114 protein-coding genes, 2 tRNA genes, 4 pseudogenes and 1 riboswitch (2 of these 121 running past the window's edge) are annotated in these 115,343 nt (G+C 36.9%); of the genes and pseudogenes, 61 read left to right on the top strand and 59 right to left on the bottom strand.

Features of this window, described 5'->3' with window-relative positions:
• Positions 1-2,386, top strand: partial view of an ATP-dependent RNA helicase HrpA gene (hrpA, locus tag NE363_RS12405; RefSeq protein WP_445535167.1) — the 3' portion only. It extends 1,472 nt beyond the left edge of the window; only the last 2,386 of its 3,858 coding nucleotides appear in the window; its start codon lies off the left edge, out of view; the stop codon is at positions 2,384-2,386.
• Between the two features lie 95 nt (positions 2,387-2,481).
• Positions 2,482-3,588, top strand: a complete 1,107-nt coding sequence (locus NE363_RS12400; RefSeq protein ID WP_445535166.1) for a beta-ketoacyl-ACP synthase III — start codon at positions 2,482-2,484, stop codon at positions 3,586-3,588.
• Between the two features lie 101 nt (positions 3,589-3,689).
• Here the strand turns inward: NE363_RS12400 and NE363_RS12395 are convergent, their stop codons facing one another.
• From NE363_RS12395 to benA, 7 genes and pseudogenes are all read right to left on the bottom strand, one after another.
• Positions 3,690-4,946 carry an OprD family outer membrane porin gene (locus NE363_RS12395; protein WP_445535165.1) on the bottom strand — a complete coding sequence of 419 codons (1,257 nt, stop codon included), beginning with the start codon at positions 4,944-4,946 and terminating at the stop codon, positions 3,690-3,692.
• A 45-nt stretch (positions 4,947-4,991) separates the two neighbouring features.
• Positions 4,992-6,350 (bottom strand): aromatic acid/H+ symport family MFS transporter, encoded by a 1,359-nt coding sequence (locus NE363_RS12390; RefSeq protein ID WP_445535164.1) that lies wholly within the window; start codon positions 6,348-6,350, stop codon positions 4,992-4,994.
• A gap of 467 nt (positions 6,351-6,817) precedes the next feature.
• Entirely contained in the window at positions 6,818-8,011 is a 1,194-nt protein-coding gene (gene benE, locus NE363_RS12385) for a benzoate/H(+) symporter BenE (RefSeq protein WP_284083540.1), read from the bottom strand.
• A 57-nt stretch (positions 8,012-8,068) separates the two neighbouring features.
• Complete coding sequence (locus NE363_RS12380; protein WP_407587563.1) at positions 8,069-8,854, bottom strand: 1,6-dihydroxycyclohexa-2,4-diene-1-carboxylate dehydrogenase; 786 nt, start codon at positions 8,852-8,854, stop codon at positions 8,069-8,071.
• 18 nt (positions 8,855-8,872) lie between these two features.
• Entirely contained in the window at positions 8,873-9,889 is a 1,017-nt protein-coding gene (gene benC, locus NE363_RS12375) for a benzoate 1,2-dioxygenase electron transfer component BenC (RefSeq protein ID WP_071243682.1), read from the bottom strand.
• A 52-nt stretch (positions 9,890-9,941) separates the two neighbouring features.
• Positions 9,942-10,461, bottom strand: a pseudogene (gene benB / locus NE363_RS12370) (benzoate 1,2-dioxygenase small subunit).
• Positions 10,458-11,840 carry a benzoate 1,2-dioxygenase large subunit gene (gene benA, locus NE363_RS12365; protein ID WP_004793610.1) on the bottom strand — a complete coding sequence of 461 codons (1,383 nt, stop codon included), beginning with the start codon at positions 11,838-11,840 and terminating at the stop codon, positions 10,458-10,460. Before benA ends, benB begins: the two are co-directional and overlap by 4 nt.
• Before the next feature lie 106 nt (positions 11,841-11,946).
• On the opposite strand from benA, the pseudogene NE363_RS12360 reads away from it, so the two are divergent.
• Positions 11,947-12,076, top strand: a pseudogene (locus NE363_RS12360) (hypothetical protein).
• A 44-nt stretch (positions 12,077-12,120) separates the two neighbouring features.
• On the top strand, positions 12,121-13,080 hold the full coding sequence (locus NE363_RS12355) for a LysR family transcriptional regulator (RefSeq protein ID WP_000423274.1): 960 nt from the start codon (positions 12,121-12,123) through the stop codon (positions 13,078-13,080).
• A gap of 49 nt (positions 13,081-13,129) precedes the next feature.
• Here NE363_RS12355 and NE363_RS12350 read toward each other — a convergent pair whose 3' ends face one another.
• The 7 genes from NE363_RS12350 to NE363_RS12320 form a co-directional block, all read right to left on the bottom strand.
• Positions 13,130-14,011, bottom strand: a complete 882-nt coding sequence (locus NE363_RS12350; RefSeq protein ID WP_445535163.1) for a SphA family protein — start codon at positions 14,009-14,011, stop codon at positions 13,130-13,132.
• Between the two features lie 184 nt (positions 14,012-14,195).
• Positions 14,196-15,257: an NADH:ubiquinone reductase (Na(+)-transporting) subunit F gene (locus NE363_RS12345; protein WP_445535162.1), complete on the bottom strand. Its 1,062-nt coding sequence runs from the start codon at positions 15,255-15,257 to the stop codon at positions 14,196-14,198.
• A gap of 14 nt (positions 15,258-15,271) precedes the next feature.
• Positions 15,272-15,634 (bottom strand): phenol hydroxylase subunit P4, encoded by a 363-nt coding sequence (locus NE363_RS12340; protein ID WP_445535161.1) that lies wholly within the window; start codon positions 15,632-15,634, stop codon positions 15,272-15,274.
• A gap of 59 nt (positions 15,635-15,693) precedes the next feature.
• On the bottom strand, positions 15,694-17,220 hold the full coding sequence (locus tag NE363_RS12335; RefSeq protein ID WP_004702709.1) for an aromatic/alkene/methane monooxygenase hydroxylase/oxygenase subunit alpha: 1,527 nt from the start codon (positions 17,218-17,220) through the stop codon (positions 15,694-15,696).
• 45 nt (positions 17,221-17,265) lie between these two features.
• Positions 17,266-17,532, bottom strand: coding sequence for an MmoB/DmpM family protein (locus tag NE363_RS12330; protein ID WP_000049450.1), 267 nt, complete (start codon positions 17,530-17,532; stop codon positions 17,266-17,268).
• 11 nt (positions 17,533-17,543) lie between these two features.
• Entirely contained in the window at positions 17,544-18,545 is a 1,002-nt protein-coding gene (locus NE363_RS12325) for an aromatic/alkene monooxygenase hydroxylase subunit beta (RefSeq protein ID WP_445535160.1), read from the bottom strand.
• 21 nt (positions 18,546-18,566) lie between these two features.
• Positions 18,567-18,854, bottom strand: coding sequence for a phenol hydroxylase subunit (locus tag NE363_RS12320; RefSeq protein ID WP_000193471.1), 288 nt, complete (start codon positions 18,852-18,854; stop codon positions 18,567-18,569).
• A 370-nt stretch (positions 18,855-19,224) separates the two neighbouring features.
• Between NE363_RS12320 and mobR the strand changes: the two genes are divergently transcribed.
• Complete coding sequence (gene mobR, locus NE363_RS12315; protein ID WP_445535159.1) at positions 19,225-20,895, top strand: phenol degradation transcriptional regulator MobR; 1,671 nt, start codon at positions 19,225-19,227, stop codon at positions 20,893-20,895.
• A gap of 57 nt (positions 20,896-20,952) precedes the next feature.
• Here the strand turns inward: mobR and NE363_RS12310 are convergent, their stop codons facing one another.
• Positions 20,953-21,153, bottom strand: a complete 201-nt coding sequence (locus NE363_RS12310; protein WP_077162564.1) for a heavy-metal-associated domain-containing protein — start codon at positions 21,151-21,153, stop codon at positions 20,953-20,955.
• A 166-nt stretch (positions 21,154-21,319) separates the two neighbouring features.
• Between NE363_RS12310 and NE363_RS12305 the strand changes: the two genes are divergently transcribed.
• From NE363_RS12305 to NE363_RS12295, 3 genes are all read left to right on the top strand, one after another.
• The gene (locus tag NE363_RS12305; protein WP_445535158.1) at positions 21,320-23,791 is read left to right on the top strand and encodes a heavy metal translocating P-type ATPase; all 2,472 of its coding nucleotides are present in this window, start codon (positions 21,320-21,322) and stop codon (positions 23,789-23,791) included.
• Between the two features lie 75 nt (positions 23,792-23,866).
• Positions 23,867-24,268, top strand: coding sequence for a Cu(I)-responsive transcriptional regulator (gene cueR / locus NE363_RS12300; protein WP_005070253.1), 402 nt, complete (start codon positions 23,867-23,869; stop codon positions 24,266-24,268).
• Between the two features lie 27 nt (positions 24,269-24,295).
• Complete coding sequence (locus NE363_RS12295; protein WP_288421331.1) at positions 24,296-24,703, top strand: GFA family protein; 408 nt, start codon at positions 24,296-24,298, stop codon at positions 24,701-24,703.
• Positions 24,704-25,306: 603 nt separating this feature from the next.
• Here the strand turns inward: NE363_RS12295 and NE363_RS12290 are convergent.
• Together NE363_RS12290 and NE363_RS12285 are read right to left on the bottom strand one after the other, a co-directional pair.
• Positions 25,307-25,663 carry a four-helix bundle copper-binding protein gene (locus NE363_RS12290; RefSeq protein WP_019457421.1) on the bottom strand — a complete coding sequence of 119 codons (357 nt, stop codon included), beginning with the start codon at positions 25,661-25,663 and terminating at the stop codon, positions 25,307-25,309.
• Between the two features lie 669 nt (positions 25,664-26,332).
• Positions 26,333-27,217 (bottom strand): hypothetical protein, encoded by an 885-nt coding sequence (locus NE363_RS12285; protein ID WP_320124924.1) that lies wholly within the window; start codon positions 27,215-27,217, stop codon positions 26,333-26,335.
• 134 nt (positions 27,218-27,351) lie between these two features.
• Between NE363_RS12285 and NE363_RS12280 the strand changes: the two genes are divergently transcribed.
• Positions 27,352-27,798: a hypothetical protein gene (locus NE363_RS12280; protein WP_413775289.1), complete on the top strand. Its 447-nt coding sequence runs from the start codon at positions 27,352-27,354 to the stop codon at positions 27,796-27,798.
• A gap of 146 nt (positions 27,799-27,944) precedes the next feature.
• Here NE363_RS12280 and NE363_RS12275 read toward each other — a convergent pair whose 3' ends face one another.
• Positions 27,945-28,157 carry a helix-turn-helix domain-containing protein gene (locus NE363_RS12275; RefSeq protein ID WP_032061151.1) on the bottom strand — a complete coding sequence of 71 codons (213 nt, stop codon included), beginning with the start codon at positions 28,155-28,157 and terminating at the stop codon, positions 27,945-27,947.
• 496 nt (positions 28,158-28,653) lie between these two features.
• Here NE363_RS12275 and NE363_RS12270 point away from each other — a divergent pair, with 496 nt between their 5' ends.
• From NE363_RS12270 to NE363_RS12260, 3 genes are all read left to right on the top strand, one after another.
• Positions 28,654-30,312 carry an ApeA N-terminal domain 1-containing protein gene (locus NE363_RS12270; protein ID WP_320124925.1) on the top strand — a complete coding sequence of 553 codons (1,659 nt, stop codon included), beginning with the start codon at positions 28,654-28,656 and terminating at the stop codon, positions 30,310-30,312.
• A gap of 389 nt (positions 30,313-30,701) precedes the next feature.
• Positions 30,702-32,150 carry an SIR2 family protein gene (locus NE363_RS12265; protein ID WP_320124926.1) on the top strand — a complete coding sequence of 483 codons (1,449 nt, stop codon included), beginning with the start codon at positions 30,702-30,704 and terminating at the stop codon, positions 32,148-32,150.
• Between the two features lie 14 nt (positions 32,151-32,164).
• Complete coding sequence (locus NE363_RS12260; protein ID WP_032061148.1) at positions 32,165-32,662, top strand: TIR domain-containing protein; 498 nt, start codon at positions 32,165-32,167, stop codon at positions 32,660-32,662.
• Positions 32,663-32,815: 153 nt separating this feature from the next.
• On the opposite strand, the gene NE363_RS12255 is transcribed toward NE363_RS12260, so the two are convergent.
• The 5 genes from NE363_RS12255 to NE363_RS12235 are packed head-to-tail and all read right to left on the bottom strand — an operon-like array spanning position 32,816 to position 36,536.
• Complete coding sequence (locus NE363_RS12255) at positions 32,816-33,601, bottom strand: hypothetical protein (protein WP_445535157.1); 786 nt, start codon at positions 33,599-33,601, stop codon at positions 32,816-32,818.
• A 19-nt stretch (positions 33,602-33,620) separates the two neighbouring features.
• Positions 33,621-34,220 carry an SLOG domain-containing protein gene (locus NE363_RS12250; protein WP_050598660.1) on the bottom strand — a complete coding sequence of 200 codons (600 nt, stop codon included), beginning with the start codon at positions 34,218-34,220 and terminating at the stop codon, positions 33,621-33,623.
• 7 nt (positions 34,221-34,227) lie between these two features.
• Positions 34,228-35,406: a toll/interleukin-1 receptor domain-containing protein gene (locus NE363_RS12245; protein WP_320124929.1), complete on the bottom strand. Its 1,179-nt coding sequence runs from the start codon at positions 35,404-35,406 to the stop codon at positions 34,228-34,230.
• A gap of 2 nt (positions 35,407-35,408) precedes the next feature.
• Positions 35,409-36,008: a TIR domain-containing protein gene (locus tag NE363_RS12240; RefSeq protein ID WP_320124930.1), complete on the bottom strand. Its 600-nt coding sequence runs from the start codon at positions 36,006-36,008 to the stop codon at positions 35,409-35,411.
• Positions 36,009-36,035: 27 nt separating this feature from the next.
• On the bottom strand, positions 36,036-36,536 hold the full coding sequence (locus tag NE363_RS12235) for a toll/interleukin-1 receptor domain-containing protein (protein ID WP_320124931.1): 501 nt from the start codon (positions 36,534-36,536) through the stop codon (positions 36,036-36,038).
• A 395-nt stretch (positions 36,537-36,931) separates the two neighbouring features.
• Here NE363_RS12235 and NE363_RS12230 point away from each other — a divergent pair, with 395 nt between their 5' ends.
• The 4 genes from NE363_RS12230 (at position 36,932) to istB (ending at position 40,192) form a co-directional block, all read left to right on the top strand.
• Entirely contained in the window at positions 36,932-37,411 is a 480-nt protein-coding gene (locus NE363_RS12230) for a hypothetical protein (protein WP_320124932.1), read from the top strand.
• Between the two features lie 122 nt (positions 37,412-37,533).
• Positions 37,534-37,713, top strand: coding sequence for a DNA-binding protein (locus tag NE363_RS12225; RefSeq protein ID WP_320124933.1), 180 nt, complete (start codon positions 37,534-37,536; stop codon positions 37,711-37,713).
• A 183-nt stretch (positions 37,714-37,896) separates the two neighbouring features.
• Positions 37,897-39,459: an IS21 family transposase gene (istA, locus tag NE363_RS12220; RefSeq protein WP_320124934.1), complete on the top strand. Its 1,563-nt coding sequence runs from the start codon at positions 37,897-37,899 to the stop codon at positions 39,457-39,459.
• Positions 39,452-40,192: an IS21-like element helper ATPase IstB gene (gene istB, locus NE363_RS12215; RefSeq protein ID WP_320124935.1), complete on the top strand. Its 741-nt coding sequence runs from the start codon at positions 39,452-39,454 to the stop codon at positions 40,190-40,192. The genes istA and istB overlap by 8 nt, the downstream gene beginning before the upstream one ends.
• 92 nt (positions 40,193-40,284) lie before the next feature.
• Here istB and NE363_RS12210 read toward each other — a convergent pair.
• Positions 40,285-40,611, bottom strand: a pseudogene (locus NE363_RS12210) (hypothetical protein); the annotation flags it as partial.
• 373 nt (positions 40,612-40,984) lie between these two features.
• Here NE363_RS12210 and NE363_RS12205 point away from each other — a divergent pair.
• Both NE363_RS12205 and NE363_RS12200 read left to right on the top strand, forming a co-directional pair.
• The gene (locus tag NE363_RS12205) at positions 40,985-41,578 is read left to right on the top strand and encodes a LysE family translocator (protein WP_191015202.1); all 594 of its coding nucleotides are present in this window, start codon (positions 40,985-40,987) and stop codon (positions 41,576-41,578) included.
• Between the two features lie 47 nt (positions 41,579-41,625).
• Positions 41,626-41,844 (top strand): hypothetical protein, encoded by a 219-nt coding sequence (locus NE363_RS12200; protein WP_004702694.1) that lies wholly within the window; start codon positions 41,626-41,628, stop codon positions 41,842-41,844.
• A gap of 242 nt (positions 41,845-42,086) precedes the next feature.
• Here NE363_RS12200 and xseB read toward each other — a convergent pair whose 3' ends face one another.
• Entirely contained in the window at positions 42,087-42,281 is a 195-nt protein-coding gene (xseB, locus tag NE363_RS12195) for an exodeoxyribonuclease VII small subunit (protein ID WP_004702693.1), read from the bottom strand.
• Positions 42,271-43,536 carry an exodeoxyribonuclease VII large subunit gene (gene xseA, locus NE363_RS12190; protein WP_445535156.1) on the bottom strand — a complete coding sequence of 422 codons (1,266 nt, stop codon included), beginning with the start codon at positions 43,534-43,536 and terminating at the stop codon, positions 42,271-42,273. The genes xseB and xseA overlap by 11 nt, the downstream gene beginning before the upstream one ends.
• Before the next feature lie 265 nt (positions 43,537-43,801).
• Between xseA and NE363_RS12185 the strand changes: the two genes are divergently transcribed.
• Positions 43,802-43,878, top strand: a tRNA-Met gene (locus tag NE363_RS12185).
• Between the two features lie 174 nt (positions 43,879-44,052).
• Positions 44,053-44,286 carry a hypothetical protein gene (locus NE363_RS12180; protein WP_002119938.1) on the top strand — a complete coding sequence of 78 codons (234 nt, stop codon included), beginning with the start codon at positions 44,053-44,055 and terminating at the stop codon, positions 44,284-44,286.
• 150 nt (positions 44,287-44,436) lie between these two features.
• Here the strand turns inward: NE363_RS12180 and NE363_RS12175 are convergent, their stop codons facing one another.
• Positions 44,437-45,108, bottom strand: a complete 672-nt coding sequence (locus NE363_RS12175) for an XRE family transcriptional regulator (RefSeq protein WP_445535155.1) — start codon at positions 45,106-45,108, stop codon at positions 44,437-44,439.
• A 589-nt stretch (positions 45,109-45,697) separates the two neighbouring features.
• Here NE363_RS12175 and NE363_RS12170 point away from each other — a divergent pair.
• Both NE363_RS12170 and NE363_RS12165 read left to right on the top strand, forming a co-directional pair.
• Positions 45,698-46,087: a hypothetical protein gene (locus NE363_RS12170; protein ID WP_004702686.1), complete on the top strand. Its 390-nt coding sequence runs from the start codon at positions 45,698-45,700 to the stop codon at positions 46,085-46,087.
• 36 nt (positions 46,088-46,123) lie between these two features.
• Positions 46,124-46,669 carry a glycoside hydrolase family 108 protein gene (locus NE363_RS12165; RefSeq protein WP_004702684.1) on the top strand — a complete coding sequence of 182 codons (546 nt, stop codon included), beginning with the start codon at positions 46,124-46,126 and terminating at the stop codon, positions 46,667-46,669.
• Positions 46,670-46,764: 95 nt separating this feature from the next.
• Here the strand turns inward: NE363_RS12165 and NE363_RS12160 are convergent, their stop codons facing one another.
• Positions 46,765-47,382 (bottom strand): LysE family translocator, encoded by a 618-nt coding sequence (locus NE363_RS12160; RefSeq protein ID WP_445535154.1) that lies wholly within the window; start codon positions 47,380-47,382, stop codon positions 46,765-46,767.
• A 515-nt stretch (positions 47,383-47,897) separates the two neighbouring features.
• On the opposite strand from NE363_RS12160, the gene NE363_RS12155 reads away from it, so the two are divergent.
• The 3 genes from NE363_RS12155 (at position 47,898) to NE363_RS12145 (ending at position 49,636) form a co-directional block, all read left to right on the top strand.
• The gene (locus tag NE363_RS12155; RefSeq protein ID WP_004702680.1) at positions 47,898-48,113 is read left to right on the top strand and encodes a cold-shock protein; all 216 of its coding nucleotides are present in this window, start codon (positions 47,898-47,900) and stop codon (positions 48,111-48,113) included.
• Positions 48,114-48,317: 204 nt separating this feature from the next.
• Positions 48,318-48,539, top strand: coding sequence for a hypothetical protein (locus tag NE363_RS12150; protein WP_068934403.1), 222 nt, complete (start codon positions 48,318-48,320; stop codon positions 48,537-48,539).
• A gap of 281 nt (positions 48,540-48,820) precedes the next feature.
• Positions 48,821-49,636, top strand: a complete 816-nt coding sequence (locus NE363_RS12145) for a pyrroline-5-carboxylate reductase family protein (protein ID WP_445535153.1) — start codon at positions 48,821-48,823, stop codon at positions 49,634-49,636.
• A 161-nt stretch (positions 49,637-49,797) separates the two neighbouring features.
• On the opposite strand, the gene NE363_RS12140 is transcribed toward NE363_RS12145, so the two are convergent.
• Positions 49,798-49,917: a hypothetical protein gene (locus tag NE363_RS12140; RefSeq protein WP_004702673.1), complete on the bottom strand. Its 120-nt coding sequence runs from the start codon at positions 49,915-49,917 to the stop codon at positions 49,798-49,800.
• 434 nt (positions 49,918-50,351) lie between these two features.
• On the opposite strand from NE363_RS12140, the gene NE363_RS12135 reads away from it, so the two are divergent.
• Both NE363_RS12135 and NE363_RS12130 read left to right on the top strand, forming a co-directional pair.
• Positions 50,352-50,675: a hypothetical protein gene (locus NE363_RS12135; protein WP_004702672.1), complete on the top strand. Its 324-nt coding sequence runs from the start codon at positions 50,352-50,354 to the stop codon at positions 50,673-50,675.
• Positions 50,676-50,998: 323 nt separating this feature from the next.
• Positions 50,999-51,763, top strand: coding sequence for a COG4705 family protein (locus NE363_RS12130; protein ID WP_445535152.1), 765 nt, complete (start codon positions 50,999-51,001; stop codon positions 51,761-51,763).
• Positions 51,764-51,840: 77 nt separating this feature from the next.
• Here the strand turns inward: NE363_RS12130 and NE363_RS12125 are convergent, their stop codons facing one another.
• On the bottom strand, positions 51,841-53,058 hold the full coding sequence (locus NE363_RS12125) for an MFS transporter (RefSeq protein WP_445535151.1): 1,218 nt from the start codon (positions 53,056-53,058) through the stop codon (positions 51,841-51,843).
• 109 nt (positions 53,059-53,167) lie between these two features.
• Here NE363_RS12125 and NE363_RS12120 point away from each other — a divergent pair, with 109 nt between their 5' ends.
• Positions 53,168-53,614, top strand: coding sequence for a winged helix-turn-helix transcriptional regulator (locus NE363_RS12120; protein WP_004702666.1), 447 nt, complete (start codon positions 53,168-53,170; stop codon positions 53,612-53,614).
• Positions 53,615-53,899: 285 nt separating this feature from the next.
• Here the strand turns inward: NE363_RS12120 and NE363_RS12115 are convergent, their stop codons facing one another.
• Positions 53,900-54,772 (bottom strand): aldo/keto reductase family oxidoreductase, encoded by an 873-nt coding sequence (locus NE363_RS12115; RefSeq protein WP_445535150.1) that lies wholly within the window; start codon positions 54,770-54,772, stop codon positions 53,900-53,902.
• Between the two features lie 80 nt (positions 54,773-54,852).
• Here NE363_RS12115 and NE363_RS12110 point away from each other — a divergent pair, with 80 nt between their 5' ends.
• Positions 54,853-55,488, top strand: coding sequence for a TetR/AcrR family transcriptional regulator (locus tag NE363_RS12110; RefSeq protein ID WP_284118418.1), 636 nt, complete (start codon positions 54,853-54,855; stop codon positions 55,486-55,488).
• A 128-nt stretch (positions 55,489-55,616) separates the two neighbouring features.
• Here NE363_RS12110 and NE363_RS12105 read toward each other — a convergent pair.
• Both NE363_RS12105 and cysS read right to left on the bottom strand, forming a co-directional pair.
• Positions 55,617-55,692: transfer RNA gene (locus tag NE363_RS12105), tRNA-Gly, on the bottom strand.
• Between the two features lie 63 nt (positions 55,693-55,755).
• The gene (cysS, locus tag NE363_RS12100) at positions 55,756-57,177 is read right to left on the bottom strand and encodes a cysteine--tRNA ligase (protein ID WP_445535149.1); all 1,422 of its coding nucleotides are present in this window, start codon (positions 57,175-57,177) and stop codon (positions 55,756-55,758) included.
• A gap of 214 nt (positions 57,178-57,391) precedes the next feature.
• Between cysS and NE363_RS12095 the strand changes: the two genes are divergently transcribed.
• The 11 genes from NE363_RS12095 (at position 57,392) to NE363_RS12045 (ending at position 68,138) form a co-directional block, all read left to right on the top strand.
• Complete coding sequence (locus NE363_RS12095) at positions 57,392-58,369, top strand: KpsF/GutQ family sugar-phosphate isomerase (RefSeq protein ID WP_019457396.1); 978 nt, start codon at positions 57,392-57,394, stop codon at positions 58,367-58,369.
• Between the two features lie 3 nt (positions 58,370-58,372).
• Complete coding sequence (locus NE363_RS12090; RefSeq protein WP_004702656.1) at positions 58,373-58,912, top strand: KdsC family phosphatase; 540 nt, start codon at positions 58,373-58,375, stop codon at positions 58,910-58,912.
• Between the two features lie 37 nt (positions 58,913-58,949).
• Entirely contained in the window at positions 58,950-59,498 is a 549-nt protein-coding gene (lptC, locus tag NE363_RS12085; RefSeq protein ID WP_004702654.1) for an LPS export ABC transporter periplasmic protein LptC, read from the top strand.
• Positions 59,482-60,030, top strand: coding sequence for a lipopolysaccharide transport periplasmic protein LptA (gene lptA, locus NE363_RS12080; protein WP_004702651.1), 549 nt, complete (start codon positions 59,482-59,484; stop codon positions 60,028-60,030). Before lptC ends, lptA begins: the two co-directional genes overlap by 17 nt.
• Positions 60,030-60,776: an LPS export ABC transporter ATP-binding protein gene (lptB, locus tag NE363_RS12075; RefSeq protein WP_002051056.1), complete on the top strand. Its 747-nt coding sequence runs from the start codon at positions 60,030-60,032 to the stop codon at positions 60,774-60,776. Before lptA ends, lptB begins: the two co-directional genes overlap by 1 nt.
• 274 nt (positions 60,777-61,050) lie before the next feature.
• A complete protein-coding gene (locus tag NE363_RS12070) occupies positions 61,051-62,517 on the top strand; it encodes a TolC family protein (protein WP_019457395.1) in 1,467 nt (488 codons plus the stop codon).
• The gene (locus NE363_RS12065) at positions 62,514-64,649 is read left to right on the top strand and encodes a type I secretion system permease/ATPase (protein ID WP_077168234.1); all 2,136 of its coding nucleotides are present in this window, start codon (positions 62,514-62,516) and stop codon (positions 64,647-64,649) included. Before NE363_RS12070 ends, NE363_RS12065 begins: the two co-directional genes overlap by 4 nt.
• A gap of 3 nt (positions 64,650-64,652) precedes the next feature.
• Entirely contained in the window at positions 64,653-65,843 is a 1,191-nt protein-coding gene (locus NE363_RS12060; RefSeq protein WP_151684564.1) for an HlyD family efflux transporter periplasmic adaptor subunit, read from the top strand.
• 92 nt (positions 65,844-65,935) lie between these two features.
• Positions 65,936-66,535, top strand: coding sequence for an IMPACT family protein (locus NE363_RS12055; RefSeq protein ID WP_445535148.1), 600 nt, complete (start codon positions 65,936-65,938; stop codon positions 66,533-66,535).
• Positions 66,528-67,139, top strand: coding sequence for a DapH/DapD/GlmU-related protein (locus NE363_RS12050; RefSeq protein WP_049064557.1), 612 nt, complete (start codon positions 66,528-66,530; stop codon positions 67,137-67,139). The genes NE363_RS12055 and NE363_RS12050 overlap by 8 nt, the downstream gene beginning before the upstream one ends.
• 156 nt (positions 67,140-67,295) lie before the next feature.
• The gene (locus NE363_RS12045; protein ID WP_004702641.1) at positions 67,296-68,138 is read left to right on the top strand and encodes a universal stress protein; all 843 of its coding nucleotides are present in this window, start codon (positions 67,296-67,298) and stop codon (positions 68,136-68,138) included.
• Between the two features lie 116 nt (positions 68,139-68,254).
• Here the strand turns inward: NE363_RS12045 and NE363_RS12040 are convergent, their stop codons facing one another.
• From NE363_RS12040 to NE363_RS12015, 6 genes are all read right to left on the bottom strand, one after another.
• A complete protein-coding gene (locus tag NE363_RS12040) occupies positions 68,255-68,923 on the bottom strand; it encodes an O-methyltransferase (RefSeq protein ID WP_004702639.1) in 669 nt (222 codons plus the stop codon).
• Positions 68,924-69,119: 196 nt separating this feature from the next.
• Positions 69,120-69,842: a D-Ala-D-Ala carboxypeptidase family metallohydrolase gene (locus NE363_RS12035; protein ID WP_174742285.1), complete on the bottom strand. Its 723-nt coding sequence runs from the start codon at positions 69,840-69,842 to the stop codon at positions 69,120-69,122.
• Between the two features lie 131 nt (positions 69,843-69,973).
• The gene (gene fdxA, locus NE363_RS12030) at positions 69,974-70,297 is read right to left on the bottom strand and encodes a ferredoxin FdxA (protein ID WP_003650851.1); all 324 of its coding nucleotides are present in this window, start codon (positions 70,295-70,297) and stop codon (positions 69,974-69,976) included.
• Between the two features lie 345 nt (positions 70,298-70,642).
• Positions 70,643-71,173: a GNAT family N-acetyltransferase gene (locus NE363_RS12025; RefSeq protein WP_031944931.1), complete on the bottom strand. Its 531-nt coding sequence runs from the start codon at positions 71,171-71,173 to the stop codon at positions 70,643-70,645.
• Positions 71,174-71,237: 64 nt separating this feature from the next.
• Complete coding sequence (gene mutS / locus NE363_RS12020; RefSeq protein ID WP_004702633.1) at positions 71,238-73,883, bottom strand: DNA mismatch repair protein MutS; 2,646 nt, start codon at positions 73,881-73,883, stop codon at positions 71,238-71,240.
• A 356-nt stretch (positions 73,884-74,239) separates the two neighbouring features.
• Entirely contained in the window at positions 74,240-75,151 is a 912-nt protein-coding gene (locus tag NE363_RS12015; protein WP_445535147.1) for a LysR family transcriptional regulator, read from the bottom strand.
• 102 nt (positions 75,152-75,253) lie between these two features.
• On the opposite strand from NE363_RS12015, the gene NE363_RS12010 reads away from it, so the two are divergent.
• From NE363_RS12010 to NE363_RS11980, 7 genes are all read left to right on the top strand, one after another.
• On the top strand, positions 75,254-76,444 hold the full coding sequence (locus NE363_RS12010; RefSeq protein ID WP_445535146.1) for an MFS transporter: 1,191 nt from the start codon (positions 75,254-75,256) through the stop codon (positions 76,442-76,444).
• 687 nt (positions 76,445-77,131) lie between these two features.
• On the top strand, positions 77,132-77,674 hold the full coding sequence (locus NE363_RS12005) for a TetR/AcrR family transcriptional regulator (RefSeq protein WP_134263365.1): 543 nt from the start codon (positions 77,132-77,134) through the stop codon (positions 77,672-77,674).
• Between the two features lie 275 nt (positions 77,675-77,949).
• A complete protein-coding gene (dmeF, locus tag NE363_RS12000) occupies positions 77,950-78,882 on the top strand; it encodes a CDF family Co(II)/Ni(II) efflux transporter DmeF (RefSeq protein ID WP_445535145.1) in 933 nt (310 codons plus the stop codon).
• Between the two features lie 102 nt (positions 78,883-78,984).
• Positions 78,985-79,097: riboswitch (yybP-ykoY riboswitch) on the top strand.
• A gap of 59 nt (positions 79,098-79,156) precedes the next feature.
• A complete protein-coding gene (locus NE363_RS11995) occupies positions 79,157-80,188 on the top strand; it encodes a sodium:calcium antiporter (RefSeq protein WP_308965265.1) in 1,032 nt (343 codons plus the stop codon).
• A 345-nt stretch (positions 80,189-80,533) separates the two neighbouring features.
• Positions 80,534-81,925, top strand: coding sequence for a putative bifunctional diguanylate cyclase/phosphodiesterase (locus NE363_RS11990; protein ID WP_308965250.1), 1,392 nt, complete (start codon positions 80,534-80,536; stop codon positions 81,923-81,925).
• Between the two features lie 470 nt (positions 81,926-82,395).
• Positions 82,396-83,328 carry an LpxL/LpxP family acyltransferase gene (locus tag NE363_RS11985; protein WP_039250617.1) on the top strand — a complete coding sequence of 311 codons (933 nt, stop codon included), beginning with the start codon at positions 82,396-82,398 and terminating at the stop codon, positions 83,326-83,328.
• Positions 83,329-83,472: 144 nt separating this feature from the next.
• Positions 83,473-83,709, top strand: a complete 237-nt coding sequence (locus tag NE363_RS11980; RefSeq protein WP_445535144.1) for a hypothetical protein — start codon at positions 83,473-83,475, stop codon at positions 83,707-83,709.
• A gap of 104 nt (positions 83,710-83,813) precedes the next feature.
• Here NE363_RS11980 and NE363_RS11975 read toward each other — a convergent pair whose 3' ends face one another.
• The 8 genes from NE363_RS11975 to NE363_RS11940 form a co-directional block, all read right to left on the bottom strand.
• Positions 83,814-85,169, bottom strand: coding sequence for a dihydroorotase (locus NE363_RS11975; RefSeq protein WP_445535143.1), 1,356 nt, complete (start codon positions 85,167-85,169; stop codon positions 83,814-83,816).
• Complete coding sequence (locus tag NE363_RS11970) at positions 85,159-85,719, bottom strand: gamma carbonic anhydrase family protein (RefSeq protein WP_445535142.1); 561 nt, start codon at positions 85,717-85,719, stop codon at positions 85,159-85,161. The genes NE363_RS11975 and NE363_RS11970 overlap by 11 nt, the downstream gene beginning before the upstream one ends.
• 129 nt (positions 85,720-85,848) lie before the next feature.
• Positions 85,849-86,751 carry a GTP cyclohydrolase FolE2 gene (folE2, locus tag NE363_RS11965; protein ID WP_445535141.1) on the bottom strand — a complete coding sequence of 301 codons (903 nt, stop codon included), beginning with the start codon at positions 86,749-86,751 and terminating at the stop codon, positions 85,849-85,851.
• Between the two features lie 151 nt (positions 86,752-86,902).
• The gene (locus tag NE363_RS11960) at positions 86,903-87,127 is read right to left on the bottom strand and encodes a helix-turn-helix domain-containing protein (RefSeq protein ID WP_049065792.1); all 225 of its coding nucleotides are present in this window, start codon (positions 87,125-87,127) and stop codon (positions 86,903-86,905) included.
• Positions 87,128-87,147: 20 nt separating this feature from the next.
• Positions 87,148-87,255, bottom strand: coding sequence for a DUF2474 family protein (locus NE363_RS11955; RefSeq protein ID WP_134263338.1), 108 nt, complete (start codon positions 87,253-87,255; stop codon positions 87,148-87,150).
• A gap of 11 nt (positions 87,256-87,266) precedes the next feature.
• Positions 87,267-88,271 carry a cytochrome d ubiquinol oxidase subunit II gene (cydB, locus tag NE363_RS11950; RefSeq protein WP_445535140.1) on the bottom strand — a complete coding sequence of 335 codons (1,005 nt, stop codon included), beginning with the start codon at positions 88,269-88,271 and terminating at the stop codon, positions 87,267-87,269.
• Entirely contained in the window at positions 88,268-89,701 is a 1,434-nt protein-coding gene (locus NE363_RS11945) for a cytochrome ubiquinol oxidase subunit I (RefSeq protein ID WP_191012943.1), read from the bottom strand. The genes cydB and NE363_RS11945 overlap by 4 nt, the downstream gene beginning before the upstream one ends.
• Before the next feature lie 146 nt (positions 89,702-89,847).
• Complete coding sequence (locus NE363_RS11940) at positions 89,848-90,306, bottom strand: DUF2946 family protein (protein ID WP_174724327.1); 459 nt, start codon at positions 90,304-90,306, stop codon at positions 89,848-89,850.
• Between the two features lie 94 nt (positions 90,307-90,400).
• Between NE363_RS11940 and NE363_RS11935 the strand changes: the two are divergent.
• The 3 genes and pseudogenes from NE363_RS11935 to NE363_RS11925 form a co-directional block, all read left to right on the top strand.
• Positions 90,401-90,565, top strand: a pseudogene (locus tag NE363_RS11935) (DUF6670 family protein); the annotation flags it as partial.
• Between the two features lie 662 nt (positions 90,566-91,227).
• Positions 91,228-91,782: a TetR/AcrR family transcriptional regulator gene (locus NE363_RS11930; protein WP_445535139.1), complete on the top strand. Its 555-nt coding sequence runs from the start codon at positions 91,228-91,230 to the stop codon at positions 91,780-91,782.
• A gap of 263 nt (positions 91,783-92,045) precedes the next feature.
• Positions 92,046-93,350 (top strand): MFS transporter, encoded by a 1,305-nt coding sequence (locus NE363_RS11925; protein ID WP_445535138.1) that lies wholly within the window; start codon positions 92,046-92,048, stop codon positions 93,348-93,350.
• A gap of 95 nt (positions 93,351-93,445) precedes the next feature.
• On the opposite strand, the gene NE363_RS11920 is transcribed toward NE363_RS11925, so the two are convergent.
• Positions 93,446-93,883, bottom strand: a complete 438-nt coding sequence (locus tag NE363_RS11920; protein ID WP_025465118.1) for a DUF2147 domain-containing protein — start codon at positions 93,881-93,883, stop codon at positions 93,446-93,448.
• Between the two features lie 834 nt (positions 93,884-94,717).
• Between NE363_RS11920 and NE363_RS11915 the strand changes: the two genes are divergently transcribed.
• Positions 94,718-95,188 (top strand): Csu type fimbrial protein, encoded by a 471-nt coding sequence (locus NE363_RS11915; RefSeq protein ID WP_004702585.1) that lies wholly within the window; start codon positions 94,718-94,720, stop codon positions 95,186-95,188.
• Positions 95,189-95,241: 53 nt separating this feature from the next.
• Here NE363_RS11915 and NE363_RS11910 read toward each other — a convergent pair whose 3' ends face one another.
• The 4 genes from NE363_RS11910 to NE363_RS11895 all read right to left on the bottom strand — a co-directional run bounded on the left by NE363_RS11910 (position 95,242) and on the right by NE363_RS11895 (position 99,749).
• Positions 95,242-95,919, bottom strand: coding sequence for a hypothetical protein (locus tag NE363_RS11910; RefSeq protein ID WP_445535137.1), 678 nt, complete (start codon positions 95,917-95,919; stop codon positions 95,242-95,244).
• Positions 95,920-95,967: 48 nt separating this feature from the next.
• Entirely contained in the window at positions 95,968-98,139 is a 2,172-nt protein-coding gene (locus tag NE363_RS11905) for a TonB-dependent siderophore receptor (RefSeq protein ID WP_346790356.1), read from the bottom strand.
• Between the two features lie 157 nt (positions 98,140-98,296).
• Positions 98,297-98,881, bottom strand: coding sequence for a GNAT family N-acetyltransferase (locus NE363_RS11900; RefSeq protein ID WP_198071354.1), 585 nt, complete (start codon positions 98,879-98,881; stop codon positions 98,297-98,299).
• Between the two features lie 49 nt (positions 98,882-98,930).
• On the bottom strand, positions 98,931-99,749 hold the full coding sequence (locus tag NE363_RS11895) for an isocitrate lyase/PEP mutase family protein (RefSeq protein WP_348902336.1): 819 nt from the start codon (positions 99,747-99,749) through the stop codon (positions 98,931-98,933).
• Positions 99,750-100,064: 315 nt separating this feature from the next.
• Here NE363_RS11895 and NE363_RS11890 point away from each other — a divergent pair, with 315 nt between their 5' ends.
• Positions 100,065-100,769 carry an SDR family oxidoreductase gene (locus NE363_RS11890; RefSeq protein ID WP_445535136.1) on the top strand — a complete coding sequence of 235 codons (705 nt, stop codon included), beginning with the start codon at positions 100,065-100,067 and terminating at the stop codon, positions 100,767-100,769.
• Positions 100,770-100,890: 121 nt separating this feature from the next.
• On the opposite strand, the gene NE363_RS11885 is transcribed toward NE363_RS11890, so the two are convergent.
• Positions 100,891-101,211 (bottom strand): pyrimidine/purine nucleoside phosphorylase, encoded by a 321-nt coding sequence (locus NE363_RS11885; protein WP_004702576.1) that lies wholly within the window; start codon positions 101,209-101,211, stop codon positions 100,891-100,893.
• Between the two features lie 237 nt (positions 101,212-101,448).
• Here NE363_RS11885 and NE363_RS11880 point away from each other — a divergent pair, with 237 nt between their 5' ends.
• Positions 101,449-101,919, top strand: coding sequence for an Lrp/AsnC family transcriptional regulator (locus tag NE363_RS11880; RefSeq protein WP_004702573.1), 471 nt, complete (start codon positions 101,449-101,451; stop codon positions 101,917-101,919).
• Between the two features lie 343 nt (positions 101,920-102,262).
• Entirely contained in the window at positions 102,263-103,444 is a 1,182-nt protein-coding gene (gene metC / locus NE363_RS11875) for a cystathionine beta-lyase (protein WP_445535135.1), read from the top strand.
• A gap of 215 nt (positions 103,445-103,659) precedes the next feature.
• Here the strand turns inward: metC and NE363_RS11870 are convergent, their stop codons facing one another.
• Positions 103,660-104,382, bottom strand: a complete 723-nt coding sequence (locus NE363_RS11870; protein ID WP_445535134.1) for a type 1 glutamine amidotransferase — start codon at positions 104,380-104,382, stop codon at positions 103,660-103,662.
• A 747-nt stretch (positions 104,383-105,129) separates the two neighbouring features.
• Between NE363_RS11870 and NE363_RS11865 the strand changes: the two genes are divergently transcribed.
• Positions 105,130-105,342: a cold-shock protein gene (locus NE363_RS11865; protein WP_002054492.1), complete on the top strand. Its 213-nt coding sequence runs from the start codon at positions 105,130-105,132 to the stop codon at positions 105,340-105,342.
• A 349-nt stretch (positions 105,343-105,691) separates the two neighbouring features.
• Here the strand turns inward: NE363_RS11865 and NE363_RS11860 are convergent, their stop codons facing one another.
• A complete protein-coding gene (locus NE363_RS11860; protein WP_039252003.1) occupies positions 105,692-106,264 on the bottom strand; it encodes a TetR/AcrR family transcriptional regulator in 573 nt (190 codons plus the stop codon).
• A gap of 321 nt (positions 106,265-106,585) precedes the next feature.
• Here NE363_RS11860 and NE363_RS11855 point away from each other — a divergent pair, with 321 nt between their 5' ends.
• Positions 106,586-107,449, top strand: a complete 864-nt coding sequence (locus tag NE363_RS11855) for a hypothetical protein (protein ID WP_445535133.1) — start codon at positions 106,586-106,588, stop codon at positions 107,447-107,449.
• 94 nt (positions 107,450-107,543) lie between these two features.
• Here the strand turns inward: NE363_RS11855 and NE363_RS11850 are convergent, their stop codons facing one another.
• Positions 107,544-108,242: a DUF1826 domain-containing protein gene (locus NE363_RS11850; protein WP_445535132.1), complete on the bottom strand. Its 699-nt coding sequence runs from the start codon at positions 108,240-108,242 to the stop codon at positions 107,544-107,546.
• 257 nt (positions 108,243-108,499) lie between these two features.
• On the opposite strand from NE363_RS11850, the gene NE363_RS11845 reads away from it, so the two are divergent.
• From NE363_RS11845 to NE363_RS11835, 3 genes are all read left to right on the top strand, one after another.
• On the top strand, positions 108,500-109,450 hold the full coding sequence (locus NE363_RS11845) for a 3-hydroxyacyl-CoA dehydrogenase NAD-binding domain-containing protein (protein ID WP_445535131.1): 951 nt from the start codon (positions 108,500-108,502) through the stop codon (positions 109,448-109,450).
• A 157-nt stretch (positions 109,451-109,607) separates the two neighbouring features.
• Complete coding sequence (locus tag NE363_RS11840) at positions 109,608-109,802, top strand: hypothetical protein (protein ID WP_288421437.1); 195 nt, start codon at positions 109,608-109,610, stop codon at positions 109,800-109,802.
• A 251-nt stretch (positions 109,803-110,053) separates the two neighbouring features.
• Positions 110,054-110,512, top strand: a complete 459-nt coding sequence (locus NE363_RS11835; protein WP_151741694.1) for a hypothetical protein — start codon at positions 110,054-110,056, stop codon at positions 110,510-110,512.
• 96 nt (positions 110,513-110,608) lie between these two features.
• Here the strand turns inward: NE363_RS11835 and NE363_RS11830 are convergent, their stop codons facing one another.
• From NE363_RS11830 to NE363_RS11820, 3 genes are all read right to left on the bottom strand, one after another.
• Complete coding sequence (locus tag NE363_RS11830) at positions 110,609-111,037, bottom strand: GNAT family N-acetyltransferase (protein ID WP_445535130.1); 429 nt, start codon at positions 111,035-111,037, stop codon at positions 110,609-110,611.
• Positions 111,038-111,153: 116 nt separating this feature from the next.
• On the bottom strand, positions 111,154-111,498 hold the full coding sequence (locus NE363_RS11825; RefSeq protein WP_445535129.1) for a hypothetical protein: 345 nt from the start codon (positions 111,496-111,498) through the stop codon (positions 111,154-111,156).
• Between the two features lie 129 nt (positions 111,499-111,627).
• On the bottom strand, positions 111,628-112,875 hold the full coding sequence (locus tag NE363_RS11820; protein WP_445535128.1) for a serine hydrolase: 1,248 nt from the start codon (positions 112,873-112,875) through the stop codon (positions 111,628-111,630).
• 714 nt (positions 112,876-113,589) lie between these two features.
• Between NE363_RS11820 and NE363_RS11815 the strand changes: the two genes are divergently transcribed.
• Together NE363_RS11815 and NE363_RS11810 are read left to right on the top strand one after the other, a co-directional pair.
• A complete protein-coding gene (locus NE363_RS11815) occupies positions 113,590-114,144 on the top strand; it encodes a TetR/AcrR family transcriptional regulator (RefSeq protein ID WP_445535127.1) in 555 nt (184 codons plus the stop codon).
• A gap of 454 nt (positions 114,145-114,598) precedes the next feature.
• A protein-coding gene (locus NE363_RS11810) for a type VI secretion system Vgr family protein (protein ID WP_445535126.1) crosses the window boundary here: on the top strand, positions 114,599-115,343 show its start. 2,402 nt of this gene lie beyond the right edge of the window; the window shows 745 of its 3,147 coding nt (coding positions 1-745); it begins with the start codon at positions 114,599-114,601; its stop codon lies off the right edge, out of view.

The raw sequence follows: 115,343 nt of genomic DNA, 5'->3' as shown, positions 1-115,343 counted from the left end.
TATGCCAATTGACCCACGACTCGCGCGCATGATTGTGGGTGGTGCTCATTTCGGGGTGCTTAAAGAAATTTTAGTGGTTGTCAGTGCGCTTGCAGTGCAAGACCCACGTGAGCGCCCTGCCGACAAACAAATGCAGGCTGACCAAAAGCATGCACTATTCAAAGAAGCAGATTCAGATTTTCTGTTTTATTTAAAACTTTGGGAGACTTTAAATCCTAAAGGTGAAGCAGGGATGTCTGAAAATAAACGTCGCCAGTTTGCTAAGCAGCACTTCTTAAGCTGGTTACGTTTACGTGAATGGAAACAGACACATAAACAATTGGTTGAGTTAGCTGAAGGTTTAAAACTGAGTTTTAATGAAAAACCTGCGAACTATGAAAACCTACACCGTGCGTTGCTGACAGGTTTATTGTCTTTTATTGCCAATAAAACTGATGAACGTAATATCTTTATGGCAGTGCGTCAACAAAAGGCGAAAGTCTTTCCTGCCAGTACTTTGCACAAAACCAATACTGCTTGGGTGATGGCTTTTGAGATGGTGGAAACCTCTCAGGTTTATTTACGTACTTTAGCCAAAATTGATCCTGAATGGATTTTGCTTGCTGCACGCGACTTGTTGAAATATCACTATTTTGAGCCGCATTGGTCTAAGAAAGCTGGGATTGTAAATGCGTATGCTCAAATTTCGCTGTTTGGTTTAATTATTGAACCAAAGCGCTTAATTAATTTTGAGAAAGTTGACCAGCCTGCTGCTCATGAAATTTTCTTACGTGATGCATTAACCACAGGTAACTTAGGTACAGTTCCGCCATTTTTAAAACACAATTTACTTAAACTTGAAGAAGTTGAACGAGTTGAAGATAAATTGCGTCGCCGTGATTTGGTGGTGGATGAAGAAACGATTTATCAGTTCTATGCCTCTAAAATTCCTGAAGAAATTGCAAGTCGAAGTAGTTTTGAAGACTGGCGTGCAACGGTTGAAGCAAAAAATCCACGCTATTTATTTGTAGAAGATGATGCACTTTGGCTCAATGACCGTCCAACCACACAGCAATTCCCAGATCATTTGCATAATGGGCAGCTACGTTTAGCAACGACATATCGTTTTGACCCAAGTCATGATGAAGATGGTGCAACGGTTCAAATTCCGGTACAAGCTCTTCCTCAGGTCGATGAAAACATTTGGTCTTGGGGGATACCAGGTTGGCGTTTAGATTTAATCGAAGCACTACTAAAAGCTTTACCAAAAGACAAACGTCGTAGTGTAGTGCCTATTCCTGACACAGCTCGTAAACTCATGCAAGGTATTGATGCTGTACATTTGCGTCAGCATATTTTTAGTTATTTAGCTTTTGCTTTACGTGGTGAGCAAATTACTGAAAAAGATTTTTCGTTTGAACGTATTGATCCATATTTGGTGCCTTTCATTAAGGTCATTGATGAAAAAGGTAAGCTGATTGCCAAAGGCCGTGATTTACCCGAGTTAAAAGCACGTTGCCGCTTGGAAACGCATCGCCCAGTAAAACAGCAAAAAGGCGAATTTAAAACTTTCCCTGAAAACTTTACCTTTGAAGCTTCGCAAAAGGTGACAGGTGTTGTTGTTAAACAATACCAAGCTTTGGTACCGACCAAAACTTTTGCTGAAATTGAAGTGAAAGATGATTCTGGTGTGGTTATACAAACCTTTAATGATCAGGCTGAAGCTATTAAGCAGCATCGTGAAGGGATTATTCGTCTGGTCCATATGCAACTAGGTGACTTGGTTCGTCAGTTGAAAAAGCAGATTTCAAAACCGCTCGCACTGGCTTATTCACCTTTAGGCGATAAAGCCAAGCTTGAGCAGATGTTGGTCTATGCAACATTGCAGATGGCAATTACAACTTTGCCAATTAATGCTGATGAATTTAATAAACTGCTTGAGCAAGTTAAAAAGCAATTTTTGAGTTATGGTCAGCAAGCACTTGAGCAATTAAGTGATATTTACATTCAATGGCAGCAAATCCGTCGTCAGCTTTTAGTGCTTGATGCAGGGGTGTTTGGGCGTAGTATTGATGATATTGAAGATCAGTTAGATCTCATGTCACTTGGCAATTTTGTTTACTGCCAACCAGTAGATCTTTGGCAAGAATATCCGCGTTATTTAAAAGCGCTACTATTGCGTTTAGATCGATTGCCAAATAATCTACAGCGAGATCATGCCGCTATTGATGATGTCGATCCATGGATGGACAAGGTATTTAAATTCAAAAACGATCCAAGAATCAAAGAATTGTATTTGATGTTGGAAGAATTTCGCATTTCTTTATTTTCTCAGCCGATGAAAACCAAGATGCCTATTTCGCCAACTCGACTGCAAAAGTTATGGGATCGTTTGGGAATCAGTTAAGATAGATCGGGGTTTGTTTATGCGTTTGTTTAGCCTACAACGCAATTTATAAATGAAAGATTAACAGACCCTATTCATTTTTTTAGGAGTTTTACATGGGCATTCGTATCACAGGTACTGGGTTATTTCACCCAACAGAAATCATTTCTAATGAAGAACTGGCCGACAGTTTAAATGCTTATGTGGAACAATATAACCAAGAGAATGCAGAGAAAATTGCAGCAGGTGAACTCGAAGAATTACGTGGTTCTAGTGCTGAATTTATTGAAAAAGCGTCTGGTATTAAGCGCCGTTACGTGATTGAGAAATCAGGTATTCTCGATCCAACACGTTTACGTCCTCGTTTGTCTGAACGTTCAAATGATGAACTTTCACTTCAAGCAGAGTGGGGTGTGATTGCTGCAAAGCAGGCAATGGAAAATGCAGGCGTAACTGCCGAAGATATCGATGTTGTAATTTTGGCATGTTCAAACATGCAGCGTGCTTATCCCGCTGTAGCGATTGAAATCCAGTCTGCACTTGGTATTCAAGGTTATGCCTACGACATGAACGTTGCATGTTCAGCTGCCACTTTTGGTTTGAAACAAGCGGCAGATGCAATTCGTTCAGGTGCTCGCCGTGTTTTATTGGTAAATGTCGAGATTACTTCTGGTCACCTAGACTACCGTAACCGTGATTGTCACTTCATTTTTGGTGATGTTGCAACGGCTTCTATTATTGAAGAAACCACTACTAAAACTGGTTTTGAAATTTTAGATATTCATTTATTTACTCAATTTTCAAACAACATTCGCAATAACTTTGGTTTCTTAAACCGTAGTGAAGATGCAGTAGTTGACGACAAGTTATTCCGTCAAGATGGCCGTAAAGTCTTTAAAGATGTTTGTCCGTTAGTGGCAAAAATCATTAATGCTCAGTTGGAAAAAATGCAGTTAACTGCAAACGATATTAAGCGTTTCTGGTTACACCAAGCCAATGCCAACATGAATGAATTAATCTTGAAATATGTGGCTGGTAAAGATGCAGATCTAAGCCGTGCACCCATTATTCTAGATGAGTTTGCCAATACCTCTTCAGCAGGTGTGATTATTGCTTTACACCGTACAGGCCACGAAGTGAATGATGGTGAATATGGCGTGATTTCATCTTTCGGTGCTGGCTATTCAGTAGGTTCAATTGTTGTACAAAAGTACGTTGCTTAAGTTACTAGATTAATTAAAAAACGCTCGTAAGAGCGTTTTTTAATGGCTCAAAAATAATAAAGCGGACCAAAAGTGGCCCGCTTAAGTTAAATCAAAAATAATTAAAACTTTTTAGTGTAGTTTACAAACAAGCGATCTTCACCAAAGTCATTGCCATGTTTAACGTTGTAATCAATCCGAATATATTGCAGAGCAAAACCTTTTAAGAGCGGTTGTTGAAATGCATAGTTTAAAATCACATTTGACTCAGTTTCATGATTTTTCTCACCATTGGCTGCTTTAAAATCATTTCCGTAAACATATTTCACCATCGCATTTAGACCCGGCACGTAATCTTTAAAGTCATAGCCGTACATGAGATGGTAAGACTTTTCATCTTTTTTAAAAAAGCCCGTGGCATTCCAGTTAATGAAGTATGTCTCAGGTAAGAAACCATCTGGTAATGGGTAAGCTGACTCACCGATAATTTGCTGGTAACCCAAACCAAAGGTATGATTTTTTACTTTAAGTGTTTCTAGCACTCCAATGTTTTGCGCATCAATATCAAAAGTATTGCCGTCATTTTTTGCATTGAAGTACTTAAACTTAGAAGAAAGCGCAAAGTTAGGTTGTTTCCAATTATGCTCTAATCCTACATAGTGTTTGTTGTAGAGATCTTCCAAATTACCAAAGTAATATTCACCCTTGAGTGACGGCGTAAATTGATAGCGCAGGTCAATGTAATTTAAACCATCAGATTCTTTGGTAATGCTATTTGAAGTGAACGAAAACTTTTTAAAATCTTCTTCATTTCGTGGCGAGACTTTTTCAACCCGACCAATTTCAGCATAAAGCTGATCTGAAAGTTGCGATTTAAGGTTGGTTCCCCAATAAGAAGCAAGTAATTGTCGGCTGGCATCGACAGCTGTTACAGGTAAATCTAACCAGAGTTCACCGACACTTAAAAGGGTTTTGTCGTAGCCCAGTTTTAAAGTCGCGCCGTGTTTTAGAAAGTCGGATGCTTGTGACTGAGTTTCTTTATTAAAAGGCAAAACGGTGTCCGCAACGTGTTTATCTGAACTCAAGCGAACGGCATATTGAACAGAAGCATCGGCACCAATCGTAATGGGCTTATCTGCAATTTGCAGGGGGGTATCATGCATTTTCGACTTATAAAATAATGACGCTGCCTGAGACCAACTGCCAGTATCTTTGAGGGCATCATTATCAAAATTACGGTTGATATAGGCGTTTTTTAAAGTGAATTTCCATTCATCTTCAGCCTGCTGATTTGGATTTGCAGCGAATGAATTCCCACACATCAATACTAAGGTTGCAAAGGTTAAAGCATGTGGCTTAAAGCGATGTAATAATTCCATAATCCATTTCCGTGATAAATGCGCCAGTCCTCGGCGCATGTATATTTACTGCTGGGTAAGCGTGTTTTGAGGGTTAAAAGTTGATGGCGTTTGTGCGGCAACAGAGACTTTGAGATTAACCATAAATATTGCAAGTGCAGCAATCACACCTGGAATTGCAATCGCTAAGAAATTCATTTGGTGAGGAAGCTCAAGAGTGAGTAGGGCTCCGGTTAAAACTGGTCCAATAATCGCGCCAATACGGCCAATTCCAGATGCCCAGCCCATGCCAGTTGAACGAAGTGCCGTTGGATAGAACTGTGCAACGAAGGTGTAGAGTAAGATTTGTGAACCAATTGTGGCGGCACCAGCAATCGCAATCAGGCTATATAAAATAAATTGTGGACTATTGATGCCAAGCAGAATTAAAGCTGCTGATCCCACAATAAACATGATCGTAATAACAGGTTTTAAATGGAATCTGTCTGCTAAAGCACCGCCACCAATTGCACCGACCATGCCGCCAATATTGAGTGCAAACAGGAATAACATGCTCGCACCTAACGAATAGCCCGCTTGCAGCATGAGTTTAGGTAACCAGCTTCCTAAGGCATACACCATGAGTAGGCACATAAAGAAAGCAATCCAGAACATAAATGTGCTGAAGGTACGACCTTGCTGGAAAAGCGCACGGACAGGTGCATCTGTTGTGGTGCTCTCGTTTAATACCAGTTGAGTATTGGCGTTTACCTGAGTTTGAGGTGCAATTTTACTCACAATACTTTTTGCCTGTTCGCTATGATTCGATTTCACTAAAAAGGCGAGAGACTCTGGCAAAAATTTCCAAATGAATGGGAGCAATAACAGGGGAATACCTGCAATTAAAAACATGATTTGCCAGCCCATGTCTTTCACGAGCCATGCACCAAGTAGCGCTGATGTCATGCCGCCAATTGCATAGCCACTAAACATAATTGCGACTAATGTACTGCGGATTTTTTTGGGTGCGTATTCGGTCATAAGTGCGACGACGTTTGGCATAACGCCACCAATCCCTAGGCCTGCAATAAAGCGCAAAATGGCAAACTCAGTTGGTCCTTTGGCAAAGGCACCTATAAAGGTAAATCCGCTAAATAAGGTGACACAAATCAGGATGGTTTTTTTACGTCCAAGTTTGTCTGAAAGTGTGCCGAAAATCATGGCACCAAACATCATGCCGAATAGAGCGGCACTGGCGAGTAAACCAGCTTCTACCGCAGTTAATGACCATTGCTGCATTAACAGAGGAAGAGCAACCCCATAAATAACTAAATCATATCCATCAAAAATAATAATAAGTAAGCACCAGATTAAAACTTTCCAATGAAAAGATGTAAAACTGGCTTTATCAATTAACTCATTAATATTTACCTTGCTCGTATCCATTTTCTTCACCTCCAATTTGTGAAGCATCGCGTTATTTTTTAATAAACTATTTTGTTATTGGATTAGAGTCAAAAACCTAATTGATATATCTTTATGTCTTTAAGGTATTGTGTTTTTAATAAATTAAATCATTGAAATATATAACTTATTTTAATAATTTTGGTTGTTGCTTCTTTTATTTTTAAAATAGGGTTAAATATTATATTGTGAGAATTTTAAGGTTTTTATAGATATCTTTTTATAGATTTTATTGCTGAGAATCACAGCTAGAAATATAGCTAAATTTATATTAGGGGTTGAAGTGGAAATAAATAAAAATATTAAAGTCAATTATTTTAGAAACTCATCTTAAAAATGAAATTTAATTTATATTAAATAAAAATTGCTAAATCAGGAATAGCGGATTATTTGCATCCTGATTTGGCGATTGAAGCTTTATTTTAGTGTTGCGTGCTTAGATAAAAAACTTAATTTGTGGTTGGCGTTGAGCGTGGCGTGAGAATGAAATGGGCGATTACACCAATACAAATGCCCCAAAAAACTGAACTTAATCCAAGAAAATGCATACCTGATGCGGTAGCTAAAAAGGTAATAAGTGCAGCATCACGTTGACCATCATTTTTCATGGCAACAGAAATATTGGTAGCAATGGCACCTAACAAAGCTAAACCTGCCAGTGCTGCCACCAGCTCTTTAGGAAGTAAGCTAAATAGCATGACAATACTGCCAGCAAATAAGCCTCCTAAAATATAAAAAATTCCATTGGCAATTCCTGCGATATAGCGTTTTTCTTTAAGTTCATGTGCATCTTTACCCATACATAAAGCAGCGGTAATTGAGGCAAGCACAATGGTAATACCACCGACACAGGCAACAGCTAAAGAGGCAATACTCGTAGCTGTAATAATAGGTTTGGCTGGCGTGTCATAACCGCTAAGTTTCATAATCGCCATACCCGGTAAAAACTGGCCGGTTAGGCTGACTAAAATGAGAGGAACGGCGAGGTTGAGTGTTGAATTCCACGTCCATTCTGGGCTAATCCACTGCGGAATAGCTAAACTAAAACTTACATCAACCGGATTCATCTTGCCTAAAATAAGGCTTAATAAAACTCCGGCAGCTAACACCCAAATCATGGTGTAGCGCGGCATTAAACGTTTGGCAATTAAAAAGACAATGAGCATGCTAAAAACAATAAAAGGCATGCTATCAGATGCAGTAAATAGGTTAATACCGAACTGAAAAAGAATACCTGCCATCATGCCCGCAGCAACATCTTGTGGAATCCATTTTAATAATTTGTCGAAGTAACCTGTAATACCAATTAAAAAAATAACGATAGCGGAAGTAATGTAGGCGGCTACTGCTTCATTCAAGGAGATATTGGGAAATAGGGTAACTAACAGGGCAGTGCCCGGTGCAGACCACGCGGTGATGACAGGAGTTTTATATTTAATCGAAAGATAAATACCTGAAACGGCGGCACCAATTGAAATTCCCCATATCCATGACACCATCATATCGGTGGACACATGAGCACGCTGAGCAGCTTGGAAAAAAATAATCAGTGGGCCTGAGTAAGAAATTAAAACCGCAAGAAAGCCAGCAACTGTTGCTGATATGGACCAGTCATTTTTTAATGTCTTTAACAGGGTTGCCATGTGTGATTGCCTCCATGCAAATCATGTTATTTACCCAATCATGCAAAAAGATCAGGGTTAACCCTGATCTCCACCTCCGACCGAAATAACCGAGCCAGTCATATATGATGCTTCGTCTGATGCAAGAAATAAAATTGCATTGACTTGTTCTTGAATTGTGCCATAACGACCCATAAATGTTCGATCTATGGTTTGATCAACTACTTGCTGCATCCAGTCTTTTTCATTTTGACTTAACGGATTGGCATTTCGTGGCACTTTGCGAGGTGGTGCTTCGGTTCCACCAGTCGCAACGGCATTGACTCGAATTCCGTCTTTGGCATGTTCAAAAGCAAGCGATGCCGTTAAAGCATTTACACCACCTTTAGATGCAGAGTAGGGAATACGGTTAATACCACGGGTTGCAATTGAAGACACATTTACAATCACCCCCGATTGTTGCTTAATCATGGCGGGTAGCACAGCGCGGCAGCACCATAACGTTGGAAACAATGAGCGATTCACTTCCTTAATGATTTCTTCTTCGGAAAACTCTTCAAAAGGTTTCATCCAGATCGCGCCACCCACATTATTAATCAGGATATCTACCCGACCAAAATGTTCGATGGCTTTTGCAACTACTGCTTGCGCGCCTGCATAGGTTTCAAGGTCAGCATTAATCGTGACAGCATCGCCACCTGCACTCTGAATTTCTTTGAGAACGTCTTCAACATATTCAGAGCGGTCCGGCATGACGACTTGTCCACCTTCAGCTGCAACTTGTAGTGCCACGCCACGGCCAATGCCTTGAGCACTACCCGTAACAATCACGACCTTATCGGTAAATCTTTGACGGTTTGACATAGATAACTTCTCCACCTGTTAATTCGCAGAGAATTTTTCAAACAAGAAATTAGCAGGTTTGATATTTTCAGTTTCTAACCAGCCACGTACAGCTTCTACCATTGGTACTGGGCCACATAGATAAACATCGACATCGCCACCATTTAGCCATTCACTTTCAATATGACCAGTGACATAGCCTTTGCGTTCATGGTTACTCTCAGGGCTTGCGACCACAGTTCGATATTCAAACCATGGGAATTTCGTCTGCAATTCATTAAGTTTATCTAAAGCAACCAAATCAAAGTCATTGGTTACGCCAAAGACTAAACGAACAGGTTGTTCTGAACCTTTTTCTTCAAGCACTTGTAACATCGACATAAATGGGGCAATGCCAGTACCGCCTGCTAGCATAAGCACAGGACGCGCTACATTACGCAAATAGAAGCTACCGAATGGACCGGTAAATGTCATTTTGTCACCAGCTTGAGCATTCTTACTCAAGAATTCACTCATTTTGCCATTCGGTACGTTACGGACCACAAAGCCCGTTAAACGGTTGCCCGGTTTTGAGCTAAATGAATATGAACGGGTTTCGCCAGTTTCAGGAATTGCAACGTTAACGTATTGGCCTGCAAGGAAATGAATATCCGGTTGGCCTTCATCAAGTTGAATATCAAACGTGATGGTTGAATCTGATAAGTTTTCAACGCGGGCTAAAGTACCTTGGAAACTATGAATTTCTGTTTTACAGACATCTGACGATGCTTGAATCTGGAATACGGCGTCTGAAGTTGGTCGACATTGGCAAGCAAGAATATAACCTTGCTCAGCTTCTTCAGGGGTTAATGCATCTTCAATATAGGTTTCTTCTGGCATGTCATAACTACCGGACTCGCAAAATGCGCGGCAAGTTCCACATGCACCATCACGGCAATCCAAAGGAATATTAATTTTTTGGCGATAGGCTGCATCAGATAGGGTTTCGCCTTGAGCTACGTTAATGAAACGTGTAACACCATCTTCAAATTGAAGTGCGATATTGTGGTTTGACATGGCATGTATCCTACAAAATATTTGAAACTTTTACCCTCAGCCAACAGTCCGTTTAACTGAGGGGGTATGTCTTAAAGGTGGTAGATATCAATGACTTGATTGATGTAGTCATTTTTCAAAACGACATACTTACTCAAGATTTTTGGTTGATCACCTGAAAAATCGATCACATAACGTGACATACCGAAATAGCTGTAATTTGTCTTGTAACGGAAACTCAAGGTATTCCAGTTAAAGCGAACCGTGACTTTGTCGCCGTCGCGCTCTACGACTTCAACGTTGGCAATATTGTGGCTTGTGCGTGTGTCTGGCATGGTTGCAGATGAGCGCTCGGTTTTAATACGGAACACACGATCTTCTAAACCTTGACGGTCTGGATAATAAATAAGTGAAATTTCAGATTGCGGATCTTCAGTTAATCTATCGTCGTCGTCCCAAGCTGGCATCCAGAAAGAAGCTTCGGGTGCATAGCATTCAATCCAATCTTCCCATTGTTCATCATCTAAAAAACGAGCTTCACGATAGAGAAACTGAGCAATATTTTCTAAAGTTGCTTTGTCTTGAGCACTCATGCTGTTTCTCCCTGATCAGCAATTTCTTTCTCTGATGCAATCGCATGTTTCATGGTATGTAACCAATATTGATGTTGGGCCAGATACAGGCCTTCATCTTCAGTTTTGATACCACTTAACATGGGTTTTAAACCGATTTCGTTCGCTGCATCGTCTGGTCCATAAATCCAGTGTTTTGAACCACGGCACATGTCATTCCACTCAAGGGCAATACCTGCGTAGCCTGCCTGACAAGCACGAAATTCTTCTAAATCGTCTGGTGTTGCCATGCCTGAAGCATTAAAGAAATCTTCATATTGACGGATACGACGTGCGCGAGCTTCGGGTGCTTCGCCTTTAGGTGCGATACAGTAAATGGTGACTTCAGTTCTATTAACCGAAAGTGGGCGGAGTACACGAATTTGCGAACCGAACTGATCCATCAAATAAACGTTTGGATAGAGACATAGGTTACGTGAACGCTCAATCATCCATTTCGACATCGCTTCACCGTATTTTTCGGTGTATTCGTCTGCTTTAGGGAAGTTTGGACGGTCTTCTGGGTTTGCCCATTGTGTCCACAGCAACATGTGGCCATTTTCAAAGCCATATGAGCCACCGCCTTGTTTACCCCAAGAACCTGCACTCATCGCACGGATGTTATCGGCAGCTTGTGTTTCTTTACGGTGTTGAGTTGTTGCTGCGTAGTTCCAGTGAACAGCAGAAACGTGGTAACCATCGGCGCCATTTTCAGCGGTGAGTTTCCAGTTACCTTCATAGGTATAGGTAGATGAACCACGTAAAACTTCAAGGCCATGTTCAGACTGATCAACAATCATGTCGATGATTTTGGTGGTTTCACCCAAGAATTCTTCAAGTGAAGGAACATCGGGATTTAAGCTACCAAATAAGAAACCTTTGTAGCTCTCAAAACGAGCCACTTTTTTAAGGTCATGTGAGCCTTCTTGGTTAAAGCAGTCCGAGTAACCAGCTTCGCTTGGATCTTTAACCTTGAGTAATTTACCTGAGTTGTTAAATGTCCAGCCGTGGAAAGGGCAGGTATATGTTGCTTTGTTACCACGCTTGTGACGGCAAAGTTGTGCTCCGCGGTGTGAACACGCATTGATCATGGCATTGAGTTCGCCGTTACGGTTGCGGGCAATAATGACCGGCTGACGACCAATGTGAGTGGTGTAGTAGTCATTATTATTTGGAATTTGGCTTTCGTGTGCTAAGTAAACCCAATTACCTTCGAAGATATATTTCATTTCGAGATCAAATAGGGCTTCGTCAGTAAACACTGAGCGATGAAGTTTAAATTCACCTGTATCGATATTATCTACAAGTAATTCATCAATACGGTCAAGATGGCTAGTATTGATTACAGGAATACGTGGCATGTCCGTTCTCCGACTTTCCAAAAGTGTGGAAGTCACCAAGGCCTTAGCTACGATCTACAAGGTCTTGATATCCTAATATTGTCAATGAAGCGCATGAGGGCGCTGGGTGTTTAACCGTGAATTGATGAAGATGAATCACTGGAAGATTGGCAAGAAGGCTTTTTCACAAAGCAATTCATCACTTCATCGGTTTGTTGCTTGTATATACCTTAAAAGAATGGTTAAACTGTGTCTAAGACTGAATTTGCATTTTTTTATATCTTAAAGGTATGGATGCCTTATGGAACTAAGACATTTACGGTATTTTGTGGCTGTTGTTGAAGAGCAGAGCTTTACAAAAGCCGCGGAAAAACTATTTATTGCTCAACCACCTTTGAGTCGACAGATTCAAAATTTGGAAAGTGAGCTTGGAATTCAACTGTTTGAGCGCGGAAGCCGTCCTTTACAGACAACACCAGCTGGACATTTCTTTTATCAGCATGCCCTTAAACTTTTGTCGAATGCTGAAGAAATAAAAAGTATGACCAAACGTATTGGTCTGATCGAACGTAGTGTGACGATTGGTTTTGTCGGGTCTTTACTCTATGGTTTACTGCCTCGAATCATTTATTTATTTCGGCAACAACAACCTCATTTGAATATTCAATTGATGGAGTTAAGTACGACTGAGCAGCTACAGGCATTAAAAGAAGGACGTATTGATGTTGGATTTGGACGCTTAAGAATTAGTGATCCTGCGGTGAGACGTATTTTGCTACGTAAAGAACGCTTAGTGGTTGCTGCACATACGAGTCATCCGATTGCTCAGCGTACCGAAGGGGTATATCTGGCCGATCTCATTGATGAAAAGATGTTTATGTATCCCACTTCACCGAAACCCAATTTTTCGACCCAGCTTTTGAATATTTTTGCCGAGCATAGTTTGGTTCCAAAAAATATGCATGAAATACGGGAAATTCAATTGGCTCTTGGGTTGGTCGCAGCGGGAGAAGGGATCTGTATTATTCCAGCCAGCGCCGATACCATTCGTTTTCCACACTTAAACTATATTCCGATTTTAGATAATGGCGCAGTTAGTCCGATTTTCATTACTGCACGGGCAATGGACAGAAGTGAAGATTTACAGTCATTGTTTGATTGTATTTATCAGGTTTATGACTTAGAAGGGATACCTTATCAACGGACGGTTTTTACCCTCGATCAGAACCCGATTGATGATTCAAACGGTATCGACTTTTAAATAAAGTGAATGCATAGCCTCGAAGATAGAAGCTATGCGTTGAAGTGCTTTAGAAGGCCCAAATCAGTTTTAGCCAGCTGGTATGGCCTTCGGGACGATATTTGACTTCGGTCTCTTTTAGAAATTTGGCTTCAATAGACCAGTTCTTATCGGCATATTGAATACCTGGCCCGACTGCAAAAGCCTGTCCTTTAAAACCAATGTCATTTCCGTTTACTTTGTCATCTGTGGTTTGTTTAAAAGCATAGCCTTCAACTGCAACTTTGAGTTTGGGATTAATGCGGTAACCTAAGCTATAGTCACCCGCAATGTATTGTCCAGACTGGTAGTCAGTCGCGTCGTTACGCGTATTCCAGCTATAAGACAGTTTAGTAGAAAGATCTAAACCTGCCGCGTTGGCATAACTATAGGCAAGAATAGGTCGAATGGTGTGATAGTTTTTCCCGAGATTGGCTTCAACAGGATGTGTTGCACTTGGAGTGTCATAGTCACCTGTACCCAGTACAGTTTCTAGTGCTGCAATCCAGTGATGATTTCCATTATGCCAGCCGAGCATACCACCCAAAATCAAGTCTCCAAGTCCTTGGTTTGAGTCAGCCATCCCATTTACTTTAAGCCGTAGATCAACCAATGGCTGGGCTGCATAAAACCCGAGTTGTCCATCCATAATTTTTTGATCGGTCATCCAGACCAACCGTGGAACCACGGCGTTGACATCAACATGGAACTGATCGGGACCATTTTGAAACTCTGATGCGTGATAATTTTGATAATAACTGAGTAAGTAGACACCAGCAGGTGGTAGGGCACCCGCCATCATACCTTCGGCACCTAAGGCAAAAGAGTCCGAGCCGTTTTCTGTCGCAAATGCAGAAGGAAGGTAAAGGGTGCTGATTACACCACATATGATTGCAGCAATTTTGTTATTCATAGAATGTCCTATTCTGTGTTGTTTGGCTTGTCACTGAAAAACGTTATTCCTTAACGGTCTTTAAAAACTTAAGTCTGTTTAACCTGTAAATTTGGAATGCAGAACTCCTGTGAGCTTTGTATTGGCTTTCTAAATTGCAAATACAAAGCTCATTTGAAAAAGTGGATGGTTTAATGATTGATCTTTAAATATGTTTGAATAAAGCCGAACGCGATTGTCCAGTAGCTCCATCGGCTGCACTTAAGAACCGTTCAGTATGAATGTCCCGTTCGAATAAGCGACTTTGCATGAGTGTTGAAATTGCCGAGTCGATCATAATTGGAGGACCGCACAAATACGCTTTGTGTCCACCACAACGATTTTCAAAGTAATTAGCGACAGCCTCATGCACAAATCCGGTAAATCCAGTCCATTGGTCTTCTGCTTTTGGGGCATTAAGAGCAGGGATATAACGGAAGTTTGGATAGTCTTTCATGAGCTGTTCAAACAATTCTCGGTTGTATAACTCCGCCAAGTCTCGTGCGCCTTGGAAGAGGTAAATCGTGCGATTATCTCCAGACTCAAGCAAATCTAAAATCATCGATTGTGGACTTGAAAGACCTGAACCACCTGCAATGAAAATGGCATTTTGATCATCTGACTTGCGTACAAAAAATTGACCATAAGGACCTGAAATATCAAGTTGATCACCTGTAGCCAATTGCTCATGTACATAAGTTGTCGCTGCACCGCCTTCGACTTTACGAATATGGAGCTCAACAATGCCCACTTCACTTGGCGCATTGGCAATTGAAAAAGCACGTGTTCCTTCAATGTCTGGAAATTGGACATTGATATATTGACCAGCCTGAAACTCAATTGGACGATCTAGTTGTAGACGAATCCCCTTAATGGTTGGCGATAGGTCTTTTATTTCAATTACGGTCGCTTGATAGTCTTGAACCAAATGACCTAAGAAATCTGGGTCTTCATCAACATCGGCTTCAATGACCATGTCAGACTGTGGTTTGCAGCAACAGGCAAGCACCTTATTTTCATCACGTTCAATATCCATGAGTGCAAATGGAGAGGCTTCACCGACATCGTAAAAACCGTCGCTGACTTGAACTTTGCATGTCCCACAAGTGCCATGACCACAGGCAAAGGGTAACCAAACGCCTTGGCGTAAGGCAGCGTCTAAAATGGTCTGGTCTTCTTCCACTTCAATCGTGGTTCCGATTGGTTCAATGGTGACTTGATAACTCATGACACACCTCCGAATTAAACGTGGCTATCGTTATAGCCATTTAATTCTGGCGTAACGAAACGAAGTAATGACTTGTGACCAAAACCGAGCTTTGCCAAGGTTTGTGTGCTCTCTGGATTGATTGTTTGGCCATCTAAGGTGTATTGCACTTTTGACCAATCAATTTTGGCAAAATCTGGATGTTGAGCAAAACCACCTGTAATTTGTTGCTCAATCAACTGTCCAAAAGTTTGTTGAGACGAGGTAAGCATGGCATGTGCCGAGCAAAAAAGTGTGTGATGATCCCAACCCACGTAAAGTAAGTATTGATCGCCATAATTTTTTTGCAGATCAAGCGGTTCAAATTGATAGTTGTTGTGTATCGCGCGAACAGTCATGTTCAATCTCCTTATTTCCTATCAGGCAGCTTGATGACTGCCTGAATAATTCCTTGTGCTTAAGCTGCGTTACCTTTCCATTTTTTCCAGCGCTGTTGGTCTGGTGAACCTTCAATATCCAGATTGTCGGCGCCCACATTCATGCGGTAATAATCGCGGAGCATGGTTTCGAGGTCACCGCCACCACAGTTACCTTGTAAAATTTGATTTACAGGTAACCATGCTTGTATATATTTCTCAGGCTCGCGTTCGAAAATGTCATGACAGCCATCTGAACAGGTGTGGTAGCGTTCGCCTTGGTAGATGCTATGGCGATAACTAAACTGAGTCGGATCATCGCCCATTTCGGTAAAGGTCATTGGAATCTGACAAACCTGACAAAGCTGTGGTAAACCTGCGCTGTAGAAGCGTTTACCTTCAGCTTCCATTTTGCGAGCCAACTCCCATTTTGGACGGTAGTATTTATCGAAAGTGTCTGGATATTTAGCCGATAACCAATCCATTTCTTCGTCGGTTGGAATCCATGTATGGAAACCGGCAGCATGACCAAAATTATAGAAAATCCACCATGCCTGATGTGAGACATGCTCTTTTTCTTTCACAATCACATCGCTATATTTCGGCATGCGAATGCCATAACGGCTCAAATCTTTAAATAACGCACCGCCTGCCTGCTCAAAATAAACTTCCCAAGCTTCTTTCCAAGACATCACTTTGTTTGGCAGCATGTAATCCATCATCATGCCCACAATTGAAAGTAAACGAGTCCCACGCCAGAACCATTTATCAATCCATTCCTGCACAATCGGTACGTTGTCTTCATGCTGTTCGAGCAAGAATTTTACGATTTCCAGACCAAGCGTCATGTGACGTGCTTCATCTGACTGTGCACTAAAACCAAAAGTTACGGTTGCCATATCGCCGTTATAAGCTGCTCCCGACATAAACGGCACAAATAGCAAATTGGTAAGTACATATTCAAAAGCAAAACTAATTGCTAATAAAAACTCGAAAGGGCCAGCAGAACGGGCATCTTCAAAAAATGATTTAGGCACAGACAAATACCAAACGCGGTCATGCATATGCGCCCAGTCCTGAAAGCCATCAAAGAACTTGTTGTAATGGCTCATGGCATGAATTTGAGTCTGTACATGACGCAGCTCATCAATCGACTGCATCTGAGAAGCAATACGTGCTCCAATTCCACTAAACTGTCGACCTACATGGGCATAGCCTTGATAGGCCTGATATTCAAGTGGGGTCACCGCTGTTAAAAAGAGTTTGATCGCATTTAAGTAACGTTCATTGCTGACATTCATCTGACCATTGTTTTGAGCAAAGGCATCAAAAATGGCATAAAGTTTTTTCTCTTTTTCTGCCTGATATTTCCAGTAAGCATCCATGGTTAAACGGAATGGATCTTCCCATTTAGACCAGTCCGTAATTTTGATGCCTTCAAATTCTTCATAAGGGAAGGCCTCTTTACGGTCAGCATAGGAAAAGTCCCAGTCCAGATCACGGGTTAATGCACGGTAACGATCTTTCGCATTTAACTTTTTGCTGGTTTCTTTGGTTTGAGTTGTCATGATTGATCATCCTTAAATCTTTGTTAAACAACGTCTATGTTGTGATTAATTCCAGTGAAGGCGGAAAGTATCGTCATCTTCTTCGACGTTGCCGCCTAGCGTAATCATGTTGAGTTGTAACGATTGGATGTCCCAATCTTGGCCTAGTTTTTCAGATACGGTTTCGGCTTTAATGACCAAATCAGTTTCACTTTCAATTCGAATCATGGCGGGTAAATACTGAATTGAAGCTTCAGGGTTATCTTCTTCAATCGCTTCGAGGATGTAGCGTGAGGTATCGTTGTCTTGTAATGCGAGATAGACTTTAGACATGTTGCTTCTCCTTAAGCATTTGCCAGATTTAGTTGTAAGCCGAGTTTTTTTGCGCGATCAATCACAACTTGTTCTGCTTGATCGACTGCATTTGATGTTAAGGCTGCTGTTGCCCAAGGTGTAAAGGCCGCTTTTACTTGAGCTAAAGACTGAGTGAACCATTCATTTAATAGTTGTTTATTGTGATCGGATTCTGCTGCCGCAGTTTTAATGACGGTGTCTGACCACTTACGTAAATCACCTAAAGTGTCTTTCATAAACTCAGTCAGCATGGCTAAGTCACGAGCATTTTGAGTGACTAACCACTGATCAAACTGTTGATAAACAAGCTCTGTCACAAAGCCATCAATCACAAGGTTCTGTAATAAGAAAAGTTTGAAATAGTCTTGCTCGGTGAGGCTTTCTTCACACAGACGGCGTAAGCCTTGCCATGCAGGATGTTGCATCCAAGCCTGTTTTGCCTGTTGTAATGAATCGCCGCTATTACCATCTAAAGCTAAGCCAATCCTTGAGATGTACTGCGCAATTCCTAAATGATCCATCGCGGCATAAATACAGGCTTGGGTAAGCACGGTGCCATAACCATAGGCACTGCCAGACATCATGTGTAAATTTGCAGTTTGTTCAACGTGGCGAAATGGCAATAGGCATTCAATGACCTTGGCTTTGACTTCGTCAGACAAATGTTCTGCAAGCTGACGTTTTTCAAAAAAAGCAAAATTACTTTCGGCAGTGTCTTGCAAACGTGCACGGTGTTGAACATAAGTTCCATAATAGAATTGACGTGGATCTTTAAATACATACCAGTCTTGCATTTGCAGGGCAGTATGGGTTTTGTCATTTAAGGTCTTTTCAGGTTTCCACAAAGGACGATAGTGAAAGTTAGTTTCTGCTTGTACATCGAAACTTACTTCTTGATATCGAGTTGCTGGCTTAGTACCAAATCGTCTTTCGATATAGGCGTAGTTTTGGCGGATAGGTTCGACATTTGACGTTTTGATTTCTAAAGTCATGGCTTTATCTCCTTATATTTTTTACATCTGATCATCGTGATCGTTGCTATTACGTTGCGTGCCGACTAAGGTTGCTTCAGTGCCATAGCGCCATTTTTCTTCCTGAGCATCATTAAAAGCTTGCTGCTCTTGGGTCATTTCAACCACTTGATTGGTCTTACAAAAATCATTAAATGCATGTTTAGGCAAAACCAGTTCCACAAATAGACTTGGGTCGTGAATGGCAAAATCGAATTCGATAAACTCTGCGTTTAAGTCGCCAGTGACCCGAATATATTTGGTTAATGCTTCGACTTGAGGTTGCGTCATGCTGTACTCCATCAAGACATGGTCTTGAAATTGATGAATGCTCCTTGCTCTCGCTATAAGCTTTACAAAAGCTATGCCAACTTTATTTTTATAATTAAAAACAATTGCTTAGTATTTTTATTGAAAGTGCAGCATTTTTAAAATTCACTATTTCATGAAATTTTTTGAATGGTGAAATAGAGATATTCATGATTTGATGAACAGGGTCGTAAAAATTTCTTTTTAGATTGTTTGAGGCTTTAAAAAGGAGAGATTTAGAAATACTTTTTTAGTATGAAGTTATGTCTTTAAGGTACTAGGACATTTATCTGGTTCTTCGATAAGATGAGATAAAACCGAAATGTGTTTAATGGATTAAAACAGATCACTCATGGCTCGAGTAAAATACGATACAACGGGACGATACGCAGATCATCCGCAAGAAATTCATGATTTGCTGTCTAAACTGCACTTTGATACGGCCCACGGCCAAATCTGGTTTGATGAATATCGGATGCTACTTTTACACACCAGCATTATGGGATATTTGCGTAAAGATTTAGCGCACATGATTGGGCTTGAGCGGACTAAGCGTTTCTTTATTCGATTGGGGTATCAAGCTGGGTTGAAAGATGCAGAAGTTACTACAAAAATGCGCCCCGATTTAAATGAACACGATGCTTTTATGGCGGGTCCACAAATGCATGCCATTCGTGGAATGGTGCAAGTACAGGCCAACCAGCTCAATTTAAGCCACGATAAAAAACAGTTTTATGCCGATTTAAATTGGCTTAACTCTTTTGAAGCTGATGTGCATTTAGAGCATTTTGGCCCAAGTGATGAACCTGCGTGCTGGATGCTTCTGGGTTATGCATGCGGCTACAGTAGTTTTGCGACGGGCATGACCATTATTTATCAAGAAATAGAGTGTAAGGCCTGTGGCGATGAGCATTGCCGTATTATCGGGAAGCCTTTAAAAGAGTGGGAAAATGCAGATGAGCTAATTCAGTTCATGTCACCCGAACCCATGGAAAAAGAACTCATTGCGTTGCAGGCTGAACTTTTTGAGCTTAAAAAATCAATTTATAGCGATAGTGAAGCCGATTACCAATTATTTAGTTCTGTGGGTAAGTCAGCATCTTATAAACAGGTCTGTGCATTGTTAACAAAGGCAGCAGGTTCTAAAGTTTCTATTTTGTTACAAGGCGAAACAGGGGTTGGTAAAGAAGCTTTTGCACGAGGAGTTCATGAAAATAGCCAAAGAAAAGACCAACCTTTTATTGCGGTAAATTGTGCAGCGATTCCGCCAGAATTAATTGAGTCCGAATTATTTGGTGTAGAAAAAGGTGCTTATACAGGAGCGCATCAATCTCGCTTGGGCAAGTTTGAACGAGCCAATGGTGGTACGATTTTTTTAGACGAAGTGATTGAGCTTTCACCTCGTGCACAAGCAGCACTATTACGCATTTTGCAAGAAGGTGAATTTGAGCGAGTAGGAGACTCACAAACTCGTATTTTAGATGTTCGTGTAATTACAGCAACCAATGAAGATCTTGAGCAGGCTGTGAAAACAGGGCGCTTTCGGGCAGATTTGTATTATCGCTTAAATATTTTTCCAGTTCAGATTCCGCCTTTGCGGGAGCGCCGTGAAGATATTCCTTTATTGGTTGAACACTTTCTTCATCGTTTTGAAAAAATGTACGGCAAAACTATTCAGGGCGTAAGTGAAAAGACCAAAGTTTTTATGCAGCAATATGAATGGCCGGGAAATATTCGCGAGTTGGAAAACTTATTAGAAAGGGCGGTTTTATTAACGGACGATCAGCAACTGATTAAGTTAAATGCCATTTTTCCACAGATCAAGCATGACCCAGAGCAGGCTGTAGCTGTTGAAACTGACTTTGAGCAATTATTAAAGGCAGAGTTTAATTTAGAAGAACACGAAAAGCAGTTAATTTTAACAGCTTTAAAAAAGGCAAATCATAATGTGTCAGAAGCGGCACGCTTATTGGGACTAACTCGGGCAGCACTGGATTATCGAATTAAAAAATTTCAGCTTTGAGTCAATATCAACAAGCTCAAAAATAAAGGCCTAACTTTAAACGTTAGGCCTTATTCATTATTGCACTTGAGCAGGGAAACCATCTTCTTCAAGTGCTTCAGTAATTTTATCGACGCTTTCACTGCTTTCAACAGTCACGATTTTGGTTGCTAAATCCACATCTACTTTTGCATTTGGGTCGATATCTTGAATCGTCGCAGTCACGCCACGAGCGCAGCCACCACAAGTCATGTTTTCAATAAGTAGTTTCATGTTCATACTCCATCAAGAATGAGATGTTTGTTTGGATAACTCTGAGTCTAAACCTTGTCATGATTGTAAGGTCAAGGCCAATTTTTTAAAAAAATATGCTTGACCTTCCCATGATGGGAATCTGTATGCTCAATACAGAATATTAAATTTTGCAGATTTGCAGAGGTGTTTGATGGACTCAAAAAACACGAAATTGCCAGCATATAGTGAAACACTTCCAATCGAAGGCATGACCTGTGCCTCGTGTGTAGGTCGTGTCGAAAAAGCACTTAAGAAAGTTGAAAATATTGAGATTGCCAATGTTAATTTGGCAACAGAAAAAGCCGTTGTTTATTCAAATCAACCGATTCAGCGCGAAGCACTGGTTAAAGCAGTTGAACGAGCAGGTTATGATGTTCCAAAAGCTGCACCAGTAGAATTGTCTATTGAGGGCATGACCTGTGCATCTTGTGTTGCACGTGTTGAAAAAGCCCTTAAAAAAGTAGATGGCGTTCAAGAAGCTACCGTCAACTTGGCAACAGAGCAGGCTTGGGTGCAGGCAGATTCATCAGTCAATGTCGAAGACTTAATTCGCGCTGTTAAAAAAGCAGGTTACGATGCAAAAGCATCAAAAAAAAATCAAGATGAGCAACTCGACAAAAAAGCGTTAGAGTTAGATCAGCTTAAAAAAGATTTGATCATTTCGGTTGTATTGGCTTTACCTGTGTTTATTTTGGAAATGGGTTCACATCTCATTCCAGCTTTTCACATGTGGGTCATGCACACCATTGGTCAATATAATAGCTGGCTTTTACAGTTTGTTTTGACCACATTAGTACTCATTTTCCCTGGTCGCCGTTTTTATCAAAAAGGTATTCCAGCCTTATGGCGTTTGGCGCCAGATATGAACTCGCTGGTTGCTGTTGGCACCTTAGCTGCCTATAGCTTTTCAGTTGTGGCAACCTTTATGCCGCAGGTATTACCCCAAGGCACGGTCAATGTTTACTTTGAAGCGGCTGCCGTTATTGTCAGTTTAATTTTGCTTGGACGATATTTTGAAGCCAAAGCCAAAGGACGAACCTCGCAAGCCATTCAACATTTGGTAGGAATGCAGCCCAAAACAGCTCGTATTCAGCGTGATGGTCAAGTGGTAGAAGTTGCTGTTGCCGAAGTGGTCAGTGGAACTATTGTAGAAATTCGCCCGGGTGAACGTGTGCCAGTCGATGGTGAAGTGGTTGAAGGGCATAGCTACATTGATGAATCTATGATTACGGGTGAGCCTGTTCCTGTTGAAAAAATAGTATGGCATCAAGTGGTTGGAGGCACGGTCAATCAGAACGGTACTCTAAACATTCGGGCAACCTCAGTGGGTAGCTCGTCTGTGCTTTCACAAATTATTCGTATGGTTGAACAAGCCCAAGGTTCTAAACTTCCGATTCAGGGTTTGGTCGATAAAGTCACCATGTGGTTTGTACCGGCTGTCATGCTAATTGCTGCAATTACTTTCTTGGTCTGGTTTATTTTTGGGCCAGAACCTGCGCTCACTTTTGGTTTGGTGAATGCCGTTGCGGTATTGATTATTGCGTGTCCATGTGCAATGGGGCTTGCAACGCCAACTTCTATTATGGTCGGTACTGGACGTGGTGCTGAGTTAGGTGTCTTGTTCCGTAAAGGTGAAGCTTTGCAGCTTTTACAAGAAGCACAGGTCGTTGCCGTTGATAAAACGGGCACACTTACCGAGGGTAAACCGACACTGACAGACTTTAATGTGCAATCAGGTTTTGAACGTAAGCAAGTACTGACTTTAGTTGCTTCGGTCGAAGCCAAGTCTGAACACCCAATTGCCCTCGCGATTGTTCAAGCAGCAGAAAGCGAAGGCTTAAACTTATTACCCGTAACAGCATTTAACTCGATTACTGGTTCAGGTATTGAAGCGGAAGTTTCAGGCCAAAAAGTACAAATTGGTGCAGATCGTTATATGCACCAACTTGGTTTAGACACTGGCTCATTCCAAACGATTGCTGCTCAATTAGGTGAAGAAGGCAAAACACCACTCTATGTTGCGATTGATCAGAAACTTGCTGCAATTATTGCCGTGGCAGACCCAATTAAAGAAACAACCTATGCTGCGATTGAGGCCTTGCATCAATTAGGTCTCAAGGTTGCCATGATTACAGGAGATAACCGTCATACGGCGCAGGCGATTGCTAAAAAGCTGAATATTGATGAGGTTGTGGCCGAGGTTTTACCTGAAGGTAAAGTGGACACAGTTCGCCAACTGCAAAAACAATATGGTCGCTTGGCTTTTGTAGGTGACGGTATTAACGATGCACCAGCCTTAGCGCAAGCAGATGTTGGTTTAGCCATTGGTACAGGAACAGATGTTGCCATTGAAGCAGCCGATGTTGTATTGATGTCAGGTAGTTTAAAAGGTGTACCGAACGCAATTGCATTAAGTAAAGCAACCATGCGAAACATACGTCAAAACTTGTTCTGGGCATTTGTATATAACGTTGCTTTAATTCCAATTGCAGCAGGTGCGCTTTATCCAGCATTTGGTGTATTACTTTCACCTATGTTTGCAGCAGGCGCGATGGCACTTTCTTCGGTTTTTGTTTTAGGCAATGCATTACGTTTAAAACGTTTTCATGCGCCAGTACAGTAAGGGTGCTGAAAATCAACTTTTGGTTTAAGATCATGACAGCAGGTCTTAAACCAAATTTAATATTTGAGGTGTGAGATGAATATCGGTCAGGCATCCAAACATTCAGGCATTTCGGCGAAAATGATTCGCTACTATGAAGAAATCGGTTTACTTGAAGCAGCTCAGCGTTCTGCTTCTGGCTATCGTATTTATTCAGAAACAGACCTTAAAACTTTAAACTTTTTAAAGCATGCTCGAGAGTTAGGTTTTTCATCTGAACAGATGAAAGAGCTTATTTCGCTTTGGAAAAATACAGATCGGCACAGTGCAGAGGTGAAAGCCTTAACCGTAAAACACATTGCCGAATTAAAACAGAAAATTGCCCATCTTCAAGAAATGGTTAATATTTTGCAGGCTTCAGCCGATGATTGCTGCGGTAACCAACAAGCTTCTTGTGCCATTTTAGATCACATTGAAAAGGGAGTAGGCGTAAGCTAAATCCCATAAAAATAAAAAGGTAAAATCATGATTTATACAGCTTCTTGTCTTTGTAATGGCATTCAACTCAACATTAATGCTGAATTAAATCCAATTATGGTTTGTCATTGTAAGCAATGCCAAAAAGCACAAGGGGCTGCTTTCGCTGCCATTACTCAAGTACAAAAAAGTGACTTAAATTTTGTGCAGGGTGAAAACCTGTTACAGGCTTATTTTGCATCACCTAATAAAAAGAGAGTGTTCTGTAAAACCTGTGGTTCGCCGATCTGGAGTGAACGTTTAGATAAGCCAGCAGTGGTACGTTTAAGAGTAGGGCTCATTAATGAAGAAATATCGACATCTGTCATTTCTCATGCTTTTGTGTCTTCAAAAGTGAAATGGTATCCAATTTGCGATAGTGCTCGCCAATATCAAAATGGAGTAGAAAACCCTTAAATATTAAGGTTGGATGGTATTTTATTCATTTGTAAAAAAACGTGAACAAGACTAGTCATGAATAAATAATGTGCTATAACTGTACCTAAGGTAATCGTAATATCTCCTCGATCCACAGGGAAACTTGGGACAGGGCAAAAGATACGATAAGACCTTACATATAGCTAGCAAAGAGCATGTAAGAGATGGATAGACACAAATCTTAGATTGCTCACCGTTGCAGAAAAGCCCGTGAAACGGGCTTTTTTAATGCCTGTAGAAAGCTATTTCTAGCTTGAGAAGTGCATAAATTTTTAGACTATTTATGAAAAATTAATGTAAAAATAACAAAATATTTTAAATAAACAGACTATTCTGTATTGTAATTTGTTTTTATTAAGTGTACATTTAATCAACGGTTTAAAGTTCAAGCTTAATAATGAACTCATGGTCGTTGTGGGAGATCTAAGAGCCTGCATTTTCCCCAAGATGCGGGTTTTTTTTATGCCTAAAGAAAAGTAGTTATTCATCTCATCTAAAATTTTAATTTTCTAGTTCTTTGTTTTTTTAAATTTAAAAACCTACGAGCCTTATAGATCGTAGGTTTCTATGCTCACTAGAAAGTTAAGCACGATATGCCTGACAGGCTTGTGCACATGCTAAACATGCTTTTGCACAAATCTTGCAATGTTCATGTTCATGCTTACTACATTCAGCAGCGCAGAGTTGGCATGCACTCGCACATAATTGCATGGCTTGTTCAGCAAGCTCGGAATGTCTTAATTCTAAAGACGTACATAACTGACAGGTTTCTACGCAGGTTAAACAATGCTTAATACATTCACGCATCATATGCACATGCTCTTCTTGTAAGCATGCAGAGGCACAATGTTTACAAGCAAACATACATTCAATGCAGGCTTGAATAGAATTAGATGCTTGACTAAATAAAGAAGGATCAGGGGTTTGCGAGCTATTCATTTTAATATTCTCCTTTTCAAAGACTTTTATTAAAAAACCGAATATTGTTATCTTTTTTCATTTTATAAAATCATTTCTCCTACAGGGACTTTTGAAATGAAAGGTCTACAAATGCTCAATAAGTGATTAACCTCGTATAAGAATGTTACATGTACTTGGCTCACTCAATTTTTGAAAGAAGATGAAGCACGAAGAAGAAATTTCTCAAACAAGACATAAAATTTATTTCGATATAATACTTTTGGCTAATTTCTTATTGTGTGAATATTAGGCAAATTAGGAATGTGAACTTTGAAGGACACGAAATGGAAAACGTTAATCAATACGCTCACGGAGCTGAGCATGAAGTCCACATCCATTGCAAACGATCATTAAGCACATTAATACTGAGTATGTTCGTATTAATTACAACTGGTCGTTAAAAGAAAAAGCACCCGAGGGTGCTTTTTCTGTATATAGCGACGAAATAGATAATTTTAAGAACTGCATATTCTTATCTAAGTCTGCCACTTGTTCTTACTCGCATCCTACCAGTCATTCCTATTCCTAATAGACCACTTCAAATGTTAAACAACCATCTAAATGTAATTCTAATTTGGCTATCTTTTAAAATAACTAATTAATTTATGTAAAAGAAAGCCAAAGCAAAGGTTAGGTTCTAATTGAAACTTAGTAAGCACACTTATACCAACCCTGCTTATCATCCCATATAATTCGCCCTGACTCTAATGGAGTTTGTTTATATAGAACATTTGGCCCTGATGAGATTTGATTGAAATTATTCAACCAACCTTTGATATTGATTTTCAGATTAGCATGATCATTTGAAAAACTTTCTAAACTAGCAACGACTAAACCATTAACTTCTCGATATGTTGCCTGCCCTAGAACAATAATTCCTGTAAATTCAGACAATCCTACATTTTTACAAATCGTTAGACCTATATCTTTGGGTTTAGGAGCATTGGCTATGAGATTTCTTTCATAGTCATTTTTCAATCGTTGTAGCTCAAGTTTATATTTCTCAATAGCTTGTTTTTTATTACGAACTTCAATATTTTTCTTCGATTGGTATGCAGCTACCTTGTTATATACTTCGCCATCAGAAATTACAAATGTCTTTAAAGTTATCAAATTTAAAGGTTGATTGATTCCACCTATACGTGATGAGGTAGGTTCAATTAAAACATTCCATGGTTTTTTTGATGCACATTTAAATGTACCCATCGCAGAGACCAGACTTTGATTATCTAAAGCCGAAATATGTGTACCTTTTAAATAACTAAAATCGCTTTTAGACATTTGAAAAAAACGTCCCTCTTGACTAGTACATAAGTTGCTCATATAGGCATACGGAATTAAAGCATCAGGTACAGCTGGTTGAAATAGATACTCTTTACCGTTGCCATCTTTACCATTGAGTGATTTAGCTACGATTAAATTATTGGGTGTTTTATAAGTTTTTACATCACTGGGCTTGATTGAATCAGCTGTTACACATCCAATAAAAGGTAAACATGAGCTTACAACAATAAATAAATTTATATTTTTCATAAAGATAATTCCAAAACACACAAAACCAAGTATTTATACTATTATTTAGTGAAGCAAGATTAACACAAAAAGAGGATTATAATCCTCAAATTATATTAAATTCATCTATAATGTTTTAAATTTGGAGCTATTTTATGTCTAAGTTCGCAGATGATTATCGAATGACATATAAAGAAATTGAAGAATTACGGCAAGATACCAAGGAAGCGCTGAAATCACCTGCGTATTTAGCATTACTAAGTCAGATAAAAAAACTAGATTTATCAAAAGTGGGAGTCTTAGGTGCATATACTTATATAAATCGTACTCTACTAATTATTACTGTTGCTAATCGAACGATAATCAATGAGAGTGATATCGCTACAGCAGCTGCTAATATACTTCGAGAAAGCTTTATTAAAGCTGCTCGTACTGAAAAAGTGCTTTACGTAGAGAACGATATCCTATGGAGTAAGACTCCTTATGGTCAACCAGTTTTCATTAAACAATTGACTGGACGAAATTTTAGTCTTTCCAAAGAAATTACTAATCGTAAAGTATTTAAAATAAAAAAACGGCATGTTAACACTTCAATAAATTAAATCCATTTAAATCAGTATATTAAGCAACGAAGTTAGAGTGGTAGAAATCTATTAACTATCTAGCGAGTAAAGTCATACCACTTTGATCTCTAGCCAGATAAAGTAAATACATAGATTTAATATTCTCAAAATAGAACTATCTTGCATTAATCTTTCGGCAACAAAATTTGCGGTTCAACTTTAAGAATATATGCAATTTCATAGAGCTTAAGAACTGTGATATTGACTTCACCACGTTCAATTCTTCCAAGATAACTACGATCAATATTACATAGTAATGCTAATTTTTCTTGAGTAATTTTCTGATCAGCTCTACATGTGCGAATTGCATGTCCAATTTTTTTTGCTAAATCGTTCATAAGTTCTATTCCGATAAAGAATAGAACTATTCATTTTTGAGGATTAAGTATCCACGGCTTATAATCCTCATTGACTATAGACTTATAAAAATAATCATCACGCGACACATAAGTTGTCATTTGCAACGCATAAAATGTCATTGATAAAAGATCACCATTATTGGCAGTTTTTTTATAAAGTCTCATATTAATTTTAGTAAATTAAAACTTTATAAGTTTTGCAAAATCAATAACTACTTGGACATCTATTCTTGTTTTATCGGTACATTTCTTTCAACTTTAGGGTTAAATGAGACTATATAAAACCGTGAAACATTAGTTGATAAGTAAGCACGGAACATGAATAATCACGAAAAAGCCGTTCCTGTGCACTGAACCATGTGACGTCTTTAGTTAAGTAAATGATTTATATTAAATAAAAGAAATTATTTTATATGACGTGTATTATGATAATTTTATAAAAGTCTATTAATATTCATACTCATGGAGTATAAAATTGGTTGATTCTAATCCAATTAAACTTACCGAAAATCAGAAAATTTCAGTAAAAGTAAAATCCTCAAAAGGTGATTTTTTCAATACAGATATTTCTTTGGAATATGGTAGGCCCCCTAGTATTCAGCTAAAGCTTGAGGGCGAAAAAGAACTCGCAGCTCACCCCTATAGAGACGACCATAGAGGTGATTACTATATATCTGATTTTTATGATCATTCTTTTATTAACCATGCTCTATTTAAATATTTATTTTTTGGAAAAGCTAATAAAGATCAAATTAAAAAAGTATATTTTACTTTTCCAGAGCTATCATCGTACTTTCATCAAGAACTTGACTATGCCCTTGATAATGAAATAAATATTTCAGGTAACTTGAAAATTGAACCATTAGAAGTAAGGATAAATAACTTAGGCTTATCTGTAAAAATTCATCAAGGATATAACCTAAAATCGAATGATGACCATACTGGTTTTTCATTTAAGAATATCATGTACTTTTCGTTTGAATCAGATACAGCTTTATCATTCCAAGATATTGAAAATTTAATGTATGAATCGATAAGTTTACTAACTTGGGTAACTGGTTATCCTATTTCTCCAGATTCTATAGAGGTTTCTGACGGAGATAAATATGCTTACCTTTATTTACCAGTAGTCAAAAAATTAAAAAAATATGATGTAAGTTTCCCTAAAAGTTTCATGAACATTAATTTTTTTCGGGAATACTTCAGTACTATTTGTATTAGCTACTTTGAAAAAAAAGAAATTTTTAAGAGCATTTGGTCAAGGACACTTCCTTTATTTGATTTCACTGGTGTACTTGAATATGAAGTTATGCTTTTTGCAAGTATTTTAGACAAATATTTTTCTTATCAAGTTGATAAATTTCATAAAGTTACATCTAAAAATTATAGTAAATACATATCAAAAGTAGATCAATTTTTCAAAGAAAATGATGCTTTTAAAGAAATATTTGCTGGCACTGATTTAGCAGACACATTGGAAGCTAAGGCATTATTTCCAAAGAAAAAAAGATTAACATTCAATGAAAAAAAGGAAATTTATTTTAATCATATTGGTGAAGAACGGCTCAAAATTTTTATTAACAATCATGATTTCAAAAATATTAAAGCTATTAGAGATAGAGCTGCTCATGGATCACCAGAGAAATTAGATACAGATATAGTTTATAAATACCTATGGAAAGTTAAACTTTTAACGATGTACTTTATATATATGGACTTAGGTATTAAAGAAGATGATTTTTTTAAGATGATATCTATAACATTTCATCCAATTGCTTTGAACTGTGAAAAAGATAAGTACTTATTAGATATAGCAACGGATAAGACTATTCTTATTGAATTAGAACAAGCTGAAAAAGAAAAATTTAAAAATCTGAATACAAAGATAAACGTCTTTTATAAAAAGGAGAATAGCTATTTTTTCAACTCAGAACTCAGTGAAATGGCGAGTAATTATTTTTCAGAAGATGTGATTACCGAAATTGATCCATTAAGAATATACAGTCATGAAAAATATATTCAATCTTTACTCAATCAAAGAGGAATTGATTTAAAAACCCGATATTACCAAGTGATATATCTACAAGAAAATAATTCTAAGATTATGATTAATAATGTTATTATTCTTTCTTAGCTAAGAAAGAATAATAAAAAAAACCACCTATGCGGTTTTTTTTATTATATCGTATATCTACGGGGAGAGGACAAGCCCACAAATTCCCATAGCTAATGACACAGATTAAGTTATTTTACACTCGTAATGACATCGATCAATCTAACATAATCAAATGGCAGAAATACTCTCTTAAAAGATAAATTGAATAACTTTAGGTTTATTTACTATAAAAGAGAAAGCATAAAATACTAACATAAAAGTTTTAATATAATTTAGTGTATGTTCATATCTCCTTTAGAGTAGAGTAATCTTCAAAAAGAACAAAATATGCAATAAGACATCAGTAGGGATTGAAAAAAAAATGAAAAACCTCAAATATTCCAAAAGTTAATTATATCGAGAAGCTAATGTTTGAACATGAACAAAAAATTATGATCGATCGTATTGTAAAAGAATTAGAAGAAAATAATTTTGCAATATTTGCAGGTGCTGGCCTATCAGCTCCTGCAGGATACGTAAATTGGAAAGAACTATTACGTCCATTATCTATTGAGTTAAACTTAGATATTGATAAAGAAACTGATTTAGTTTCATTAGCTCAGTATTATGTAAATGAAAATCATGGTCGTAATAGATTAACTGAAAGATTAATTGATGAGGTTGGGGTGGCTCGTGAACCTACACCAAATCACAAAATTTTAGCTAAATTGCCAATATCAACATATTGGACAACTAATTATGATGATTTAATTGAAAAAGCTTTAGATAATGAGGGAAAAATAGCAGATAAAAAATTTACTAAAAATCATTTATCTCAAACTAAAAAAGGACGATCTGCTGTTGTTTACAAAATGCATGGTGATGCTAGTCTACCGGATCAAGCAATTATTACTAAAGATCAATACGAATCCTACCCATTACATTTTGCACCATTTGTAACAGCTTTATCTGGAGATTTGGTTTCAAAAACGTTCTTATTTCTAGGATTTAGTTTTAACGATCCAAATTTAGATTATATTCTTAGTAGAATAAGAATTCATTTTGAACAAAATCAAAGACAACATTATTGCATTTTTAGAAAAGTTAATCGTGCTGACTACAGTAATGATGAAGATTTCTCATATAATCTTTTAAAGCAGCAGTTTGTTATTAAAGACCTTGCTCGTTTTAGTATCAAAGTTGTATTAATTGATGCATGGAATGATCTCACTCGCATATTAGAAGAAATTACAAAAAGATTTCGATGTAAAAATGTATTCTTGTCAGGTAGTGCCCATGAATTTGGTTCATGGGGTCAAACCACAACGGAATTGTTCCTATCCAAACTTGGAGAAGTTTTAATCCAAGAAGGTTTTAAAATTACATCAGGTTTAGGTTTGGGTATTGGTAATGCATTTATTAGTGGTGCAATTAAAGAAATCTATAATAGAAAATATACAAAAATTGATGACTATTTAACAATGAAAGTATTTCCTCAATTTGTAGCTGATCCAACAGAAAGAAAGAATATTTGGACAGCATGGAGAAAAGATTTATTAAGTCAGACAGGAATTGCTCTTTTCTTTATGGGAAATAAAATTATTAAAGATCCTGAATCAGGCAAACAAACTATAGTGTTGGCAGATGGTATGGATGAAGAATTTCATATAGCACATGAATTAGGTTTAAAACTAATACCAATTGGTGCGAGTGGATATAAAGCAAAAGAATTATTTAATCAGATAATTTCAGACTTCGATCATTATTACCCAAATTCCTCACCAAAATTTCGTGAAGCTTTTGAAAAATTAAATGAAGAAGTAGATGAACCAGTTAAGCTGTTATCAAAAATCCATGATGTAATTAAGTTAATTTAAATTGGAGAAAATTTATGGCTAGAAAAGTTTTTTTTAGTTTTCATTATCAACCGGATAATTGGAGAGTATCTCAAGTAAGAAATATTGGTGTAATTGAAGGCAATCAACCAGCTAAAGATAATGATTGGGAAACTGTTGTAGGTGGTGGTGATACCCAAATTAAACAATGGATATCTAACCAAATGGCTGGGAGAACTTGTACAGTGATTCTTGCTGGCAAAGACACAGCTAATAGAAAGTGGATTAATCATGAAATTGTAGAGTCTTGGAATCAAGGAAAAGGTGTTGTTGTAATTTACATTCATAATCTAAAGAACTCACAAGGTGAACAATCAAATAAAGGACAAAATCCTTTAGATTACATAACGCATAATCCTACAGGGAAAAAACTATCCGAAATTGCAAAAGCTTATGACCCACCTTATTCAACTAGTCAGTTTGTCTATGAATATATTAAGGATAATATTGATAGCTGGATAGAAGAAGCTATTAAAATTAGGAGTGTAAATTAATACCTAATAGTCTCAGGATAATTTTTTATCGAGGATCATGGATCACTATTTTGGATAAGAAATAGTGATCCATCAGTACCGAACTCAATATTAATAAAATCTATCTGAATATTTTTGATACACATCTTGACTTTAAATATTGATTTTTTGTAATTATCGATATGAGATAGCTTTATAAAGAATATCTAAAGGATGAATATTTCGGTTTGTAGAGGAATATTGGTAGGCTTCAATCCATTTTTTTAATTTTTGATTACTTAAAGTAGCATCTGTTTCTGGTAATGGATAAGCGAAATTTAGATCATTATCAAAAGCTAGTGATTCAGCTAATGCTTGATCTCTACTTTCAATTGAAATTTGTCTTGGTTTTGGGGTTCTACGGACTAATTTTGCAAATTGAAGTTCCGAGTAAATCCATGGGGATGAGAGATATTTTTTATTTTCAAACACTTCATTAATAGGAATTGAATTATCAGTGCCTAAAAAAATAAATGCTTCACAATTATAAATTACTCTGTTTAAAGCTGAGTTAAGAATCATGAATATATTTGAAGTTGTATAATTACGCTTTCGATAATTAAAATTACTGCCACTCAAACAATATGATTTATCAATTTCTCTTAAAAGTTTAAATGCATCCCCCAAAATACAAGAGTCAATAAATACTTTTAAATTTAGCTCTTCTTCTATTAAAATTGCCAAGCGGATAACATCATCTTCATCAGCATGTGAGTGCGATAGAAATATATCAGGTTTGACATTTACAAATAATTTTTCATATATTTTTTCAACACTTAATGTATTTTTTTTATTAAGTAAGTAGTCTTGAATATTGATTAGTGTATTTTTATTTCTTTCTTTATATGTATTTACTTTTCTGTCAGTAATATAAGGAAATATTGAGAAGTCAAAATCTTCAATTTGAATACTTTTATACATAATTAATTACTACTTTAAATTAATACTTAAGATGACTACGAAAAATTCTGCGGAAAAGACTAGAATATGTATAGTCACTTTCAAATCTTGGATCTAACTGAAATCTAGGTTTAATTTTCTTTTTTTCATTATCATATACTATTTTTGCAGCAGCACCTGTAGATGCTAAAGGAATTACTTGAGCATTAGGATGAAATTCTAGAAACATTTCTAATTCATCTATTACACCTTCCATTCCACCAATTAATACAATTGCATCAAACTTTTGACTTTGTATCATAGCTTGTCGCATTTTTTTTAGGCTTTCATCACGATCATTTTGAATCATATCGATGATATTTAAATTAATAAATTCATAGACAATCTGCGGAAATTCTAATATGAAGTATTCTGATTGAAAAATAGATATTAAATTATCATCTTGTTTACTATTTCTAGTAGCCATAGCAAGTAAGGGGGTAATAGCTGGGTGGCCTCCACAAACAATACGACCACGAGGTATAACTACTTCAACAAGTGATCGAATTGCTTCTTTAATAGCGAGGACATCAGCAGTTTCGTAGAAGCATTTTTTTCGATCAGAGAGAGGAATGCTTGCTGATAGGAAAATATTTAACATTTTTTTATCACTTATTTTCTAATAATGAAGAGGCTTTAGTCATATTCACTGCTTTAATTGGAAGATGTTCATCCAACCAATCTAAATGATCTAACCATTGTTTTAAAATTCCTCGATTATCATAAATAATCCATTTTTCACTGTTTTTGAATTTTGAGTTTGATACAGCATTATAAATATCATTAATCCTATCTGCTGTAGGGACACCTATAGCTGGTATTACAGCTAATCCTTTGTCTTTCCAATCAGCTATAGAAATCCATTGATCTATTTGTACATTTGGATTGTATCCTGCATCTCTAGCAGCATCACAAAAGTTATCAATGAGATATTTATATCTAAGAGAAATTGCTCTTGCCCTGAGCTGTTCGGTCTTTATTACAATATTCCTAAGTGTTTTTTCTGTAATTTTTTTCCCAGTATATGGAATGCCTTTTCTACCAAGGCTTTTCATTTTAAAGTCTCTAGGTGTTAGTGTAATAAACTCGTTAAATGAAGCAACATCTTCTTCCTTTTGCTGAGGCCACAGAACATGTAAAATGTGAATATTATTTTCGTTAGCAAACATTAGCTCATCTTTGGTCCATCTACTAGTTCTAAATTGTGGTGTATCTAATAATATAATTGCATCTGAGTCAGTCATACGATGCCATAATTGATCTTGAAAATTATATGCAGGTGGAACAGAACGTGTGTCTAGGAAAACATCGAAACCATTTGCATCTAATATGTCATATAGTTTGTTAGCTGCTCCTTGGGAATCAATACGTCTATAACTAATGAAAACTTTTCGCTCCTTCCTTAGAAATCTAAAATTTTCACAGATAATAGAAACTAATCGTTCCGTATTATTATTTGTTTGATTAATCGGTAAAGCATTTATATGGCTAATTATTTTTGGCAATTCTTTGGGAACTAGTTCATTACTTTGGACTATAGGAATAATGACTATTGAGTCTTCAATAAGATTTGATAAGTGTAAAATGTCTGATTTATCACCACCAAAATAAATTGCAATTGTTGGGTATTTAGGATCTATAGATGAATAATTATCACTATGAATAAATTTGATAAAACGTGGATTAATTTTCAGATCAATAAATCTATCCGTAAGACTTTTTTGAATACTTGGAAGTCGTTCATCAACTTTTCCAAGTAATATAATTTGATAGTAATTTTCAGACACAATTATTTTCCCATTTGATTTGCAGCATTTTCGATCCATGAAGATAATAACAATCTTCCATTATTACTTATAAAGTCATACGTTTTAAAAAAACTTGAAAGTCGTACTACTGAGTTCGAATTTGGTTTTGGAGTAAATCTAGAGTTCAAAGTAATTGGATTGAGAAAATCTCGGTATTTGATCCATTTGTTATCATGCCATTCAGCTAAGTAATAAGATCCGTTAGCAAGATATATACCCATTTCATCGAGTGGATTGGTCCCTTTTCTTGAAATATATCCATTTTTGTCTTTTAATTGGTGAATAAAAACAGATAATAAACCATTACCCTTAATGATACTTTGTGCAATTTCATATCTAACCCATCTTCTTTGATGAGTGTATTGACCTGCAAGAATACATGTTACTGAGGTGTTATCTAAACCTTCTCTAAGAAAACGTTTAAGTGAATCATCGGACTCTCTTTTCTTTTTTTCAATAACGCTTCCATCAAAAAAGCCATATGCTTCTCTACTACCACTAACTACCCAAGAGTTTTTAACGTTCCAAACTCGCCAAATATCATTTTGATAATGAAATGAAAAGAATGCTCTACGTGCCATTTTTATTTACCAATTTGCTTTTTAAAATTATAAAGAAGATACAAATTTACCGTATTGCTCATGTGGTTTCCAGAAACATAAGTTACCCGTAGTTGAACGGTCAATTTTTTGATATAACTGCAAATATTCATTTCCATAATAAATACCGTGACGGTCTACAGTTGGGATAATAAAAATAGACTCATATTTTTTGACTCCATCGGCATAACCAATTTCCCAAGGACACCATCTTGATTTAACAGAGTTTGGTGTTGCGAGAAAAAAGAAATAATCAGCTTCTTGAATTTTCTGTTGAATTTTCACTGCTGTTTCTCGATTAGTAGTCTCAGGCATAGAGCTATCTTGCCAATCAACATAAACATCAATGTTTTCATCTTTTAATAACTGAATAAATCCTTTGACATATTGAGCATCAATATGACTATGGCATAAAAATGCCTTTTTAGACCTCTGATTAAAAGTGTAGCTATTTGCACTCCTACTAAAACGTGTAGAATTATTGGTCAGTGTATCTAGGGAAATAGCCATATAGTTTCTTTACAGATAAAATTAATTACAATAACGGAAAGTATTAAAAAATCAATAATATGAAAGTATTAAGCGACATAATTCGACGCCAAATTAGTGTGATAAATCTTTAGCCTCCATTTCTAAAGCAGTAATAAGTTCATTAAGCTTTTCTCTTGTGATATTTATTTCACATCATTCAATTTACCCTAAATGATAGCTACGGCTTATACCTCGGATTGAAGCTAATTTTTCTTTACCAGTTCCTTTCCTGAACCTACCATCGTGCATTAACTGACCAACTGCTATTTATAAATCTCTCATGCGATTTCATTTGTTCAAATATCAGGAATATTGCTATTTGAGGACTACTCATTAGAGGATTATAATCCCCATTTATTCATTAGAAGTTTAAAATGTCAAAATCTATCACCTTACCTTTATATGATGATTTTTTGAAAATTTTTATTGATAATGAAATTATCAATTGGCAAGCAAAACATTTTTGGGAAAAAATGGGACTTAAACAACATTACAGAGCTGAGCACTGTAAGCGTCTTATGTATGTAGGATTAAGAGTTCTACTTAGATGTAAGTATCTTGAAATTGATGAAGTTAAGTCTTCAAAGAAATCATTTAGTTACAAAGAAACTCATAGATTGGATGAATTAAGAGATAAGTATAGGGCACAGAAGCTTGAAGCTATTTTCACAGTAAAAAAAATTGAATTTTCGAATCAAATTAAAGATAAAGAAAATAATATCAATTTTTTAGAATCACTATTATTAGAAGATAAAACATTAGAGAAATATTTTATTAATCATAAAGAAAAATTAGAAACTGATATAAAAAATATTAAATCAAACATTAAGTTTATGGATAGCATTATGACTTAATAAATAAAAAGCTATCAAAAATATTTAAATAAAATCAAAATATTAAATTAATATTATTCTAGTTGACCTAAGCATTTTTCTTATATATTTTTTCGTCAAATTTACTCAAAATTCGTCTAATTATGGTCAAGTCGATAAAACAGGTTAAAGAGGAATTTTTTTCTTCAGGAACTTCTATTGCTGAATGGGCAAGATTTAATAATTTCTCGCCTGATTTGGTATATAGAATACTAAAAAACAATCAAATCCCAAAACGTGGTAAAAGCCATGAAATTGCAGTGAAACTAGGAATAAAAGAGTAGAAAATTATGAATTAATTAACTGTATTTTTATTTAATTGCAGAAAGCATAAAGACCCATGCATCAGCATGGGTCTTTATGAGTTGTCTTTTACTTGGTCGTGCAAGACAATTAATTCTAAAAGACATTGTTCGATTAAGCAATGTTGAGGGTGCTTTCTGCCTCATTTTAATATTAGAGGTATTATGCGCTTAGACACTGATAAAATTCGACAGACTGTCAGATTTCTAAATTTACAATACAGTCAAAGGGAAACGGCTAAACAAGTCGGCATTTCTAGAGATTCTGTGAAAGTGATTTATGAAAAGTTAAAACAGTTTCCAATTCACAATAATGAACTTAATTTATTTACAAACCTTGAATTACTTAACTATTTTGAAATATCACGTAATTCCAATTATCCGACGAGAAAAATTTATCCTAATTTTGTATATATCAACCAAGAATTAAAAAAAAGGGATACGACTCTTGAATTACTTTGGCAAGAATACATCGCTCAATATGCAGAAGGTCTTTCATACTCCCGTTTTTGCGAAGTATTTAGAAATTTTCAGAAGAACCGACACTCATCTATGCGTCAAAATTTTAAAAGTGGTGAAGCATTTTTAGTAGATTTTTGTGGTAGAAGAATGGAAATTACCTCTCCATTAGATGGGACAAAAAGTTATGTTTCCATTTTTGTGGGAGTATTAGGAGCATCAGCGTACACATTTGCTTATGCAGTTCCAAGCCAAAAAGTGGAATATTGGTTAGAATGTTTTATTCAAGCATTTAAGCATATCGGTGGTGTTCCAGAAACAATAGTAACTGATAATTTAAAATCAGCTGTTATCAAAAATAATAAGTCTGGTTTAGAGTTTCAAAAAGACTTTGAAGATTTTGCAGCACACTATGATTTTGCAATCATGCCGACTCGACCACGGCATCCAAAGGATAAAGGTCTTGTAGAAGTCAGTGTACAGATTGTACAACGTTCAATTCTAGCATCTTTCCGAAATCAAAAATTTTTCTCTATTGAGGAATTAAATCGAGCCATTCAGCAGAAAATGGATGTGATTAATAATAAAACGACTCGCCGATTTACTATTAGCCGATACGAACAGTTTTTAGCTTTGGATAGTAGAGACCTCAATTCCTTACCGCTTTATCCATACGAATTGTGTTCATGGAAACGACAGGTACTGGTCAGTGAATTTTATCGAGTTGAGTATGAATCTAATCAATATTCTGTTCCGTATACATATACGCATTTACGAGTCGATATTAAAATTACGAAATCAGCAATTCATATTTTTTATGAACGTGAAAAAATAGCTGAGCATGTTATCAACACTCGTATACATCAAGATATCTGTTTGGATGAACATATGTCGCCTGAGCATCTAGCTCAAAAAGGTCTATCAAAAGATGAAATTATTTTCTGGGCAAATCGTACAGGTCCAAATACATCACAGTATGTTAATTATATTCTCAATCAAAAAAGAGATCTTGCCAAAAACATTAAATCATTAAATAAGCTCAGAAAATGGGTCACAGATAATCAAAAATCTCATTACCTTGAAGATGCCTGTCAATTCGCCATGGAGCGGAAAATTTTCACCCTAAAGCGACTTGAAAACATTATTTCAAATAATGCTTATCTCATACCACAAGCTCCAGATATACAGTCTCGTATTTTAACACCGCATCAGAATATTCGAGGCATTAATTATTATTTACAGAATTTAGAGACAACTAAACATGCTTAAACAATCTGTCAAAGTTAAGTTAGAACAGCTTAAACTCAAAGGTTTTCTTCGTTCAGCAGAAAGCTCACTTGATCAAATGTTAGATCAGGGTGTTAGCATAGAGGACTTTTTAGACTATTGTCTCGATGCAGAATTAAATGATCGCTCTAATCGAAGAATTGAACGACTTTTATCTCAAGCCAAATTCCGTTACCCCAATGCAAGGGTGGAACATATAGATTATGCAGTAGAGCGAAAAATTAAAAAAGCAGACATCCATCGCTATGCAAATTGTGAATGGATTGATGATGGTCGTGGATTGATTATTTCAGGCTCTACAGGTGTTGGTAAATCATGGTTAGCTTGTGCACTCGGCGCTGAGGCTTGTAATCGTGGTTATGGCACTATATATTTTAATGCGATTAGCCTTTTTGATGAAATTGCAAATGCAATTACTTTAGGTGAAATTAAAAATTTTAAGAAAAAAATTTATACTGCAAAGCTGCTTATTATTGATGATTTTGGTTTAGGAGGCTTTAATCAGGCATTAGCTCCTTCTTTCCTTGAAATAATAGATAAACAATCTCAAACAGGAGGCATTTTAATTACTAGCCAAGTTCCTAAAAAGTTGTGGTTCGAACAATTTCAAGATCCAACAATTGCAGATGCTGTTATGGATCGGATTTTACATAGATCCTATGAACTTGAGATTTTCGGTCGATCGTACAGAGAAAAAATTTTTTCTTTAGAATAATATGTTTTAAACAGGAGTGGCCTGCTAGGAATAAGAATGAGTGGTAGGCTATGAACAAGAATGGGTGGCTGAATCTTCAAGTAATTCGCATAAGAACCTATAAAGCCGCGCCGTTTTTTGTAGGCTTTACGGTCATAAGAAGGAATATTGGACTTTTGAAGATCAATCGCCAGTTGTTTCTTACGTTGAAACTGAACTTCATTAAGAAGAGCAGCATAAATTTTGGGTCGGTCAGTTTTAAACTTATCTACATCCAATGGAATCTTATCTTCATTCTTGACTAAATATAGAACAGAACCGTTTGCATTGGTTTCATATATTGTCCAGCCAAGCCGAACAATGTAGAGACCTGTTTTTTGATTTTTACCTAAATAAGCTTTAAACCCATCGGGATGAGGGCGAACATAAGCATTCATCATGCATCCTCCATCAACTATTTAATTCGATGAAAGCGACAATCAATGAATTGATGGGGAGCGATACATCTATTCAATAAAATCACGATTTCTAATTGTATATATATTGATCAATTTGGCAATTTCAAGTCATGTGATCATTTTGTGCAATAGTTAAAAAATAATATAATCTGACTGAAACTGATTAAAAAATGTGTGACGTATTTTGCAAATTAAAAATTAAACAAATTATAATGAATCTAAGTTCACTTTTTAGTATGATTATGATTTTAAAAATAAAAAAGTATTTGTAATATTTCTTGTTACAACGATTTTGTCGACAATAGATGTTCTTTTTTGACATATTTCGCCTAGAGTAATCAGTGAGTTTTGGCCTATGGTGTCATTTTTATTTATTGGACTTGTAGTCACTATCTTGCTGACTCCAGGACCAACAAATACATTATTAGCCTCGGCTGGCTTACAAGCAGGGGTAAAGCATTCTCTTAAGTTAATTCCAGCAGAGGTAATGGGTTACCTGATCGCGATTACCTCATGGGGTGTTTTACTTGAGTCGGTATCTCATTTTATTCCATGGCTTCCAGCTATATTAAAATTGATGAGCGCGAGTTTCATTCTCTATCTTGCTTTTAAACTTTGGATAACATCGACTGAAGATATTAAGCTAGATCGACCACTGATCACGCCAAAGGCTTTATTTGTTGCGACACTTTTAAACCCTAAAGCGTTACTGTTTGCTTCAGCGATTTTTCCACATGCAGCGTGGGAAAATCCGAATTTATATTTTATTCACATTGTTGTCTTTTTATCTTTAATTACCCCAATTGCTTTTTTATGGATTATGTTTGGAACAGTACTGATTTCAAATAAAGTAACTTGGTTGAATCAACGTAATTTACAACGTACGGCTGCATTTATTTTAACTTTTTTTGCGATGCCAATCGGCTATTCTGCGATTAGCTCATTTTAAACTTAACCGATTATTTATATTAAAAATTTATTTTTCAGGAGATTTTTATGAAAAGATTAAAAGTAATTATCAAGGATCAGTTTGACAAAGAATCAATTGCTTTGGCAAAAGTTAGACCAATGAATGACCATGCACTTGAACTTCATAAAAGCATTGAACATATTGAAATTAATGACGATATCATTTTGCCCAATATGGATTTGTTATATGAAAACCCTAAAGACGGCAAAATTTATCAGTTAATCGGTGCATTCAGTGAGGAATAACTATTAAATTAAATTTAACAATAACCAACTACATAGTTTGTGTTTATTAGAGTCTCAATGGTGGAAATTAAGCCAAACTAACGTATAGACACAATTAAAATATTGAACATTGGTAGTCATTATGGGACTATGTTTTTTGCAAAAATGTGACCTAATCCTCATTTTTGCATTTCAGGACTAAGTGGTATTCACTAAGCCCATTCCTTCAATGAGAAGTAGGAATGGGCTTTTTTTATGAAATCTTATTCTTTGAAAGTTTCATCTAAAGCTTGTTGAACAGCTTCAATTCGAGACTTGCAAGCTTTGTAAGCGCTAATAGACTCTTCAACAACTTTCATTAAATTATCAATATCGGGACTTTCTTGAGATTCTAATAACTCAGCATTTTTCTTCAAAATATCATGACCATCTTTAAACGTTAACTCTTCATTTTTCATTTGGAATTACCTGTGTAATGTTGGCTTCAAGCACACCATCTTGCATTTCAATTGCAATGGCGGGGCTTGAAATTTGCTGTATAGAGCGAATAGCTTTTCCTTCAGATCTGACTATTGCATAGCCTTTAGCTTGAACCTGTTTCGGGTTTTGCAGAAGAATTTCCTTCATTAAAGATTCGATTTGAGCGAATGAAAATTTAACTTGTTGCTGTGAGCTAAACTGAATACGTTCTTTCATCTGGTCAAGTAGACGATGCGCCGAGTTAAGCTGATTTTGTGCCGAAGACTTAATGTGTTGAAGCAGTTGATCATTTTTGCTTTGATACGTCGTGATTTGATGCTGAGAAAGCAGCTTAATCGTTTGTAGACTATCTAGTGCTTCTTGTACGCGTTCAACAATATGGTTGCGAATACCAGCAATCACTTTACTTGGAGTATCAAACGAACGGTGTGCAATCTCATCAAGGATGGTACGGTCCTTTTCATGTCCGATACCAACCCAAACTGGTACGCTGCGTTTACAGAGAAGTGCGGCAAGCTCATAATCATTTAAATAAGCTAAATCATTTACAGCACCACCCCCACGAATAATTACAATCAGATCGGGTGGGAAGTTATAACGGTTTGCCCATTGCTTTAAACCAGTTGCCAACGACTCCATCAGACTAACGGCAGCCGTATTGCCCTGAAAGGTTGCATTTTGATAAACAAAATGACAAACCCCATTTCGCTCAAGAGCGTCTGCATCTTTTTTAAAATCACCGAGGCCCGCAGCATTTTGAGGAGTAATCACTAAAACATTTTGTATATCAAAAGGAGTCGGGATGAGTTTATTTTTATGAATTAAACCTTCTTGAGTTAAACGCTCCACAATTTGTTGATAACGTTTTGCAATTTCACCAAGTGTAAAACTTGAGTCTATCTCTTCAATATTGACTGAAAATCCATATTGCGGATCAAAACGCGCTCTAATTTTAATTAAAACATTTAAGTCACTTGCTAACTCAATTCCTGTTTCACGTTCAAACTTAAGAACAATTTTACTCGCTGAAAATTTCCAGATGGTTGCCTTACAACTGGCGATGACTTTATCTGTATCTGCGTCTTTCTCTGCAAGTTCTAAATAGTAATGTCCACCTTTAATATTTAAATTCCGAATCTCTGCTCTAACCCATACGGGATCGTCAAAGGTCAGGCGTATGACTTCCTGCACAGTGCCGAGATATTCACTTAGCGAGAACTGAGGATCAGACATATAAACTATAAATGTATTAATGAGAGAAAGAATCTAGATAGTATAAAAGCTATCCAAGCAAGGCAATTGGTGCCTATAAATATCGGGTTCTATTTAAAATAAATACAACAATTTAACGAGCTAAAAGTTGGAAATTGATATGCCTATTTAGAGTAAGTGGTAAAAAATGAAAAATTAATAAAAAGATAATTGTTAATAATTACAACCGATTAAAAAATAAAGTTTGCTTTATAAAATATATAGGCGTATAAAGCTTACTTCCAATTGCGGGGTGGAGCAGTCTGGTAGCTCGTCGGGCTCATAACCCGAAGGTCGTTGGTTCAAATCCGACTCCCGCATCCAAAAATATTATGCTCTGTGATGTATCACTTTTCATGATACGAACTCATGAAAAGCAATTAGCTTATAAATAACCCTATATCAAGCTAAATATTAAATTCTAGACGAACTGTCCATACCTTAAATCTAGCGTTCTAATTACATACCGTAAAATCACATGAGCTCAGTGATGAGTAAATGATTGTGAATATAGTAAATGAGTGGCACATTGCCACAGCCGTAAATGGCAATGAGATTAATGTGAGGATTGTTCCTCATGTGCGTAAACAAAACTCTCTCGATGGATATCGTTGGGTTGAAGTTGGTAAAAAAATTCAACTTCAGTCTGGTGAAGAAATTGAGCTAAACCAAGATGGAAAAAGCTTCTATGCTGGTTTTAATCAACTTTATCGTTTAAATACATATTGTTGATAACACATGGCACTAAAGCGGAAAAACCTATCTCTTTTTATGGAGATAGGTTTTTTTATATTTATAGAGTATAGAAATAATTAAAACTATAAAAAAGTAAAGTCTACGTAAATTTTGAAATTATTATTTTAGCTATATTTAATAACTTAATTAACCTGCTCGCCAGAACTGGCGGCCCATAACCTTAAAGTTTTTACCGTTTTCTTCAGTTACACGGCGGTCTCTAAATTTTTCATTTAAGCTATGCAAAATTAAAGAACCATCAGCTTCTTTAAAAATTTGTTTAATCATTCCTTCGCCAGCGAAATAAACAGCATAAATCTCACCATCAATGACCTCAGTCTGAGAAATATCAATGCCAACCAAATCCCCATCTTTAATGTAATCGGTCATGCTATCGCCTTTGGCTTTAATAATCCGCATACACTCTTGAGGAACGCGCTTTTCTTTAAAAAAAGAAGTAGGAAAAGGAATTTTTCCATTAATTGCATCAAAATGAAATTCGATCGATTCACCTGTACCACAAGAAAAACTTGCTTCAACCACATCAATCCATAGATATTGATCTACTGCATCATGACTTACTACAGTAGGACTAAACACATCACTTTCTTTAAAAGAATCTTCTGAGTTACCAGTGGTAAGCCAATAAGCATCTACACCTAAAAACTGTGCAATAAGTGGAAGAAAAGCAGATTTTAAGTTCTTTCCCGATTCTAAAGCTTGGTAGGCAGGCTGAGACATTTTTACTGCTTCAGCAACTTCTGCCTGAGTTTTCTTAGCTTTAATCCTTGAATCTTTTAAACGGTCTTTAAGAGCCATAGTGATCGCACCAGCTAATTTATAACAAATATATAACTTAAGTTATATCTAGTAAAACAACTATAGTTATTGACTAATAATAACTATAGTTATAATATCAGTTATAAGGAACCATTGATAGAATGACCTAAATATTTTACTTAAATATATTTTTAATTTTTATCAATGGCTTAGTAAGTAGTGATTATTATTCTGCCTCAATGGACGACAGAATATAAAAAATGGCGATAGTGAATCAGTGATAGAGATCAGCTATCAAAAACAAAAAATGAAATAAAAAAAGCCCGATTCCGTGGATCAGGCTTAATGTTCGTCGATAAAGGGTATCAAGAACATGAAGAATCTAACAAAGAATTTAATGACTCACAAAAGTTTCCGATATACGGCAGCATGTTATGTCAAATTTTTGGTCAAAAAAGTGAAGCAATTCATCAACTTTACTCTTTTTTCTTGTTCTTATGCCAATGCTTAAGTGTTGGTAAAAGGTCTATGAGATTGAGCGATTTTATTTAAATAGTTTCTCTAAAAAGGTATTAAATAACATTGGTTTATAAGGTTTTATCCTTTTAGAGCGTGTGAGGATTGAGTTATGGGAAAGTTTTTAACGACTGATGGATTAGTGACTGCTTTTAATCTCTATGGGACAGTAATAATGGTTGGCCTAGCAATAAGCTTGGTTGTAGCAGTTGTTCTAATCATGCGTTTTCCACGGTCACCCCAAGAATGGGTAGTTGGTTTAATTTGTACCATTGTCTCAAGCTTGACAGGTGGTTCATTCATTATCATGAAATGGAACTTGCATGAGTGGGTAACAGATATATGGGGAATGATTACTTTAGGTGGATTCTTCTTTATTTGTGGATTACCTGGTTGGGCGATTGTGAGGTGGATATTTAACTTTATTAATAAACAAGAAGGAAAAACCATTGTTGAAGTGATGAAAGACTTAAAAAAAGCAAAAGATGATATTCAAAATTAATATCTAACAGTAGGTGGTATAAATGAGGATAGTCCTATGAATATTGAACAATATTTAGATGCACTTATAAAACGTGAAGGTGGATATGTAAATGACCCATTGGACTCTGGCCAAGCGACAAAATTTGGAATTACTCAAGCAGTTGCTCGTAGTTATGGATATCAAGGTGAAATGACGGATTTACCCTTAGAAATTGCTAGAGAGATTTATAAGAAACAATATTGGCTTGAACCACGATTTGATCAAGTTAATTTAATCAGTCCCACGACTGCTGAAGAACTATTTGATACTGGAGTAAATTGTGGAATCAACTTTACAAAACCGCTTCTGCAACGGGCTTTGAACTTGTTAAATCGCCAAGGAAAAGAGGGCTGGACAGATCTTAAGTTAGATGGGGAATATGGACCATCTACATTGCAGGCTTTATCAATGTATATTGATAAGCGCGGTCATGAAGGTGAGCAGGTACTCGTACGTCTCCTTAATATTATGCAAGGTCAGCGCTATATTGAAATTACAGAAAAGAATCCAAAATATGAGCAATTTTTTTTCGGATGGATTGCCAATCGTGTGAGCTTATAAAAAGACCAACTTGCTAAAGCTGTTTTAAGCAAAAGGGCTATAAAGCACTTAACAAGTTGGTCATTTTTTGTTTGGTTTATATAAATAAAACTACTTTACTGAGTAATAAGTAAAATCGCTAATAGGAAGAAAATACAGCCACTCACTTTATTTAGTGTTGCAAAATTATTCCCAGCGAGCATTTTCTCTTTAAAAATTGAAGAAAAATTGGCATAGACTAAATGAATTAAAAAACCAATAAAGCAAAATGTTAAAGATAAAACTAAAAACTGATTTAATATTTCTTTTTTAATATCAATAAATTGTGGGAAAAGTGCGATAAAAAAGACAATTGTTTTTGGATTCAGTAGTGATGCAAATAATCCCTGATAGAAAAGTTTTGATTTCTTTATACCTTTCTCGTCATGTGCAGTTTCTAGTAAATCTTGAGTAGGGGACTTTTTGATAAAGTTTTTATAGCCTAAGTACATCAAGTAAAAGGCTCCAATAAACTTTAAAACAGTAAAGATAGTGGGATTACTGGTAATAATAAGCCCAACACCACTTGCAGAAATTACAGCGATAATAAACATACCAATGATTAAACCACTAATACCGAATAAAGCTGTTCGTACACCATAATTGATTGAATTTGTTACTGTAAATAAAACACCTGGTCCGGGGCTGGATAACGTGAGAAAAGCAATGGTTATAAATACTAAAAGACCGTTCACGTGGTTACTTCCTGTTTATCATCAACATATTAAGCTGCACGCGTACTTTAAAGTAGAAGAGGTAATATGTATATACAAGTCTGTATATTTTATAAAATAATAAAATATTTTAGTCATTCATCAAAGTGACTATGAAGCTTATAGTAAGCCTTAAAAATCTATAGAAGAAAAAATTTTCAGAGTGTAAAAAAAATGAGATATATCTAATGAATATATCAATATTAAATCAATTAAATTTCTTGTAAATAGTATTTAAAATCAATAAATAAGAAGATAGTGTCTGCGATCGAAATGAGTAAAAAATCAATTAATCGAGATAGAGATTGCAATTCGATAAGAAGCGTGTATAGTCGAGCATAACTACAAAAATATTCTTGTTAACCTAAATCTTTCTTTTCGCAGTTTTATTTATAATCCTCCGTATTTTATAAGATATTTAAGTAAACGCATATTTTTGAGTTTAATTGGTTTCTCCAATAACAAATGATAATTTTTTTAAAAGTTAGGATTAATTTATGTCTAATACTACTGGTACAGTAAAATGGTTTAATGAAACTAAAGGTTTTGGTTTTATTCAATCTGATGAAGGTAAAGATGTTTTCGCACATTTTTCTGAAATTCAAACACAAGGCTTCAAAGTTCTTTTAGAAGGCCAACGTGTTCAGTTTACTGTGACACAGGGTAAAAAAGGCCCACAAGCGTCAAATATCACTATTGTGAATAATGCTTAAATTTATATAATTTGATGATTTTATTGGGTTATCTTTAGAGCAAATTGCTCAAGTAATTTTTAAAAATCATTAATTTAGTTAAAAAACCCACTTCTTCCTTTGTGGGTTTTTTTACATGAACAATCAAATAAGTTGATTATTTTATTTATATAATATAAAAATTAAACTTATGCTTAAAAAGTTAAATCAATAATTGGTATAAAAATGGATATTTGCATTGGCGGTATTTTAAATGGCAAAGTTTGCAAGAATAACGAAAATTATTTTAGTGCGGGAAATCCTCACTCAGATGAAGTAACTAAATATGAGAAGCAGTATTTTCATTTAAATGGGAAGCTTTTATCTTTTTGGGTGTGTAGTGACATAAAATTTCAAGAAGCATTAAAAATTGCCGAGAGTTTTATTAAAAAAAAGAAAGATTTTTAAGTTAATATTAATTAAAAGCACTTTAAATTTAACGACTCAATTTCTCAAATGAGATAAGCTAAATATTATTTTTAATTACATATTTTTAACAATTTAAGTTATTTTGTTATTCATAAAGTCATGAGTGAAGAGTACTCTTAACTCAGAATATAACTTTGTTGTAAAATTAAACTTAATATTTATAAAAGTTTATTAAATTTTTATAGTTTTAACGGTCTATGACTTAAGTCATAAATAATATTTCTTTTTGTAGTATTTCTAAAGGAAGGAAATAACTCTAAATGTTGAATATAGTACAGCCTAATATTTGCTTTATTGGCAGCAGTAACTTGTCTTTAGCTTTGATTGGAGGTTTAGTTTTAAAGGGATTTCAAAAAGAAAAAATTAATCTTATAGAGGAAGTAAAGTTTGATAATGAAATCATTCTGAAGCAAAAGCGGCATGAGGTAAAAAAGGCTGATATTGTTGTTCTGTTACTAGATCCCAAAAACTTAAAAGCCATACTAGCGCCATTAAAAAAATGGTTAGTAGATAAAACTATAGTGTCGATGATGGCTGGGGTGAATATTAAACAACTTATGAGTATGACGGGCTCACAAAAAATTATACGAATTATTTCAAACCCCCCAGTATTAACTTATAGCGGTACACATGTGCTGATTGGTTCTGAATACTTGGAACCTTTAGATAAAGAGGTCATTGAGGTAATTTATTCAGCAACAGGTAAGACATATTGGGCGCATTCTGAATCAGACGCTGATGCGATTATTGCGCTATCAGGTTCAGGGCCAGCTTATTTCTTTTATATTCTCGACAGTATGATCAAAACAGGTACGGCTATGGGTTTAGATAAGCAATTTGCTTTAGATCTAGCACTACAAGCTGCATCGGGTGCTGTGGAAATGGTACGTAAAAGTAACGTTCAGCCAAGTGAGTTATGTGGAAAGGTGACATTGGCTAATGGAATCACTGAATCTGCATTACGGATGTTTGAATTAGGTAATCTTTCTGATGATATTCGACTTGCTTTAAAAGCAGCGTATCACCGTAGTAAAGAAATAAGTGCAGAGATTAACGCTGAAATTATCAAACACTAGTTTTTATTTCTAACCAAGTACCTTTTAACCCTGAAATAACAAATTGTTGAAAGGTACTTGATACAGTTACTTTAACCATGTGCTTGCTAAACAAACATTTTAGTGTATTTAATCTTAACGAAAGCTCTTCTAAATTCACTTTGTAACTTCAAACTTTTAAATCAATGAAGTTTAAGAAAATATTCCCAAATAATAAAGCCGATGCCAAACCCTAACATTGAGTAGAGAGTAATAATAAATAATACAAAACTAGCTTTATTTTTCTTTCTCAAAAAATTCATGTTAGCTACCTCGTGTCTAGATATGTACCATCATGAACAGATTCGATGTGTAATCATAGATACAGAGTTTTTTTAAAAAAATATAACAGATAAGATGATTGTTATAATTTACTCATTAATTAAGTTTTTCTTTAATTTTCAGAGAGGTAAGCAATAGTAATAATATGCTGTAGGGCAATTAAGACGATATTTATTTTTAAATTTTAATGACTTTTAGAGGCAAAATAATCGATAGTCATAAAGTATATTTTTTGAATTAATTAGAAATTATACATTCAGTAGGTCGTAATCTTGATAAAGAATCTAGCTAAAAAATCTAGGAATTTATTTATATATTGTGATGGGGAAATTTGCCTAATTTAAAAGTTGATCTTTTGAGACTTAAATTTTAGAGGATAAATTGCTACCCTTGCGCGTGAAATTAAGGTGAGACTATGAAATTTATATTCCTCTTTATGAGCGCTATCACACTTCCATGTTATGCGGCATCAGAAACAATGGAGATTCACTATTGTCAGCTTGTGAAAAATGCTGCAAAAGGAGTGATGGATGCAAGACAGCATGATGTACCAGTGATTGAACTACAAGAGATTGCGAGTCATCTTGAAGAAGTAGAGGCAAAGCAGTTGTATCAGCAGCTTATTGATACAGCATATTCTTCAAAGTTATTTGAAGATCCTTTGACTAAGACAAAAGCTGTCGAAGACTTTCAAACGGCATGGCATGAAAAATGTTTAATCAAAAGTTCTATAAGCTGAACTTACATGTAAATCGAACCTACTCATTGAGTAGGTTTTTTATTTCAATTAACTAAAGAATTTAAAAAAATGCTGCATCGGATACTATAAAAATAGGTGTCGCATTCCACTATCTTTATAGCTCATTTAGCTTTTATGACATGATTATTAAACGGTTGTGCATCGCAAAATGTTTACAACAAATAAAAGGCTAATTATGTCTTCTAGTTATTAAAAGTACTCATTATAGGCAAAATTTGTAGTTTGTTTTTACTCTTAATTTGAGCTTAAGGCTGGAACTCTTAGATATGGGTGAATCAGTAAGTATGTTTGGAGAACATACAATGATAAGTCATGAAAGTTTATCTAAAAGTTTAAGTAAAGTTCCGGAAGTCACTTTGCTATTCTGGATCATTAAAATTGCTGCCACAACTTTGGGCGAGACAGCTGGAGATGCGCTATCTATGTCCCTGAACTTGGGGTATGTGATCAGTACAGCCATTTTCGCGGTGATATTTGCAGTTTTTGTTGGCTTGCAAATTAAAGCTAAGAACTATAATTCATTTTTTTATTGGGCGACTATTATTGCGACGACCACGCTCGGAACCACAATTGCCGATTTTGTTGACCGAACTTTAGGCGTGGGCTATGCAGGGGGTAGTTTAATATTACTTATTTTATTAGGCCTCTCTCTGTTTGTTTGGTATTTAAGTTGCGGCACAATTTCGGTAAAAAGCATTCAGTCTGCTAAAAGCGAAGCTTTTTATTGGTTAACCATCATGTTCTCTCAAACTTTAGGGACAGCATTAGGTGACTGGACTGCAGATACCCAAGGGTTGGGCTATACGAGCGCGGCTTTAATTTTTGGTACTTTATTATTGGTATTAGCAATTTGCTATTTTTATACCAAAATCTCAAGAACATTATTATTCTGGTTAGCCTTTGTTCTTACCAGACCTCTAGGTGCAGTATTGGGAGACTTCCTCGATAAACCCATTGCACATGGTGGGTTAGAGCTAAGTAGATTTAGCGCATCTTTCGTTTTGTTGGCTTTTATTTTGATTTGTTTAATGGTCTTTAAACCTAAAGCAGCAGAGACAGCTCATTAAATTAACTCTTAAAAAAGACCGCATTACTCTGTTGGGTGATGTGGTTTTTTTTATTTGAGGCTAGATTTTATCGATATTTAAGAGACTTTACGTGTTATCCACCAAAATAATAGCGCCAAACAACTAACACTTGCACCGAGTGTACATACGCCCAGCCATCCAGCATAAGCGTAAGTAACAGTTGTGCTAATTGCACCTAGCCCACTTCCTACCGCGTAAAAGAGCATGTATAGCCCAACGAGCCGACTATGCGCTTCCGGATGAGTACGGAAAATCATACTCTGGTTGGTTACATGCAGAGCTTGACCACCTAAATCTAACAGTACTATGCCAATTATGAGCGCCCAAAGTGAGTAGTCCATGAGCGAGAGTGGTACCCATGCGCTTAGCAATATTAAGAGTGCTATGGCGCTTGTACGTTGACCATAACCGTGGTCAGCCCAGTGCCCAGCTCGTGCGGCAGCTAATGCACCTACAGCCCCGACAAGCCCAAAAGCCCCAATTACAGTGTGCGAAAAACTATATGGTGGTGCACTTAACGGCAGTACCAATGCGCTCCAAAAAATATTAAACGCCGCGAACATGAGTAAAGCTAAAACACCGCGTACTTGTAAAACTTTCTCTTGGCGAAGCAGTTTGAACATTGATGTTAAAAGCTGTAGGTAGCGCATGTTAACTGGATGAGTTTTTAAATGAGGAAGGCGTTTCCAAAGTGGCAACGCAAGGATGAGCATAAGTATTGCTGCGCAAAAGTACACACCACGCCAACCAGCAATATCGCTAATTCCTCCTGAAAATATGCGGGCAAGCAGTAAACCTATAAATACACCACTTTGTGCAGTACCTACTACATGTCCTTGCTCATGTGAGGCAGCAGCACTTGCAGAATAAGCAATTAGCCCTTGAGTCATGGCTGTGCCGAGTAAACCGACAGCAAGCATTCCTGCCAATAGAACATTTACAGAATGAGCAAAGGCAACCACGAGCAATGCAGATACTAAAGCCAGTAATTGTAGGGTCATTAATCGACGTCGATTTACAAGATCACCCAACGGTACTAGAAACAATAGGGCAAGAGCGCAGCCAATTTGTGTGGCTGTCACTACACCACCTATGGAGGCATGGCTAATATTAAAGTCTTTAGCCAATATGTCGAGCAAAGGCTGCGCGTAATAGACATTTGCCACACTCGCACCACTGGCTATAGCAAACAGCAAAATTACGCCACGAGGCATGCTTGAAAGCGGTTTATCACTTGTGGCGTGTGAAGTAGAAGATGCAAGAGAAGCTTTCATGGCTAAATCCATTTAATCTGGTTTTAAAATGCAACTAGTTGAATGTTAAGTCTACTAGTTTTAAAATGCAACTGGATGGCTTGTTACTGATTATTGATAAGGAAACTCAATGACGAACTCTACATTGTTAAAAGATGAGCCTTGTCCTGTTGCGCGCTGCGTCAACATTATAGGAGACCGATGGTCACTGCTTATTGTGCGTGATGCTTTTGATGGAATGCGCCGTTTTAAAGATTTTCAGCAGAGCTTAGGAGTGGCTAGAAATATTCTTTCTGATCGACTGAAAAAGTTAGTTGATGCTGGTGTTCTTGAAATGCAAGATGCTTCTGATGGTACGGCTTATCAGGAGTATGTGTTGACTACTAAAGGAGAAAGTTTGTTTCCAGTAGTGGTAGCTTTACGACAATGGGGAGAGCATAACTTATTTGAAAGTGGTGAGCGTCATTCTCTATTAATTGATAAAAATACAGGTCAGCAAATTCCATTTATGGCACCCGTTGGACAAGATGGAAAAGTGCTCAGAGGTTCAGATACTCAAGTGCAAAAGGTTAAATGAATTATTGTTAATACTTTATTTTAGGCGTAAAAAAGCCCTTGCTCGAAAGCTAAGGGCTTAGTCATTCATTGATCTAGCAATGAACTATATAAGGCTCATCTCATACTAAGGCCAGTATATATGAAATTGAGTCAATAAAGAAGGTAGTAGTGTCTTAACAGTTGTAAAAGGTTCTAACATAGATTTTGAATACTAATAGCTAAAAACCGCCTAACTCTCTCTCAAATTAAGTGGTTTAAATTTTGGAATCTTGGCATAGGCTGGAACTTGCTTCCAGCCAAACAATTAGCTGTTATTTAAAGAGCTTAGTAAATTGTAGACTTCATCTGACAATATCAATTTGGAAGCACCAATATTTTCTTCTAAATGAGCTACCGATGATGTGCCGGGAATTAATAAGATATTAGGTGATCGTTTTAATAGCCATGCCAATGCGACTTGTTTCGGAGTTGCACCAAGATCATTTGCTACAGCAGATAATGTATCTGATTGAAAAGGTGTAAAACCACCTAGCGGAAAAAAGGGTACATAACAAATTCCTTTCTTAGCCAATTGATCAATTAATACATCATCTTGACGATTGAACAGATTATATTGGTTTTGTACACAAGCAATATCTGTGATTTTTTCAGCTTCAGTAATTTGAGTTTCTGTAACATTGCTTAATCCAATATGTTGAATTAAACCTTTTTCTTTTAATTTAGCCAGTACAACAACTACTTCTTCAATGGAACCTTCAGAAGGCTGCATGGGGTTAAACATTGCTCGAAAGTTTACCACATCTAAAGTTTGTAGACCCAAATTACGCAAATTATCATGTACATCTTTTTCAATTTGTTCTGCAGAAAAAGCTGGTAGCCAAGAAGCATCTTCTCCACGTTTTGCTCCAATTTTTGTGACAATGGTAAGATCATCTCGATAAGGATATAGAGCCTCTCGAATGATTTGATTGGTTATGTGAGGGCCATAAAAATCGCTGGTATCTATATGATTAATACCTAACTCGATAGCGATTTTTAGGACATTTATTGCAGCATTTTTATCTTTTGGTGGTCCAAATGCATGGTGACCTGCCAGTTGCATCGCACCATAGCCCATTCTATTTACAATTTTATTTCCAAGTTTGTATGTATCGGAAAGATTTATAAGATTGGACATAAGTTTTCCTCTGACTTTACTTTCAATATTGTTAAAGATAAAGTTTATGAAGAATCCTTCACATTTAGAATTCGCATTTTATGTCTATAAATAAAACTGCTCTGAAGCCAAGAAAATCACCAGTTCAGGCGCGTTCAACAGCAACAATAGAAGTTCTTCATGAAGCAACCATTCAGGTTTTACTCAAAGAAGGAATTGTAAAATGTAATACCACACGTATTGCTGAAAGAGCGGGTGTATCAGTCGGTAGTATTTACCAATACTATCCAAACCGAGATTCTTTATTAGCTGCAGTTTTGCAACGTCATCTTGATAGCGTTGCAGAAAAAATTGAAGAGCTTTGCCTGAAATATGAAAAGACTTCAATTAAGACCCTAATCTCAGCTTTAGTCGATGAAATAATCTTGGCAAAGTTAAGTAATCCTGAGGAATCAAAGGCGCTATATGCTATTTCAGGAGAAAGAGGGGGATTGGATCTTTCAAAGCGAATGAATGACCGTATGTTAGCCGCTGTTTCAAATTTATTGGAGAGTGCGTCGGATATTGAGTTTGATGATAGTCAGATCGTCGCTGAGTTTGTTTTAGGTGCAATTATGGGATTAATAAGAAGAGTGCTTGAAAATCAGGTAACAGATAAAGTGGAGCAGGTATTAGAGTCTCATTTAAAATTAATGGTAGTCGCTTATTTACAACAAGTTGGACATATAAAGAATTAAAAAATTTTAATCTTACAAATATAAAAGCTTTTTTTGTATGCAAAGAAGAGTGGTAAAACTTCTCTAAAGTTATACATAGCCAATAAAAAAACCACCTAATTCTTTCGAATTAAGTGGTTTTTGAATTTTGGAGCGGGAAACGAGACTCGAACTCGCGACCCCAACCTTGGCAAGGTTATGCTCTACCAACTGAGCTATTCCCGCAATGTGAGCACATTATAGAGTGTTTCATTAAAGTGTCAACACTCTTGTGATCTAATTGAACGTTTAATCAGCACGACGCCAAACTGTACCTTGACGCGTATCTTCAAGTACTACACCTTGGTCGAGCAAAGACTGACGAATACCATCTGCTTTCGCAAAGTCTTTAGCTTTTTTCGCATCAACACGTTGTTGAATGAAATCTTCAATTTCAGCATCAGACAAAGCAAGCGCTTCTTGTCCAATATCTGATTTTAAGAAATCATCTACATTGTGTTGTACCAAACCTAAAATGTTGGTGAGGTGACGTAAAGTCGAATAAAGCACAGTTGCTTGGTCAGCTTGCTCTTCTTTTACAGCACGGTTTAACTCTTTGTTGAGTTCAAACAATATTGCCATTGCTTCAGCCGTATTGAAATCGTCACACATTGCGTTGTTAAAGCGTTCAATAAAACTTTGATCAAGCGTTTCAATTGTCTTTTGACCATACACTTGTTGGTAAGCTTTAAATGAATGATAGAAACGAGTTAAAGAAGTTTTTGCTTCTTTTAGCGCTACATCAGAGAAGTTCACAGGGCTACGATAGTGTGAAGACACAATAAAGTAGCGAATCACTTCAGGGTGGAACTTCTCCATCACATCACGAATCGTGAAGAAGTTGCCTAAAGACTTAGACATCTTTTCACCATCAACGTTAATAAAGCCAACATGCATCCAGTAGTTCACATATTGCTCACCAGTTGAAGCTTCACTTTGAGCAATTTCATTTTCATGGTGCGGGAACATTAAATCTGAACCACCACCATGAATGTCAAAGTGATTGCCTAAGCAGCAAGTCGACATTGCAGAACATTCGATGTGCCAACCCGGACGACCATTACCCCAAGGAGATGCCCAAGATGGTTCGTTTTCTTTTGCATGTTTCCAAAGTACAAAGTCAAAAGGGTGTTTCTTCTCAACTTCTACATCGACACGTTCACTTGCACCAGCTTGCATATCATCAAGCTTACGGCCAGAGAGACGACCATATTTTTCAAATTTGGTCACTTCAAAATAAACATCGCCGTTTGAAGCAGGGTAAGCAGCGCCTTTATTGACCAAATTGCCAATCATATTTTGCATCTGGTTGATATATTCAGTCGCTTTCGGTGCTTCATCGGGTGCAGCACAACCTAAATTGGCTGCATCTTCATTCATTGCATCAATAAAACGAGTGGTGAGCTGTTGAATCGTTTCACCATTTTCTTGAGCACGTTTGATGATTTTGTCGTCAATGTCAGTAATGTTGCGAATGTAGCGAACATTCCACCCTTGACTACGCAAGAAACGAATAATGTAGTCAAATGCAACCATAACTCGAGCGTGCCCGATATGACAGTAGTCGTAAACGGTCATACCGCAGACGTACATATCGATGTGACCTTCTTTGCGAGGTACAAATTCAACTTTTTTTCGTTGCTCAGAGTTATATAAAACAAATGGTTGCATAAGGGTTTTCAAACACTCAACAAAAATAGTGTTACATCATAACTTATGCTTCATTTTTAAAAAAGTTTTATGCATTAATTTTATAAGCTTGTGAAATCTTATACATTTAAAAACGTGTAACTGATTGAGTTATGCTAGAATGCCCCCAAATCTTTTGATTAAAATCACCGATCTCAATAGAGAGATCAGATCAATTATTTTGAGTCACACTCGTATGCCTAATCCTACAGATTTCCAAAGCAGTGCATTAGCTACATTGCGCATTGAGCAACAAGCCATAGATGTATTAGCAACACAAATTGATGACCGTTTTAACCGTGCTTGCGAAGTACTGTTACAGTGTAAAGGTCGTGTTGTGATTACAGGTATGGGTAAATCTGGGCATATTGGTCGAAAAATGGCGGCAACATTTGCCTCTACAGGTACGCCGTCTTTCTTTATGCATCCTGGTGAAGCAGGCCATGGCGATTTAGGTATGCTGGTTCGTGGCGATGTGCTTATTGCTATTTCCAACTCTGGAAAAAGCGATGAAATCATGATGCTCATGCCACTGATTAAACATCTTGGCGTACCTATGATTACGATTAGCCGTACTGATAAAGGCCCAATGCCACAAAATGCTGATATTGCGTTAACTTTAGGTGAGTCTGATGAAGCTTGTCCTTTAGGTTTGGCACCCACATCAAGTACGACGGCAACATTAGTGTTAGGTGATGCTTTGGCCGTTGCATTACTAGAAGCACGTGGTTTTACTGCTGATGATTTTGCTCGTTCGCATCCGGCTGGAGCATTGGGTAAGCGTTTACTTCTACATGTAAAACATTTAATGCATACAGGCGATGAACTACCAAAAGTTTCGCCAGAAACCCCAATGAATCAAGTGCTTTATGAAATTTCGAATAAGCGTTTGGGTTTAACGACGATTGTTGATGAACAAGATCATTTGCTCGGTATTTTTACAGATGGGGACTTACGTCGCCTCATTGATAAACAGCAAGGTTTTGACGTGAATTTACCTGTTTCTGATGTGATGACAAAAAAACCGTCAACTATTTCTCAAGAAGCACGTGCTGTAGAAGCGTTACAACAGCTTAATCAGAAAAAAATTAGTCAGTTTGTGGTGGTCGATGACCAAAACAAAGTGATTGGTGTAATTAGTATGCATGACCTTATTCAGGCAGGGGTGAATTAATTCATGGCATCGTATGCATTGTTAGAACAAGCACGTCATTTGCAGGCATTGGTTCTGGATGTTGATGGTATTTTGAGCGATGGCTTTGTTACATTAACCAATACGGGTGATGAAATTAAATCATTCGATATTCGTGATGGTTTGGGCATGAAACTTGTTCAAAAAGCAGGTATGAAAGTCATTATCATTACTGGTCGAAAAAGTAATATCGTTGACAAACGCATGTCTGATTTGGGTGTAGACCTTGTTTTTCAGGGTCGTGAAGACAAAGGCTCAGCACTTCGCGAAGCTTGTGCACAGTTTAATATTTTGCCTTCTGATTGTTTGTATATGGGCGATGATTGGCCTGATCTTTCGGCTTTTGCGATTGCCGGAATGAACGTTACTGTGCCAAATGGACATGAAGAAGTACGTCGCCGTGCGCATTTGGTTACCCAAGCGATGGGTGGTCGTGGAGCTGTACGTGAAGTCTGTGATATGTTGCTGATCGCAAAGGGCATTTACCAAGAACTTCTTGAAAAATATCTTGCAGTACCGCATTAATAACAAGATTACTTAAAAAGGTAGGCTATTCCTGCTCATGGATACCAGAGTTTTATATATTGTTGCTGTAGTGGTTGCTGCTGTAAGTGGTGGTTACTACTACTATAGTGGCAAGGCAAAAAAACTGGACATTGGTTCGGCGAAGAATATGACTTATTCGGCGCAGGGCGTCCATTTGACTCAAACTGATGACAAAGGCAATTTGTATGTTCGTGCTGAAGTTCGTCAGCTTGAACAGGATATGCAACAAAAAACGTCGAAGTTGGATCAACTTAATGCCTCTATGTATAAATTAGGTAAAGTTGATGCAACATTCTTTGCTAAACAAGCTTATGGCTATGATGATAATCAAAAGGTTGTCTTATCGGGTGATGTGGTTGCAACTAAGATTGCACCTCAAGGAACAATTGAGTTTCAAACCGATCAGTTAACTGCCTATCCAAAAAACAGAGATATTGAAACCAATCATCAAGTGATTGTTCAGTCTCCACAAGGCGAGTTTGTGAGTAAAGGATTAAAAGGCAATTTGAATAACGGTCAGTACGAATTTTTTAATATTCGAGGAAAGTATGCACCAAAGTCTTAATTTAAAACGTTCTTCAGCTTTCCTAAAACAAGCTGCGGTAATTACATTCGTTGCTTTAACATCTGCTTCGACGTTTGCTTTGCCGTCTGACCGTAATCAACAAATTTCATTGGTTGCAGACCGCGCAACATATAATGAAAAAACTGGTTTGACGACTTATACCGGTAATGTTGTGATTGAGCAAGGTACGATGAAGTTACAAGCAGATTCGATTGTTGCTAATCTTAACTCGAAACGTGAAATTCAGGTTATCACTGCAAAGGGTAGACCTGCTAAGTTTCAGCAGCAAGTGAACGCGAATAAAGGCTTAGCGCGTGGTGAGGGTCAGACCATTGTTTATAATGCTGATACTGGCATTATTACTTTGTCTGGTGGTGCATATTTATATCAAGATGGTTCAAGTATTCGTGGTAACTCTCTGAAATATAGTATGAATAAAGGTGATGTCGAAGCTCAAGGCTCTTCTTCGAACCGTGTACAAATTATTATTCCACCGTCAAGTTCAAAAAGTTTCCCAGGAGCGCGTGACTAATGCAGCAAGCTCTTCAACAACCGCAAACTTTGTGTATTAAGCACTTAGCAAAAAACTATAGTAAGCGTTGGGTAGTTAAAGACGTCTCTTTTAGTATGCAAAGTGGACAGATTGTTGGTTTGCTTGGTCCTAATGGTGCTGGTAAAACGACGAGCTTCTATATGGTCGTTGGACTGGTACGCATGGATAAAGGCGAGATCCATCTTGACGACTTAGATATGTCCGATTTGGCGATGCATGAGCGTGCACGTAAAGGTATTGGTTATTTACCTCAAGAAGCCTCTATTTTTAGAAAACTGACAATTGCTGAAAATATTATGTCGATCTTAGAGACGCGTAAAGATTTGAATAAACAGCAACGTCAACAACGCCTTCATGAGTTATTAAATGACTTTAAAATTAGTCATATTAAAGATTCGTTAGGAATGAGTGTATCGGGTGGTGAACGTCGCCGTGCAGAGATTGCGCGCGCTTTAGCAGCTGACCCTAAATTTATGCTTTTAGATGAACCATTTGCGGGTGTCGATCCAATTTCAGTCGGTGATATTAAAGACATTATCCAGACCTTAAAAGATCGTGGCATTGGCGTACTCATTACAGATCATAACGTTCGTGAAACTTTAGCAATCTGTGAGCGTGCATATATCGTGAGTGAAGGTTCAGTAATTGCAGAAGGTACGCCACAAGAGATTTTAGACAATGAACAAGTTCGTAAAGTCTATTTGGGTGATGATTTTACAGTTTAGTTAAAGCCACTAATCTGTTTGGTTAAAAAGAGGTCAAGGCCTCTTTTTTGTTTTTTGGAGGTTTTGTAAATAAAAACAATAATATATACCACTCATTTAATAAAAAAATAATGTGTGATTTATTCGGCCAATTATGCTGTTTTAACTAAAAAACTCTGTAGAATGGAGATGCTTTTAAACGATAACAAACAACATCAACAAGATAAGCATGATTGGATATAACCAGAAAAGAAAGAAAGGGAAATGTAGAAAGCAAGCTTTCCTGAAAGGGCTAATGCTTTTAAGTTCACTACATGTACCTGTCGTGATATACGCTGCTAAACCAAGTGAGCAATATCACACCCTGAAAGATAACTTGTCACAACTTTTTGTCCCGAAAAGTAGTGATGATTTTAAAGTAGCCAAGATGCAAGAGCTTAGTAATTTTAAGCTAGATCGTTCTATTGCGCAGGAATTTCCAACTGTTCAACTTAATGACAATTCGGCTTCATCTTTTAACGCCTTGCCCTCTAAAAAACTGACACTGCAAGATGCAGTAAAAATTGCGATTCAGCGTAGTCCGGATATTTCACAATCTATTGCAACTTTAGCAGGTCAAAATTCAGGTGTTGACGTTGCTAAAGCTGGTTACTATCCTCAGCTTGCCGGAGGCGTCTCAACTGGTGACTTGACCACTGGAGAACGAGGAAGGCAGTTACTCACTTTAACTGCCACTCAAATGCTTTTTGATTTTGGTAAAATCAAATCAGGTGTAAGCGTTGAACAAGCTAAAGTTCAGGTGGAGCAAGCAAACGTTCTGGTCAGCGTAGATACCCTTGCGCTTGATGTTGCGCAGACTATCGTCAATATTCAGCGTTATCTGCAACTTAATAAAATTGCTGAGCAGCAAATTGCAGGTATTCAAAGAATTCAAGATATTGCTAACCTGCGTGCAAATGCAGGTGTTGCGAGTCAAGCCGATCCTATTCAAGCGCAGTCATACTTACAAGCTGCACAGTCAACTTTAATTGCCCAACAATCATTGTTACGTCAGTATCAACAGCATTTAAGAACATTATTGGGTGCTGATGTTACTCGTACAGGTTGGATTATTTCTGATGATTTAGTGAAGCAATCTGACTTATATGGTGAGCCTGAGTTTAATACTATTCCTAAAATGATTGCCGCACAGGCAAGTGTTGAGGTTGCTAAAGCGCAAAAAGAACAAACTCGTTTAACTCGCTATCCGACCTTAGCTGTAAAAGGCTCAGTTAGTCAGGCCATTAATGGTAAAAATCCAAACAACGATAAAGATAACGGTTTATATAGTTCAGTCATGCTAGAAGCAACGAGTCAGTTTTATCAAGGTGGGGCAACTGCTTCACAGGTAAAAATGGCAAGTTACGCTGAAGAAGCTGCGAAAGCTAAAGTAAATTCAGTATATATGGATGTGCTGGATCAAATTCGAACCAGTCGTGAACAGATTGAGAATAAACAGCGTCAAATGCAGGTTTTGGTAAGTCGCCAAGCAACCACGGTTCGTACACGTGAACTTTACCAAGAACAATACAAGCTTGGTACTCGTTCACTGGTCGATTTATTAAATGCCGAACAAGCCATTCACAGTGCCAACTCAGAACTCGAATCAGCACGCTATGACATTTATAACAGTATTGTTCAGTACATTGAAGCAACAGGACGTTCCCGCCAAGCCTACGGCTTAAATAATATTTCAATTCAGGGGTTCGAAGTACAACCATGATGACAAAAATAAATTACCAGCCTTGGTTACAGGCGGTCTTAACTATTGCCAAACATTACAGAATAGAACCGTCAGAAGAAAGAATTCGCTTACAACTTGATTGGAACCAAAACCAGAATCTTGATGACATCTTGCAGTTAATGACGCGTCAAGTCGGATTAAATCTTCGTAAGGCACCATTCTCGTTAGACTTATTAAACCCATGGCGTTTACCAGTTATGGTGGAGTTTAATGATGGACAAGTCGGGGTTATTGATAAGGCGGATACGCAAGGAAATGTCAGTATTCAGTTCAGTGGAGATCAAGGTCTTTCTCAGAACTTATCTTTAGAAGCACTGAAAACGACACTTAAGAATGTCTATATCTTGCGTCCTGAAATGTCTATTCCGGATGCTCGTATTGATGAATATATCAAGCCATACGAAGCAAACTGGTTCTGGTCAATTGTTTTAAGAGACTGGAAACGTTACATCGATATTATGTTTGCCTCTTTAATTGCCAATATTTTGGCACTGGCAACCATTATTTTCTCAATGCAGGTCTATGACCGTGTTGTACCATCACAGTCAATTCCGACCTTGTGGGTTTTGGCAGGTGGTGTACTGATTGCAGCTCTTTTTGAGTTTACCTTACGAGTTTCAAGGGTCTATTTATCCGATATTATCGGTAAACGTGCTGACTTACGTGTTTCGGATCGCGTATTTGGCCACGCCCTAAGAATTAAAAACAAGGAACGTTCAAAATCTACAGGTAGTTTTATTTCCCAGATTCGTGAACTTGAAGGTGTTCGTGAACTGGTGACGTCAACCACCATTAGTGCAATTGCGGATTTTCCATTCTTTTTCTTATTCATTACTATTTTTGCCATTATTGGTGGCAAATTATTTTGGGTAATGTTGCTTGTTGTGCCTCTCATGATTTTGCCGGGTATTTTGGTACAGAAGAAGCTGGCACAACTGGCACAAGAGGGTATGAGAGAATCTTCAATCCGTAACGCAATTCTTGTGGAAGCGGTGCAAGGTATTGAGGACATTAAACTGTTACGCGCTGAGTCACGTTTCCAAAACCAGTGGAATCACATGAATGAAGTTTCAGCCGATATTGGTATGAGACAACGTAAAATTGTGGGTACCTTGATGGCTTGGACCCAAATGATTCAAGGTCTAACGTATGCCATTGTGGTTTTAGTTGGCTGTTTTGCAGTGATGGATGGTGAAATGACCACAGGTGCGTTAGTGGCATGTTCAATTTTATCTTCACGTATGCTGGGGCCGATTGCCCAAATTACAGGGGTATTAGGTCGTTTACAGCAAGCAAAAGTTGCCAAACAAAGTTTAGATGAACTCATGCAACGTTCGATCGATCAGGCGGATCGCTCTCATTTAGTACATAAGGCTGTCTTAAACGGAAATTATGAATTAAAAAATTTATTGTTCCAATACACTGACGATGACACAAAACCAAGTATTGCTATTCGCCATTTGCAGATCCGTGCAGGTGAAAAAATTGCTATCTTAGGTCGTAATGGTGCAGGTAAGTCGACCTTGCTTCAACTTTTATCTGGTATGCAGGTTCCAGTTCAAGGCGCTGTGCATTTAGATGGTCTAGATCTTTCTTTAATTGACCCATCTGATGTACGTCGTGATATGGGCTTACTTAACCAGAATGCTCATTTATTTTACGGTACGATTCGTGAAAATCTAACCTTAGGCGCACCGCTTGCAACGGATGAAGACATACTTCGTGCATTGGTTGTGACAGGGGCACTTCCTTTTGTTCAAGAGAAAAAAGAAGGACTTGATCACCTTATTTTAGAAGGTGGCGTTGGTTTCTCTGGTGGTCAAAGACAAGCCTTATTGCTTGCACGTTTATTAATCCGTCAACCTAATATTCTCTTACTTGATGAACCAACAGCAGCGATTGATGATGTGGCAGAGAAGCAACTGATTGATCACCTTAAAGGGTGGTTGGCACATCGAACATTGGTTGTGGCAACACACCGTCGCGCTGTTTTAGAACTGGTCGATCGTATTATTGTCGTAAATGAGGGCAAGATCGTGATGGATGGACCAAGAGATCAAGTACTTAATCAATCATTAGCCCAACAAAAACAAGTAAGCCAAGGGGGATAATTCATGAGCGAACCACAACAAGAACTCACCCGTTCAATGAATGTATCTTATACTGAACCACCATTACCACGTGCCAGTTTAGTGATTTGGATTGTAGGTATTGGACTCATTAGTTTGTTTGTTTGGGCATGGTTTTTTCAGTTAGAAGAAGTGTCAACAGGTACAGGCAAAGTGATTCCATCATCTAAAGAACAGGTGATTCAATCATTAGAAGGCGGTATTTTAACTAAACTGAATGTGCAAGAAGGCGACATTGTTCAAAAAGGTGAAATTCTTGCTCAATTAGACCCAACGCGTTTTGCGTCAAATGTGGGTGAGTCTAGATCTTTATTAATTGCAGCTCAGGCCACATCAGCGCGTTTACGTGCAGAAGTGAATGGCACACCGTTAGTCTTTCCTGAAATCGTTGCAAAAGACCCTAAACTTGTTCATGAAGAAACAGCGTTGTATGAGTCTCGTAGAGCTGATTTACAGCAAACACTTTCAGGTTTAAAGCAAGCATTAGAATTGGTTCAACAAGAACTGGCGATGACTGAACCTTTAGTTGCTAAAGGCGCTGCTAGTGAAGTGGAAGTTTTACGCTTACGCCGTGAAGCGAATGATTTGCGAAATAAAATGAACGATGCGCGTAACCAGTATTATGTGAAGGCTCGTGAAGAGTTATCTAAAGCCAATACAGATAGCCAAACTCAACAACAAATTGTACTAGGCCGTAGTGATAGTTTAGATCGTGCTGTATTTAGAGCACCTGTGCGAGGTGTTGTAAAAGAAATTACTGTGACAACGCATGGTGGTGTTATTCCGCAAAATGGTAAGTTAATGACAATTGTTCCAATTGATGAACAATTGCTTATTGAAGCGCGTATTTTGCCACGTGACATTGCATTTATTCGTCCGGGTCAAGAAGCTTTGGTGAAGATCACAGCGTATGACTATTCAATTTATGGTGGTTTAAAAGGTAAAGTTACTGTTATTTCTCCAGATACGATTCGTGATGAAGTTAAACAAGATCAGTTCTACTATCGTGTTTATATCCGCACTGATACAGATAAGCTCTACAACAAACAAGGTAAAGCTTTCGGTATTACACCGGGTATGGTGGCAACTGTAGATATTCGTACTGGTGAGAAAACTGTAATGGATTACTTGTTGAAACCGTTTAATAAAGCGAAAGAAGCATTAAGAGAAAGATAATAGTAAAAGCCCCGAAATTCGGGGCTTTTTTATGGGTTTGCTTCTATTAAATTCACGCTATAATTTGATTTTTATTATGCTTTATTTATTTTATGGCTTTTACAATTGCGTCAACTGTTACCTTTGAAGAAGAAATTAAAAAAAGTAGATTTCAGGCGATTGCTGCGCCAGTAGAAAATGAGCAACAAGTAAAAGAATTTTTAGAACTCAATAAAGATATATCGACCACACATCAATGTTGGGCATGGAAAATTGGACATAACGTCCGCTTTAATGATGATGGCGAGCCATCTGGTACGGCAGGGCGGCCAATTTTGGCGACTATTGAAGGTAACGACTTAACTAACATCATCGTCATGGTGAACCGCTGGTATGGTGGTATAAAACTTGGAACTGGTGGTTTAGTGCGGGCTTATGGTGGTTGTGCAGGGCAATCCTTATTGTTAGCTGAACGGATTGAACTCATTGCAAAGAAAACCATTCACTTTTCTTGTCATTTTAATGAATGGGCTATTTTTCAATATGAACTTTCACAGCATCAAATAGAATACCAAGAAACTTATACCGCAACAGGTGTAGATATTGAAGCTAGACTACAAGTCCACCAAATTGAACCACTTGCTTTGAAACTTCGCGACGTGACGCGTGGCCGTGAAGAATTAAAAGTTGAGGAGGAATTAACTGATGACTGACTCCTTACTCAAGTACCGTGAGCAACATAAACACCGTTTAAATTATATGCCATGGTTATATTGGACACTAAAACCTAAACACCGTGCATGGGCTGAAGAGTGGCAAAAAGAATATCAGGCTTATTTAATGGACATGGAAACAGTCGAGATTGGTGAGAACTGTTTTATTTCACCTTTAGCTCATATTTTTGCCGAGCCTGGTCGAAAAATTAAGATTGGTGATAATTGCTTTATTGCAGCCGACTGCAGCTTGCATGGGCCGCTTGAGATTGGTAACGAAGTCGCAATTAACCATCATTGTATTTTAGATGGTGGGCGAGCTGGTATCAAATTACATGACCAAGTTCGTATAGCTGCTTATTGCCATCTCTATGCATTTGATCATGGTATGCAATTAGACCGTCCACTTTACCAACAGCCTGTCACTTCTAAAGGAATTGAAATTGAGCAAGATGTTTGGTTAGGTGCGCATGTAGGAATAAAAGACGGTATTAAAATTGGAAAACATGCTGTTATTGGTATGAATAGTATGGTGACTAAGGATGTCGAACCCTATCATATTGTGGGGGGAAACCCAGCAAAATTTATTCGCTTAAGAGAGTAATACAGTCTTAAGAGTGTAATAAAATGTTTGATCTTTAAACAAAAAAGTGGATTTTAATACATAAACCTTAACATACAGATTTTTATCTATGTTAAGTTAAAGCTAAGTTATAGAAAAATCTCCAAGGCAAATAGACCTGAAGAAGAGAGGCAAACAATGAACCGTGTTATTGCGTGTATTGACTCATCACCTTGTATTAATGCTATTGCAGATGCAGCGGCTTGGGTTGCAAAAGCAACTGGACGAGAGCTTGTATTATTACAAATTCTAGATTACTACCCAGCAAGTTATCATCTTGGTGAGATTAGTGGGGTAATCGGCTTTGAAAGCAATGCGATGTTGCTTAAAGAGTTAGCTGAATTAGAGCAAAAACAAAGTGAACTCGCTTTAGATTACAGCAATAATTTACTCAGACATATTTCTGATTTAATTAAAGAAAAACACGGAATTACATGCTCAAAAATTCAAGAAAAGGGTGATTTTTTAGAGCAAAGCTTTAATCTCCTCGATGAAAATGACATTGTTATTTTAGGTCGAGTTGGCGAAAGAGCAGCTGAAAAGCATAAACCTATTGGTAGTAATGTTGAAAATTTCATTCGTGGCGCGAATTGCACAGTGTTGACCATTGGTGAAAACTTTAAAGTGCCAACACGTTTTATTTTCGCCTATGAATATTCACCAACATGTCAAAAGATGATGCGTCGTATTGCCCAAAGTGATCTATTACGGACTTTACAATGCCATTTAGTGTATGTGGGTGATCATCCTGAAATATTAAATGAACCTGAGCATTATCTTAAACAAGCTGGTCTAGAGGTTGTCACTGTTTATCGCTATGGTGATGTAGCTCAGAATATTCTTGAATATCAACAAGAGCATGGTATTCAAATTATTGTGCTTGGTGCATTTAGTCATAGCAAGATTCATCAGTTCTTCTTAGGAAGTATCGCAACGACGATATTCCGAAATGCAACTGTGCCTTTACTTGTGGCTAAATGATGAGATTTGCATATAGTTATCCGCAAATGTTGTGGATAACTATATGGAAAAGCGAGGGTAATAAAAGTAATCTATTGATTATAAATAATAAAATAAAAAAGATGATTTTTTGATCATTATTTCACAATCGCTATAGCGAAACCATCATGACCTTTTGAGCCAACCGTTTGTAAAGCTGTGCAAGACAGAATTTGCGGATGATTTTCGAGGGCTTTAAAAGTTTCGCGAATACCTTCAATACTCGGTTTTTTGTTTTCAGGATTTAAAATATCGCCACCACGGATGACATTGTCTAGCACAATAATTGTGCCTGATTTTGAAAACTTTAAGCTGAGTTCCAAATATTCAGGATAACCCTGTTTATCGGCATCAATGAATATAAAATCGAAAGGTTGAATTGACTGTGGGTCAATTGCTGAAAGAATATCAGCAGCACGGCCTGCTTTTAGCTCAACTTTTACAGGAAGATTCGCATGGTCGATATTTTTTTGAGCCATTTCTGCATGAGTATCACGGCCTTCAATAGTCAGTAAATAACCATCTTCAGGCAGGGCACGTCCTAGCCAAATGGTACTGTAGGCTGCAAAAGTTCCAATTTCTAAAACACGCTTGCAATTATTCATCTGAATAAGCATTTGTAAAAACATGCCTTGGTTTGGAGCAACTGCAAGATGATTTGAAAAGCCGTGTTCGTCGGTATTTTTTAATGCAAAGTCGAGTCGAGGATCTTCGGGAATTAAATGTGAGTCGATATATTCGTCAATGTCTGTCCACAACTGCTGCATAGTCAAATTTACCTGTATGTTGATAGGCGTATTTTAAACGTTTATGACTAGAGTGCAAAAATCTTCGGATTAAGAAATTTTGGTTGATTATGGAATGTACAAATTCGTAATTAATTTCAGCGTTTTTCTTATTGGGTTATATAAATGAGAACAACAAAAATCCCCTAATACAAAAGTGTATTAGGGGATATTAATTTTAAAAATTACACATTGAAGTATTACGGGTTAAGTCAGGCCCCCAAGTACGATAGCCTTGAGTATCAATATGGATTTGTCCTGAACTATATAAACCAATACCTAGGTTTAAACTTTGGCCATGTTGAGCCCAGAACTGACACAATTTAAACTTTGTATTTTCAATAAATGCGTAGTCTTGTGGCTGTGGAATTTCTGGTCCAATACGAAAATCAATGGCTGAGTTAAACAAATGCTTAGACGAACTTGCACCGCCAGCACACTGATTTAAAGGTAAATCACGATACACCGAGGTTACTTCAAAGTCAGTTAGAACTTTTGCCGCAATTAAATATTTAAAGACGCGTAAGGTCGATAAAGAATTATTCCAAAGTTCGCGGTTTGGTACAGCATATTCCGAGCTGCCGCACTTTTGCCAATCACGCGCTGATCTTAATAATTCAAAGCTTGGTACGATGCCTGCAACATTATTACGCGCTAGAAATTTTTCATATTCTCGTACACGTTCATAATGATCGCCAGTATTTAACCAGGCACGATAAGAAGCAGGCTCAACTTTAGGTGGAATAGGACGTTCGATAATAACGCGCTCTTGAGGAATAAAAATGCGTTTACCGTTTGGAGAGGTTTTGCCTGTTGTTGTGTGTTGGGGAGAGCTGACGCAACCTACCATAATCGCTGGGATTATGCATAAGGGCAACATACTCTGCAAAAACTTCCGCATAAGAAAAATCAAAAGCTTAATAAATATTGCGGTTATTTTAATGCAAAACAGTGCACAAATTACGAGGAATTTGCAATGAAATGTTTGAATAGGGTATAAAAAAGATCAGCGGTTGCTGATCTTTTTTGAAATTATTTTTCTAGATACTGTAACTTATCTGGTTTGCCGTTCCATTCTTCACGGTCAGCAGGTTGGTCACCAATTTGAGTAATGTTAGGCCACTTTTGAGAAAGATCTGCATTTAATTCAATAAATACTTCCTGACCTTCTGGTAACTCATCTTCAGAGAAAATTGCATTTGCAGGGCATTCTGGTTCACATAATGCACAGTCAATACATTCATCCGGATTAATCACTAGGAAATTCGGACCTTCGTAAAAACAGTCTACAGGACAAACTTCTACGCAATCTTGGTATTTACATTTAATACAATTTTCAGTGACAACAAAGGTCATGGCGACAGCTACCTAAAAAATATGGTTTCATTTCGAATAGCTTATTTTAGGCAAAAAAGGGGTAAACAAACAATTGCTTTTATTGATATTGTTTATTTATACATATGAAGATAAGTTAATACATTGATATTTAAAACAATGTTGTGAGCTTGATATTAGCCAAATTGTAAAATTAAGATAATAATATGTTTTAAAAAACAACAGCTTGAATAAATTTTTACATCTAGTTGCAAATGTCATTTAGGTCAAGGTATCTATTTGATTAGATACCTTAAATACAACTTTCAGTTTTAAATTTTACTTTTATACCGAACTGATATCCAAAAAAACTTTAAATATCGAGACTTAAAGTAAGCAAAGCAAATGAATATCTTCTGGTTCAAGCTCCCATAAGTGCTGATCTGGATGTCCTAATACTACTGCGCCATGCTTGATATAAAAGTCGACAGTACGTTTACTCGGAGTGGCTGAAATATAAAGTTGCAGCGCGCCCAGTTGCTTAGCTGACTCTTTGGCTGCCTGCATGAGTTTTGCACCAACACCTTGACCTTGTTGGTCTGCATCGACATAAAAGTATTGCAGTAATTTTGCATCTGGATAATCAGCAATGTGTTGATTCGACACGACACTAATGCCAACTAATTTTTCAGATGTATTAAAAGCACCTACAAATGAAGCACCTTGTTGATAGAGTTCTTTTAACTTCGGTGGGTCATTTTCTAAATGATAGTCATCCCAATTTTCAACATCGTAAAAACAATCTGTTAATTCGAGTTGTTCTTGTTTTTGTATATAGAGTTGGGTAATGAGTTCACGTCGACTAATTTGTTGCCAAATTAAATCGATCTCTGTGTATTGTAGTGGCCTTAAGAAAATAGAAATTTTATTCTCCTTAAAGTAAGAGCAAACATGCCCATAGACATGTTTGCTCAATCAATGATTATGATTTAAGTGCAGCTTTTAGTTCATAAAGTTGTTCAAGTGCTTGGCGAGGTGTCAAGTTATCGACTTCAATTTGCTTAAGCAAATCTAGGGCAGGTGAAGGCACTTCAATTTCAATCACTTTCTCTATGACTTGCGTACTTGATTTAGCATTTGAATCTAAAGTTGCAAACAAATCATCTTGAACACTAGTTTGTAAGTGTTGCTGTTGTTGCTTCTCTAAAATGCGTAAACGTTTTTGAGCTTCTTTAATGACATTGGCAGGAATACCAGCTAATTTCGCAACTTGTAAACCATGACTTTGACTTGCAGGGCCTTGTTGAACTTTATGCAATAAAATCAGGTTGCCGTTAAGCTCTTGCGCTGTCACATGATAGTTATCAATACCTGCTTCACTACCTAACTCAGTCAATTCGAAATAGTGCGTGGCAAATAGACATAAGCATTTTACGCGCTTGGTTAAATCAACCACACAAGCCCATGCTAAAGAAAGTCCATCGTAGGTACTGGTACCACGGCCAACTTCATCCATTAACACCAAAGACTGATTGGTTGCATGGTGCAAGATTTGTGAAGTTTCAGTCATCTCAACCATAAATGTTGATTTACCTGTCGACAAATCATCGGCTGAACCAATACGTGTGAAAATACGGTCAATTGGGCCAAGCTTGGCAGCTCGCGCAGGAACATAACTACCGCAGTAAGCCAGTAAACTAATTAATGCGGTTTGACGCATAAAGGTAGATTTACCACCCATGTTCGGGCCAGTAATAATTGCCATGCGGTGCTGAGCATCAAGGAAAGTATCATTTGGTGTAAATGGTGCTTTGTTTAATGCTTCAACAACAGGATGACGACCACCTTGAATCTTAATACCGGTTTCTGGGGTAAATTCAGGTCGCGCCCAATTGTTTAAACGTGCTTGATAAGCAAAGTTTGCAATTACATCAATGTGCGCAATTGCCGAACTCATCATTTGTAGGTGAGCAATATTTTCACGGAGGTTTTCAAGTAAAGCTTCAAATAACGCTTTTTCACGTGCTAATGCACGAGACTCACTTGATAAAACTTTATCTTCAAAGCTTTTTAGCTCAGGTGTGATGTAACGCTCGGCATTCTTTAAAGTCTGGCGGCGAATATAGTCGGCAGGGGCTTGTTCAGCTTGAGCACGCGTAAGCTCAATGTAGTAGCCACTCACACGGTTATAGCCGATTTTTAAGGTGTTAATGCCCGTGCGTTCACGCTCTTTTATTTCTAAATCAATCAGGAATTGACCTGCATGATCACGAATTTTACGCAGTTCATCAAGTTCTGCATCATATCCTTCTGCAATTACATTGCCATCACGAAGTAATACAGGTGGGTTTTCAACAATGGCTGCCATCAAGTGTTGATGAAGCGATTTAAAGTCACCAAGTTCTTGATCGAGTTGAATTAATAACTTGGATTTTTTTGATTGAATAACAGGCGCTAAAGCATTTCTTAAAAATGGGATTTGCGCGCAAGCATGACGAAGCTGAACTAAATCGCGTGGTCGAGCACTACCCAGCGCAACACGGCTAAGAACACGTTCGATATCGCCAATTTCTTTAAGCACTAAACGAACTGGAGTTTCGTGATAGCCTTGAATGAGTTGTTCAATTGCATCTAAGCGGGCATCGAGTAACGCCGTATCACGAACAGGTTGCATGAGTGTACGGCTGAGTAAACGGCCACCCATTGCAGTTTGGCAGTCATTTACCAGTTGGAATAATGACGTACCATGTTCAAACAAAGGTTCAATAATTTCTAAATTACGGCGCGTAATTGGGTCAAGCGCAATAAAGTCTGTGCTTTGTTCTAAAAGAATAGAACGAATATGCGGTAACGCCGTTTTCTGAGTTTCTTTAGCGTAGTGAATCAGAGCTGCCGCGGCAGCCTTAGCTAACGGTAATGTGTCGAGTCCAAAACCAGAAAGCGTCGATACAGAGAACTGATCACATAAGGTTTTTTGTGCATTATTTAAATTGAAGTCTACATTTGGACGCTTGGTTACAGGGCAATCTAAATGCTTTTTAATTTGTTCAATAATATTCGGGTCAACCAGATCTTCATCAATCAAAATTTCACTTGGCATGAGGCGAGCAAGTTCAATTGGAAGTTGTTCAGGTTTGTAGTCTTGTTGTTGAACTTTAAAAATACCCGCGCTTAAGTCGAGCAAAGCAAAACCGATTTGATTTTGATGAATACATAACGCAACAAGGTTGGATGACTGATAGCTTGTGAGTAGTGCGTCGTCGGTTAATGTACCAGGGGTCAGAATACGAACAACTTTACGCTCGACAGGGCCTTTACCAGTAACTTCACCCACTTGTTCGCAAATGGCTACTGTGCGACCTGCTTTGACAAGGCGAGCAAGATAACCTTCGGCTGAATGGTAAGGAACACCCGCCATTGGAATCGGGTTGCCGTTTGCTTTACCACGATGGGTTAGGGTAATTCCTAAAAGTTTGGCTGCTAAGTGTGCGTCTTCAAAGAAAAGTTCATAAAAGTCGCCCATACGATAAAACAGCAACGCATGTTGATAATCTTTTTTGACCTTGAGATATTGCTGCATCATTGGAGTGTGGTTAGAGAGATCGGCCATGATTTCAGCGCTATTCATGCGTAATAAACCCTTAAAAAAAGCAATAATATTTTACGGTTGGTCATCTAACCAATTCTAATAACTTCTGTGTGAATTGGACTTAATCTAAGAAAAAAGTATACCTTTTCATGTACCTTTTTTATGTCAAAATTGAGTCAACAGTGTGTAAGAGCTTAACTTAATTTCTCACGGTTGCCATCTTAACAAATTGAGACTGATTCGCAAAAAGGATTCCTAAAATGAGCGAGGAAATAAGCAACAAAAAGAAAGTGCCTTGAGCAGTTTGAGTAGAAGACAGGGTGACGATTGGCAGTCCTGATAAAACTGAAATGGGTAAATATGTCGATTTCAGAATGCGTATGAAATGATAGGTTTTATAAGGATACATGCCCCAATTTCTGTTGTATGAAATCTATAAGCGCTCTTGTTTTAGCAGGCAAATAACGCCGATCTGAATAAAGTGCAAACAATTGCAGTGGCGCTACCGCTTGTTCAAATTCAATCTCGATCAGGCGACCGTCACTAATATAAGGTTGGCAAGCGTGTTTCGATAAAATTGCAAACCCGATACCTGCTACAGCAGCTTGGCCTGCCATTTCTCCGCTGTTTACCCGATAGTGTCCTTTAACCTTGATGGTCTCGAATTCACCCTTTTTATTAACAAATTGCCAAGGAGCACCTTTGAGCGCACTGACTGTTGTAATACACGGTAACTCTTCAAATTGTTGAATATGAGTAGGGGTGCCATAACGCTGAATGAGAGAAGGGGCTGCCACAATGGTGCAAGGGATAGTCACCAGATGACGAGCGATGTAGTCACTGTTATCCATTTGACCGCGGCTAATAATAATAGCTAAATCCAGATCATCTCGCAGAGACTCAAAACCCGACAAATTTGTGACACAGCTTATTTCTAAGTCTGGATACTGACAGGCAAATTCTGCAATAACAGAACCTAACAATGCAGGGCCTATTTCAGTGGGAATACAGATTCGTAAAGGACCTTTGAGCTGCATTTGCCGCAACGTTAACTCTATCTCCGTTTGCTCAAGCGCTTCGAGTAATGGCTTTGCTCTGGTATAGAGTAGCTGCCCCGCCTGAGTGACTTTCATATGTCGAGTGCTGCGCTCAATGAGCTGAAGATCGAGTTTTTCTTCTAACTGAGAAATACAGCGACTCACGTTTGATGTCGGCATTTCAAGGAGTTTCGATGCACCCACAAAACTTTCTCTTTCAACCACAGCAATGAACACTTTCAGAGTATTAAAATCCAGAGCCGGACGCATCAATTGTCCCATATTTGATAATAATAAATGCAATTTTTACCATATAATCAATACTATTGATAGCAGTTAAACTCGGACATCTTTTATCTATAGGTTACTGCGATGTCCCTAGCCACACAGACGTTTAATCATAAAGCCCTCATGTGGATAGCCACTGTCATTGCTTTCGTCCAGTTCACGAATGCACTGGAATATATGGTGTTTAATCCTATTTTTGTTTTTATGGCGACAGATTTTGCAGTGCCAGTATCATTCTCAGGTTATGTTTCAGGGATGTATACGCTTGGCGCCGTTCTTTCGGGAATTATTGCTTTTTACTGGATTGATCATTTCAATAAAAAGCGGTTTTTAATTATCAATATGGCGCTGTTAGGTCTACTAACACTTTTGACTACCTACACATCTAGTTTTAGTCTTCTACTTGCACTCCGATTTTGTGCAGGGTTGGTTGGTGGTACCACCATGGGAGTGGGTATCAGTATATTAATAAACAACGCACCGCCTAATTTACGGGGAAAAATGTTGGCGACGGTGATTGCATCATTTTCAATAGTAAGTATTGTCGGAATGCCCACCATATTATTTCTATGCACTCACTATGGTTGGCATGTGGCTTTGTGGCTCATAAGTGTATTGTGTGTGTTGGCATTGCCACTTATTGTATCGTTTATACCCAAAGACCAAGTCTCTTTAGATACGTTTCGTGCGCCGCCTTTAGATGCGGATACTCTACTGTTCGCTTCTGCTAATGCGCTCGTACAGTTTAGTCCTATGCTGGTTATTCCTATTTTGGCACCCTTAATGATTCAACAGTTGGGCGCTTCGCAAGACCTACTGCCTTGGCTATTTTTTAGTGGCGGCGTGATGGGCTATGTATCTACAAAAATCACAGGGGCATTAACCTCCCGTTTTTCTGCTTTAATATTGGCTACAGCTTCGACTCTAGTCTTTATCCTAAGTTTGCTTATACCAATGCTTGGCTATGAGCATGCAGCATTATTTATTAGTTTATTTCTCGGTGCATCTTATAGTCGTTTGGTGTCATCTTCAGTGGTTACGATGCAGTTTCCTAACGACCGACAACGAGCTGGATTTTCTTCATTACAGACATCCATCATGTATTTGCTGACAACGGTTGCATTTTTCTTATCTGCCTTTTTATTACCTGCTCATGGCATGACGCCACAAAGTCTAAATACGTTACTGGCGGTATGTGCAATTTCCGCAGCAGGTTTCCCAATATTGATTATTATTTTGCAAAAGAAGCTGGCTAAACGTGTACCCATGAGCTAATTGTAAAGTCACTATTTTTCCGTACATTAAAATAGTGACGACTAAATCTATAACGTGTAAATGGTATTGAAAAAGTAGCATTTTGGGGAAGAAAAACGTCTTTTTATAAACCCCACTTTAACAATAACTCAGGCATTATTTATCCTTACTTTTTAATGATCTATTTTAAAACAAATGTCATTTTGTATGCTTGACTGCAATAAACTTGGGCACTATCCTTTGCCTGCTGGCCTACATTGCCAGTCGGTTTTAGCAGACCGTTCCGAAAAAGCATTAAAGGTTTTATATCTTTAGTGTGTACACCCTCGCGCCCCCTCAATGGTGGAACGGAGGGGGACACCTTCGGGTGTGCTGGGTTTTTTCGGCCAGTCTGCTAACCCCCTTCGTTCTGCCACCATAATTTTAATGTCGGCAGAACTCCCAATAAAAAAGGAGTTGGCTTTGCACATCCATTATTTCTTGGCAGCCTTTGCCAAAAGCTATAACGACACAGCTTAAAAATTTACAGCAGCTTGAACGCCGTAGGGTTTTCAGGCTTTAAGTCTTTTTTATTTAAAACTTAGCAACAAAAAACTTGAGATGTGCCAAGCACCGTCTTACGGCTTTGCTGTGCCTTTTTTTCTCCCAGAAAGGGCACAGGCTTTTTATCTCATTTAGAAACAACAAGAATTTTATAATGGTAAAACTATGCGAAATTTAGAAACCTCTTCCAAAAAACTACATGTAGTTCAAACTGCCATACAACTCATTACGGCGCATGGGTTCCACAATACAGGCGTAGACCTGATTACTAAAGAAACCAAAATTGCCAAAGGCACGCTTTACAACTATTTCCACTCTAAAGAACACCTGATTGAAATGTGTATCGCCTTTCAAAAAAGCTTGCTCAGAGAAGAAGTGCTTTCTATCATTTACTCAAACCGTTACTACAGTTCAAAAGATAAACTTAAAGAAATTATTGTGTTACATACTAATTTAAACAGCCAGTACCATTTTTTAATCAAAGCTATTTTAGAAATAAAACTGCTTTATCCAAAGGCTTACCGCATGACAGTTGAATACCGAAAGTGGTTGCGCCATGAAATTTTTGACCTGATTTTTAGCGGGGAAATCCGCGAGCCAAAATTCGATGCCCACATGGTGGTGAACCTGATAGATGGTTTGCTGCTACAGGTTTTAAGCTTAAACAGTTTGAAAGAAAGGGATGAGGTGTTGGAGCAATTTTTTTAATTTTAGTCTGGGTTATCTGATTGGTTCAGATATAGATTTTTTGTGAAAAAATTGCAAGGAGTGTTGTAGTTGCTCTCACATGCAGCTCTATGAATGGATGTACTCAGCCATTCAGAGCGCCTCAATCTATAGTGGTTTTGAAATATAGTAGATCAATTTTAGGTCATGACTAAGTAAAGATTTCTCTAAAAGTTTTCTTGTTTTGGTCGTGATGTAACTTATTTTTCTTCAAAAAAATATATACTATGGGGGAGTATCAATAAAAGACCATAAATATGGAAATTAACAGCAATTTAGAACGTTACCATTCTCATCAGTTCGATGAAGGAAACCCGCTTGCTCAAAAGAAAATTTTGATCGCAACGATTTTAACTGCCGTGATGATGGTTTTTGAAATTGTGGGTGGATGGATCTTTAACTCCATGGCTCTTTTAGCTGATGGCTGGCACATGAGTTCACATATGGTTGCTCTAGGGTTGGCCTATGTCGCTTACAAAATGGCTCGCCGTTATGCCCATGACAAACGCTTTAGTTTCGGAACTTGGAAAATCGAAATTTTAGGTGGATATAGCAGTGCAATCATATTAATGGTCGTTGCACTGTTAATGGGATTTCAATCTATTGAGCGATTACTCCATCCTGTTGATATTCATTATAATGAGGCGATTTCTATTGCTGTTGTGGGGTTGGCAGTCAATTTAATTTGTGCGTGGTTATTACATGATAATCATGAACATCACCATCACGACCATGAGCATAGTCACCACCATCATCATGATCACCATCACGATTTAAACCATAAAGCTGCGTTTCTACATGTACTTGCCGATGCCGTAACGTCTGTATTAGCCATAGCTGCACTTATAGCGGGTAAATTTTTTGGATGGAATTTTTTAGATGCTTTGCTGGGTATTGTAGGGGCGATACTTGTTGCACAGTGGTCATGGGGGCTTTTGCGTGACACAGGAAAAACGTTATTAGATGCTGAAATGTCACATCCAGTAGTCGCTGAAATCCAAGAAGTGATTGAGCAATTATCACAAGTGAAAATTACAGATTTACATGTATGGAAAGTCGGTAAAGGAAAATTTTCATGCATTTTGGCTTTAGAAACAGACCGAACAGATTTAACACCTGATTCAGTTAAAAGGGCTTTGTCTATTCATGAAGAAATTGTACATGCCAGTGTAGAAATACATTTTATTTAGTCAATAAAGAGAGTTTTAAAACCGACTGTGAATTTTTAAAGCTCTTGATCATTTTGTCAGACCATTTTTGTAGAGTTACTTTTCAATCACTGGTAAACTTCACCTATTGTCATTGGGGAGTAGCCATTCCTAGTACCCAACTAGGAAGACCACGTCAACAAACTTGAGATCAGTATCTCATGGCGTGTTCAGCCACTGTATACACAGTGTGAGCTAGGCGAGACCTTTGGCCGCAACGTACTTTGCTAGTCGGGCGAGGAGCGTTGTCGTGCCAATGGTTTCTTATTCGCCCGGCTGGACTATTCCTATGCTCCTCACGTTCATCTTATTCTTTGTGTCCGCCGCGGCAATTTACCTAGCCTGTGAATATTTCGTCAATGGAATTGAATGGTTTGGTAAGCGTCTTAATCTTGGTGCAACAGCAGTAGGCTCGGTACTCGCAGCTTTTGGTACAGCGCTACCTGAAAGTGCGGTGACCTTTATGGCCGTCGTATTTGGTGATACCCCAGAACAAAAAGACCTTGGTGTTGGTGCTGCAATGGGTGGCCCATTGGTTTTAGCGACCTTGGGTTACGCCGTAGTCGGTCTGGTATTGATGCTTCATCGCAAAAAATTAGCTCGAACTTCGCATAAAGTTCAAGTTGATTATGCCCGTTTAAGACGAGATCAAGTCTCGTTCCTTGCTATCTTTGTTTTAAAAGTAGCGCTTGGTTTAGTCGCATTTGCCATCAAACCTTGGTTAGGCATTCTATTTTTAGCGGCTTATGCAGCTTATGTCTGGCGTGAGATTAAGGAAGCTGATACATCTTCCGATGAAGAAGACCTTGAACCGCTCAAGTTCCGTCCAAACACAGCCGAACCGTCACTAGGGTGGGCTGGTCTACAAGTATTGGTCGCTTTGGTTGTAATTAGTGTTGCGTCGCATACTTTTGTTGCTCAGCTTGAAGCGATTGGTACAGCGCTAAGTTGGCCGCCACATTTGGTTGCTTTATTACTGAGTCCAGTTGCTACCGAATTACCTGAGATTATGAATGCGCTGATTTGGGTACGCCAAGGTAAAGAGCGTTTGGCTTTAGCGAATATTTCTGGTGCCATGATGATTCAGGCCACCATACCAAGTGCATTAGGTATTTTCTTTACGCCGTGGCGCTTTGATACCTTGTTGTTAGCCTCTGGCATTATTACTGCATTAGCGATTGTATTTCTGTGGAATTTATTCCGCCGTGGCACAGTCGATGACCGATCATTGGTTGCAGTAAGTGCGCTGTATGGTGTTTTCGCAATTTTAGTTGTGATTTATCTCTGATAAATATTAACGCGCTGGACATGTGCCAGCGCGTTTCAGTCGTTGTATTTGCTATTGATTAGATAATCTTAAAAAACGATGAGCTAATAACCTTGTAAAATCGGTAAATAATTAACCAATTGTCTTATTTTTCATAACTTATGCCCTGTACCTTAGTAGCAGAGGCTTGTACCCTGAGTGAATCATAATTTAAACTTATGGGGTCTTTGAAAAGTCCTCTTTTTTGACTAAATTTATTAAACAAATGAACTTTATTTTGTGTAATAAAATACTTTCTAAACGCATAAAAGATAAATAAAAACTTTATAGAAAATTAAGTTTGATTGTTAAATTCTGAAATAGAGCATGAAGGGCAATGTTACTGCTTTTGTTATATTTATGGTTGATTTACCTATGATAGCTTCGTCTTACTTAAAAAAATGTAAAAATAATTACCACAACATAAAAGACCAGCAGCTTACCATCGCAGCTAAAGCAAATATCTTTATTTGTATTATTTTTTGCTTGTTCTGGACCATATATTTCGCATTTTCAAAAATGTGGATCATTGTTTATATGGATATTGTTTTTACACTGCTTTCCATTTTTAGTTTTTTTCTCATTTATATAAATCGAATTTCAGCGGGTATTCTTTTATCTCAAGCTGTTCTACTTGTTTTTCCAGTCGTTTTTTGCGTATTTTTTGATATAGCGACTACTCATCATCCTCAAGTTGCTCATTTGTTTTTGCCTGCTGGGGCAATATTAGGATACTTAAACTACCGCAGAAATCCGAGTTTCTTACAACTCGTTTTAATTTTACTGTCAATCGCATGCTTTATATTTTTTAGTGGCAGCTCTTTTACTTTAGATCATGCTATACCGCTATCGGAAAATACTCGGAGTCATGGTCGATGGATTGCTATTTGCGTCGCCACGCTCATGATTTGTATATCTATCTATACCATGCAATTAGAAATACAAATAGAAGATTCCATGGCGAAAGACTTACGTCTAGCACTCGGAAAAGAGCAATTTGAATTGTTTTATCAACCTCAAGTCAATGCTTCTGAAAAGTTAATTGGTGCCGAGGCTTTACTCAGATGGCATCATCCTGTTTTGGGTTCTGTTCCCACACAAGATTTTATTCCTGCGGCACAAACATTAGGATTAATGCCTGAAATAGGTACATGGGTTTTAGCTCAAGCCTGCAAAGTTTTACAAGATTGGAGTAAACAAGAACAGACTAAAGATTTGACACTTTCAATCAATATTAGCGCTGATCATTTCATGCAAGCTAACTTCGAGGAAACCGTAATTTGCATGATTCATAGGTATGACATAAATCCATCTCGGCTTATCTTGGAAATTACTGAAAATATTGCTTTGAACAATTGTGTGAGCATGATTGAAAAAATGAATTCCTTATCGGAAAGAGGAGTTCAGCTTTCTCTTGATGACTTCGGAACAGGTTATTCATCTTTAAGTTATTTGCAAAAAATGCAAATTAGACAAATCAAAATTGATCGTAGCTTTGTACAGGCAGCGTTGGATGATAAACGCAGTTATAAATTAGTCTCGGGTATTGTTAAAATTGGTCTAGATTTAAACCTTCGAGTGTTAGTAGAGGGAATAGAAACAGCCGAACAATTTTATGCTTTTAAAAATAATGGTTGTATCGAGTTTCAAGGTTATTTATGGGGCGTTCCAATGCCGTTAAATGACTTTATTAAACAGTTGCCAACTTTTAATAAATAAGTAAAACGGATCTAAATTTTGTTCTATAGTAGTGACATCTCATAAAATAATAGAACGCTGCTATGCCAAGAGAATATAAATATTACCAAGTAGATTCAACACATTATAATCTTGAACAAGTTGTTAAATTTACAACCAGTTCTGATTTAAGTTCTGTTCTTGTTCGATTCGCAGATGGCTCAGACGTAGAATTTACTTTCGAAAATGAAGATGAATATTCGGAATTTTTGCAAGTCATACGAGGTGTGGATTTCTAATTTTTATCTATGATTTATAAACCAATTCCGCAAACTAAAATCATATAAGTAATTGTTAAATATTATATAATTTTAAAAGCAAACATGGTGGGTCGTCATTACGCGATATAAATTTTTCTAATAAATTAATCTACATATTAAGACACACTTTGCAAACGGATGTAGATTCGGGCTGTGTTAGGATGAAGACCTATACCTCTAGATATTTACAGTATGACGAAATCTGAACCGCAGTATCAATCTGGGCAGTTTCAATTTTCCTTTCTATCATTAAAATATTGGGGTATCTGGTTCGCAGCTTTTATTCTCATGTTTCTTGCTTACTTGCCTTGGGCAATCCAGTGGCGTTTAGCAAAGGTTTTCTCAAAAATTGCTTGGATATTATTAGCTTCGAGACGGAAAACAACATTAAGAAACTTACAAGCTTGTTTCCCTGAAAAAACACCTGAGCAAATTGAAGCCAAAGCAAAACTAGTCTTTAAAGACACCATGATAGGGATATTTGAAGCCTTAAACGCTTGGTATTGTCCTGAATGGTTTAAAAAAAGAGTTCGTATAGAAGGCTTGGAACATCTGGAACAGAATCGGGATAAGGGTATCTTGTTGCTAGGCACACATAGTACTTTACTAGATGCTGGTGGCGCTGCATGTACCTTATTTTTTGATATGGATGTGGTGTATAGACCGCAAAATAATCCTTTTATGGATTTTCTCATTCATCGTAGTCGTGCTCGGGTTTATAAAAACCAAATTGCGAAAGACAACATGCGTAGCTTAATTTCGAAACTGAAAAATGGTCATGCAATCTGGTATAGCCCTGATCAGGACTTTGGTTTGAAGCAAGGTGTGATGGCATCGTTTTTTGGAATACAGGCGGCAACAGTAACAGCCCACCGTAGACTTATGGATATTTCAAATGCTGTTGCAATACCGCTATATTTTTATAGAAGTGGGGATATTCGAAACCCTCAATACAATGTGCTCGTCGAACCTAAACTTGAAAACTTTCCAAGTGAATGCGAAGTAAATGATGCTGAACGCGTCAATAAAATTATTGAGAACCAAATTCGAATCGCCCCAACACAATACATGTGGTTTCATAGACGGTTTAAAACTCGTCCGATTGGTGAGGCAAAATTCTACTGATAGATTTTGCTTTCATTATTTAAGATAGAGTTGCTTCTTATCTTTGCTTGGTAGCTTACGCTCCTGTACAGATTTTCACTTGTTTCTAGCTGTACATTTATGTATTACTTTAAATTCCAGTACTACAATAAAAAGGAGTTTTGTATGAAGTACATTAAGTATATTTTCGCTGCATTGGTCATCGCGCTTTCAGCTCCGACCTTTGCAAAAGGCCATGGTTACCACGGCTCAAATCATGGTTATGGTCATGCTTATCACGGTATGCATCATGGTAAAGCTTATGCTTATCATGGTAATCATCATGGTAAAGGGTACTATCATAATAAAGCACATGGCGATCATGGGTCTGATATGCATAGCCGCGGACGCGGTCATATGTAATTCAACGCACTACAAAAAATCCCGCAATATTTTGCGGGTTTTTTATGGTTCAATCTGAACAAGTTATAACATCTAATTTAATTATTTTTAAATTTTCACTTGAGTTATCTGTCTATGTCCAATGCTTCACCTCGACAACTTAGAAATAACTGATTTTGATGCCAAGCCAACTGTCCTGAAACAATAGTTGTATCAACTTCATAGCGAAAGCTTTTGTTTTGAAATGGAGTCCAGTTACATCGCATATAGTTTTTTTGATCTTTAACAGTAATAGCTTCTTTATTTTCTTTAAGCAGAACCAAATCTGCCCAGTAGCCTTCGCGTATATATCCTCGATCTTTGAGTTTAAATAAATCAGCGACTTGGTGTGATGTTTTCTTCACCATTGTTTCTATACTTATTTTTTTTTCTGCCACAAGTTCCATGAGTGCTGGAACAGCATGTTGAACCAACGGAAGGCCAGATGGTGCTTTTAAATAGGATTGTTGTTTTTCCTCCCATGTATGCGGTGCGTGATCTGTACCAATAATATCTAAGCGATTAGTTTGAGCGATGGCAGTGATAAGTGCATCTTTGTCTTGTTGGGTTTTAATGGCTGGATTACATTTAATTAAATGGCTAAGCGCAGCATAGTCTGATTCATCAAAACTAAGGTGATGAATGCATACTTCCGCAGAAATATGCTTTAAATTTAAGGGCAAATCTTTAAACAAGCATAATTCTTTGGCTGTACTAATATGTAAAACATGCAGTTGAGTTCCATATTTTTCTGCTAAAGAGACAGCTAAACGTGAACTCTCAAAACAGGCTTGTTTATCCCGAATTTTAGGGTGCATATGTGCTGGAATGTTTGCACCATATTTCTCAAAATATAATTTTTCTCTTTCTTTAATGCGCGGTGTATATTCGCAGTGCGTTAAAAGAATGGTTGGGACATTTGCAAATAAACGTTCAAGCACTTGTGGGTCATCTACCAACATATTGCCAGTAGAGGCGCCCATAAAAACTTTTACACCGCTGACGAGCTTGGGATTAAGCTGTTCAACAATATCTAAATTTGCAGAACTTACTCCAAAATGGAAGGCATAATTTGCCATGCTATATTGGGCGGCTATTTGCTTTTTTTGTATTAAGGCATCTAAAGATAGGGTTGGTGGATTTGTGTTTGGCATATCCATATAACTGGTAATTCCACCAATGACTGCTGCCATAGATTCCGAAGCTATACTGCCTTTATGTGTTGAGCCTGGATCTCTAAAATGGACTTGATCATCGATCATTCCGGGAATTAGCCAGTTTCCGTTAGCGTGAATTGTTTTAGCGTTAACAACATGAGGAATGCTTGGTGCAATTTTTTTGATTCGTCCATCTTGAATAAGTACATCTACAGATTGCTGCTTTCCCTCATTCACTACATTGGCATCTCGAATAATAATTTTAGAATAGGGTTTAAAACTCATTGTGTAATGCCTTATAGCCTTTGACCAACTCAATGTTTGTTGAGACAACACTCTCTGAAAATTCACTGATAGAGATATCAACCGGAGGGTATTGGTTTAAGTCAGTTTTAGGGTTGATGTAGCTCATTGCGGGAACATAAAAATGGTTCGGTAAATCACGTCCGTCGACGACTGCGTTATGGCGAATAGCGCTGTAATTACCGACCTTGCAGTTAAATATGACGCTGTTGAAACCCACAAAAACATGGTGACCAATTTCACAAGGCCCATGAATAATTGAACGATGAGCAATTGATGTACTTTCACCAATCACTACTGATGCACCAGCTTTGGAGTGAATCACAACACCATCTTGGATATTGGAATTTGCGCCAATAATAATAGGTTGCATTTCTCCATTTTCGTCGGTTTCATCTGCACGAATTACGGCATAAGGACCAATAAATACATTGGCATGAACAATGACCTTGCCACAAATAATAGCGGTTTGATCGACATAGGCTGATTGATCAATAACAGGGAGATGGCCAGATGGATTTTTACGTAGCATGGAATTACCGTTTAGATCAGTTTATTTAAGTTGAGATGGTGAGAGGGATAAGCTGAAACTATTTAACTCATGGGAAAAACAGGTTTTTTCAACCCGATAACGCGTAGTTTTAGTTGCTTATAGAAAGTCCTACCACTGCCAAGACCCTTGAGCCACAGCATCATGTGCATGCAGGCTTTCTGCATGAGTCACTTTAAATTTGAAACCATGAATATATTTGTGATGTATAAATGAGCCATAAAGTCGTCTTAATGCATCTTCGCAAAACATTAAATTTTGGCCGTTGGCAACCGCAAATGCTTGTTCATCAACCCGTTTTACAGCAGTTTGTACGGGTGTCATTAAGGCTAGTTCAGCTTGGTTTATAAACGCGATGAGTGGAATTTCGTGAAAGTCTTGGTTTAATTTAAATTGAAGGAGAGCAAAGCTTCTTTGGCTATGTGGCGTTGCTGCAATTGCATCTGTAGTATTTAACCATTCAATAATGTCTTGGGGATTAAGTCGAATTTCTTGCTTCTGTAATGCAGACTCAAACCGTTGTTGAATAATATTTCTTGAAAGTGCAGCAGAGCATGGACAGGTTGAAGAATAAGGAATCTCGACTTTTAATTCTGCCTCGAATTGATCATTAAAGAGTTGGCATGACAAAACAAAAGGATAACTTTTCCACCCTGAAAGCTTGCTGACTAATGCTGGTCGTTCGATATAAAGGCTACTGTGAATTTCAATTTTTGCATGCTGCGATAAATCTTGATGGCTGTATAAAAAGTCTTCTAAGACTAATTTTAGATCGAGCATATTAATATTTTTGAGGGATGTTAACTCTAAAAGACGTGTATACAGACGTGACATATGGATGCCCTTTGCTAAGGGATCATCTAAACTGACATAAGCATTGACCTGACTTGAGCATAAAGTATTTTCAATACGGATTGGTAAGGCGATGTTTTCCATACCGACCCAATCAAGGCGGTGGCTATAAGCATTTGGTAAAGTTGGCTCGGCAGAGATATCTGGGAGAACAAGATTCATTTATTAAGAACTTAAATTATGAAATTAATGTTATGTTATAACATAACATTAATAGCTGGCAAGTTTGCTAGATGGCTTAAGTACCTTGATAAATTTTAATTAAGTAAAAAATAAAGTAGAAAAGACCATGCTTGTGCATGGTCTTTTCTTGTTAAGTCAGATTTTTCAAAACAAATTCGGGTGATTTAATAAATAGCCGAATAAGTGCTTGAGACGGTTTAGAAGGGTGCCTAATTCCTCTTTCCCAACTTTCTAAAGTGCGTATTGATATTCCTAGCTTACTTGCAAGTTGAGCTTGTGAAATTTTCATTTGGCGCCGTGCTCTGATAATTTCATAGCCAAACTCTTGCTCGTCCATTTGCATGATGGAGGGCATATCCACTGTGTGATCCTCCTTTAATAAGCAAGCTGCAAAAGTAATCTAAAGAACATTGCAACAATGAGTAGACTTAAGAAACCAGCAACCCATAGTAAAATAAACCATTGGAATTTAGATAATTTCATGTCATTTACTCTTAGTGATAACCTTCATCACCTATACGTACTTTATCCCTAAACACCCAATAAGCCATAATGGTATAGATGATGATAATAGGGATAAGTATGAGCGCGCCTATAAGCGCAAACAATTGACTATTGGCAGGCGCTGCGGCTTCCCAAATCGTAATTGATGGCGGAATAACGTATGGAAAAATGCTAATCAGAAAACCTGTATAGGCCAAAAATACTAAAGCCAAGGTATATAAGAAGGGCATTGATTCTTGCTGTTTTTGACAGGCTTTAATGGTGAGATAAGTAAAAACTACGACCAGAATAGGTACCGGACTAAAGTAAAGAAGCTGATGCGCATTGAACCAACGTGCTGCAATAGCCGGATGAGCTAATGGGGTATAAACACTCACAGCAATAAAAACTAAGAATAGCGTCATAATTAGTTTTGGCATTAAGCGATACATACTCTTTTGTAATTGCATTTCAGTTTTCATGATGAGCCAACCGCAACCAAGTGCTGCATATACAATGATTACGCCGAACCCTGTAAAAACTGAAAAAGGCGTTAACCAATCTAATCCGCCGCCTGCATAGCGACCGTCAATAACATGGATACCTTGAATATACGCACCAAGAATGACGCCTTGTAAGAAACTTGATAAAACAGAACCTCCAATAAAAGCAGCATCCCATAAGTATTTGGTTCGATTCGCCTTAAATCTGAACTCAAAAGCGACACCGCGGAAAATTAGAGCGATCACCATGAGAATAATAGGTAAATATAAAGCAGATAAAACTGCTGAATAAACCATCGGGAATGCCGCAAACAAACCAGCACCGCCAAGTACCATCCATGTTTCATTACCGTCCCAGACAGGTGCAACGGTATTCATCATTACATCGCGTTCCTGCTGGCCTTTGATAAAAGGAAACAAGATTCCAATGCCTAGATCAAAACCATCAAGTACGACGTATATAAATACGCCAATTGCAATAATGACAATCCAGATCAAAGATAAATCAATCATGAAGATGCTCCTTGACCTTGATCGTCAATATGTTCATCAGTTGCACTTAGCGGGCGCATTGGTGTTTTAAAGTGTCCAACACCACCAACCTCATTAACTTGGCTATAAATGAACTCAGGGCCTTTATTGATCAATTTCAGCATGTAATAAATGCCGATTCCAAATACGATGCAATAAACCAAAACAAAAATAATGAGCGTGAGTCCGACTTGTTCGGCAGATACGGGAGATAATGCATCTTTAGTTCGCATGACCCCATACACAACCCAAGGTTGACGTCCAACTTCTGTAGTAAACCAACCTGCAAGTAAAGCAATAAAACCTGACGGGCCCATAACTAAAGCGAAGCGATGAAACCATTTACTCTCATAAAGCTTGCCAGTTTTTCTTAGCCATAATCCTGTAAGTGCCAAAAGCAGCATAAGCATGCCAAGCCCGACCATAATTCGGAAACTCCAAAATACTACAGTCGAATTCGGACGATCTTCTGGTGCAAAATCTTTCAAACCTTTTACGCTACCATCTTTGGAGTGAGTAAGAATTAAGCTTCCAAGATTTGGAATTGAAATCGCATACTTAGTGCGTTCTTCTTGCATATCTGGAATACCAAATAAGTACAGTGGCATTCCCTCGTTATGATTGGTTTCCCAATGACCTTCCATTGCTGCAAGTTTTGCTGGTTGATGTTCTAAGGTATTTAAACCGTGTGCATCACCGACAAAGATTTGTACTGGCGCTAAAATTAAAATCAGCCAAAGAGCCATAGAAAACGACTTTTTTATTAACTCGTCACGGCGACCTTTAATTAAATGCCAAGCTGCGGTACCTGCTACAAGTAAAGCTGCAACCATAAAAGCTGCGATTGCCATATGCGCAAGTCGATAAGGGAAGGAAGGGTTAAATACAATTGCAAACCAGTCTTGAGGAACTATTATGCCATTCTCAATTGAGAACCCTTGAGGGGTTTGCATCCAGCTATTTGAAGATAAAATCCAGAACATTGAAATACAGGTACCTATCGCAACCATAAGCGTTGCGAAGAAGTGAGCTTTTTTACCCACACGGCCCCAGCCAAACAGCATAATTCCTAAAAAACCGGCTTCCAAGAAAAAAGCACTAAGAACTTCATAGGTGAGTAAAGGGCCTGTAACTCCACCTGCAAATCTTGAAAATTCGCTCCAGTTGGTTCCAAATTGATAGCTCATGACTACACCCGAGACAACGCCCATTCCAAATGCAACCGCGAAGATTTTGACCCAATACTTAAAAAGATCTTTATAGATAGCGTCATTGGTACGCAGCCAACGCCACTCTAAAACAGCAAGGAAGCTTGCAAGACCAATCGAGATTGCAGGGAAAATAATATGAAATGAAACGGTAAATGCGAATTGGATTCGAGCCAATTCAAGTGCTGTTAAACCTAGAGTCATAGGAGCACCTCAAATTTTATTTGATTTGTTAAAACGACAGTTGTAGTTATCTCTACTCGTTTAAGAGCATGATTTTGAAAAGAAAGCATTACTATAATCTCTTGAAAAATATATTTTTTTCAAAACATAAAGTTTTGAGTATCAAGTTAGACTGATAGTAATAAAGGTGGGGCGCGGCCTTGGGGAATAAGAAAGAGCTGTTGAAGCTTAAAGAAAACATGAAAAAAGTTTTCTAGAAAAGCAAGAAACCGAACCTGAATTCTGACCAGAATTTGCTTTAAATCCAGATCTGGCAAAGGCAACACGTGACTGTAAACAACACAGTACTGACATTGATGACCCGCATCATGATGATGTGTCGTATTTTGCTTCGCTTCAGCTTTAGTGACGGAAGAAGAGGTCATATCATGCATTTGATGATGAGATAAATCATCATGATGCATTGAATGGTGAGAATGCTGTTCTGAAGAATGATTGAGTTGAAGTGCTTGGGCAATAGTCTCACATACTGGAGAAACTTGATATTTCTCTGGTAGTAATGGCTGTAAGAAAACAGCGATTTGTAACAAGATTGCTGCTAAACCAAGCAATCTGCCTAAAACCATTGACACCCAAATAATCACTTTATGGAAATCAGTTGCGCAACACTATAACAAAAAATCTGACTTCTTAAAGGCATAAATAGATTTTTTTATAGTTGCTTATCACAATAACCAAAAGGTTTTAGATATTTCAGCACATGTAGACACTCCATATTGTTTCGGGTTGGCTGCTGGATTTGTTTCTGGCTATCAATGGGAAGGTGAATTTTCTTCTCAAAAAATGAGTGGGCGAGGCTACTTAGAATATATAGATCGAAGATAAAAAATCATTTTAATGCTTAATTCTGTAGATAATGTTCTAACTCAATTGGAAAAAATATGTATTTTATAATCCCAATTTAACAATAACCTACTCATTGTTTAGCCTTACTTTTTTAATGATCTAATTTAAAACAAATGTCATTTTGTGTGCTTGACTGAAAGAAGTCGGGCTACTATCCTTTGCCTGCTGGCCACATTGCCAGCCGGCTTTGACAGGCTGAATGAAAGATCGCATCAGAGTTATTCCGTCTGAGGAATACTCTTATGTGTAAACTCCTCGTCTCCCTTTTTGTAGCGGTAGGACGGAAGGGGGACACCTTCGGGTGTGCTGGTTATATCTTTCACCAGTCTGTCAACCCTCTTTCGTTCTGCCACCATAATTTCTATTCATGTCGGCAGAACTCCCAATAAAAAAGGAGTTGGCTTTGCACATCCATCATTTCTTGGCACCCTTTGCCAAAAGCTATAACGATACAGCTTAAAAATTTACAGCAGCTTGAGCGCCGTAAGGTTTTCAGGCTTTAAGTCATTTTTACTTAAAACTTAGCAACAACAAACTTGAGATGTGCCATGCACTGTCTTACGGCTTTGCTGTGCCTTTTTTTTTCCCAAAAGGGCGCAGCTTTTTTTTAGAAACAACAAGAATTTTATAACGGTAAAACTATGCGAAATTTAGAAACCTCTTCCAAAAAACTACATGTCGTTCAAACCACCATACAACTCATTACGATACATGGGTTTCATCATGTAGGTGTGGACCTGATTGTTAAAGAAACCCAAATTGCCAAAGGTACGCTTTACAACTATTTCCACTCTAAAGAACGCTTAATCGAAATGTGTATTGCCTTTCAAAAGAGCCTGCTCAAAGAAAAAGTGCTCTCTATTATTTATTCAAACCATTACCGAACACCAATCGATAAACTCAAAAAAATAGTGGTTTTCCATGCCCATTTAAACAGTCTGTATAACTTTTTACTTAAAGCTATTTTTGAAATAAAACTGCTTTACCCGCAGGCATATCGCATGGCAGTTGAATATCGAAAATGGCTGTTGCATGAAATTTTTGATTTGATTTTTAGCGGTGAAACTCGCGAGCCAAAATTCGATGCCAACATGGTGGTAAACCTGATAGATGGTTTGCTGCTACAAGTTTTAAGCTCAAATAGTTTGGAAGAAAGAGATGCTGTGATGGAGCAGTTTTTTAAAATATCTGTCTGAATTTTAAAATAATGTAAGTAATAGCATGTATGGTCTGCTTGATTTTTGCCAGATAAGCAGACCAAAGGCCGCTTGCAATAAGCTGACGTGATGAATTAGGGAAATTAAGAATTTCACCTAATATATTGTTTATATTGAAAAAAATATTTTTTTGACTTTATGGGAGTAATATTGCTATTTTTAATTACGCCAGTCGTAAATAAATTACGAATAACGTAATTAAAATGGATTAATTTAAAGCATGTCATGGAGAAGGGAATACCATGAAAGAAGTTGCATTAAGTGATTTGATCAATCAGCAAAAAGTTGGACGTTATCAAAAATTTATTCTGATCACCTGTTTATTACTCATGATTATGGATGGCTATGACATTCAGTCTATGGCTTACGCAGCCCCAATGATTATAGAAGACTGGGGTGTTCAAAAAACCATGTTAGGGGTGGTGTTTAGTGCAAGCTTATTTGGTTTGTTTGTCGGATCATTTTTATTAAGTTCACTTTCTGATCGTTTTGGTCGCCGTCCGATACTACTCATTTCGACCTTTATGTTCTCGATATTGATGCTGTTAACGCCCCATGTCGGCAATATTGAGCAATTGACCGTAATCCGCTTTGTTACAGGAATTTTTTTAGGCGGCATCATGCCAAATGTGATGGCTTATAGCTCCGAAATTGTTCCACACAAATCTCGTATTTTTACCATGATGGTCATTTCTTGTGGCTATACGGTAGGGGCAATGTTGGGGGGAGGTATATCTGCCTTACTCGTTCCTTGGGGCGGTTGGCAGTCGATTTTTTATTTTGGCGGTATTATCCCTTTAATTATTTTCTTTATTACATACTTTAAGATGCCAGAATCTTTATATTTTCTGAGTGAAGATAACAAAAACACGCCTAAAATTTTATTTTGGTTAAAGAAATTTTATCCTGCATTAACATTCAATTCAGAAATAAAAATCATTAATAACACTGAAGTCGAGGTTAAAAAGTCGCCGCTTGAATTGTTTAAAAATCAGCGTGCATTTTTTACCTATTCCATCTGGATCATCAGTATTTTAAATATGATCAGTCTCTATTTTCTGGCGAATTGGCTACCTACTTTAGCCAAAGAGTCAGGTCTTTCATTAAATCAGGCATTAATGATCGGCTCTACCTTACAGTTAGGCGGAACGATTGGTAGTGTGGTGATGGGACTTAAAATTGATAAGACAGGATTCTATAAAGTACTCATTCCTGTTTTTATCGTTGCCGTGATGAGTGTTGCTTTAATTGGCTATGCTGTTAGCCATATTGCTTTACTATTTATAATTATTTTTATAGCTGGCTTCGCAATTGTTGGTGGGCAGCCTGCTATTAATGCACTTTCTGCAAGTTATTATCCAGTTTCACTTCGTACTACAGGGGTGGGCTGGAGTATTGGAATTGCTCGTTTAGGGTCAGTTATTGGGCCGCTATTTGGTGGGTATCTCTCTCAATTTTTGGTCATTACCCATTTGTTTGTGATTGCTGCAATACCTTCGCTATTCGTCATTATCATGCTGATTGTTCAGGCTAAGTACCGATCATAACAATGTCTACACACATCATTTATATAGTGCACATATAGACCGTAATTATGATCGGTGAGTAGCTAAAGAGAGTAGGTCACAAGCTAGTTCAAGAGTTATTTAACTCGATACCACGTTTGGTTTCGGCCAATTGCAGAAATACCAATATAGCCACGCGCGGTAAGTTTTTCGCCGTCTGGTGATACTGTGACGCTAAAGCGATAAGTTTTGTCTGACTGAGGGTCGAGAATAGATCCTTTGTCATATTTATTTTTACCTACGCTTTTTAAATTTTTGACAATGGTTAGACCAACTAAAGATTTGTTTTTATAAGTGCCTTCACACATCGTACATTTGTTGGCTTCGCTTGGAACAAGGATTTTTTCAATATTTGCAGTTAGAAGACCATTTTTATCTTCACTAAATTTTACCAGTGCTCTAGGCTGATTTGTTTCATCATCAATCGTTTTCCAAACACTGCCATGTAGTTTGTCCGAAGCAAATGAATGTATCGAATAGAAGCTAAGTAAAAGTAATAATAAATATTTTTTCATATCCATGATTTCTCAAGTTAAAGGTAGATGGTTTTAGTCACTAGAATTATTCATTTTAAATTTAACTTCACAGTTTTCTTAGTATTGAATCTATAAACTAAACAATATGTAAAGTTATATTTTATCGGGCTTTATATTATTTTAATCACTTTTTTTATGCAATTGCGAGAATGTACAGAATTACTCAGTCTCAAAATTTCTCAAGCTGTATGGCGTGTAAAACCAACAGGGTATTTCATCACAGCTAATGATAATGTCTTGAAGCCCCGAATATAGGAATTAATTTCAAAGCAGACTCACTCAAGTGCAATAGTAGTCAATCCGAATCATTCATCACTAATTTCTCAGATAGATCAAGTTTCTAAACTTATTGATAAAGCAGCTAAAATCTTTAAACAATAAGGAATAACTGATTGTTTTTTATTGTCTTGTACAGATTGCTTTAGGAATATTTGCAAAAACCTCTAATTGTTAAAAATTTTATATGAGTTTGTGGAGCGACATTTTAATAACTTGAATACAAATATTTTATCTAAAAATATAATCATAAAACTTTAATTTTTCGGAAGATTAATTGAGTAATTCTTAAATAAGTGAAGAAATGTAATTAATACAAATAAAAAACATCAACTACTTTTTAAACTAAATAAATTACGTTTAATCCATCACAAATTATAAGAATAATATGAAAATCATGTGATTATTATCGATTGACAGTATGCAATATTAAGCTTTATAAATAAAACGAACCTGAAAAAACTGTTTCTTTAGTAAAACAGAAAAATGACATTATAAATTTGAAAAGACATTAGAACATAAAGATAAGGAGAAGAAATGAAACTCATTAAACACGCCTTATTTTCTCTTATGGGAATACTCTTAATAAATAGTGCAGAGGCTGCAAGCGCATCTACGTCATTAAAGGTTAGCTTAACTATTGTAGAAAGTTGTGAAGTCTCAACTCAAGGAAATTTAGATTTCGGTTCTGTTGTACGTGCGCAACCAGTTGCTGCCGCTAGAACCGATGTAACTGTCCAATGTAACCATAATACACCGTATCAATTGGCCGTAACTTCCGACAATAATTTTGAGCTTAAATCTGCTACAAGTCCTGCCTCTGTCGCATATATACTGTATCAAGATGCAGGACATACTCAAATTTGGGGAAATGTAGCAAGTAAAATGCATTCAGGAATCGCAACAGGAATGAAAGAAAATATTCCTATTTATGGAGTCATTCAGTCGAGTACCAATGTGCAGGCTACAAAGTATGAAGATTGGGTTCGTGTGAATGTTGTCTACTAATCGCAGCTCTGCAAGGTGTAATCAATAAGACTTTGTGAGCTGTATAAATGATTTTATTTGTTGGTGAGCCATTGAATTGAGGCATCAAACAGTTTTAAGCCATCGTCAGATAGATTGGTAAACGTGTCATTGTTAAGAAAGAACATGAGCCGTTTTGCTGGCGCTAAAGATTCATAATCCATGGTTGCACCTTTTTCATATCCCCAAATTGCGACTTTCTCAGGTTGTCCATAAATCGTTGCGATAATGGTGGCACCTAAACCCGGCTTACCCCAACTCATAGGCGTTTGAGCTTTATATACATTGCGGGTTCCGGCAGGAAGATGCGCAGACAATGGGTGTGGTGCATTGACCAACCACAAATAACGTTCTTTCTCGACTTCGCCAAAATCGGTATTTATACGTTTACCTGTCATAGCCAAGTCATCAAGATAATCGTTTTCCCACGTCATGAGTGGAAGGGGCAGTTGACGCCAACCAGATTGAAGGTTTTTAGAAGCAACTGTAGATGAAATAATGACTAAATCTGTGTTCTTTAAGGTGTTTGGTGAAACAGATTGATCTAATATCTCAACTTGATAGCCCTTGCTTTGCAAGTATTTTTGAATGGCAATATCTGTACCAGCCGATGCACCTTTAACTTGAGAGATGAGGGCAATTCGCGTTTGAGCATAAACTGCTGAGCTAAACAATATGCCAATCAACAGGACAACGGAAAGAAGCTTTTTCATAATGTTCTCAAAAGAGCAGTGATTTAGGCACTGCTCTGATCCCATATTTTAAAATTTAAAGGTTGCACGTAATACCGCTTGGCGAGAGTCACCTTGAGACACGGCCAAATTATTTACACTGGCTGTGTAGTAGGTTTTGTCAAAGATATTATTTAAATTAAATTGGAACGTGACTGCTTGTTTGGCAATAGTCGTGTCATAACTTACAAAGGCATTGGCAAGGGTGTAGTCAGGCAGGTCGAAGGTATTCTCCGAATCGCCAGCGCGTTTACCAACATAATTACCGCTTACGCCAAAACGTAAATTACCATTATAAAGTTCGCCATAGTTATAGGCCAATGCTAAAGAAGCAGTATTTTTCGCTACATTATTTAAGCGATTGCCTTCAAGGCCACTTTCATCTTCAGTCACTTTCGCATCTGTATACGCATAGGTCAGCGTTGCATCAAGCTGATCGGTTACACGTCCTGTCAGGTCAAGCTCAGCACCTTTAGAACGTACTGCACCTGTAGTATGTAGTTCAACTTCACCAGTCGATGAGTTAGTCACTTTAGCTAAAACATTACGCTTTTTAATATCGTAGAGTGCAAAGTTAGCTTTAACGCGGTCATTTAACTCATATTTTGCACCAACTTCATAAGACTTGGCTTGTTCAGGTTGAACATCAGAGTTAATGACAGCATCGCCACCCAAAGGTGCAATTGAAGAAGACGGCTTAAGTGACTCGGTATAGCTACCATAAAATGAAAGCTGGTCATTCCATTTATAAACTAAACCTGCATGTGGGAGCCAAGCATCATCGTTAGTATTGGTATTTTCTTTAAACGGTCTGCCACGCCCAGCAGTTTGTTGATAGTTCAGGTAACGACCACCAAGTACAGCAATCCATTTTTCATTTAAGTGAATTGCATCTTGCACATAAAAACCGTAAGTGTGCAGTTTATCTGTTTGGTCACTATCTGATGCGACCACATTTTGAGATGCTTCAACAGTTCCATAACTTGGATTTAAATAATCTAAAGTTGAGGTGTTGCCACGAACCATATCTGGACGGAAATACTTACGGTATTCGATGTCTGAACCGAATTGAATATCATGCTTTAAACCAAACAAATTGGTTGAACCATTAATATATGCTTGAGCATTACTGTCTACGCTTTGGGCATTTAAAGTCGCATCGGTACGGCGTGTCACGGTGTGTTTAGTTGTATCTAACTTGGTTACACGTAATTGGTTAGCATCATAAGTTTCGTAGTTGTAGGTATAACCAAAGTGAGCCGACCAGTTATCATTAATTTGGTGATCTACCAATAATTGCGCCAAATGATCTTCGCCTTTCATTTGGTTAAACGCTTCATCTAGACGTTGGTATTTAGAGATCGGTAGGGCTTTATTGGTTTTCGGGTCAAAAACGGTAGAGCGGTCAAAAGGTACATCAAAGTGACGATATTGATAACTCAGGTTCACTTTAGTTTGACCATTATCCCATGCGACAGACGGAGCAATTAAAGTCTGTTTGAGATTACCAAAATTACGCCAATAGTCAGCGTCGGAATGATCTGCAATAAAGCGATAAGCAAAGTTACTGTCGCTAATTGCACCTGTGGTATCTATGCTTGCACCTAGACCATTTTTACCCGCAGCAAAGCTTGAGCCGTATACGGAAAGTTCAGTTTTCTGGGTAGTCTCAGGTTTTTTTGTAATGACATTGACCACACCACCCGGGTCCATAATGCCATAGAGTAATGAAGATGGGCCTTTTAAAACTTCAACTTGTTCAACTGCCGCATTCATGGTTCGGCCTTGCACAATTGGCATGCCATTTACAGTAATTGAACCGTCACGGTTATCACCAAAGCCGCGTTTCATTACGGTGTCTTGCGTACCACCTAAAGTATTGCCCTGCGTAATGCCGCTGACTTGAGTCAGTGCATTGTCCAAGTTTGCAGGCAAATAATCTTTCATGTATTGCTTCGATACAACGTTTACAGTTTGCGGGCTTTCTAGATTTTTTTGTTTGCCTCTAAGCGTCGACGCTGTTTGTGTTGCGATATAGCTTGAGTCTGCTTCAGCCTGAACCTTAATCGTTTCTAGTTGTGCTGGTTGAATCGCGGTTGTTTCTGCCCAAGACATCATCGGGATGAGGGATAAAAGTAAGGGGCTACTATGTTTTAAAATTTCAACAGTAATTAAATTTTTACGCGGGGAGAAAGCAAACATAAGTATACCTAAGTGATATAAAAATCGTGAAAGGCTAAAAAAGAGCGACTATTCAAGCGAACAAACAAGAGTGCTGACTAGACTCAAAAAAGTGAGTAAAGTATATATAAATGAGACTCATTTGCAATGGTTGTGGGTGATAAAGCCGTAGGAAAAATTAATAATAATTTAACTTTTTAATTAGATTATCTTTTATGCTCGGCCACTCTTCATCAATAATACTGAACCTGACAGAATTTCTTTTTCTGCCATTAGGCATGATTCGCTCATTTCTAACCACACCTTCTTTCTGGGCGCCGATTCTTAAAATCGCATTTTGGGATTTTTCATTGAGTACATCTGTTGTGAACTGAACTCTAACGCAATTTAGCTCTTCAAAGGCATATTGAAGAAGTAAATATTTTGCTTCTGTATTTGCGTATGTTCGCTGCCACGATTTTGAGTACCAAGTACTTCCAATTTCTAACTTTAAATTTTTTCTATCTATTTTCCAAAATCTGGTAGACCCAATGATTTTTCCTGTAGCAATATCTTCGACTACAAAAGGAAGAACCGTACCCGCTTGGTAACCTTCTAGTGCATGCTGAATATAGTCATCTACTGTTTCTGCTGAAGGGACTACAGTGAAAGGGAGGTTCCATAGTTCTCCATCGGAAGCAGCGGTAACTAAGTCTCTTGAATCTTCAATAGTTAATATGCGTAGTCGTATACGATGGCTTGAAAGAGTTATGTTTAAAGGCATAACAGAGGTCCTAGCTAAAAAGTACTAAATAAAGCCGTTTATCCAAATCTTATTTAAATCGACTATTAAGATCGCCACTTGAAACAGAAGTATTGAGTGAATGGAAATTGCCTGACTCGGCAATCGCACTTGCTGTTTTAATAAAACCATCCCAAGCTGAACGAGCTAATGCTCCACCAAGACTAATACGTCTTACACCCAAGTCTGCAAGTTCTGCTGCCGTTAAATCACTATCCCAACCAATTAAAACGTTTACAGGTTTTGGTGAAACGGCATTCACCACAGCGATGATTTGTTCACGAGTTTTAATACCAGGCGCATATAGGCAGTCAGCACCAGCTTCTGAATATGCTTTTAACCTGTTAATGGTATCTTCTAAATCGGGTACACCCACAAAGAAGTTTTCAGCACGACCAATAAGCATGACGTTAGTTCCGCTTTGGTCGATCGCTACGCGAGCCGCTCGTATTCTTTCAACTGCGTCAGGAATACCACGAAGCGGCTTTTCACCATTTCCGGTTGAATCTTCAATAGAAATACCCGCTATACCTGTATCAATTGCCATTAGAACATTTTCAATGACGCCTTGAGTTGTATCTGAAAAGCCACTTTCAAAGTCAGCATTGATAGGTAGGTTAGTGGACTGAACCATATAACGTAGATGTGCCAAGGTTTCATCTCGGTCGAGTTGACCATCTGCCTTTCCGCAAGACCATGCAGAACCTGAGCTTGTTGTTGCCAGTGCTTTATAGCCCAGTTGTTCGAGTATTTTTGCACTACCTGCATCCCAAGGGTTGGGTAAAATAAAGCATCCGTCTTTATGGAGATCGCGGAAAATTTTTCTTTTCTCATCGACTGAATTTTTCATTATTTCGTACTCTTTTTAATGTATTTACTTAAACTTAGTCACTCAATTTTGCCTTTAAACTCAGAGATTGAAAGACCAACTCAAGTCGAATGACTATAACAACTTTTTAATGTATACAAATACAACCACTTCTTCATTTCAAATAAGAAAATCAAAATAAAGTCATGTCCATTTTGGGGATATTGATTATAGTTTTCTTGAATTTATATAAATCTGTTTATCGTCATAAAAAATCATAGTGAGTGTTTTATTATTTTTGTAGTTAACAGGGGAGAACAAACCAGAAACTATTTTTATGTTTAATAAGGATCCGCTATGAAAAACACTTATTTAGTGACAGGCGCTACAAAAGGTATTGGAAAAGCAATTAGCGAAGAACTGTCCTTGCAGGGACATAAGGTGATTGGTATTGCTAGAAACATTGAAAATATAGATTTTCGCGGACAGCTTTTTAGTTGTGATCTATCTAATATAGAACAGACTGAAGAAACTTTAGCTTTAATTTCTCAATCTCATGTTATACATGGAATCGTAAATAACTCAGGAATTAGTTTACCTCAACCTTTAGGGCAGATTTCCTTTCTTGCGTTAGAGGAAGTTTGGAACTTAAATGTAAGAGCTGCTATACAAGTGACTCAGCATTTTGTTGCTCAACTAAAAGCACAGCGCTTTGGACGAATTGTTAATATTGGCAGTAGGGCAATTTATGGAGCAAAACAACGGACAGCGTACTCGGCAGCAAAAAGTGCCTTGGTCGGGTGTACTAAAACTTGGGCACTTGAGTTGGCTGAGTTTGGAATAACGGTAAACTGTATTGCGCCGGGGCCAATTGAAACGGAACTTTTTAGAAAGACCAGACCCGTTGGAAGTGAAGCTGAAAAAGCAATATTAGAAAGTATTCCTTTGGGAAGGATCGGTACTCCACAAGATGTTGCACATGCAGTCGCTTTTTTATTGTCAGATCATGCAGGTTTTATTACCGGCCAAGTTGTTAATGTTGATGGCGGTGGAAGCTTATAGATAATTGTAAAAATGCTTAGGTACTAAAAATTTAAAATTCATCTCGTCTAGTTTTAACAAAAGATGAAAATATTCATAGGAAAATCACATCCTATGAAAGGTATGGCTTTGTAATGTTGATTCATTCTAAATGGCAGACGTAATCAATCACTTCATCTGTAATAATTTTAAATTTACTATTTTCAGGAACATTAAAAGACTCACCACTGGAATAGACTTTAGTATCCGGATCATCGCCAATTTGAACACTACATTTCCCTGAAATGATCTCAATGCGTTCTGAAACGTGGGTTTTAAAAGTTAAAGCTTTTTCTGTTGGAAGAATTACTCCTAAAGTCTTTTTTGTACCATCTTCAAGTTCAATAACATGACTAATGGAGTGTCCTTCGTAATGAACATTCGCTTTTTTTGTTATAGAAACAGCATCAAATTGATTTGGCATTTTTCTTGTCTCTTTTATTGTACCGAATATGTACAAGATAATAATAAAAGCTCATCTAAACTTTCAAGCTTTAAAAATAGATTATTAAGTGAACAATACAAATAAATGCGTCTCGAATGCGCGGAGATCATTTAAAACATAGGTAAATATTTTTTTATTAAAATTAGAATAACAATCTAATATATTGTTCATTGATTTGATTTATTGCAAATACATAGTGCAGAGAAGCTTGAAGGTATGAAGTTAAATTTAGATAAATATGACCGTGTAATATTAGATCTTCTACAGAAGGACTGCACATTGGCAATAGGTGATATTGCGGAAAAGGTGGGATTAAGCAACACGGCTTGTTGGCGCAGAATACATAAGATGGAAGAAGAGGGTATTATTCGTGCAAAAGTCGCTTTGCTAGACCGTAAAAAACTCAACATTAATGTGATTGTGATGGTGTTTATTAAAACAGCACAACACAATATTGAGTGGATTCAAAAATTTCATTCTCATATCTATAGCATCGATGAAGTGATTGAAGTGTATAGAATGGCAGGTGAAACAGATTATTTACTTAAAGTTGCTGTATCGGATGTTGCCGAGTTCGATAAAGTTTATAAAAAATTAATTGAAATTAACGGATTGGCCGATGTGAGTTCTAGTTTTGCCATGGAGCAAATTAAATATACGACAGAACTTCCTTTAAATTTTTTCTAATAAAAACTGCGAATACTATTAAAAATTAAGGACCAGCAAAAATGCTAGAAGCTAAACCTTATTTACGTTCGGTACAAATTAAGGCAAATCATCGATGAAGAATAGTGTGAGAAGTACCTTTCAGAACAGCAAGTTCGAATAACAAGCAGATCTAAACAGGACACTATAAAATCATATTTTACTCTAAGAAATAAATACCGGATTAAAATTCTAATTTTAAGTAAAAATAGGAAATAAAAATCTAATATAAAGATAAAAAATAGAAAAGATTAAAATTTATATCCATTGAAATCTCACTACCATGAATTGGTAATAAAGTTGATACGTTTCTTGGAATATAAAAGTGAATCAATTCAGCACAGATGTCATTAATTTAGGACGAACACCCGAGCGCTTTGATGGTCTAGTCAATACACCTGTTTTTCGTGGTTCGACTATTGTTGTAAATAGCTTTAGTGAGTGGGAAGAATTTAAACGAAATGGTGGGGTGTATCGACATTACGGCCGTTTCGGTGCTGCAACAGCTAAATCTTTTGAAAGTGCAATCAATGCGCTTGAGGGTGGTGCGGGTAGTATGGTGTTTCCATCTGGGTTATCGGCATGTACACATGCACTTATGGCTTGTGTAGAAGCAAATAGTCATGTCTTGATTGCCGATAACATCTATGGCCCAACGCGAAACTTTGCTGACAATATATTAGCCAGAATGGGGGTAAGTGTTGAATATTTTGACTCTACTAACCTTGAGGCATTAACTGAAAAAATTAATCATCGTACTAGTGTGGTGTTTATTGAATCACCGGGTTCAATGACATTTGAACTGAGTGATGTTGCGGCAATTTCTGCAATTAGTCATCAATATGGCGCAAAAGTATTAGTCGATAACTCTTGGGCAACGCCGTTACTTTTTCAACCCTTAAAGCATGGTGCTGATATCTCTATTCAGTCCGTAACCAAATACATTGGTGGCCATTCTGACATACTCATGGGCGTGGCTACTGCAAATGCTGAAACATACGAACAACTCACGAAAACTGGACATTTGTTTGGAGAGACCACAAGCCCAGACGACATTTATTTAGCATCACGTGGCTTGCGAAGTTTGGTGGTAAGGTTAAAACAGCATCAAAATAGTGCTCTAACTATTGCGCAATTTCTAACAACACATCCGGCTGTTAAGGAAGTGCTTCATCCTGCTTTAGAAACAAGCCCCTATCATGATTTGTGGCTGAGAGATTTTCATGGTTCATCTGGAGTATTTGCTTTTTATTTAAAAGAGTCTGAAACTTCTTATGTGCAAAAATTCTTTGATTCGCTGCAATTATTTCACATTGGTTTGTCTTGGGGTGGATTTGAAAGTCTGATTTTACCTGTTGGACAAGCTTATCGAACCCATACGAATCTACCTAAAGATGGTTATTTAGTACGTTTAAATATCGGACTAGAATCGGTGGTCGATTTACAAAAAGATTTGGAATATGCACTAAAGTGCGCAGAACAAATGCTTGTTGAAAGTGTTATATAGGTATCTTAAAGTCTAAAGGCTAACTTGGCACATCAGCCGCTTTATGTGTGACAGGGGCTATTATTTTATTAGATATTGTATAGCGACCATCTACTAATTGGGATTCTGTTGCTGCGATATTATGTTCGTTTACTGTCGGTGCAAAAGCGAATTTAAACTTTATAGATCATCTAATTTTATGAAAGAAAGCCCTATTAAAAGGGCTTTGCCATCACTTAGCGAAGTTTTAAATACTCATCTTTTAATTTATCTAGGAAAATAAACAAGTTTTGGTTCATTTCTTGGTAGTCATGACTCCTCAATTCTTCTCGGGTATTAACAAATTTATAATCATGAGCTTGATTGAGTTCAGTTGCTGAATGTTGAATGAGTAATTCAACAACTTCAGGCGTTAGTTCCATATGACATTGCAAACCATAAACTAATTTTGAGTATTCAACGATTTGTCGCGGACAGCCTGCACTAAAAGCAATAATTTTTGCATCGCTGGTTAACCCGGGCATATCACTGTGCCAGTGACCAACTTCTGTCATTTTTCCGAAGTGTGAAAATAGAGAATTTTTTAAACCATACTCTGTCAGCATAATAGGAAACTTACCAATTTCTCTTTCAGGGCTATGTTCAAACTTGGCACCTAAAGCTTCACCAATGAGCTGTGAACCTAAACATACCCCTAAAACGACTTTGTTTGCTTGGATAGCTTTCCTAATGACAGCTTGTTCAGCGAGTGAATTAAAATGAGGACACATTTCAACTGTAGTATCTGGACTTTGTGGACCACCCATCACAATCAGGAAATCTATGTCTTCAACCGTAGAAGGTAAGGGGGCATTTAAATACACTCTTGAATATGTCATTTTGCAGTGATTATTTTGACCCCAAATTTCATATGCACCAGGTGCTTCAAAATCTTCATGAACAATAAAATGTAGGTGCATGATAGTTCCCTAAATTTAAAGAAGGTATAGATAGGTTTATTGCTAGATCTAAGCCAAAGATAGGTTATGAAGCTTAAGGGCTAGTGAACACATCCAGTTTTTCAAAGTTATATGGTCCAGTTTGGTATATTCTTTGCAGTTGTTGCTAATTCGATTATTTGAAAAAAGAATATAAAATAAAAATAATCATTTCATTTATTTAATAATTTTAAAATATATTTAATTTTTCTTGTTTTAATTGTGATTTAAAGATAAATTTCTTAAATATTTTTATTTATGTGCTTATTCAAAAAATTAATAAGTAATAATGATTTTTAACATTATATAAAAATATACTTAAAAATTGTAAGTTGTTGTATTTGATAAAGACTATGAGTCTGTTTTTTTATTCATTATTTGTAGTTATATTTCCATTTAGTATAGTTTTAAAATTTTAAACTATTAAATAGAAAATTATTTACTATTTGTTTATATAATAAATTGTAATTGTTTTTTACAAATGTAAGCGAATGTTTGCTGTAGAATCAGTAAATTAATTTATATAAATTGCTTGAATAAGTGTTCTTTTGATGTATAATGAAGTCAACTAGAAAAAAGACTTATTAGTTTAGTAAATCCTCTTTTAGTATCGAAGCTTTATTCATAATCCTCCGTTTTTAAGATCTTAAGCTCAATTCGTTATTTTTTCCAAGTTAAACCCGTCATGTCTCATGGCACAAGTTCTTAAAAATCAATAGGATGTATATCATGTCTAACAACACAGCTACTGGTACAGTTAAGTGGTTCAACGAAACTAAAGGTTTCGGTTTTATCCAACAAGATTCAGGTCCAGACGTTTTTGCTCACTTCAAAGAAATCGCTTCTTCTGGCTTCAAAACTTTACATGAAGGTCAACGCGTGACTTTTAATGTTGTGCAAGGTCAAAAAGGCCCTAGCGCTACAAACATCATTCCTCAGTAATTAGTACTGTAGAATAGAAAAAGCCCTCATTTGAGGGCTTTTTTATTGACTAAAAAAAATAATTTCATCTTAGTCCCACCAAACTCTAATCAAGTGTTGTCTGAATGCTTTGTACTAAGACTTTTTGATGAAGAGAAAGATAGTTTGACGAAAAATTTTAAATTGAACGTATTAGCTCAAGGATTTCTCATCATGAAATTTAAAAAATCGCTTAATCGTATTAGAATAATATAAGATGTATATAAAACCTTATATTACATTGAGTAAATATAAGGCTTTAATAAATTTGATGTTAACTGAAATTTTAAAAGAGATCTTTTAATTGATGTAAAAATCTCTTTTATATAATTTAACTAGCGATGCGTGCTTCAGTTTTTTCAAGCTCAATTATTTTAATAATATAAGACCATGTTTTTTCCCGATTAACTAAACCTTTATCAATTGTGCCATCAATAATAATGCCATCAAGAATATTCAGAAAGAGTGTAGTTAATGCTTCAGGATCCTCAACATAAACTTTAATTAATATTGAAAAAACAAGCGTATAGATCCATTCACGATAGTCGTTAATAGGATTTTTTACTGAAGGATAAACTTGTACAACTTCCATGGTCGCCTTTTTAAATAAGCAGCCATTAAAATCGTCGGTATAAATCCAGTCAATATACCAATCAAATAAGCTCCTGAGCTGAACTAAAGGCAAATCTTTAGTATTGATTCTTTCTAATATAGCTGCCTGAATATCTGAATTTCTCTTGTAAAGGCATGATTCTATTAAATTTTCCTTGGATGGAAAATATTTATAGAATGTCATTTTTGCTACATTAGATTCAGCAATAATTTTGTCAATTCCAATGCCGTTATAGCTTTTCTGATTAAAAAGGGCTATAGCTGTTGTTATAATAGTGTCTCTTTTTGACATCAATTTCCCCATTGTAAACTTTTGAATTCCGTTTCTTTTTAAAGTGGTCTCTTATAAAAGTTAATTTCAATCATATTGAAAAGATTGTCGTAATACAACAGATGAAATAATAAAAATGACAATATTTTTTGCTATCAATTGTTAATTAATTTATTAAAAAAATTTATTAAAACATGGATTGATTTGTGTAAATAATAAACCTAATATCGAATTGTTTAGGGATGAGTATACAATTTTATTGAGTAGCAAATGAATGCGCAATTAAAATAATGGAGAACTCAAAACCTAACTATAAGAATTAATTTGTTATTGAGAATGATTATGTCAAAAAAATTTGAAGATTTTAATAATCCAAGACAAAAAGCTTTACTGGGGATGAAGAATAGTATTCCTTCACAACAGTGGGAAGAAAATCTAGCATTTCTCAAACAATTAAGAGAAAAAATCGCTAAATTACCAGTATGTACACATCCAGCAATTGAAATTTTAAATAACGGACAGCTTGATAAATTTACCTTAACAAAAATTCATTTGGAATATCGTCACGCTATTGTACAAGTATTTACGGATGCTTTATTAATGGCTCAATTTCAGACTAAGCAATTAGAACCGAAATTACACTCTGGAGCTAAAATGTTCCCACGTGTTTTATTAAGTTTAAATATACTAGATGAATTTGGTTTTAGACCTGGAACAGACCAAGATAATTATTATTTGGGTAATCCTGAATATGCACATTATCCACTTTATGAAGATTTACTTAATGATTATGGTCTAAATGAACAGGATCGAAGATCATACCATCCTTCAAAAATCGCAGATCAGGTAAGAAGGTTTTTAGAATCTTCATACGATAGTTATATTAAAGTTGTTGCATTGCTTGCGGTTGCAGAAGAAGAAGTCATTCTTTTTAGTCCTCCGTTACGTGAGGCGACTAAGGCTGTTGGAATTGAGGTTGAGGGTGGTGGCTATTACCATGTACATGGTGTATCGACTGACGAGACATCAGAAGCAGCAGATGATGATCATGAAGATGACTTGTGGTTTGCATTGGCTCAAGGTATAACCAAAGATGATTATGAAAGTCTTACCGAGCTATGTATGGAGTACTGTGCTTTATGGAATGAATTTTGGGATGCCCAAATTGCTTATGTCGATTTTATGGAGACCAAAAAACTGGCATAAACTTAATATTCCATTCTGAATGCTTCACGAAAGCTTATCCAATAGTGGGTAGGCTTTTTTATTGGTGGTTTTATCTTAATCTTATACGCATAAGCTAACAAATTAACAGCAATCGATACTCTCCCTCTTTTTCAACGGGTGCTTTATGCACACACGGTAAAACCTTTTGAGTAGGATGATCTACTGCCAAACGCCACAAGTGACCTGTACCCAAATTTATCGGTTGTGCATGGGCTTTAGGCTGATAATGTAAATCAAAGAAATACTCTGCTAAAAAACTTTCAAATTCGGCTTCCGCCCCATCATGTAATGCTTTGAGTTTTTCTCTAATTTCGGGAATTAAAACTTTTTGTTCAACCTGATCATTAGGCACAATATCACTAGCCGCACCGTGATAAGTACATAAAAAAGTATCTGTTTCTATAGGTGAGCGATCAACATGAAACGAATAGACATCTGTTGAAATAAAATCTAGTTCTTCATCACGTTCATAGTGTTTAAGTAAATTAAGTACAGGTGATGCACCCATATCAGTTAAAAGCTGCATGTCTTTTAAAATAATGTCTCGAGCCAAAACACCTTGTTCTGAAAGCTCAAGTGCTAAAAGGTCTTCAGCAGAAATTTCGGTAATATTTTCTTTTAACTCAAGTTTAGTCACAATTTCTTTAAAGTCGCCCATCAAATTTCTGTGCCAACAAATAGCATTCTTATCTCCCTGAAAATGTGTATTTACAAGTTCAGCAAAAGTAGACACCACTTCAACTTGCTTGTGATCAGAAAATTTATTTGTCATATGAAATTTAAATCGCTCAAAACCCTGCCAATCATACACGTTTAGCGCTTCTAGGGCTGCAATCTTTAGCCGCAATTTTAGCTGTTAAAAAATGAATATAATGCAAGAAAAGTACAATAATGATATGAACTTTGGGTTCAGCTTGCCTATTATAAAATGGCTTTAAGTCACCAAGACAAGATGAGAAGTCGACTATTTTTATAGTCGTGTAAGGAAATAAGGACAGTTTTTAAAAGTAATAGGATCGCGAGGAAAGTATGGAAGAAATTAAAACAATCGGTGTGGTTGGTGTTGGTGTCATTGGCGCAAGTTGGACAGCATTATTTTTATATAAAGGCTTTAAGGTAAAGGTATATGACCCATACCCCATAGATGAAGAATTATTTAAAAAGAGAATACAAGCAAATTTAAATGATTTACGAGATTTAGATTTGCAAACGCAGCCTAGCCATTCTTCACAAGATGTTCTTTCAAATCTAGAGCTTCACAACAACTTAAAAGATGCCGTAACCGATATCGATTTTATTCAAGAAAATGCACCAGAGCGTTTAGATTTAAAGCAAAAGTTATATCAAGATATCACGTCATATTGTCCTGAAAAGACGCTGATTGCCTCAAGTTCTTCAGGCCTAAAAGTTTCAGACTTTCAAAAAGAGGCAACTCATCCCGAGCGTATACTTTTAGGTCATCCATTTAACCCACCTCATCTATTACCTTTGGTTGAAATAGTCGGTGGAAAATTAACGGACCCACAGTATTTAAGACGCGCAGCCGAGTTTTATCAGAGCATTGGTAAGCACCCGATTATTTTAAATAAAGAAGTAAAAGGTCATGTTGCAAACCGTTTGCAAGCAGCATTATGGCGAGAAGCATTTTCACTGGTTAAAGAAGGTGTGTGTTCAGTCGAAGATGTTGATATCGCAATTACCAGTGGGCCAGGGCTGAGATGGGCATTATTTGGCCCTTATATAAATATGGAACTTGCAAACCAGAAGGGTTTTAAAGAGGCAATTCATCACTTAGGGCCACCTATGGCCGAATGGTGGAATGATATGCAGGCGTTTCAGCATTCTGATGAAACTACAGAGGTGCTAGAAGCACAAACAAAAGAGCTTTTAAACCACTATAAACATGTCGATCTATCTCAAAAAAGAGATAAAGGGCTAGTCGATATTTTAAAGCTAAGACTACAGTTAGAGTTAGATTAAGCTCATTTTTTAGAAGTGCCAAACAAGGTTTTACTGCAATGTTTGGCTTTTTTGTTGTGGCGTATTTAGGTAATATTCCTATTCTTCTTTCTGCTCAAAACTTATAAAAAGCTTGCTCTATTCCTAAGCTTTTAAAGTTATAAATTTACTCAGGTATATGAAACGATACTACAAACAAACTGAATCGGCTGCTTCACATTGGAAAACTGAACAAGACTGTTTTTTAATAGAAAATAACTCGCTTTCTATAGATGAGTTAAAAGAACATTTGCCATTTTCTGAAGAAGAAATTAGGGTTCGTAGATCGGTTTTGGGGTTGGTAAGACGAGATCAGCAAATGCGGCCTTATTAATTTTACCAAATGGTAAATTTTAATTGAAAATAAATGTTTCAAGAAATCTTAATAATTTAGAAAAATTGTGGATGAGTTATCAAAACCATACTTTTTTTAGGTGATTGTTTAGCAAGGTTTACAGAACACTTTAACTAATTACATTCAATAATAATAACATTTCACTCCTTTACATTTGTTTCATCATAATCAGAACCATAAATCATTTTAAGATCAAAACTTTATAACAATTGAGATCGAGGAGGTTAAAAATGCCAAAATATTTAGCCGTGGCTGAAAAGGTTTATAAGAACATTCAAAAAGACGACTTATTCACCAATGACCTTACACAAAATCTGAATTGTTTGATCAGTCAGATACGTAAGGCCATTAAAGGGACTGAGTTTAAACTTAAGTTTAATTACATCGATTTTGATGAGCAATTAACTAAACCGATTAGTGAGTGCAAAGTCAAAGTTGATTTAAGTGTAATGCCTAAGTTTGAAAATGAAGGAGAGTATTTACTTTGGTTGGCAAGTTTTATTGAACGGATTACAGAAGGGGGAAAACCTAAATTTCCGCCAATTTCACAGCTCATTCCACATGGATTTAAGATGTCGAAAGAATCACTCCCTGTAGTCGCTGCGCCTCAAAAAGAACAGCATGCAGATATGATTATTAGCTATTTTAAATCGAAAGATTTTCTGAAAACCGAGAAAACTCCTTCATAAAAAGAATATAGAAGTATTCGTCCACCATACTTCTATATACCTGCTGGTTTATACTCAGCGACCGCCTTCTGGGGCGGTTTTTTTATGGGTGTTATTTCATTTATTTCTTTCTAAAAGCAAAACAGGTTTTTCGTAATTGCTATTACACCACTCATGTTTTTCGATTACAGCTTGAGGAACCTGAGCGATGTCTTTCACGGGAGTAAAACCCATCGAGCTGTAAAAACTTTCTAGTTCTGCAAAAGGTAGACAGTAAAGCACAGAAAAATCCGAGTTTTTAATTAAGAAATCGACCACTTTACGGGCGATGCCTAACCCTTCATTATCAGGAAAGACGTAAATTCCACCAAGTTCGCCACTATTCGAATCAATAGACACAACTCTACCTTGCCCAACAATTTTGTTACCAATAGAGGCGAGTACAATAAGTTCATCTTCATGTGATGGAACAAAGTCAACCTCGGTATAACGTTCGTTTATAGCTTTGAGATCGGCAGCGTTAGCAAGTCTTAATGAAATGTCCATTATGTTTCCTATACGTGTTAACTTTAATTTTGGGTCTTTATTTTTAAAGATGACCAAAGAATATAAAACAAGACAAATCAGTTATCTAATTATTTTATATATTTCCCAAAGCAACATTAAGTCAGATCAGGGGGAGGGAAAATAAGCTTTCCTTTATGAAAATATTTCTTTCCTTTGTAGGATAAGCGTGAGTTGTAGTCAGTGTCGATCATGAGCGTTACAGTTTCAGCTTTTGCACTTATTGCATAGTAAAGATCATATTGCTCTTCTGTTTTAACACTCACTATTTTGCCATTTGATAGAATAGCCTCAGCGGCTTCTAAGTCAGTTTTATATTTATATATATCAATGCTTTCTTGTGCTTCCCACCAGAGCATAATATCTTCAATATTTTCAAAAGGGCTATACCAAAGAACCTCTAGCGCACCCTCATCAATCGCTACGGGTATAATTAATGGCATCTTCATCACCAACTATTTATTTAATAATAAATTCTTCAAAAACGACTGTACGTGAGTATCTGTATAACTCCAAATCAACCCATCATAAGGCGTTGCTAAAAGCCTTCTAGTCATGATGGGCCTTTATAGTTAAGGATTCATAGAATCAACGGCTTGAAGTATACCTGTAAATAATATTGCTAGTTTTGATTCAGGCTGTGGCTCATTTCCATTTGCGGTAAATACAGCACAAACTTTATGGCCTTTTTGAGTTTTACCAATCACAGAAAAGTTAATCACCCCGTATTCGGAACCGCCTTTAAAACCAATTTTTTGCCAATTTAAATTTTTAAAAAGTGGATTTAAAGAACTGTTCAGAGCAGGGGCATCTTTAACACTTTCAAGCAGAGGACAAATCTCATTGGTTGACATATACCATTCAGCATCTTGCCAAGTAGCCGATTTTCCAATGCTACTCACACTTGGTAGTGGCAGTTTGTCTAGCTCAGAGAGCACTTCTAAACGAGCCGACTTTGTACCTGTTTTAAACTTATTTTTTAGCTTTTCGTTGCTTGGGTCAATCAGTTGAAATAGTTCTCGTGTCGTCAGCATCGGGATATTTCTAGGTGACAACGCTTCTATACGAGGCTTTTTTAATACATCTATAAGACTATCGGTTGCAGTATTATCACTAATTTGAATCATTAACTGCGCAAGAAGTTCCAGATTTACAGGTGTGCCAGCAGGTAGGGTTTGTAGGACTCCGGTTGGCAATGATCGATTTTTTTCTTTTAAAGATACTATAGTTTCTCTTTTTAATTCACCTTTTTTTATCGCATCTTCATACGCTTTTAAAACCAGTAATTTAAAAGTAGAGCCTACGGCCATTGGGGTTTTATCATTTTCAACAACCACAGGTCTGTTATCTACAACAACTAAAAGAGAGGTTTTACCGACTGCGTTTTCATGTAGTCCTTTAACCATTTCGTCTAGGCTTACGGTCTTAAAATGAGGCGCGCTAAACCAAAGGGTACTAATTTGCCCTTGCTCATCTAAGCTAATTGAAACAGGTAATTCTCCTTTTTCGAAATCAATTGTTCCTGAACCATTAGAAATATTAATACTTTTAAGAGAGCCTAAAGAGACTTTTAAATCATCAACGATTTTTTGAATTTGTGTTATGGAAACTTGTCCTAAAAATTGAGGACTAAATAAAGCAGGTTCTACGGGTTTATCTGCAAAAATTGATGAAAGCTTAGTCGATAAATTATCCATTTTTTGTTCTGTCGCTGCATGAGTAGTAGAAATAACAATAGGGGAAACATTTAAAGCCATAACGCCTACAGCAAAAAATAAAGCTCTAGTTGTATACATTTTCTTGGTTAGAAAGTTCTTCATTCAATGTCCTCTTATATTTAGACTCATCTACAGTTTTTTATAAATGGTTTTAAAATAAGCATTCATTTTGACGCATCAAAATTTATATATCTATATAAATTTCTTCGATTTTATAAACCCTAATTTAATAATAAAATTAAATTATTTACCCTTACTTTTTAATGATTTATTTTAAAGCAAATGTCATTTTGTGTGCTTGACTGTGAAAGGCTTGAACACTATCCTTTGCCTGCTGGCCACATTGCCAGTCGGTCGTCGCGGACCGCTGTTTTCGACCACATCAGGATTATTTCTTCTGAGGAATAGTTTTGTGTGAGCATCTCCTCGTCTCCTCCCGTAGCGGTAGGACGGGAGAGGGACACCTTCGGGTGTGCTGGAGTCGAAACCAGTCCGCGAACCCTCTTCCGTTCTGCCACCATAATTTTAGTGTCTGGCAGAACTCCCAATTGAAGGAGTTGGCTTTGCACATTCATTATTTCTTGGCTCTCGATGCCAAAAGTTATAACGACACCACTTAAATCATCTTTAAACAGCTTGATGTCCTTTAGGGTTTTTAGGCTTTAAGTCATTACGGCTCAAAAATTTGTATCAACAATAAAACTTGAGATGTGCCAAGCACAGTCTTTATGGCTTTGCTGTGCCTTTTTTTCTTCCAAAAAGGGCACAGGCTTTTTTCTCTTTTAGAAACAACAAGAATTTATAACGGTAAAAACTATGCCACCTTTAGTATTTTCTACACGTGCTTTAAAAGTTATTAATAAGGCGATTGATTTATTTCACCACCACGGATTCCATTTAGTGGGCGTCGACAGAATTGTGAGAGAATCTGAAATTACAAAAATGACTTTTTATCATTATTTTCAGTCCAAAGCGCGGTTTATCGAAATTTGCCTACTTGTGCAAAAAGAACGGCTACAAGAGAAAGTCATTGCAATGGTCGAGTACGGCCAAAACACAAGCGTGAAGGACAAACTCAAAATACTTTATGACTTGCATACCGACTTAGAAGGGCCGTATTACCTGCTATTTAAAGCCATTTTTGAAACTAAAAATAATTATTTAAATGCTTACCAAGTCGCCATTAAATATAGAACATGGCTGACCAATGAAATCTATAGCCATCTCAGAGTACTTAATAGGGAAGCCTCATTTCATGATGCCAAATTATTTTTATATATGCTTGATGGTGCCATTATTCAGCTTTTAAGCTCAGATATTTCAAATGTGAAAGAACACTTGTTTGATCGATTTTTAATGTCATTTATTTGAAATTAGAAGAGTGTTAAGAAATGTTAAAAATTGTTTCTAATTATAATTTAAAATATCTAAACTATTTTAAATTGAATCTTTGCATGGAAAGTAATTTGGAAGTATTTTTCAATAATAGTAGAGCTTTTTTTGAATTTTAAAAATAATATAAATAACAGTATGTTATGTTATTTCTAGTTTTTAAATTGACAAATAGAATGTATAAGCTTGTTCATTGCTTATACATTTTTTAAACATTTGATTTATTGGCTTATTTTTAAAAATTAATGCTTTATAAATGAGGGTTAATATAGCAAAATTAACAAATCTTTTGATCATGCTAGGGTTGGATTCTATTCTGTTAAATAGAATAAATTTTAATATTTAATTTAAATGTAAAATTAATTATTAATTAAATAGACAGATCTGTACGTGCTTTGTAAAATACCGCTAAATATAATTCAGTCCTATAAAGATGTTGAACAGTATTCATCAAGTTTTAGATAGTTTGGGCATTAGCCCACAGAAACGAGCTATTCATATTCAATTTACGTCTCCGATATTGAATGACCAAGTCTTTCTACAAAGAATTGATGGCGTACATGCACTCAATGATGGTTTAAAAGCAGAACTTTTATGTCTATCAACCAATGCAACGATTCAACTAAAATCTTTTATTGGTGTTCAGGCCGCTGTAGATATAGTGACGGAGCGAGGTGAATTAACCCGCGTTACAGGCATTATTACTCATGCTCAGCAAGGCCAGTCAGATGGAAGTCTAACTTTATATAAGCTGACCTTAGAAGATCCAACCGCATTATGGAAATATCGCCGCAATTCGCGCGTATTTATGAATAAAAGCGTGGTTGAAATATGGGAAATATTATTTAAAGAATGGCAAGTTAAAAATCCGCTATTTGCTGCAAGTTTAAGTTTGGATTTAAGCGGTTTAACACAAACTTATGATGTTCGTCCTTTTGTTATGCAACATAACGAAAGTGATTGGGACTTCCTCACACGCTTACTTCGTAGTGAAAATATCAGTTGGCTCATTGATGAAGCTCAGCATATTGTTCCAAGTACCGATACATCTATTCAAGCTCAGAAACTCAGGTTGATTGATGCTAATAGCCAATATCAACCTTTAGACCGTAAAACGATTCGTTACCACCGTAGTAGTGCGGTCGAACAATACGACAGCATGACTCGCTTAACTGCCG

Source organism: Acinetobacter sp. G18 (genome assembly GCF_052660225.1).
Note: the sequence above shows the minus strand (reverse complement) of the source record. Positions and strands in the feature narration are given on the sequence as shown.

What these genes read in the sequence shown, in the direction of transcription:
- NE363_RS11845 (WP_445535131.1), top strand. Translation starts at nt 108,500, where the DNA reads ATGGAAGAAATTAAAACAATCGGTGTGGTTGGTGTTGGTGTCATTGGC.
- NE363_RS11900 (WP_198071354.1), bottom strand. Translation starts at nt 98,881, where the DNA reads ATGCCTTTAAACATAACTCTTTCAAGCCATCGTATACGACTACGCATA.
- cysS (WP_445535149.1), bottom strand. Translation starts at nt 57,177, where the DNA reads ATGCAACCATTTGTTTTATATAACTCTGAGCAACGAAAAAAAGTTGAA.
- cydB (WP_445535140.1), bottom strand. Translation starts at nt 88,271, where the DNA reads ATGATTGATTTATCTTTGATCTGGATTGTCATTATTGCAATTGGCGTA.
- NE363_RS12130 (WP_445535152.1), top strand. Translation starts at nt 50,999, where the DNA reads ATGATAAGTCATGAAAGTTTATCTAAAAGTTTAAGTAAAGTTCCGGAA.
- NE363_RS12045 (WP_004702641.1), top strand. Translation starts at nt 67,296, where the DNA reads ATGAACCGTGTTATTGCGTGTATTGACTCATCACCTTGTATTAATGCT.
- NE363_RS12380 (WP_407587563.1), bottom strand. Translation starts at nt 8,854, where the DNA reads ATGTCAAACCGTCAAAGATTTACCGATAAGGTCGTGATTGTTACGGGT.
- NE363_RS11925 (WP_445535138.1), top strand. Translation starts at nt 92,046, where the DNA reads ATGAAAGAAGTTGCATTAAGTGATTTGATCAATCAGCAAAAAGTTGGA.
- NE363_RS12390 (WP_445535164.1), bottom strand. Translation starts at nt 6,350, where the DNA reads ATGGATACGAGCAAGGTAAATATTAATGAGTTAATTGATAAAGCCAGT.
- dmeF (WP_445535145.1), top strand. Translation starts at nt 77,950, where the DNA reads ATGGAAATTAACAGCAATTTAGAACGTTACCATTCTCATCAGTTCGAT.
- NE363_RS12350 (WP_445535163.1), bottom strand. Translation starts at nt 14,011, where the DNA reads ATGAATAACAAAATTGCTGCAATCATATGTGGTGTAATCAGCACCCTT.
- NE363_RS12040 (WP_004702639.1), bottom strand. Translation starts at nt 68,923, where the DNA reads ATGCAGCAGTTGTGGACAGACATTGACGAATATATCGACTCACATTTA.
- NE363_RS12065 (WP_077168234.1), top strand. Translation starts at nt 62,514, where the DNA reads ATGATGACAAAAATAAATTACCAGCCTTGGTTACAGGCGGTCTTAACT.
- NE363_RS11840 (WP_288421437.1), top strand. Translation starts at nt 109,608, where the DNA reads ATGAAACGATACTACAAACAAACTGAATCGGCTGCTTCACATTGGAAA.
- NE363_RS12175 (WP_445535155.1), bottom strand. Translation starts at nt 45,108, where the DNA reads ATGGCTCTTAAAGACCGTTTAAAAGATTCAAGGATTAAAGCTAAGAAA.
- NE363_RS12225 (WP_320124933.1), top strand. Translation starts at nt 37,534, where the DNA reads ATGGTCAAGTCGATAAAACAGGTTAAAGAGGAATTTTTTTCTTCAGGA.
- NE363_RS11915 (WP_004702585.1), top strand. Translation starts at nt 94,718, where the DNA reads ATGAAACTCATTAAACACGCCTTATTTTCTCTTATGGGAATACTCTTA.
- NE363_RS12320 (WP_000193471.1), bottom strand. Translation starts at nt 18,854, where the DNA reads ATGACGCAACCTCAAGTCGAAGCATTAACCAAATATATTCGGGTCACT.
- NE363_RS12035 (WP_174742285.1), bottom strand. Translation starts at nt 69,842, where the DNA reads ATGCGGAAGTTTTTGCAGAGTATGTTGCCCTTATGCATAATCCCAGCG.
- NE363_RS11820 (WP_445535128.1), bottom strand. Translation starts at nt 112,875, where the DNA reads ATGAAGAACTTTCTAACCAAGAAAATGTATACAACTAGAGCTTTATTT.
- lptC (WP_004702654.1), top strand. Translation starts at nt 58,950, where the DNA reads ATGGATACCAGAGTTTTATATATTGTTGCTGTAGTGGTTGCTGCTGTA.
- NE363_RS11955 (WP_134263338.1), bottom strand. Translation starts at nt 87,255, where the DNA reads ATGAAATTATCTAAATTCCAATGGTTTATTTTACTATGGGTTGCTGGT.
- NE363_RS12170 (WP_004702686.1), top strand. Translation starts at nt 45,698, where the DNA reads ATGGGAAAGTTTTTAACGACTGATGGATTAGTGACTGCTTTTAATCTC.
- NE363_RS12280 (WP_413775289.1), top strand. Translation starts at nt 27,352, where the DNA reads ATGTCTAAGTTCGCAGATGATTATCGAATGACATATAAAGAAATTGAA.
- NE363_RS11865 (WP_002054492.1), top strand. Translation starts at nt 105,130, where the DNA reads ATGTCTAACAACACAGCTACTGGTACAGTTAAGTGGTTCAACGAAACT.
- NE363_RS12135 (WP_004702672.1), top strand. Translation starts at nt 50,352, where the DNA reads ATGAAATTTATATTCCTCTTTATGAGCGCTATCACACTTCCATGTTAT.
- NE363_RS11890 (WP_445535136.1), top strand. Translation starts at nt 100,065, where the DNA reads ATGAAAAACACTTATTTAGTGACAGGCGCTACAAAAGGTATTGGAAAA.
- mobR (WP_445535159.1), top strand. Translation starts at nt 19,225, where the DNA reads ATGGCTCGAGTAAAATACGATACAACGGGACGATACGCAGATCATCCG.
- NE363_RS12055 (WP_445535148.1), top strand. Translation starts at nt 65,936, where the DNA reads ATGGCTTTTACAATTGCGTCAACTGTTACCTTTGAAGAAGAAATTAAA.
- NE363_RS12265 (WP_320124926.1), top strand. Translation starts at nt 30,702, where the DNA reads ATGTTTGAACATGAACAAAAAATTATGATCGATCGTATTGTAAAAGAA.
- NE363_RS11860 (WP_039252003.1), bottom strand. Translation starts at nt 106,264, where the DNA reads ATGTCAAAAAGAGACACTATTATAACAACAGCTATAGCCCTTTTTAAT.
- NE363_RS12115 (WP_445535150.1), bottom strand. Translation starts at nt 54,772, where the DNA reads ATGTCCAATCTTATAAATCTTTCCGATACATACAAACTTGGAAATAAA.
- NE363_RS11885 (WP_004702576.1), bottom strand. Translation starts at nt 101,211, where the DNA reads ATGCCAAATCAATTTGATGCTGTTTCTATAACAAAAAAAGCGAATGTT.
- NE363_RS12330 (WP_000049450.1), bottom strand. Translation starts at nt 17,532, where the DNA reads ATGTCTAAAGTCTATCTCGCATTACAAGACAACGATACCTCACGCTAC.
- NE363_RS11980 (WP_445535144.1), top strand. Translation starts at nt 83,473, where the DNA reads ATGAAGTACATTAAGTATATTTTCGCTGCATTGGTCATCGCGCTTTCA.
- NE363_RS12255 (WP_445535157.1), bottom strand. Translation starts at nt 33,601, where the DNA reads ATGTATAAAAGTATTCAAATTGAAGATTTTGACTTCTCAATATTTCCT.
- NE363_RS11855 (WP_445535133.1), top strand. Translation starts at nt 106,586, where the DNA reads ATGTCAAAAAAATTTGAAGATTTTAATAATCCAAGACAAAAAGCTTTA.
- NE363_RS12275 (WP_032061151.1), bottom strand. Translation starts at nt 28,157, where the DNA reads ATGAACGATTTAGCAAAAAAAATTGGACATGCAATTCGCACATGTAGA.
- NE363_RS11880 (WP_004702573.1), top strand. Translation starts at nt 101,449, where the DNA reads ATGAAGTTAAATTTAGATAAATATGACCGTGTAATATTAGATCTTCTA.
- NE363_RS11830 (WP_445535130.1), bottom strand. Translation starts at nt 111,037, where the DNA reads ATGGACATTTCATTAAGACTTGCTAACGCTGCCGATCTCAAAGCTATA.
- xseA (WP_445535156.1), bottom strand. Translation starts at nt 43,536, where the DNA reads ATGTCTGATCCTCAGTTCTCGCTAAGTGAATATCTCGGCACTGTGCAG.
- NE363_RS12285 (WP_320124924.1), bottom strand. Translation starts at nt 27,217, where the DNA reads ATGAAAAATATAAATTTATTTATTGTTGTAAGCTCATGTTTACCTTTT.
- NE363_RS12305 (WP_445535158.1), top strand. Translation starts at nt 21,320, where the DNA reads ATGGACTCAAAAAACACGAAATTGCCAGCATATAGTGAAACACTTCCA.
- xseB (WP_004702693.1), bottom strand. Translation starts at nt 42,281, where the DNA reads ATGAAAAATGAAGAGTTAACGTTTAAAGATGGTCATGATATTTTGAAG.
- NE363_RS12235 (WP_320124931.1), bottom strand. Translation starts at nt 36,536, where the DNA reads ATGGCTATTTCCCTAGATACACTGACCAATAATTCTACACGTTTTAGT.
- NE363_RS11850 (WP_445535132.1), bottom strand. Translation starts at nt 108,242, where the DNA reads ATGACAAATAAATTTTCTGATCACAAGCAAGTTGAAGTGGTGTCTACT.
- NE363_RS12125 (WP_445535151.1), bottom strand. Translation starts at nt 53,058, where the DNA reads ATGAAAGCTTCTCTTGCATCTTCTACTTCACACGCCACAAGTGATAAA.
- NE363_RS12355 (WP_000423274.1), top strand. Translation starts at nt 12,121, where the DNA reads ATGGAACTAAGACATTTACGGTATTTTGTGGCTGTTGTTGAAGAGCAG.
- NE363_RS12400 (WP_445535166.1), top strand. Translation starts at nt 2,482, where the DNA reads ATGGGCATTCGTATCACAGGTACTGGGTTATTTCACCCAACAGAAATC.
- NE363_RS12145 (WP_445535153.1), top strand. Translation starts at nt 48,821, where the DNA reads ATGTTGAATATAGTACAGCCTAATATTTGCTTTATTGGCAGCAGTAAC.
- NE363_RS11940 (WP_174724327.1), bottom strand. Translation starts at nt 90,306, where the DNA reads ATGGTTTTAGGCAGATTGCTTGGTTTAGCAGCAATCTTGTTACAAATC.
- benE (WP_284083540.1), bottom strand. Translation starts at nt 8,011, where the DNA reads ATGGCAACCCTGTTAAAGACATTAAAAAATGACTGGTCCATATCAGCA.
- NE363_RS12345 (WP_445535162.1), bottom strand. Translation starts at nt 15,257, where the DNA reads ATGAGTTATCAAGTCACCATTGAACCAATCGGAACCACGATTGAAGTG.
- NE363_RS12230 (WP_320124932.1), top strand. Translation starts at nt 36,932, where the DNA reads ATGTCAAAATCTATCACCTTACCTTTATATGATGATTTTTTGAAAATT.
- NE363_RS12200 (WP_004702694.1), top strand. Translation starts at nt 41,626, where the DNA reads ATGAAAAGATTAAAAGTAATTATCAAGGATCAGTTTGACAAAGAATCA.
- istB (WP_320124935.1), top strand. Translation starts at nt 39,452, where the DNA reads ATGCTTAAACAATCTGTCAAAGTTAAGTTAGAACAGCTTAAACTCAAA.
- NE363_RS12010 (WP_445535146.1), top strand. Translation starts at nt 75,254, where the DNA reads ATGTCCCTAGCCACACAGACGTTTAATCATAAAGCCCTCATGTGGATA.
- fdxA (WP_003650851.1), bottom strand. Translation starts at nt 70,297, where the DNA reads ATGACCTTTGTTGTCACTGAAAATTGTATTAAATGTAAATACCAAGAT.
- NE363_RS12120 (WP_004702666.1), top strand. Translation starts at nt 53,168, where the DNA reads ATGACGAACTCTACATTGTTAAAAGATGAGCCTTGTCCTGTTGCGCGC.
- NE363_RS12260 (WP_032061148.1), top strand. Translation starts at nt 32,165, where the DNA reads ATGGCTAGAAAAGTTTTTTTTAGTTTTCATTATCAACCGGATAATTGG.
- benC (WP_071243682.1), bottom strand. Translation starts at nt 9,889, where the DNA reads ATGTCAAACCACAATATCGCACTTCAATTTGAAGATGGTGTTACACGT.
- NE363_RS11995 (WP_308965265.1), top strand. Translation starts at nt 79,157, where the DNA reads ATGGTTTCTTATTCGCCCGGCTGGACTATTCCTATGCTCCTCACGTTC.
- NE363_RS12250 (WP_050598660.1), bottom strand. Translation starts at nt 34,220, where the DNA reads ATGTTAAATATTTTCCTATCAGCAAGCATTCCTCTCTCTGATCGAAAA.
- NE363_RS12165 (WP_004702684.1), top strand. Translation starts at nt 46,124, where the DNA reads ATGAATATTGAACAATATTTAGATGCACTTATAAAACGTGAAGGTGGA.
- NE363_RS12090 (WP_004702656.1), top strand. Translation starts at nt 58,373, where the DNA reads ATGGCATCGTATGCATTGTTAGAACAAGCACGTCATTTGCAGGCATTG.
- NE363_RS12340 (WP_445535161.1), bottom strand. Translation starts at nt 15,634, where the DNA reads ATGACTGTTCGCGCGATACACAACAACTATCAATTTGAACCGCTTGAT.
- NE363_RS12095 (WP_019457396.1), top strand. Translation starts at nt 57,392, where the DNA reads ATGCCTAATCCTACAGATTTCCAAAGCAGTGCATTAGCTACATTGCGC.
- NE363_RS11975 (WP_445535143.1), bottom strand. Translation starts at nt 85,169, where the DNA reads ATGAGTTTTAAACCCTATTCTAAAATTATTATTCGAGATGCCAATGTA.
- NE363_RS12150 (WP_068934403.1), top strand. Translation starts at nt 48,318, where the DNA reads ATGGATATTTGCATTGGCGGTATTTTAAATGGCAAAGTTTGCAAGAAT.
- NE363_RS11910 (WP_445535137.1), bottom strand. Translation starts at nt 95,919, where the DNA reads ATGAAAAAGCTTCTTTCCGTTGTCCTGTTGATTGGCATATTGTTTAGC.
- mutS (WP_004702633.1), bottom strand. Translation starts at nt 73,883, where the DNA reads ATGAATAGCGCTGAAATCATGGCCGATCTCTCTAACCACACTCCAATG.
- NE363_RS11825 (WP_445535129.1), bottom strand. Translation starts at nt 111,498, where the DNA reads ATGCCATTAATTATACCCGTAGCGATTGATGAGGGTGCGCTAGAGGTT.
- NE363_RS12110 (WP_284118418.1), top strand. Translation starts at nt 54,853, where the DNA reads ATGTCTATAAATAAAACTGCTCTGAAGCCAAGAAAATCACCAGTTCAG.
- NE363_RS12060 (WP_151684564.1), top strand. Translation starts at nt 64,653, where the DNA reads ATGAGCGAACCACAACAAGAACTCACCCGTTCAATGAATGTATCTTAT.
- NE363_RS12290 (WP_019457421.1), bottom strand. Translation starts at nt 25,663, where the DNA reads ATGAATAGCTCGCAAACCCCTGATCCTTCTTTATTTAGTCAAGCATCT.
- benA (WP_004793610.1), bottom strand. Translation starts at nt 11,840, where the DNA reads ATGCCACGTATTCCTGTAATCAATACTAGCCATCTTGACCGTATTGAT.
- folE2 (WP_445535141.1), bottom strand. Translation starts at nt 86,751, where the DNA reads ATGAATCTTGTTCTCCCAGATATCTCTGCCGAGCCAACTTTACCAAAT.
- NE363_RS11895 (WP_348902336.1), bottom strand. Translation starts at nt 99,749, where the DNA reads ATGAAAAATTCAGTCGATGAGAAAAGAAAAATTTTCCGCGATCTCCAT.
- lptA (WP_004702651.1), top strand. Translation starts at nt 59,482, where the DNA reads ATGCACCAAAGTCTTAATTTAAAACGTTCTTCAGCTTTCCTAAAACAA.
- NE363_RS12015 (WP_445535147.1), bottom strand. Translation starts at nt 75,151, where the DNA reads ATGCGTCCGGCTCTGGATTTTAATACTCTGAAAGTGTTCATTGCTGTG.
- NE363_RS12140 (WP_004702673.1), bottom strand. Translation starts at nt 49,917, where the DNA reads ATGAATTTTTTGAGAAAGAAAAATAAAGCTAGTTTTGTATTATTTATT.
- NE363_RS11990 (WP_308965250.1), top strand. Translation starts at nt 80,534, where the DNA reads ATGAAGGGCAATGTTACTGCTTTTGTTATATTTATGGTTGATTTACCT.
- NE363_RS11835 (WP_151741694.1), top strand. Translation starts at nt 110,054, where the DNA reads ATGCCAAAATATTTAGCCGTGGCTGAAAAGGTTTATAAGAACATTCAA.
- NE363_RS12180 (WP_002119938.1), top strand. Translation starts at nt 44,053, where the DNA reads ATGATTGTGAATATAGTAAATGAGTGGCACATTGCCACAGCCGTAAAT.
- NE363_RS11945 (WP_191012943.1), bottom strand. Translation starts at nt 89,701, where the DNA reads ATGACTCTAGGTTTAACAGCACTTGAATTGGCTCGAATCCAATTCGCA.
- NE363_RS12050 (WP_049064557.1), top strand. Translation starts at nt 66,528, where the DNA reads ATGACTGACTCCTTACTCAAGTACCGTGAGCAACATAAACACCGTTTA.
- lptB (WP_002051056.1), top strand. Translation starts at nt 60,030, where the DNA reads ATGCAGCAAGCTCTTCAACAACCGCAAACTTTGTGTATTAAGCACTTA.
- NE363_RS11930 (WP_445535139.1), top strand. Translation starts at nt 91,228, where the DNA reads ATGCGAAATTTAGAAACCTCTTCCAAAAAACTACATGTCGTTCAAACC.
- NE363_RS11985 (WP_039250617.1), top strand. Translation starts at nt 82,396, where the DNA reads ATGACGAAATCTGAACCGCAGTATCAATCTGGGCAGTTTCAATTTTCC.
- NE363_RS11905 (WP_346790356.1), bottom strand. Translation starts at nt 98,139, where the DNA reads ATGTTTGCTTTCTCCCCGCGTAAAAATTTAATTACTGTTGAAATTTTA.
- NE363_RS12395 (WP_445535165.1), bottom strand. Translation starts at nt 4,946, where the DNA reads ATGGAATTATTACATCGCTTTAAGCCACATGCTTTAACCTTTGCAACC.
- NE363_RS11870 (WP_445535134.1), bottom strand. Translation starts at nt 104,382, where the DNA reads ATGCACCTACATTTTATTGTTCATGAAGATTTTGAAGCACCTGGTGCA.
- NE363_RS12070 (WP_019457395.1), top strand. Translation starts at nt 61,051, where the DNA reads ATGCTTTTAAGTTCACTACATGTACCTGTCGTGATATACGCTGCTAAA.
- NE363_RS12240 (WP_320124930.1), bottom strand. Translation starts at nt 36,008, where the DNA reads ATGGCACGTAGAGCATTCTTTTCATTTCATTATCAAAATGATATTTGG.
- NE363_RS12325 (WP_445535160.1), bottom strand. Translation starts at nt 18,545, where the DNA reads ATGACTTTAGAAATCAAAACGTCAAATGTCGAACCTATCCGCCAAAAC.
- NE363_RS11960 (WP_049065792.1), bottom strand. Translation starts at nt 87,127, where the DNA reads ATGCCCTCCATCATGCAAATGGACGAGCAAGAGTTTGGCTATGAAATT.
- NE363_RS12295 (WP_288421331.1), top strand. Translation starts at nt 24,296, where the DNA reads ATGATTTATACAGCTTCTTGTCTTTGTAATGGCATTCAACTCAACATT.
- cueR (WP_005070253.1), top strand. Translation starts at nt 23,867, where the DNA reads ATGAATATCGGTCAGGCATCCAAACATTCAGGCATTTCGGCGAAAATG.
- NE363_RS11970 (WP_445535142.1), bottom strand. Translation starts at nt 85,719, where the DNA reads ATGCTACGTAAAAATCCATCTGGCCATCTCCCTGTTATTGATCAATCA.
- NE363_RS12155 (WP_004702680.1), top strand. Translation starts at nt 47,898, where the DNA reads ATGTCTAATACTACTGGTACAGTAAAATGGTTTAATGAAACTAAAGGT.
- NE363_RS12335 (WP_004702709.1), bottom strand. Translation starts at nt 17,220, where the DNA reads ATGACAACTCAAACCAAAGAAACCAGCAAAAAGTTAAATGCGAAAGAT.
- NE363_RS11815 (WP_445535127.1), top strand. Translation starts at nt 113,590, where the DNA reads ATGCCACCTTTAGTATTTTCTACACGTGCTTTAAAAGTTATTAATAAG.
- NE363_RS11920 (WP_025465118.1), bottom strand. Translation starts at nt 93,883, where the DNA reads ATGAAAAAATATTTATTATTACTTTTACTTAGCTTCTATTCGATACAT.
- istA (WP_320124934.1), top strand. Translation starts at nt 37,897, where the DNA reads ATGCGCTTAGACACTGATAAAATTCGACAGACTGTCAGATTTCTAAAT.
- NE363_RS12205 (WP_191015202.1), top strand. Translation starts at nt 40,985, where the DNA reads ATGGTGTCATTTTTATTTATTGGACTTGTAGTCACTATCTTGCTGACT.
- NE363_RS12310 (WP_077162564.1), bottom strand. Translation starts at nt 21,153, where the DNA reads ATGAACATGAAACTACTTATTGAAAACATGACTTGTGGTGGCTGCGCT.
- NE363_RS12005 (WP_134263365.1), top strand. Translation starts at nt 77,132, where the DNA reads ATGCGAAATTTAGAAACCTCTTCCAAAAAACTACATGTAGTTCAAACT.